99 protein-coding genes, 1 tRNA gene, 7 pseudogenes and 1 riboswitch (2 of these 108 only partly in view) are annotated in these 115,343 nt (G+C 59.0%); of the genes and pseudogenes, 50 read left to right on the top strand and 57 right to left on the bottom strand.

Annotation, left to right across the window (positions count from 1 at the left end; all coding sequences use genetic code 11):
* The 3 genes from JFT91_RS13955 to JFT91_RS13945 form a co-directional block, all read left to right on the top strand.
* Positions 1-6,160 carry the final stretch of a non-ribosomal peptide synthase/polyketide synthase gene (locus JFT91_RS13955; protein ID WP_201232738.1) on the top strand. It extends 11,684 nt beyond the left edge of the window, so only the last 6,160 of its 17,844 coding nucleotides appear in the window; its start codon lies off the left edge, out of view; its stop codon occupies positions 6,158-6,160.
* Between the two features lie 66 nt (positions 6,161-6,226).
* On the top strand, positions 6,227-7,375 hold the full coding sequence (macA, locus tag JFT91_RS13950) for a macrolide transporter subunit MacA (protein ID WP_201202742.1): 1,149 nt from the start codon (positions 6,227-6,229) through the stop codon (positions 7,373-7,375).
* Between the two features lie 2 nt (positions 7,376-7,377).
* On the top strand, positions 7,378-9,336 hold the full coding sequence (locus JFT91_RS13945; RefSeq protein ID WP_201202747.1) for a MacB family efflux pump subunit: 1,959 nt from the start codon (positions 7,378-7,380) through the stop codon (positions 9,334-9,336).
* A 220-nt stretch (positions 9,337-9,556) separates the two neighbouring features.
* Here the strand turns inward: JFT91_RS13945 and JFT91_RS13940 are convergent, their stop codons facing one another.
* Entirely contained in the window at positions 9,557-10,306 is a 750-nt protein-coding gene (locus tag JFT91_RS13940; protein ID WP_201202748.1) for a helix-turn-helix transcriptional regulator, read from the bottom strand.
* Between the two features lie 380 nt (positions 10,307-10,686).
* Here JFT91_RS13940 and ycaC point away from each other — a divergent pair, with 380 nt between their 5' ends.
* On the top strand, positions 10,687-11,319 hold the full coding sequence (gene ycaC / locus JFT91_RS13935; protein ID WP_201226867.1) for an isochorismate family cysteine hydrolase YcaC: 633 nt from the start codon (positions 10,687-10,689) through the stop codon (positions 11,317-11,319).
* A 103-nt stretch (positions 11,320-11,422) separates the two neighbouring features.
* On the opposite strand, the pseudogene JFT91_RS13930 reads toward ycaC, so the two are convergent.
* The 7 genes and pseudogenes from JFT91_RS13930 to JFT91_RS13900 all read right to left on the bottom strand — a co-directional run bounded on the left by JFT91_RS13930 (position 11,423) and on the right by JFT91_RS13900 (position 20,365).
* Positions 11,423-12,160, bottom strand: a pseudogene (locus JFT91_RS13930) (Fic family protein).
* On the bottom strand, positions 12,157-12,420 hold the full coding sequence (locus JFT91_RS13925) for a hypothetical protein (protein ID WP_201232737.1): 264 nt from the start codon (positions 12,418-12,420) through the stop codon (positions 12,157-12,159). Before JFT91_RS13925 ends, JFT91_RS13930 begins: the two are co-directional and overlap by 4 nt.
* A gap of 72 nt (positions 12,421-12,492) precedes the next feature.
* Positions 12,493-13,734 (bottom strand): MFS transporter, encoded by a 1,242-nt coding sequence (locus JFT91_RS13920; protein WP_201232736.1) that lies wholly within the window; start codon positions 13,732-13,734, stop codon positions 12,493-12,495.
* A 7-nt stretch (positions 13,735-13,741) separates the two neighbouring features.
* Positions 13,742-16,650, bottom strand: a pseudogene (locus JFT91_RS13915) (PAS domain-containing hybrid sensor histidine kinase/response regulator).
* 152 nt (positions 16,651-16,802) lie between these two features.
* Positions 16,803-18,341, bottom strand: coding sequence for a cryptochrome/photolyase family protein (locus tag JFT91_RS13910; protein ID WP_201232735.1), 1,539 nt, complete (start codon positions 18,339-18,341; stop codon positions 16,803-16,805).
* A gap of 103 nt (positions 18,342-18,444) precedes the next feature.
* The gene (locus JFT91_RS13905) at positions 18,445-19,569 is read right to left on the bottom strand and encodes an alkene reductase (RefSeq protein WP_201232734.1); all 1,125 of its coding nucleotides are present in this window, start codon (positions 19,567-19,569) and stop codon (positions 18,445-18,447) included.
* Between the two features lie 118 nt (positions 19,570-19,687).
* Positions 19,688-20,365 carry a type 1 glutamine amidotransferase domain-containing protein gene (locus JFT91_RS13900; RefSeq protein WP_201232733.1) on the bottom strand — a complete coding sequence of 226 codons (678 nt, stop codon included), beginning with the start codon at positions 20,363-20,365 and terminating at the stop codon, positions 19,688-19,690.
* Positions 20,366-20,575: 210 nt separating this feature from the next.
* Between JFT91_RS13900 and curR the strand changes: the two genes are divergently transcribed.
* Positions 20,576-21,160 (top strand): TetR family transcriptional repressor CurR, encoded by a 585-nt coding sequence (gene curR, locus JFT91_RS13895; protein WP_201202756.1) that lies wholly within the window; start codon positions 20,576-20,578, stop codon positions 21,158-21,160.
* Positions 21,161-21,214: 54 nt separating this feature from the next.
* Here the strand turns inward: curR and JFT91_RS13890 are convergent, their stop codons facing one another.
* The 7 genes from JFT91_RS13890 to JFT91_RS13860 form a co-directional block, all read right to left on the bottom strand.
* Positions 21,215-23,653 (bottom strand): TonB-dependent siderophore receptor, encoded by a 2,439-nt coding sequence (locus JFT91_RS13890; protein WP_201226862.1) that lies wholly within the window; start codon positions 23,651-23,653, stop codon positions 21,215-21,217.
* Between the two features lie 100 nt (positions 23,654-23,753).
* Positions 23,754-24,722, bottom strand: coding sequence for a FecR domain-containing protein (locus JFT91_RS13885; protein WP_201232732.1), 969 nt, complete (start codon positions 24,720-24,722; stop codon positions 23,754-23,756).
* On the bottom strand, positions 24,719-25,225 hold the full coding sequence (locus JFT91_RS13880) for a sigma-70 family RNA polymerase sigma factor (RefSeq protein ID WP_201226861.1): 507 nt from the start codon (positions 25,223-25,225) through the stop codon (positions 24,719-24,721). The genes JFT91_RS13885 and JFT91_RS13880 overlap by 4 nt, the downstream gene beginning before the upstream one ends.
* Before the next feature lie 96 nt (positions 25,226-25,321).
* Positions 25,322-26,245, bottom strand: a complete 924-nt coding sequence (locus JFT91_RS13875) for a LysR family transcriptional regulator (RefSeq protein ID WP_201232731.1) — start codon at positions 26,243-26,245, stop codon at positions 25,322-25,324.
* Positions 26,246-26,357: 112 nt separating this feature from the next.
* On the bottom strand, positions 26,358-27,068 hold the full coding sequence (locus tag JFT91_RS13870) for an SDR family NAD(P)-dependent oxidoreductase (RefSeq protein WP_201232730.1): 711 nt from the start codon (positions 27,066-27,068) through the stop codon (positions 26,358-26,360).
* Positions 27,069-27,118: 50 nt separating this feature from the next.
* Positions 27,119-27,775 carry a DsbA family oxidoreductase gene (locus JFT91_RS13865; protein WP_201232729.1) on the bottom strand — a complete coding sequence of 219 codons (657 nt, stop codon included), beginning with the start codon at positions 27,773-27,775 and terminating at the stop codon, positions 27,119-27,121.
* The gene (locus JFT91_RS13860; RefSeq protein WP_201232728.1) at positions 27,772-27,987 is read right to left on the bottom strand and encodes a tautomerase family protein; all 216 of its coding nucleotides are present in this window, start codon (positions 27,985-27,987) and stop codon (positions 27,772-27,774) included. The genes JFT91_RS13865 and JFT91_RS13860 overlap by 4 nt, the downstream gene beginning before the upstream one ends.
* Positions 27,988-28,229: 242 nt before the next feature.
* Between JFT91_RS13860 and JFT91_RS13855 the strand changes: the two genes are divergently transcribed.
* The 3 genes from JFT91_RS13855 (at position 28,230) to JFT91_RS13845 (ending at position 29,319) form a co-directional block, all read left to right on the top strand.
* Complete coding sequence (locus JFT91_RS13855; RefSeq protein ID WP_201232727.1) at positions 28,230-28,529, top strand: hypothetical protein; 300 nt, start codon at positions 28,230-28,232, stop codon at positions 28,527-28,529.
* Complete coding sequence (locus JFT91_RS13850) at positions 28,451-28,846, top strand: ankyrin repeat domain-containing protein (protein WP_201232726.1); 396 nt, start codon at positions 28,451-28,453, stop codon at positions 28,844-28,846. The genes JFT91_RS13855 and JFT91_RS13850 overlap by 79 nt, the downstream gene beginning before the upstream one ends.
* A gap of 113 nt (positions 28,847-28,959) precedes the next feature.
* Positions 28,960-29,319 carry an immunity protein Imm33 domain-containing protein gene (locus JFT91_RS13845; protein WP_201232725.1) on the top strand — a complete coding sequence of 120 codons (360 nt, stop codon included), beginning with the start codon at positions 28,960-28,962 and terminating at the stop codon, positions 29,317-29,319.
* A gap of 329 nt (positions 29,320-29,648) precedes the next feature.
* Here the strand turns inward: JFT91_RS13845 and JFT91_RS13840 are convergent, their stop codons facing one another.
* Positions 29,649-30,344: a tRNA (adenine(22)-N(1))-methyltransferase gene (locus tag JFT91_RS13840; RefSeq protein ID WP_347340635.1), complete on the bottom strand. Its 696-nt coding sequence runs from the start codon at positions 30,342-30,344 to the stop codon at positions 29,649-29,651.
* 146 nt (positions 30,345-30,490) lie between these two features.
* Positions 30,491-31,540 carry an NAD(P)-dependent alcohol dehydrogenase gene (locus JFT91_RS13835; protein WP_201202763.1) on the bottom strand — a complete coding sequence of 350 codons (1,050 nt, stop codon included), beginning with the start codon at positions 31,538-31,540 and terminating at the stop codon, positions 30,491-30,493.
* Positions 31,541-31,727: 187 nt separating this feature from the next.
* Here JFT91_RS13835 and JFT91_RS13830 point away from each other — a divergent pair, with 187 nt between their 5' ends.
* The 3 genes from JFT91_RS13830 to JFT91_RS13820 all read left to right on the top strand — a co-directional run bounded on the left by JFT91_RS13830 (position 31,728) and on the right by JFT91_RS13820 (position 35,178).
* Positions 31,728-32,654 carry a Gfo/Idh/MocA family protein gene (locus JFT91_RS13830; RefSeq protein ID WP_201232723.1) on the top strand — a complete coding sequence of 309 codons (927 nt, stop codon included), beginning with the start codon at positions 31,728-31,730 and terminating at the stop codon, positions 32,652-32,654.
* Positions 32,655-32,774: 120 nt separating this feature from the next.
* Positions 32,775-32,849 (top strand) — tRNA-Lys (locus tag JFT91_RS13825).
* A gap of 25 nt (positions 32,850-32,874) precedes the next feature.
* The gene (locus tag JFT91_RS13820) at positions 32,875-35,178 is read left to right on the top strand and encodes a hypothetical protein (RefSeq protein WP_201232722.1); all 2,304 of its coding nucleotides are present in this window, start codon (positions 32,875-32,877) and stop codon (positions 35,176-35,178) included.
* 84 nt (positions 35,179-35,262) lie between these two features.
* Here JFT91_RS13820 and JFT91_RS13815 read toward each other — a convergent pair whose 3' ends face one another.
* The 5 genes from JFT91_RS13815 to JFT91_RS13795 all read right to left on the bottom strand — a co-directional run bounded on the left by JFT91_RS13815 (position 35,263) and on the right by JFT91_RS13795 (position 41,757).
* A complete protein-coding gene (locus JFT91_RS13815) occupies positions 35,263-36,525 on the bottom strand; it encodes an NAD(P)/FAD-dependent oxidoreductase (protein WP_201232721.1) in 1,263 nt (420 codons plus the stop codon).
* Positions 36,515-38,107 carry an aldehyde dehydrogenase (NADP(+)) gene (locus tag JFT91_RS13810; RefSeq protein WP_201232720.1) on the bottom strand — a complete coding sequence of 531 codons (1,593 nt, stop codon included), beginning with the start codon at positions 38,105-38,107 and terminating at the stop codon, positions 36,515-36,517. Before JFT91_RS13810 ends, JFT91_RS13815 begins: the two co-directional genes overlap by 11 nt.
* 72 nt (positions 38,108-38,179) lie before the next feature.
* A complete protein-coding gene (locus JFT91_RS13805; protein ID WP_201232719.1) occupies positions 38,180-39,127 on the bottom strand; it encodes a dihydrodipicolinate synthase family protein in 948 nt (315 codons plus the stop codon).
* A gap of 55 nt (positions 39,128-39,182) precedes the next feature.
* The gene (locus tag JFT91_RS13800; protein WP_201232718.1) at positions 39,183-40,109 is read right to left on the bottom strand and encodes a 4-hydroxyproline epimerase; all 927 of its coding nucleotides are present in this window, start codon (positions 40,107-40,109) and stop codon (positions 39,183-39,185) included.
* 22 nt (positions 40,110-40,131) lie between these two features.
* Positions 40,132-41,757 (bottom strand): APC family permease, encoded by a 1,626-nt coding sequence (locus JFT91_RS13795; protein WP_201232717.1) that lies wholly within the window; start codon positions 41,755-41,757, stop codon positions 40,132-40,134.
* A 231-nt stretch (positions 41,758-41,988) separates the two neighbouring features.
* Between JFT91_RS13795 and JFT91_RS13790 the strand changes: the two genes are divergently transcribed.
* Positions 41,989-42,759 (top strand): AraC family transcriptional regulator, encoded by a 771-nt coding sequence (locus JFT91_RS13790; protein WP_201232716.1) that lies wholly within the window; start codon positions 41,989-41,991, stop codon positions 42,757-42,759.
* Positions 42,760-42,866: 107 nt separating this feature from the next.
* On the opposite strand, the pseudogene JFT91_RS30230 reads toward JFT91_RS13790, so the two are convergent.
* Positions 42,867-43,045 (bottom strand): annotated as a pseudogene (locus JFT91_RS30230) (DUF6124 family protein); the annotation flags it as partial.
* 457 nt (positions 43,046-43,502) lie between these two features.
* Here JFT91_RS30230 and JFT91_RS29640 point away from each other — a divergent pair.
* A pseudogene (locus tag JFT91_RS29640) lies at positions 43,503-43,789 on the top strand (hypothetical protein).
* On the top strand, positions 43,780-43,926 hold the full coding sequence (locus JFT91_RS13780; protein ID WP_201232714.1) for a hypothetical protein: 147 nt from the start codon (positions 43,780-43,782) through the stop codon (positions 43,924-43,926). Before JFT91_RS29640 ends, JFT91_RS13780 begins: the two are co-directional and overlap by 10 nt.
* A gap of 41 nt (positions 43,927-43,967) precedes the next feature.
* On the opposite strand, the gene JFT91_RS13775 is transcribed toward JFT91_RS13780, so the two are convergent.
* Entirely contained in the window at positions 43,968-45,512 is a 1,545-nt protein-coding gene (locus JFT91_RS13775; protein ID WP_201232713.1) for a methyltransferase regulatory domain-containing protein, read from the bottom strand.
* 474 nt (positions 45,513-45,986) lie between these two features.
* On the opposite strand from JFT91_RS13775, the gene JFT91_RS13770 reads away from it, so the two are divergent.
* The 10 genes from JFT91_RS13770 (at position 45,987) to JFT91_RS13725 (ending at position 58,022) form a co-directional block, all read left to right on the top strand.
* Positions 45,987-47,033, top strand: a complete 1,047-nt coding sequence (locus JFT91_RS13770) for an isopenicillin N synthase family dioxygenase (protein WP_201232712.1) — start codon at positions 45,987-45,989, stop codon at positions 47,031-47,033.
* Positions 47,034-47,060: 27 nt separating this feature from the next.
* Positions 47,061-47,870 (top strand): MetQ/NlpA family ABC transporter substrate-binding protein, encoded by an 810-nt coding sequence (locus JFT91_RS13765; protein WP_201226840.1) that lies wholly within the window; start codon positions 47,061-47,063, stop codon positions 47,868-47,870.
* Positions 47,867-48,667: a methionine ABC transporter ATP-binding protein gene (locus tag JFT91_RS13760; RefSeq protein WP_201232711.1), complete on the top strand. Its 801-nt coding sequence runs from the start codon at positions 47,867-47,869 to the stop codon at positions 48,665-48,667. The genes JFT91_RS13765 and JFT91_RS13760 overlap by 4 nt, the downstream gene beginning before the upstream one ends.
* A complete protein-coding gene (locus JFT91_RS13755; protein ID WP_201226838.1) occupies positions 48,664-49,335 on the top strand; it encodes a methionine ABC transporter permease in 672 nt (223 codons plus the stop codon). Before JFT91_RS13760 ends, JFT91_RS13755 begins: the two co-directional genes overlap by 4 nt.
* An 8-nt stretch (positions 49,336-49,343) precedes the next feature.
* Entirely contained in the window at positions 49,344-50,900 is a 1,557-nt protein-coding gene (locus JFT91_RS13750; RefSeq protein ID WP_201232710.1) for a sugar ABC transporter ATP-binding protein, read from the top strand.
* On the top strand, positions 50,893-51,918 hold the full coding sequence (locus JFT91_RS13745; RefSeq protein WP_201232709.1) for an ABC transporter permease subunit: 1,026 nt from the start codon (positions 50,893-50,895) through the stop codon (positions 51,916-51,918). Before JFT91_RS13750 ends, JFT91_RS13745 begins: the two co-directional genes overlap by 8 nt.
* A 24-nt stretch (positions 51,919-51,942) precedes the next feature.
* Entirely contained in the window at positions 51,943-52,998 is a 1,056-nt protein-coding gene (locus JFT91_RS13740) for a substrate-binding domain-containing protein (protein ID WP_201232708.1), read from the top strand.
* A 173-nt stretch (positions 52,999-53,171) separates the two neighbouring features.
* On the top strand, positions 53,172-53,837 hold the full coding sequence (locus JFT91_RS13735; RefSeq protein ID WP_201232707.1) for a sulfite oxidase-like oxidoreductase: 666 nt from the start codon (positions 53,172-53,174) through the stop codon (positions 53,835-53,837).
* Between the two features lie 443 nt (positions 53,838-54,280).
* Complete coding sequence (locus JFT91_RS13730) at positions 54,281-56,668, top strand: TonB-dependent receptor plug domain-containing protein (RefSeq protein ID WP_201232706.1); 2,388 nt, start codon at positions 54,281-54,283, stop codon at positions 56,666-56,668.
* A complete protein-coding gene (locus tag JFT91_RS13725) occupies positions 56,658-58,022 on the top strand; it encodes an APC family permease (RefSeq protein ID WP_201232705.1) in 1,365 nt (454 codons plus the stop codon). The genes JFT91_RS13730 and JFT91_RS13725 overlap by 11 nt, the downstream gene beginning before the upstream one ends.
* Here JFT91_RS13725 and JFT91_RS13720 read toward each other — a convergent pair.
* From JFT91_RS13720 to JFT91_RS13700, 5 genes are all read right to left on the bottom strand, one after another.
* The gene (locus tag JFT91_RS13720) at positions 58,019-58,480 is read right to left on the bottom strand and encodes a DUF3574 domain-containing protein (protein ID WP_201232704.1); all 462 of its coding nucleotides are present in this window, start codon (positions 58,478-58,480) and stop codon (positions 58,019-58,021) included. The two genes, JFT91_RS13725 and JFT91_RS13720, sit on opposite strands and share 4 nt — an antisense overlap.
* Before the next feature lie 194 nt (positions 58,481-58,674).
* Complete coding sequence (locus tag JFT91_RS13715) at positions 58,675-59,553, bottom strand: LysR family transcriptional regulator (RefSeq protein WP_201232703.1); 879 nt, start codon at positions 59,551-59,553, stop codon at positions 58,675-58,677.
* An 89-nt stretch (positions 59,554-59,642) separates the two neighbouring features.
* The gene (locus JFT91_RS13710; RefSeq protein ID WP_201232702.1) at positions 59,643-60,824 is read right to left on the bottom strand and encodes an MFS transporter; all 1,182 of its coding nucleotides are present in this window, start codon (positions 60,822-60,824) and stop codon (positions 59,643-59,645) included.
* 205 nt (positions 60,825-61,029) lie between these two features.
* The gene (locus tag JFT91_RS13705) at positions 61,030-63,417 is read right to left on the bottom strand and encodes a DUF3772 domain-containing protein (protein WP_201232701.1); all 2,388 of its coding nucleotides are present in this window, start codon (positions 63,415-63,417) and stop codon (positions 61,030-61,032) included.
* 72 nt (positions 63,418-63,489) lie between these two features.
* Positions 63,490-63,948 carry a metallophosphoesterase family protein gene (locus JFT91_RS13700; protein ID WP_201232700.1) on the bottom strand — a complete coding sequence of 153 codons (459 nt, stop codon included), beginning with the start codon at positions 63,946-63,948 and terminating at the stop codon, positions 63,490-63,492.
* Positions 63,949-64,380: 432 nt separating this feature from the next.
* Between JFT91_RS13700 and JFT91_RS13695 the strand changes: the two genes are divergently transcribed.
* The 3 genes from JFT91_RS13695 to JFT91_RS13685 are packed head-to-tail and all read left to right on the top strand — an operon-like array spanning position 64,381 to position 66,893.
* Entirely contained in the window at positions 64,381-65,394 is a 1,014-nt protein-coding gene (locus JFT91_RS13695) for a hypothetical protein (protein WP_201232699.1), read from the top strand.
* Positions 65,372-66,028: an AAA family ATPase gene (locus JFT91_RS13690; protein ID WP_201232698.1), complete on the top strand. Its 657-nt coding sequence runs from the start codon at positions 65,372-65,374 to the stop codon at positions 66,026-66,028. The genes JFT91_RS13695 and JFT91_RS13690 overlap by 23 nt, the downstream gene beginning before the upstream one ends.
* Before the next feature lies 1 nt (position 66,029).
* Positions 66,030-66,893, top strand: coding sequence for an HNH endonuclease (locus JFT91_RS13685; RefSeq protein ID WP_201232697.1), 864 nt, complete (start codon positions 66,030-66,032; stop codon positions 66,891-66,893).
* Positions 66,894-67,081: 188 nt separating this feature from the next.
* Here the strand turns inward: JFT91_RS13685 and JFT91_RS13680 are convergent, their stop codons facing one another.
* On the bottom strand, positions 67,082-67,999 hold the full coding sequence (locus JFT91_RS13680; protein WP_201232696.1) for a LysR family transcriptional regulator: 918 nt from the start codon (positions 67,997-67,999) through the stop codon (positions 67,082-67,084).
* A gap of 142 nt (positions 68,000-68,141) precedes the next feature.
* On the opposite strand from JFT91_RS13680, the pseudogene JFT91_RS13675 reads away from it, so the two are divergent.
* The 10 genes and pseudogenes from JFT91_RS13675 to JFT91_RS13630 form a co-directional block, all read left to right on the top strand.
* Positions 68,142-68,894, top strand: a pseudogene (locus tag JFT91_RS13675) (5-oxoprolinase subunit PxpA); the annotation flags it as partial.
* Between the two features lie 98 nt (positions 68,895-68,992).
* Positions 68,993-69,238: an acetyl-CoA carboxylase gene (locus JFT91_RS13670; protein WP_201232695.1), complete on the top strand. Its 246-nt coding sequence runs from the start codon at positions 68,993-68,995 to the stop codon at positions 69,236-69,238.
* A gap of 10 nt (positions 69,239-69,248) precedes the next feature.
* A complete protein-coding gene (locus tag JFT91_RS13665; RefSeq protein WP_201232694.1) occupies positions 69,249-70,622 on the top strand; it encodes an acetyl-CoA carboxylase biotin carboxylase subunit in 1,374 nt (457 codons plus the stop codon).
* Complete coding sequence (locus JFT91_RS13660; RefSeq protein ID WP_201232693.1) at positions 70,619-71,491, top strand: 5-oxoprolinase subunit B family protein; 873 nt, start codon at positions 70,619-70,621, stop codon at positions 71,489-71,491. The genes JFT91_RS13665 and JFT91_RS13660 overlap by 4 nt, the downstream gene beginning before the upstream one ends.
* Positions 71,488-72,462: a 5-oxoprolinase subunit C family protein gene (locus JFT91_RS13655; RefSeq protein WP_201232692.1), complete on the top strand. Its 975-nt coding sequence runs from the start codon at positions 71,488-71,490 to the stop codon at positions 72,460-72,462. The genes JFT91_RS13660 and JFT91_RS13655 overlap by 4 nt, the downstream gene beginning before the upstream one ends.
* Before the next feature lie 111 nt (positions 72,463-72,573).
* Positions 72,574-73,896, top strand: coding sequence for a purine-cytosine permease family protein (locus JFT91_RS13650; protein WP_201232691.1), 1,323 nt, complete (start codon positions 72,574-72,576; stop codon positions 73,894-73,896).
* 287 nt (positions 73,897-74,183) lie between these two features.
* On the top strand, positions 74,184-74,900 hold the full coding sequence (locus JFT91_RS13645; RefSeq protein WP_201232690.1) for a class I SAM-dependent methyltransferase: 717 nt from the start codon (positions 74,184-74,186) through the stop codon (positions 74,898-74,900).
* Between the two features lie 190 nt (positions 74,901-75,090).
* On the top strand, positions 75,091-75,651 hold the full coding sequence (locus tag JFT91_RS13640; protein WP_201232689.1) for a hypothetical protein: 561 nt from the start codon (positions 75,091-75,093) through the stop codon (positions 75,649-75,651).
* Between the two features lie 61 nt (positions 75,652-75,712).
* Positions 75,713-76,033 carry a hypothetical protein gene (locus JFT91_RS13635; RefSeq protein ID WP_201232688.1) on the top strand — a complete coding sequence of 107 codons (321 nt, stop codon included), beginning with the start codon at positions 75,713-75,715 and terminating at the stop codon, positions 76,031-76,033.
* 125 nt (positions 76,034-76,158) lie between these two features.
* On the top strand, positions 76,159-76,851 hold the full coding sequence (locus JFT91_RS13630; RefSeq protein WP_201232687.1) for a M24 family metallopeptidase: 693 nt from the start codon (positions 76,159-76,161) through the stop codon (positions 76,849-76,851).
* A gap of 14 nt (positions 76,852-76,865) precedes the next feature.
* Here the strand turns inward: JFT91_RS13630 and JFT91_RS13625 are convergent, their stop codons facing one another.
* From JFT91_RS13625 to JFT91_RS13600, 6 genes are all read right to left on the bottom strand, one after another.
* Positions 76,866-77,024 carry a DUF2986 domain-containing protein gene (locus tag JFT91_RS13625; protein ID WP_201232686.1) on the bottom strand — a complete coding sequence of 53 codons (159 nt, stop codon included), beginning with the start codon at positions 77,022-77,024 and terminating at the stop codon, positions 76,866-76,868.
* A 54-nt stretch (positions 77,025-77,078) separates the two neighbouring features.
* Positions 77,079-77,405: an arsenate reductase/protein-tyrosine-phosphatase family protein gene (locus JFT91_RS13620; RefSeq protein WP_201232685.1), complete on the bottom strand. Its 327-nt coding sequence runs from the start codon at positions 77,403-77,405 to the stop codon at positions 77,079-77,081.
* On the bottom strand, positions 77,402-77,596 hold the full coding sequence (locus JFT91_RS13615; RefSeq protein WP_201232684.1) for a hypothetical protein: 195 nt from the start codon (positions 77,594-77,596) through the stop codon (positions 77,402-77,404). Before JFT91_RS13615 ends, JFT91_RS13620 begins: the two co-directional genes overlap by 4 nt.
* A 135-nt stretch (positions 77,597-77,731) precedes the next feature.
* Positions 77,732-78,640: an alpha/beta fold hydrolase gene (locus JFT91_RS13610; protein WP_201232683.1), complete on the bottom strand. Its 909-nt coding sequence runs from the start codon at positions 78,638-78,640 to the stop codon at positions 77,732-77,734.
* 67 nt (positions 78,641-78,707) lie between these two features.
* Positions 78,708-79,136 (bottom strand): hypothetical protein, encoded by a 429-nt coding sequence (locus JFT91_RS13605; RefSeq protein ID WP_201232682.1) that lies wholly within the window; start codon positions 79,134-79,136, stop codon positions 78,708-78,710.
* On the bottom strand, positions 79,133-79,618 hold the full coding sequence (locus JFT91_RS13600) for a GNAT family N-acetyltransferase (RefSeq protein ID WP_201232681.1): 486 nt from the start codon (positions 79,616-79,618) through the stop codon (positions 79,133-79,135). Before JFT91_RS13600 ends, JFT91_RS13605 begins: the two co-directional genes overlap by 4 nt.
* Before the next feature lie 402 nt (positions 79,619-80,020).
* On the opposite strand from JFT91_RS13600, the gene panB reads away from it, so the two are divergent.
* Entirely contained in the window at positions 80,021-80,836 is an 816-nt protein-coding gene (gene panB, locus JFT91_RS13595) for a 3-methyl-2-oxobutanoate hydroxymethyltransferase (RefSeq protein WP_201232680.1), read from the top strand.
* A 6-nt stretch (positions 80,837-80,842) separates the two neighbouring features.
* On the opposite strand, the gene JFT91_RS13590 is transcribed toward panB, so the two are convergent.
* The 5 genes from JFT91_RS13590 to JFT91_RS13570 all read right to left on the bottom strand — a co-directional run bounded on the left by JFT91_RS13590 (position 80,843) and on the right by JFT91_RS13570 (position 85,367).
* Positions 80,843-82,237, bottom strand: coding sequence for an aminotransferase-like domain-containing protein (locus tag JFT91_RS13590; protein ID WP_201232679.1), 1,395 nt, complete (start codon positions 82,235-82,237; stop codon positions 80,843-80,845).
* Between the two features lie 2 nt (positions 82,238-82,239).
* On the bottom strand, positions 82,240-82,959 hold the full coding sequence (locus JFT91_RS13585) for a hypothetical protein (protein WP_201232678.1): 720 nt from the start codon (positions 82,957-82,959) through the stop codon (positions 82,240-82,242).
* Entirely contained in the window at positions 82,956-83,492 is a 537-nt protein-coding gene (locus JFT91_RS13580; protein ID WP_201232677.1) for a P-loop NTPase family protein, read from the bottom strand. Before JFT91_RS13580 ends, JFT91_RS13585 begins: the two co-directional genes overlap by 4 nt.
* A 54-nt stretch (positions 83,493-83,546) precedes the next feature.
* Positions 83,547-84,599, bottom strand: coding sequence for an NAD(P)/FAD-dependent oxidoreductase (locus tag JFT91_RS13575; protein ID WP_201232676.1), 1,053 nt, complete (start codon positions 84,597-84,599; stop codon positions 83,547-83,549).
* Between the two features lie 390 nt (positions 84,600-84,989).
* Positions 84,990-85,367, bottom strand: coding sequence for a low affinity iron permease family protein (locus JFT91_RS13570; RefSeq protein WP_201232675.1), 378 nt, complete (start codon positions 85,365-85,367; stop codon positions 84,990-84,992).
* A gap of 81 nt (positions 85,368-85,448) precedes the next feature.
* Between JFT91_RS13570 and JFT91_RS13565 the strand changes: the two genes are divergently transcribed.
* Complete coding sequence (locus JFT91_RS13565) at positions 85,449-85,883, top strand: HhH-GDP family DNA glycosylase (protein ID WP_201232674.1); 435 nt, start codon at positions 85,449-85,451, stop codon at positions 85,881-85,883.
* Here the strand turns inward: JFT91_RS13565 and JFT91_RS13560 are convergent.
* The 4 genes from JFT91_RS13560 to JFT91_RS13545 are packed head-to-tail and all read right to left on the bottom strand — an operon-like array spanning position 85,880 to position 89,373.
* Positions 85,880-86,095, bottom strand: coding sequence for a PLD nuclease N-terminal domain-containing protein (locus JFT91_RS13560; RefSeq protein WP_201232673.1), 216 nt, complete (start codon positions 86,093-86,095; stop codon positions 85,880-85,882). The genes JFT91_RS13565 and JFT91_RS13560 overlap by 4 nt on opposite strands.
* A gap of 52 nt (positions 86,096-86,147) precedes the next feature.
* Positions 86,148-87,080, bottom strand: a complete 933-nt coding sequence (locus JFT91_RS13555) for an ABC transporter substrate-binding protein (RefSeq protein ID WP_201232672.1) — start codon at positions 87,078-87,080, stop codon at positions 86,148-86,150.
* Positions 87,077-87,436, bottom strand: a complete 360-nt coding sequence (locus JFT91_RS13550) for a (2Fe-2S) ferredoxin domain-containing protein (RefSeq protein WP_201232671.1) — start codon at positions 87,434-87,436, stop codon at positions 87,077-87,079. Before JFT91_RS13550 ends, JFT91_RS13555 begins: the two co-directional genes overlap by 4 nt.
* Entirely contained in the window at positions 87,436-89,373 is a 1,938-nt protein-coding gene (locus JFT91_RS13545; protein ID WP_201232670.1) for a TonB-dependent receptor plug domain-containing protein, read from the bottom strand. The genes JFT91_RS13550 and JFT91_RS13545 overlap by 1 nt, the downstream gene beginning before the upstream one ends.
* 93 nt (positions 89,374-89,466) lie before the next feature.
* Positions 89,467-89,672, bottom strand: a riboswitch (cobalamin riboswitch).
* 163 nt (positions 89,673-89,835) lie between these two features.
* Here JFT91_RS13545 and JFT91_RS13540 point away from each other — a divergent pair.
* Complete coding sequence (locus JFT91_RS13540) at positions 89,836-90,963, top strand: saccharopine dehydrogenase family protein (protein WP_201232669.1); 1,128 nt, start codon at positions 89,836-89,838, stop codon at positions 90,961-90,963.
* Between the two features lie 9 nt (positions 90,964-90,972).
* Here the strand turns inward: JFT91_RS13540 and JFT91_RS13535 are convergent, their stop codons facing one another.
* Complete coding sequence (locus JFT91_RS13535; RefSeq protein ID WP_201232668.1) at positions 90,973-91,434, bottom strand: thiol-disulfide oxidoreductase DCC family protein; 462 nt, start codon at positions 91,432-91,434, stop codon at positions 90,973-90,975.
* Positions 91,435-91,506: 72 nt separating this feature from the next.
* A complete protein-coding gene (locus JFT91_RS13530) occupies positions 91,507-92,139 on the bottom strand; it encodes a TetR/AcrR family transcriptional regulator (RefSeq protein ID WP_201232667.1) in 633 nt (210 codons plus the stop codon).
* Between the two features lie 112 nt (positions 92,140-92,251).
* Here JFT91_RS13530 and JFT91_RS13525 point away from each other — a divergent pair, with 112 nt between their 5' ends.
* Positions 92,252-92,908 (top strand): O-methyltransferase, encoded by a 657-nt coding sequence (locus JFT91_RS13525; RefSeq protein ID WP_201232666.1) that lies wholly within the window; start codon positions 92,252-92,254, stop codon positions 92,906-92,908.
* A gap of 104 nt (positions 92,909-93,012) precedes the next feature.
* Here the strand turns inward: JFT91_RS13525 and JFT91_RS13520 are convergent, their stop codons facing one another.
* Positions 93,013-93,753, bottom strand: coding sequence for an NAD-dependent epimerase/dehydratase family protein (locus tag JFT91_RS13520; protein WP_201232665.1), 741 nt, complete (start codon positions 93,751-93,753; stop codon positions 93,013-93,015).
* Between the two features lie 960 nt (positions 93,754-94,713).
* Entirely contained in the window at positions 94,714-94,881 is a 168-nt protein-coding gene (locus tag JFT91_RS13515; RefSeq protein WP_201232664.1) for a hypothetical protein, read from the bottom strand.
* Positions 94,882-94,948: 67 nt separating this feature from the next.
* Between JFT91_RS13515 and JFT91_RS13510 the strand changes: the two genes are divergently transcribed.
* The 3 genes from JFT91_RS13510 (at position 94,949) to JFT91_RS13500 (ending at position 101,780) form a co-directional block, all read left to right on the top strand.
* Positions 94,949-96,115, top strand: a complete 1,167-nt coding sequence (locus JFT91_RS13510) for a DUF4011 domain-containing protein (RefSeq protein WP_201232663.1) — start codon at positions 94,949-94,951, stop codon at positions 96,113-96,115.
* Positions 96,109-99,732: a DUF3320 domain-containing protein gene (locus JFT91_RS13505; protein WP_347340638.1), complete on the top strand. Its 3,624-nt coding sequence runs from the start codon at positions 96,109-96,111 to the stop codon at positions 99,730-99,732. Before JFT91_RS13510 ends, JFT91_RS13505 begins: the two co-directional genes overlap by 7 nt.
* A 419-nt stretch (positions 99,733-100,151) precedes the next feature.
* Positions 100,152-101,780: a DUF262 domain-containing protein gene (locus tag JFT91_RS13500; RefSeq protein ID WP_201232661.1), complete on the top strand. Its 1,629-nt coding sequence runs from the start codon at positions 100,152-100,154 to the stop codon at positions 101,778-101,780.
* Positions 101,781-101,843: 63 nt separating this feature from the next.
* On the opposite strand, the gene JFT91_RS13495 is transcribed toward JFT91_RS13500, so the two are convergent.
* Positions 101,844-102,245 carry a hypothetical protein gene (locus tag JFT91_RS13495; protein WP_201232660.1) on the bottom strand — a complete coding sequence of 134 codons (402 nt, stop codon included), beginning with the start codon at positions 102,243-102,245 and terminating at the stop codon, positions 101,844-101,846.
* Between the two features lie 202 nt (positions 102,246-102,447).
* Here JFT91_RS13495 and JFT91_RS13490 point away from each other — a divergent pair, with 202 nt between their 5' ends.
* From JFT91_RS13490 to JFT91_RS13475, 3 genes are all read left to right on the top strand, one after another.
* Positions 102,448-102,969: a MarR family winged helix-turn-helix transcriptional regulator gene (locus JFT91_RS13490; protein ID WP_201232659.1), complete on the top strand. Its 522-nt coding sequence runs from the start codon at positions 102,448-102,450 to the stop codon at positions 102,967-102,969.
* The gene (locus JFT91_RS13485) at positions 102,966-104,168 is read left to right on the top strand and encodes an FAD-dependent monooxygenase (protein WP_201232658.1); all 1,203 of its coding nucleotides are present in this window, start codon (positions 102,966-102,968) and stop codon (positions 104,166-104,168) included. The genes JFT91_RS13490 and JFT91_RS13485 overlap by 4 nt, the downstream gene beginning before the upstream one ends.
* A gap of 622 nt (positions 104,169-104,790) precedes the next feature.
* Positions 104,791-105,048 (top strand): DUF2790 domain-containing protein, encoded by a 258-nt coding sequence (locus JFT91_RS13475; protein ID WP_201232657.1) that lies wholly within the window; start codon positions 104,791-104,793, stop codon positions 105,046-105,048.
* A 39-nt stretch (positions 105,049-105,087) separates the two neighbouring features.
* Here the strand turns inward: JFT91_RS13475 and JFT91_RS13470 are convergent, their stop codons facing one another.
* The 5 genes and pseudogenes from JFT91_RS13470 to JFT91_RS13450 all read right to left on the bottom strand — a co-directional run bounded on the left by JFT91_RS13470 (position 105,088) and on the right by JFT91_RS13450 (position 111,126).
* Complete coding sequence (locus tag JFT91_RS13470) at positions 105,088-106,026, bottom strand: LysR family transcriptional regulator (protein ID WP_201232656.1); 939 nt, start codon at positions 106,024-106,026, stop codon at positions 105,088-105,090.
* Positions 106,027-106,097: 71 nt separating this feature from the next.
* Positions 106,098-107,048, bottom strand: coding sequence for an aldo/keto reductase (locus JFT91_RS13465; protein ID WP_201232655.1), 951 nt, complete (start codon positions 107,046-107,048; stop codon positions 106,098-106,100).
* Between the two features lie 22 nt (positions 107,049-107,070).
* Entirely contained in the window at positions 107,071-108,525 is a 1,455-nt protein-coding gene (locus tag JFT91_RS13460) for an efflux transporter outer membrane subunit (RefSeq protein WP_518524872.1), read from the bottom strand.
* Between the two features lie 8 nt (positions 108,526-108,533).
* A complete protein-coding gene (locus tag JFT91_RS13455) occupies positions 108,534-110,009 on the bottom strand; it encodes a DHA2 family efflux MFS transporter permease subunit (protein WP_201232653.1) in 1,476 nt (491 codons plus the stop codon).
* A pseudogene (locus JFT91_RS13450) lies at positions 110,009-111,126 on the bottom strand (HlyD family secretion protein). The gene JFT91_RS13455 and the pseudogene JFT91_RS13450 overlap by 1 nt, the downstream one beginning before the upstream one ends.
* Before the next feature lie 271 nt (positions 111,127-111,397).
* Here JFT91_RS13450 and JFT91_RS13445 point away from each other — a divergent pair.
* Complete coding sequence (locus tag JFT91_RS13445) at positions 111,398-112,021, top strand: TetR/AcrR family transcriptional regulator (protein WP_201232652.1); 624 nt, start codon at positions 111,398-111,400, stop codon at positions 112,019-112,021.
* 30 nt (positions 112,022-112,051) lie between these two features.
* Here JFT91_RS13445 and JFT91_RS13440 read toward each other — a convergent pair.
* Together JFT91_RS13440 and tspO are read right to left on the bottom strand one after the other, a co-directional pair.
* Positions 112,052-113,045: pseudogene (locus JFT91_RS13440) on the bottom strand (alpha/beta hydrolase fold domain-containing protein).
* Positions 113,045-113,485, bottom strand: coding sequence for a tryptophan-rich sensory protein TspO (tspO, locus tag JFT91_RS13435; protein ID WP_201232651.1), 441 nt, complete (start codon positions 113,483-113,485; stop codon positions 113,045-113,047). Before tspO ends, JFT91_RS13440 begins: the two are co-directional and overlap by 1 nt.
* A 182-nt stretch (positions 113,486-113,667) precedes the next feature.
* Between tspO and JFT91_RS13430 the strand changes: the two genes are divergently transcribed.
* Both JFT91_RS13430 and JFT91_RS13425 read left to right on the top strand, forming a co-directional pair.
* Complete coding sequence (locus JFT91_RS13430; protein ID WP_201232650.1) at positions 113,668-113,895, top strand: hypothetical protein; 228 nt, start codon at positions 113,668-113,670, stop codon at positions 113,893-113,895.
* A 244-nt stretch (positions 113,896-114,139) separates the two neighbouring features.
* Positions 114,140-115,343 carry the 5' portion of a tyrosine-protein phosphatase gene (locus JFT91_RS13425; protein ID WP_201232649.1) on the top strand. 716 nt of this gene lie beyond the right edge of the window, so the window shows 1,204 of its 1,920 coding nt (coding positions 1-1,204); the start codon lies at positions 114,140-114,142; the stop codon falls past the right edge of the window.

Here is a 115,343-nt window from a genome sequence, read left to right as displayed (position 1 = left end):
AGGGGTGATGGTGCCGCACCGTGGCATCGGCCGCTTGGTGATCAACAACGGTTACGCCGATTTCAATCCGCAGGACCGCGTGGTGTTCGCCTCGAACCCGGCGTTCGACGCCAGCACCATGGACATCTGGGGGCCTTTGCTGAATGGCGGGCGGGTGGTGGTCATCGACCATGAAACCCTGCTCGATCCGAATGCTTTCGGCCGAGAACTGAGCAGCTCCGGGGCGACAATCCTGTTTGTCACCACGGCGTTGTTCAACCAGTACGTGCAACTGATTCCGCAGGCGCTCGAAGGCTTGCGGATTCTGCTGTGCGGCGGTGAACGCGGCGATCCGTCTGCGTTCCGCCGACTGCTGGCCGAGGCGCCGGATCTGCGCATCGTGCATTGCTACGGCCCGACGGAAACCACCACCTACGCAACGACGTTCGAAGTGAAGGAGGTGGCTGAAAATGCCGAGAGCGTGCCGATTGGCGGGCCCATCGGCAACACGCAGGTGTACGTGCTCGACGCGTATCAGCAACCCGTGCCGATGGGCGTGACCGGCGAGCTGTACATCGGCGGGCAGGGCGTGGCGCTGGGTTACCTGAATCGACCGGATCTGACCGCCGAGAAATTCCTCTGCGATCCGTTTAGTGAAAAACCGGGTGTGCTGCTCTACCGCACCGGCGACCTCGCACGCTGGCTGGCGCCGGGGCAACTGGACTGCATCGGGCGCAATGACGATCAGGTGAAAATCCGTGGCTTCCGTATCGAGCTGGGAGAAATCGAAAATCGGTTGCTGAATTGCCCGGGAATCAAGGAGGCGGTGGTGCTGGCACGTCGCGACGGTCAGGAGAACACGCGTCTGGTCGCGTATTACACCGCGCACGAGGGGCTACTGGACAGCGTCGACCTGCACGGCCGATTGTTGGCGCGCCTGCCGGACTACATGGTGCCGACGGCATGGGTGCAACTGGAAGTGTTGCCGCTGAACAACAACGGCAAGATCGACCGCAAGGCGCTGCCGGCACCGACGTCGGCTGCCATGCTCAGTCGGGTCTATGCAGCGCCGGTCACTACCCTGGAAGAACACCTGGCGCGGATCTGGGCCGGGTTGTTGCAGATAGAGCAGGTTGGTCGACACGACAATTTCTTCGAGTTGGGCGGCCATTCGTTGCTGGCGATGCGCATGCTGTCGCAGGTCCGGCAACAGCTGAACGTAGAGTTGACCCTGGCCGATCTGTTTGCCAATCCGGAACTGGCGGCGGTGGCGCAAGTATTGAGCCGGGCCGGGCGCAGCACGCTGCCGGACATTCTGCCGGCCCCGCGTGATCAAGCGTTGCCGCTGTCGTTTGCGCAGCAGCGCCTGTGGTTTCTGGCGCAAATGGACGGTGGCAACACGGCGTACAACATCCCGCTCGGTCTGCGTCTGCGCGGTCGGCTGGATGAAGACGCTCTGCAACGGTCACTGGCACGAATCGTCGCCCGACATGAAACCCTGCGCAGTCGCTTCAGCCAGATCGACGATCAGGCACAGGTAGTGATCTTGCCGGCTGACACCGGGTTTTTGTTGCAGGTTGAAGATTTGCGCCGGCACCCGCAGGCCGACAACGCCTTGCGTTGCTTGATCGAAGAGCAAGCCAGCGCATCGTTCAACCTTGCGCACGATCCGCTGATTCGCGGACGTCTGGTGCGCCTGGCCGACGATCATCATGTGCTGTTGCTGACGATGCATCACATCATCTCCGATGGCTGGTCACTGGGTGTGCTGACCCGTGAGTTGGCGGCGTTGTACCAGGCGTTCAGCCATGATGAGGAAGATCCGCTGCCGCCGCTGGCGTTGCAGTACAGCGATTACGCAGTGTGGCAACGCCGTTGGCTCAGTGGTGAGGTGCTGCAACGTCAGAGCGATTACTGGCAGCACAACCTGGCCGGTGTGCCGGCGTTGCTGACCCTGCCGACCGATCGCCCGCGTCCGGCGCAACAGAACTTTGCCGGCAGCCATATTGACGTGGTGCTGGACGAACAGACCAGCGCCGACCTCAAGGCGCTTTGCCAGCGCCGCGCCGTGACGCCGTACATGGTGATCCTGAGCGCCTGGGCAATGTTGCTCAGTCGCTTGTCCGGGCAGACCGACGTGGTGATCGGCACGCCAGTGGCCAACCGTACCCGCGCCGAGATCGAAGGCTTGATCGGTATGTTCGTCAACACGCTGGCCCTGCGAATCGACACATCGGGCGCGCTGAGCGGCGAAGCGTTGCTGCAACGGGTCAAGGCGCAAACTCTGGCGGTGCAGGCGCATCAGGATCTGCCGTTCGAGCACGTGGTGGACATCAGCAAACCGCTGCGCAGTCTGGCCCACAGCGCGCTGTTCCAGACCCTGCTGAGCTGGGACAACAATGACGGCCCGAGTCTGCAGCTCGGTGACCTGACGCTGGAAGGTGTAGCGGGGGAAAGCCACTTTGTGAAGTTCGACCTGTCGCTGAGTCTGGGTGATAGCGCCGATGGCGTTCGCGGCTCGCTGCGTTATGCCACGGCATTGTTCGATGAGGCGACGGTGCGGCGTTTTGTCGGTTACTTCCAGCAGTTGCTCGCTGCGCTGGTGACTGATGACCAAACGCTGCTGGAGCAGGTGCCGTTGCTGGCACAGGAAGAACGTCAGCGCTTGTTGCTCGATTTCAATGCCAGCGAAGTCGACTGCGCGCTGGAACAGCCGTTGCACCACTTGTTCGAGGCGCAGGTACGCGGTAAACCCGATGCCATTGCCGTGCAGTCCGAAGCCGGGTGCCTCACCTACGGCCAACTCAATGCGCGAGCCAACCAACTGGCCCATCACTTGCGCGAGCAGGGCGTGCAGCCAGATTCACGTGTGGCGATCTGCGTCGAGCGCGGACTGGATCTGGTGGTCGGTCTGCTGGGCATTCTCAAAGCGGGCGGGGCGTATGTGCCGCTGGATCCGGGATATCCGGCGGAGCGTCTGGCCTACATGCTCAAGGACAGCGCGCCGGTTGCGGTGCTGGTGCAGGCGGCTACCCGGTCATTGTTCGACGTGGATACGACGACGTTGATCGACCTCGATCTCGGTACCTGGCAGCACCTGCCCGATTACGATCCGCAGGTGCCGGGCCTGAGTGCCGCCAACCTGGCCTACATGATCTACACCTCCGGCTCCACCGGCCTGCCGAAAGGCGTGATGATCGAGCATCGCAGCGCCTGCAACATGGTGCATTGGGGTTCGCAGCTCAGTCCGCCGACCGAACACGGTGCGTTGCTGCAAAAGGCACCGTTCAGCTTCGACAGTTCGGTGTGGGAGATCTTCTGGCCGCTGTGTTCCGGCCTGCGTCTGGTACTGGCGCGGCCCGATGGCAACCGCGATTCGGCTTATGTGGTGCAGGCGATTCGCGAGCATCAAGTGACGGTGGTCAAGTTTGTACCGGCGCTGCTGCAGGACTTCATCGAACAGGCTGATGTCAGCCAGTGCACCAGCCTCACCGATGTGCTCAACGGTGGCGGCGAGCTCAGTGCGGCGCTGGCGCGTCAGGTGCGTGATCGCCTGCCGTGGGTACGGTTGCATAACGTTTACGGCCCGACTGAAACCACGGTCGACAGCACCGGCTGGACGCTTGAGCCGGATCAGCCGGTGCCGCACAACGGGGTGCCGATCGGCAAAGCGCTGAGCAATACGCGCTTGTACATTCTCGATGCGCACGATCAACCGGTGCCACAGGGTGTCAGCGGCCAGTTGCACATCGGCGGCGTGGGTGTGGCGCGTGGTTATCACGCACTGCCTGACATGCAGGCCGAGCGTTTTATCGACAGTCCTTTCGTGCCGGGTGATCGCCTGTACCGCACCGGCGATATGGCGCGCCACAACAACGACGGTGATCTGGAATTCCTCGGGCGCAATGACTTTCAGATCAAGCTGCGCGGCTTGCGTCTGGAACCGGGTGAAATCGAAGCGCGGTTGATCGAACACCCGGCCATTCGCGAAGCCGTGGTGATGGTCCGCGATGAACGTCTGGTGGCCTGGTACACCGTGCGGGCCGGGCTGCAGGCGCCAGACCTGGACGTCTTGCGCGCCCATGTGCTGGAGCGTTTGCCGGCATACATGGTGCCCGGCGCCTACGTGGTGCTTGAGGCATTGCCGCTGACCCCCAACGACAAGGTCGACCGCAAGGCCTTGCCAGAGCCGGGCGCAGACGCAGTGATCAACCGTCCTTATGTGGCGCCGCAAGGCGAGGTTGAAACCGTGATGGCGCGGATCTGGGCGGAAGTGCTTGGCGTCGAGCAGGTCGGTCGTCACGACAACTTCTTCGAATTGGGTGGGCATTCTTTGCTCGCGGTGCGGTTGGTCAATCTGCTGGAACGCGGCGGATTGCACGTGTCGCTGGCCGAATTGTTCCAGCACCCGAGTATCGAGTCGGCCGCCGCATTGCTCGGTCGGGGCGAGGTCGCCGGGCAACCGGAGGGGTTGGTCGTAGTGCGTGCCGGGGAGCGTGGCACTCCGCTGTTCCTGGTTCATGAATTCAGTGGCCGCGACGTGTATTTCCCGACGCTGGCGCAGCACATTGGCGGCGAGTTTGCGATTTATGGCCTGCCCGGCGTGCCGCTGGGTCAGCCACAGCTACGCACAATCGAATGCATGGCCAGGCGGATGGCCGGGATCATCCGATCGGTGCAGCCAAACGGGCCGTATCGTCTGGCGGGATGGTCGTTCGGCGGCGTGCTGGCGCATGAAGTTGCCCAGCAATTGCTTGGCCAGGACCAACTGGTCGACTTCATCGGCATGCTCGACAGCTACGCACCCAATTCACTGGCTCAAGACAAGGCAATGTGGAGCGGCAAGGATCTCGACAAGCGCCAGTTACTGGGGCATTGCCGGGGGCGTTCGATGATGCGCGGTGCTGAAGGCGCCGCCGCGCTGGCGGCAGTGCAGGCACTGGAAGCCGACATCGAACAACTGGATTTCCACGCGCTGTTCCAGCGTTGCCAGGATCAGCAACTGACCGATCCGGAACTGGCGACGGTCAGCACGGCCGATGCCTGGCATTACTTCGATCGTGAAGCGGCGCATCGCCTGGCCTTGGCGCATTACCGGGTAAGCCCGGCCAGCCAGACGATTCATCTGTTCCGCGCTCAGGCATTGATGGAGGGCCAGTCTGTGCCAAGCCCGACACGCGGCTGGGAGGAGCGCTTCGACAGCCGTCTGCTGCAGTGCATCGACATTCCCGGTGATCACCGCAGCATGATGAAAAACCCGGATATTCAGGCGCTGGGACAAGCCATCACGCAGGCGCTTGAGGCTGTAGTCGCGCCAGCAGCAGCGGTGTATCAGCCGCTGCTGACGATCCAGACCGGGCACCTTGGTCATGCGCCGATTTTCTGTGTGCCGGGGGCGGGTGACAGCGTCACCGGGTTCATTCACCTCACCGAAGCAATCGGCCCGGAGTGGCCGATCATTGGTCTGCAACCGCGCGGGCTGGACGGCAACAGTGTGCCGCACAGTCAGGTCGAGGCTGCAGCGGCGTTCTACCTGCAAGCCATCGAGCAGTTGTACCCGCAAGGTGCGGTGCATTTGATCGGCCATTCGTTCGGCGGTTGGGTGGCGCATGCCATGGCAGCGCAGTTGCAAGCGGCCGGGCGGGAGGTGGCATCACTGACGTTGATCGACAGCGAGGCGCCGGGCGGCAACGGCTCGGCGGGCAAACCGTACACCGCTACGGCGGCGCTGGAGCGCTTGATCGAGACGCTGCAACTGTCCAGTGGCAAGTCGCTGGAGATTGATCCGCAGACGTTCGCCGAGGCCGATGACGCCACGCAAATGCGCTTGCTGCATGCCGGCGTGGTGCAGGCCGGCGTGCTGTCGGAGCGCGCCGCGCCTGATGCGATGCATGGCCCGGTTCGCACCTTCGCCACGGCACTGCGCACGGTCTATCAACCACAACTGGCCTATACCGGGCCAGTACGGCTGGCGCTGGTCGATGATCCGACGCTGGATGCGTGGGGCAATCAGCGCGAGCAGGCGGCGATGGTCGAGGGCTGGCAGCGGCAGGTCGCGGATCTGGCGGTGTGGTACGGGCCGGGCAACCATTTCACGATTCTCAAGGCGCCCAACGTCTTCAGTCTCGCGGCGTGGTGGCATGACGGGCTGAAAGTGCCAACGGGCGAAATATTGTCCTGATCGTTGTTTATCTACCAGAGCCCGGCGTCGCGCCGGGCTCAATCCTGAACGGACTTGTGGTTATTTATGGAAAAGTCGAAGTGGCGCAAAGTCGGTATGGGATTGGCGTTGGCAGTGGTGGCGGGGTTGGTGTTTTACACGGTGCAGGCACCGGCAGAGGCGCCGCAGTACCTGACCGCCACGGTCGAACGCGATGACATCGAGAACGCGGTGCTGGCCACCGGCGTGCTCGAAGGGATCAAACAGGTTGATGTCGGTGCGCAGGTCTCCGGCCAACTGAAATCGCTGAAGGTCAAGGTCGGCGACAAGGTGAAAAAAGGTCAGTGGCTGGCGGAGATCGATCCGCTGGTACTGCAAAACACCTTGCGTCAGGCTCAAGTCGATGAGGAAAACCTGCAAGCGCAGAAACGCGCCACGCAAGCCCAGCTCACGCAGACCAAGGCGATTTACCAGCGTTATCAGAACCTGCAGGAGGATGCGTCGATCTCGCGCCAGGATTTTGAAACCGCCGAGTCGAACTACCGGGTGCAGCAGGCCAACCTGATGTCGCTGGATGCGCAGATCAAGAGCGCGCACATCCAGATCGACACGGCCAAGGTCAATCTGGCGTACACACGGATTGTCGCGCCGATCGATGGCGACGTGGTCGGGGTGGTCACGCAGGAAGGGCAGACGGTGATCGCCAACCAACTGGCGCCGATCCTGCTGAAGCTGGCAGATCTGGACACCATGACAGTCAAGGCGCAAGTCTCGGAAGCCGATGTGATTCACATTGCGCCGGGGCAGGAGGTGTATTTCACCATTCTTGGCGAAGACAAACGCTATTACGCCAAGCTGCGCGGCACGGAACCGGCACCGCAGAATTTTCTCGAAACGGCACCCACCGGCACGCCGAAACAGAGCGCTGCGGTGTTTTACAACGCGCTGTTCGAGGTGCCGAATCCCGACCATCGCCTGCGTATTTCGATGACCGCGCAGGTGCGTATCGTCCTCGACACCGCCAAGTCGGTGCTGACCGTGCCGGTGGCGGCGCTCGGGCCACGTAACGCCGACGGCAGTTTTCCGGTGCGTGTACTGGACGGAAAGGGCCACGCGCAGTCGCGCAATGTGCAGACCGGGATCAACAACAACGTCAAAGTGCAGATCAATGGCGGTCTGGCTGAAGGCGATCGCGTGGTCATCGGTGATCCGCTGACCAATGTGGCGGGGGCCTGAGCATGACTGAGCCACTGTTACAGCTCACCGGTATCACCCGCAGTTTTACCGCCGGCGATCGCGAGTTTCTGGCCTTGAAGAACATCAACCTGACGATCAATGCCGGGGAAATGGTGGCGATCATCGGCGCCTCCGGCTCGGGTAAATCGACGCTGATGAACATCCTCGGGTGCCTCGATTACGCGACCGCCGGCAGCTACAAGATCAATGGCCGGGAAACCCGCGATCTGGACAATCAGGCGCTGGCCGAATTGCGCCGCGATTATTTCGGTTTCATCTTCCAGCGCTACCACTTGCTGCCGCACTTGAGCGCGATGCACAACGTCGAGATGCCGGCGATTTACGCCGGCACGCCTCAGCTTCAGCGCCATGCCCGGGCCAAGGAGTTGTTGGCACGGCTGGGGCTGGAGGGGCACCTGACGCATCGTCCGAGCCAGTTGTCCGGTGGTCAGCAGCAGCGCGTGAGTATCGCCCGGGCCTTGATGAATGGCGGCGAAGTGATCCTCGCCGACGAGCCGACCGGCGCGCTGGACACTGCCAGCGGCAAAGAAGTGATGCGCATCCTGCTGGAGCTGCACGCCGCCGGGCACACGGTGATTCTGGTCACCCATGACCCGAAAGTCGCGGCCAACGCCGAGCGCATCATCGAAGTCAGTGACGGCGAAATCCTCAGCGACCGCGCCAACGAACGTGACACCACGCACTTGCTCAGTGACGAGCCGGTGGCGCCGAAAGCGACGGCCTCACGACGTCTGGTCGCCAGTCTCGGACTGTTCAAGGAGGCCTTCAGCATGGCCTGGGTCGCTTTGATTTCCCATCGCATGCGCACCTTGCTGACCATGCTCGGGATTGTCATCGGCATCACCTCGGTGGTGTCGATCTCCGCCGTCGGCGAGGGCGCCAAGAACTACGTGCTCAAGGACATCGCGGCCATCGGCAGCAATACCATCGATGTCTATCCCGGCAGCAGTTACGGTGACAAGCGTGCAGCGTCCATCGAAACGTTGACGCCTGCCGATGTCACGGCGCTGAATCAGCTGTACTACGTCGACAGCGCCACGCCGATGATCGGCCGCAGCCTGTTGCTGCGCTATCGCAATATCGATCTGGATGCGCAGGTCAACGGTGTCAGCGATCAGTATTTCAAGGTGCGCGGGATCAAGATGGCGGCGGGCATCCCGTTCAGCGAAAGCGATGCGCGGCGTCAGGCGCAGGTGGTGGTGATCGATCACAACACCCGCCAGCGCCTGTTCGGACAGGATGTTGATCCATTGGGTCAGGTGATCCTGATCGGCAATCTGCCATGCACGGTGATCGGCGTGGCGGCGCAGGATAAAGGCCTGTTTGCCTCGGGCAAGACCCTTAACGTCTGGGTGCCCTACGAAACGGCGGCCGGGCGGGTGTTGGGTCAGCGTTATCTGGACAGCATCAGCGTGCGCATGAAGGACGGCCAGCCGAGCAAGGTGGTGGAGGAACACGTCACGCAACTGTTGCTGCAACGCCACGGCAGCAAGGACTTCTTCACCAACAACCTCGACAGTGTCTTGCAGACGGTACAGAAAACCAGCCGCTCACTGGCGTTGCTGCTGTCACTGATCGCGGTGATTTCGTTGGTGGTCGGCGGTATCGGCGTGATGAATATCATGCTGGTGTCAGTGACTGAACGGACCCGCGAAATCGGCATTCGCATGGCGGTGGGCGCGCGGCAGTCGGACATTCGTCAGCAGTTTCTGGTGGAGGCGGTAATGGTGTGTCTGTTGGGCGGGGCGATCGGGATTTCGCTCTCGTATGCCATCGGGCATCTGTTTTCGCTGTTTATCAAGGAATGGGAGATGGTCTTCTCGCTGACCTCGGTGCTCACGGCGGTGATCTGCTCGACGCTGATCGGCATCGTCTTCGGCTTCGTCCCGGCGCGCAACGCCTCGCGACTTGACCCGATTGAAGCGTTGGCACGGGATTAAGAGCTACCCCTCACCCTGACCCTCTCCCGGAGGGCGAGGGGACTGAGCGTGCTGATCTTTCGAGTTGCACCGATGTGGGATACCGGGTCGAACTCGGATTTTGAAAAGCACAAAGACAGGCTCCCTTTCCCCCTCGCCACTATGGGGGAGAGGGCCAGGGTGAGGGGGAGAATCTCACTGATACACCGAAAAAACCGAAGCTCTCGCTAATCCCTGTGTATCAAGCCGCACTCGACGCAGACGTCTCCAATGGCGAATACATCCAGCGCATCAATGAATGTCGCCCGCTGATGCCGAGTTTGATCGCGGCGCGCTTGAGGTAGCTCTCCACGGTGTTGACCTTGAGCTGCAACTGTTCGGCCAGCTCCGGGGCCGTGCGCCCGGCGAGCAGGCCGATGCACACCTCGCTTTCACGGTTCGACAGGCTCAACCCCAATTGTTGCAAACGCTCATTGAAGCGCAGGCGCAGGGTCTCGATGCCCGAGCCTTCGGTGGCCTCGGCCGGGCGTTCGCAGTCGGGATCGGCCGGTTGCAGGGCACAGATGTGTTTTTCTACCATCGGCAGCAGCAGCGGCGAAATATCTTGCAGGCGGCTGCGCTCCTGCGCGGAAAAACGTTGCGACTGATCGTTGCGATACACCGAAATCACATAGCGGTAGCCGTCCTTGCGCCGGGTCAGATGCAGTTGCGAGGCATCGGTGACTGTCGACGAATCAGGGTTCGGCAGGTCATGGGCGGTCGCTGCGTTGCGCTCGGAAAACACCGTTTCGGCGAGCAACGCGGCTTCTTTCAACGGTTCGGGTTCATTGCGGCGGGTGGCACGGCCCACCGGCTCGACACGCATCTGCCGAATATGGGTGGCATCGACGGCCAGTTGGGTGAGGATCAGGTCATGCAGCATGCGCGGAAAATGCCGGCTGCCGGTGCTGGCGATGACCTTGCCGATATACGGAAACAGGTGTGAGTTCATCTACGTCATCCATGAATTGGCGTGGTTACAAACGTCCTTGCAGCTTCGTCGACGATCTCCTTGAACGAGAAATTGCTGCAGGAATTGGATCCTATCCTAGTACAACGTACGAGCGACGGCTTAATGAAGGGGTTATTAGTTAATAACCGCTTCACCTGATCTCTCTGGTTTTCATTGCATACGTGAAGCCTTGCAACGGTATGACAAGGAGCGCCGGAAGGTCGGGATCACGCTGAAGTCCGTGAACAGTATTATCGATTGTCCCTTTTGGGTTGACAGTGAAACGCCTTTCAACCGATTTATCCCCGTTCGATGCGTCAGTAATCTGTACCCAACTTGAACGCAACAACAACTTCCAACATCGAAAAGGGACGCACACCATGACCACTCCAACCTACAACCGCCTGAACAAAGACGACGCCATCGTGCTGCTGGTCGATCACCAGACCGGGCTGATTTCGCTGGTGCAGGACTTCTCGCCGAACGAGTTCAAGAACAACGTTCTGGCCCTGGCTGATCTCGCCAAATTCTTCAATTTGCCGACCATCCTCACCACCAGTTTCGAACAAGGCCCGAACGGCCCGCTGGTGCCGGAGCTGAAAGAGATGTTCCCGGATGCGCCGTACATTGCTCGTCCAGGCCAGATCAACGCCTGGGACAACGAAGACTTTGTCAAGGCGATCAAGGCTACCGGCCGTAAGCAGATCATCATTGCCGGCGTAGTGACGGATGTGTGTGTGGCGTTCCCGACGTTGTCGGCGCTGGCGGAAGGGTTTGAGGTGTTTGTCGTGACCGATGCTTCCGGCACCTTCAATACCACCGTGCAGCAGGCGGCGTGGAGTCGCATGACCCAGGCTGGCGCGCAACTGATGAACTGGTTTTCGGTGGCGTGTGAGTTGCACCGTGACTGGCGCAACGACATTGAAGGCCTGGGCAATCTGCTGTCGCAGCGGATCCCTAACTATCGCAACCTGATGAATGGCTACGCGGCGCTGACCGCTCAGCAGAAGTAATCACGCATTGCTGCATCGCCAAGCCTGCCCTGAAAAGCAGGCTTTTACTTTTTCTGACGTTTCAAGCCAAATCTAAAGCTGAGTCAATACTCGGAGAAGATCATCATTCCAGAGGTATTGTCCGATACGATTTATAAAGCCGCTGCACCTCAGGATCATCCAGACTCTCGTACGTGATGCCTTCCTTATCCATGCCATCCAGCCCTTTGATACCGCCAATCATTTGCGGCCATTCTTCACGACTGGAGATTTCGCTGATAAACGGTGCCAGATAACCATCAAGATGGCACTGAAAAGGATCTCGAATTTCGTCACTGAGCGCCCGTAAATAGTCATCCTTGTTCGTCTTCGACCAATTGATGGCGAATCTGCTCCGAAATCACAGTTCCATGTAAACGAGCAGAATGGTGCGACCATTTCCATCCAGAAAAGGATGAGCAGAAGCCAGCTGACCCATTACCTCGCCAGGCCGGGCACGAAAACGTTTCTTGTTTGCTGCGAGTTCAAAGGCATATTCGACGGACCTTCTGATCAGGTCGGGACGCTCGAATATTGTGTGATGAGGATCATCCTTCGATCCTTTGAAAACCGCCAGATGGGGGACTAGTTCGTACCTGTCTTTCCCCGCCCAGGGATAAAAGCCGGAGAACAGGATTTCATGTGTTTTGAGGACCGCCGTATAGTCGATGGGCTTTTTCTTGGCGAGATAGGCAAGGGCGTCGTCGATACTGGCTTCGAAAGAGAGGTGCTCCGCCTCTTTTACTTCGACGGGGTCCTGGAGTTTGAGTGTGTTGTGAAGATAACCTTCAGTCTCGAAATTGCCGAAGGGGTCAAAGGTCATGCGCTGAGTTGCTTTTTGCAACGTCTCTTTTCCTGCAGGTAACGTCCTTGCAGGGCCATGATCTCTGTTTTGCTAAGAATGCCCTTTCTTTTGAGGTTCACGAGTAATTGCTCAATTCCGTCCAGTTCCACGACATCACCCGCCAGGCGCGTGATCGTGACCGCCATGCAACTCAGGCTGTCACGGTCGGCGGTAATCTTGTGTTTCCGGGCGAGCAGGCGAACTTCATTCGCAACGTTGTCAGTGGTTGATCCAGGCATTTGGAATCCCTCGTGTTCTGTTTCGGAGCATAGCACGGCGTCGTTTCTGTAGGCACACGAGGGAGTTCTCGACTAACCATATCTGGAGGCGAGACCAGGAGTCGGCGACCCACGCAACGTCTCGGGAACGGCCACCCAAAGCAGAATCAACGCAGCGGCGGCGACCACCGCCAGAGTCAGGAACGCGGCACTGTAGCCAGCGGCCTGCACCACGAATCCCGCAAGGCCGTTACTCAATGCAGCGCCCAGACCGAACGCAGTCGAGAGTGCGCCCAGGCTGACGTTGAAATGCCCGGTGCCCAACGTGAGGTCTTTCACCACCACTGGAAACAGCGCGCCGAAAATCCCCGCGCCCACACCGTCGAGCAACTGCACCGCGACCAGCCAATAAGGGTCGTCGGACCACACATAGAGCACGCCACGCAACGGCAAAATCAGGAATCCTGCTAGCAGCAACGGCTTGCGCCCCCAAACATCGGCCTTGGCCCCGCACAGCAACGCGACGGGCACCATGACCAACTGCGCCGCCACGATGCAGGCGGAGGTCAGTGGCGTGGCCATCTGCAAATTGGCTTGCGCCAGTTTCTGGCTCACCAGCGGCAGCATCGCCGCGTTCGCCAAGTGGAACAACGCGCAGCACACGGCAAACATCAGCAGCGGTTTGTTCTTGAGGAGTACCGACAAACCAGAGGGTTGTGTGCCATGCCCGGCACTGCCGGGGTTCAGGCCCCGCGCCAGATCATGGTCGATGGCTGTTGGCGAGACAAAAGACACGGCGATGACACTGGCGAGCGCCATCGCCGCCATGAGATAGAACACCGCTACCGGGCCGAGCAGGTAGGCAAACAAGCCTGCCAACAATGCCGCACAGGCGTTGCCGGCGTGGTTGAACGTTTCGTTGCGCCCAGTGCGGCGGGTGAACGCGCGAGGCCCGGTGATGCCCAGGGTGATCGCGCAAATGGCCGGGGCAAATATCGAGGCAGCCGCTGCGCTCAAGGCTTGCGTCAACGCCACCAGACTGAAAGACGTCACGAAGGGCAGCAGCAGGCAGCTGCCGGTGACGATCAGTGCCGCGATGGCGATCAGTGCGCGTTTGGCGCGGCTGCTGTCGACCAGTGCGCCGGCCGGTGTCTGGGTAATCAGCGCGGCGATGCCGGCTATTGTCATGACCACGCCGATACTGGCCGGGTCCCAGTGATGCACGGCCAGCAGATAGATCGCCAGATAGGGCCCGAGGCCGTCGCGCACATCGGCGAGGAAAAAATTGAGGCTGTCCAGCGAAAGGTTATTGCGGCGATCCAGATGATTGCTCACAGCAGCCTCACTCGATGTTGGTGGACATCAGATTGCTGACCCGTGAAACCAGGGTGTCGACCGCAAAAGGCTTGGTCAGCACTTGCATGCCCGGCCCGAGTTGACTGCTGCCAATGACAGCATTTTCTGCGTAGCCGGTAATGAACAAAGTCTTCAGTTTTGGCCGGATGGCCCGGCCCGCATCGGCCAGTTGTCGTCCGTTCATGCCGCCCGGTAATCCGACATCGGTGATGAGCAAGTCGATTTGCGCATTCGAGCGCAAGACTTGCAAGCCTTCGACGCTGTCGCCGGCTTCCAGCAGGTTATAACCCAGTTCGCCAAGCACATCGTTGAGCAACATGCGCAGCGTGGGTTCGTCGTCGACAATCAGAATCGTCTCGCCTGGTTTCGCAAGCGGTGTTGTCGTGCTGTGCGTGGCATCGTGATTTTGCAGCGCCTCACCGTAGTAGCGTGGCAGGTAGATACACATCGTGGTGCCTTGGCCGACTTGCGACTGCGCGCGCACCTGTCCGCCGGATTGCTTGGTGAACCCGTAGATCATCGACAGCCCCAGACCGGTGCCCTGGCCAAGTGGTTTGGTGGTGAAAAACGGGTCGAAGGCTTTGGCGATGATGTCGGGCGCCATGCCGGTTCCGGTGTCCGTGACGCACAGGCACAGGTACTCACCTTCGGGCAGATCGAGGGTTTGCGCAGACTGCACCGCAATCGATCGGTTGGAGGTTTCCACCGTGATGCGCCCACCATCGGGCATGGCGTCGCGGGCGTTGATGCACAGATTCAGAAGGGTGTTTTCCAGTTGACTGGCGTCCACCAGTGCCGGCCACAGATCGGGGGCCGCCAGCGTCTTCAAGCGAATGCTCGGGCCGACGGTGCGCTGGATCAACTCGGTCATCCCGACAATCAGCGTGTTGACGTCGGTCGGACGCGGGTCGAGCGTCTGGCGGCGGGAGAACGCCAGGAGACGATGGGTCAGGGCGGCTGCACGACGGGTCGCGCCTTGAGCGGTGACCATGTACTTGTCGACGTCTTTCAGGCGGCCCTGAGCGATGCGTTTTTCCATCAGCTCCAGCGCTGCCGATATGCCGGCCAGCAGGTTGTTGAAGTCATGGGCCAGACCACCGGTCAACTGCCCGACTGCTTCCATTTTCTGTGATTGCCGCAGTTTCTCTTCGGCCTGCATGAGATCGGCCGTACGCGCCGACACGCGTTGTTCGAGGGTGTCGTTGAGCGCGCGTAACGCCGCGTTGGCGCGGTCACGTTCGGCTTCGACGTTGCGCCGCTCCTCGACATCGATCAGCACGCCGGGGAACCGCAGGGGGTGCCGTCGTCTGCGCATTCGACGCGGCCGTTGGCTTCGATCCAGTTGTATTTTTCATCGGCGCCGCGCACCCGGTACTGATGGGAATAAGCGCCGCCGCGGGCAATCGCTGCAGTGATCGCGCCGGTGAGTCCGTCGCGGTCGTCGGGGTGCACGGTCATCGCCACTTGTTCCAGGCTCAGGCCGTCGCGACCCAGCGCCGGGTCAAGGTTGAATACGCGGGCAAAGCCTTCGTCCACGGCGAAGCGATCGTTCGGCAGATCCCAGTGCCAGGTGCCGATAATGGCGCCAGCGGCGAGGGCGAGTTGTACGCGCTCGACGTTTTCCCGGGCGACGGCTTCGCTGATTCGCAGTCGCTCCTCAGCGTCGCGGCGTGCGGTGACGTCGCTGAAAAAGATCGCGATCTGTCGATCCTCGGGGGCACCCACGCGAACGGCGCGCACGTCGAACCAGCGCTCAAAGGTGTTGGCGTAACTTTCGAAATTCGCCGGTTCGCCGGTCTTGGCGACGTGGCCGTAAGTTTCGAACCAGAAACTCTCCAGATTGGGCGCGAACTCGGTGACCCATTTACCCCGCAGGTTGACCCCTGCGTGCCGTTCGAATGCCGGGTTGGCTTCGACAAAGCAGTAATCCACGGGGCGGTCGTCGGCGTCGAATTTGACTTTGACGATGGCGAACGCTGCCTCGATGGTTTCCAGAATGGTGCTGAAGCGCTCTTCGCTCAGGCGCAACGCGGTTTCGGCACTGCGCGAGCGGGTCAGGTCGAGCATCGCGCCGATCATGCGTTCGGCTTTGCCGTCGGCGTTGCGGATCAAGTGGCCGCGATCGAGCACCTCGGCGTACGACCCGTCTTCGCAGCGGAAGCGATATTCGGCGCTCCAGGTCGATTCGCTGCCGGCAATCGCCGAACGGATCGAGGCCTGGACGCTGTCGCGATCCTGCGGGTGCATCTGGGCAAAGCGCCAATCACTGCTCGAATTGATGGCGGCGGGCGGGAATCCATAGGCTTGCTGCAATGCTTCGTTCCAGACGATCTGTCCGGTTTGCAGATCCCAGTCCCAGACCGCATCGCGGGTCGCCTTGACCGCCAGACGATAGCGCTCTTGAGTCTCGAAGAGTGCGCGTCCGGCCAGATGTTCGTCGGTGCGATCACGGAGGATTTTCACAAAGCCCAGATGCGCCTGATTGTCCGCGTACAGCGGCATCAGCTCACCCGATGCCCAGAACAGTTGGCCGTCCTTGTGCAGATGCCAGCGCTCATCCGAGGCACGTCCTTCGAGCAACGCGCGCTGCATTTCCAGTCCGACACGGCCGGCGGCACGATCCGCCGGAGTGAAAAAGCGCTCGGCGCTCTGGCCGAGCATTTCCTCGGCGGTCCAGCCCATGACATTGGCGGCACCGGAGTTCCATTCGGTGATGATGCCCAGTGGATCGGTGACGACCATGGCGAAATCCACCGCGCATTCGAAGATTGCCCGCTGACGTGCCTCGCTGCTGGCGAGCGCGATCCGGCTGGCAGCAAGTTGCGTGGCCATGTCGAATTGAGCGGCGGCTGGCGAAGCCACTGCGCCGCTTTCGAGTGCCTGGCGCAGACGCAGGACCTCTGATTCAAGCGCCTCACGAGTAAGATGTTTCAGGGATTCCACCACTCATGCCTTATTGATTGTTGTGCTCTGAGCTCATTCAACGTACTGCAAACGAACACTCTGGATCACCCATTGACACGGCGCCTCATGCTTAAGTTGCAGCTTCAAAACGACTGACCGTTATCGAGGATGTCGAGCAACTTCTGTCCTCGCTGCCAAAGCGCCTGCTGCTTGGCTTGAGGCATGCGGTCGAGGTTTTTGTACATCATGGCCATACGCTGATTGCCACGCAGCAAATCGCCATGGCGCAGCAGAAAATGCCAGTACAGCGCATTGAACGGGCAGGCGTTGTCGGCGGTGCTTTCGCTGACCTTGTAGGCGCAGCCGCGACAGTAATCAGACATGCGATTGATGTATTGGCCGCTGGCGCAATAAGGCTTGGAGCCGAGGTAACCACCGTCAGCGTGCATGACCATGCCGAGGGTGTTGGGCAGTTCCACCCAGTCGAAAGCGTCCATGTAGATCGCCAGGTACCACTCGCAGATCTGGCTCGGGGCGATGCCGGCAAGCAGGGCAAAGTTACCCGTGACCATGAGCCGCTGGATGTGATGGGCGTAGGCGTGTTTCAGGCTTTGACTGATCGCCTGGCGCATGCAGTTCATTTGCGTTTCGCCAGTCCAGTAGAACGCTGGCAAAGGCCTGCTGTTGGCGAATGAATTGCCTTGGGCGTAATCAGGCATCTTCAGCCAGTAAACACCGCGTACGTATTCGCGCCAGCCGATCAGTTGCCGAATGAATCCCTCGGCGGCGTTGAGCGCAATGCTGCCTGACCAGTAAGCCGACTCGACGTCACTGCACAGCTGCCGCAGATCGAGCAGACCGATATTCAGCGCAGCACTGATGCGTGCATGAAACAGAAACGGCTCATCGTTGGCCATGGCGTCCTGGTAATCGCCGAATCCGGCCAGGCCGTAATCCAGAAAGTAATTCCATAACGATTGAGCGTCGGCGTGGGTAACCGGATAGTTGAAATCGTCAACGACACCGTAGTGGTGACTGAAGCGCTGTTTGACCAGCGCGAGTACTTCGCGGGTAATGGCGTCTGCGGTAAAGCCGACCGGGTAGGGGGCTTTCACGCCCTTGGGCAGGGCTTTGCGGTTTTCCGCGTCAAAGTTCCAGGCACCGCCGACCGGTGTACCGTCGCCATTGATCAGTAATCGGCTCTTGCGGCGCATCTCACGGTAGAAGAACTCCATGCGCAGCTGTTTTTTGCCGGCCGCCCACGCGCTGAATTCGGCGCGACTGCACAGAAAACGCGTATCGGCGTGCCAATCAATGGCTACACCGCACTCCTTGAGAGACTGCTCCAGGCGCCAGTCGCCGCACTCAGTGACGTGCAGTTCGGCCGGTTGCAGGAGGGCCTGCCAGCGCCGCAATTCAGCCGGCACCGATCCACTGTTATTCGGGTCTTCCAGAGTGACGTACTCGACGCGTACGCCTCGGGCCTGCAGCGCCTTGGCGAAATGGCGCATGGCGCTGAAGATCAGGACGATCTTCTGCGGGTGGTGAGGCACATGGCTCGCTTCCTCCATGACCTCGACCATCAAGACCGCATCACTTGCGCGATCGAGCCCCTGCAACGAGGCGAGGTCAAACGACAGTTGATCGCCGAGGATCAGGTACAGCCGGTGGGTTGCTTTCATGCGAACGGATTCAGCCTGATGAGAGGCAATAGAGTTAGCCAGCGGTCGAGGGGTCTTTGTTCAGATAGTTGTACGGAAATAGGATTTTGTATAGGTTTTTTGATCAGCCGGGATACGCCGGGTAATCGACATAGCCTTCGGCATTGCCGCCGTACACCGTCGCCGGGTTCAGCGGATTCAATGGCCAGTCATTGGCAATGCGCGCCGGCAGGTCCGGGTTGGCCATGAACGGGCGGCCGAACGCGACAAAGTCGGCCAGGCCTGAGTCGAGCAACTGCGCGCCCGATTCGGCGTTGTAGCGGCCGGCGTAAATGATCGCGCCGCTGAACGTGTCGCGTACGGCCTGACGAAAGGTTTGTGGCATCGCTGGCGCGTTGTCCCAATCGGCTTCGGCGATGGACAGGTAAGCAATGCCGACGTCTTCCAGCACTTTGATGGCTTCGATGTAAGTGCTGTGCGGATCTTCCTCGACCATGCCCAGATACGTCCGCGCTTCGTCGGTGGTGGTGAACAACGGCGCGAAACGCACGCCGACTTTTTCTTTGCCGATGCATTCGGCGACACCGGCCACCACTTCACGCAAAAAGCGCAGGCGATTGTGCAGCGAACCGCCGTATTGATCGGTGCGCAGATTGCTGTGGGCGGAGATGAACTGGTTGACCAGATAACCATTGGCGCAATGCAGTTCGATGCCGTCGAACCCGGCGTCCATGGCGTTGCGTGCGGCCTGGATGTACAGCTGAATCAAGTCCTGCACTTCATCGGTGCTCAGTGCGCGAGGCGCGGAGGGCGCGACCAATTCACCGGCACCCGGCGCGGTTTCGATGAACACGCTGACTCGGTCGGTGGCCACGGCCGAGGCCGATACCGGCGCTGCGCCGCCAGGTTGCAACGCGGTGTGGGAGACGCGGCCGACGTGCCAGAGCTGGGCGAAAATCACCCCGTCGACGGCGTGCACAGCCTCGGTGACTTTGCGCCACCCGGCAATTTGCTCGGGGGTATGAATGCCCGGCGTCCAGGCGTAACCCTGGCCGCGCGGTTCGATTTGCGTGCCTTCGGTGACGAGCAAACCGGCGCCGGCACGCTGCTGGTAATACTCGGCCATCAATTCATTGGCGATGTTGCCCGGCTGTGTGCTGCGCTGACGGGTCAGGGGCGGCAGGACGATACGGTTTTTCAGGGTGTGCAGGCCCAGCGTGGCGGGCGTGAAGAAAGCGCTGTTATTCATGGGGTACCTTGTCTGTGGTTTATTAGACCAGTCGACTATTTTTCGGGCGAAAAAAACGCCGTGCGACGCGCACACGGCGTTCGGGTGAAAGGTCATTCGCGGAAACTTGCGCCAATAATCAGCCGAGCATTTTCAGCAGTTTTTCGGCAACGGCGGCGGAACTGGCAGGGTTCTGGCCGGTGACCAGTTGCCCATCGGCGACCACATGCACTTGCCAGTCGGCGACTTTCGAGTAACGGCCACCGAGACGCTGGAACTCGTCTTCGATCAGGAATGGCACGACATCCGTCAGGCCGACCGCCGCTTCTTCGGAATTGGTGAAACCGGTGACTTCGCGATGCTGAATCAACGGTTTGCCATCAGCCCCGACCACATGACGCAATACGCCCGGTGCGTGGCAGACAAAACCGTGTGGCTTGTTGCTGCGGTCGAAGGCTTCGATCAAGGCGATCGAGTGTTTGTCTTCGGCCAGATCCCACAGCGGGCCGTGGCCACCTGGGTAAAACACCGCATCGAAATCATCAGCGCTGACGTCGGCCAGGCGTCCGGTGTTGGCCAGTGCCTGTTGGGCGGCCGGGTCATTGCGGAAGCGATCGGTTTCAGCCGTCTGTGCGTCGGGCTCATCGCTTTTCGGGTCGAGTGGTGGCTGCCCACCGGCTGGCGAAACCAGCGTGACGTCGGCGCCGGCATCCTTGAATGCGAAGTAGGGGGCGGCGAACTCTTCCAGCCAGAAGCCGGTTTTCTTGCCGGTGTTGCCGAGTTGATCGTGGGAAGTCAGAACCATCAAGATTTTCATAGAGCACCCTGGGGTTGATCGAGTGGCGTCACTGCGCAACGGATTTGCGCAGCGGCGACACCGGAAGATTGCATGTCGGGGCGCAGCATAGTTTCCAATTAGACCAGTCGTCTAGTATTTTTTTATCGGAAGATTTTTCGTCGGCAGGTGTGGCAAACTTCCCATCCTGTGAAATATACGACTGGTCTATTGTTTGGTAATCAGCACCCCATGAAACCGACCTACGACGATACTCGCCAACATTTGCTCGACACCGGCCACCGGATGATGGCCGAGAAGGGGTTCACCAGTGTCGGCCTCAACGAAATCCTGCAAACCGCCGGCGTGCCCAAGGGCTCGTTCTATCACTACTTCAAATCCAAAGAGCTGTACGGCCAGGCCTTGCTTGCGGATTACTTCGTTGGCTATCTGGCGGACATGCAGCAACGCCTGACGTTGCCTGGGCTGACGGCGTATGAACGGCTGATGGATTACTGGCAGGGCTGGCAGGATCGCTGCACCCTGGAAGGTCACGGCGACGAATGTCTGGTGGTGAAACTCAGTGCCGAAGTCGCCGACTTGTCCGAGTCGATGCGCCTCACCTTGCGTGATGGCGCCGAACAAGTGGTGGCGCGCATCACCGAATGCATCGAGCAGGGCCAGGCTGAAAAGAGCCTGCCCGAGGGCGATGCCCGGCAACTGGCGGAAACCTTGTACCAACTGTGGTTGGGCGCCAGTTTGCTGAACAAGTTGCAGCGTACGGGGCAATCCTTGAATACGTCGATGGCCATGACCAGGCGACTGCTGCGCGCCTGAGCGCATGGCTACCCAGCGCCGACCTGGCGGACAGGTCGGCGTTGATAGCTCGCCTCAGAACTCTGGCGTGTACTTCACGCTGAACATCACATTGCGCGGATCGCCGAAGTTGTTGTTGCCATTGAGCTGGTTGTACGCGGCGGCGTAATAGCGCTTGTCGAACAGGTTGTTGGCGTTCACCGCCAGACCGATTTCCTTGCTCAACTGGTAGCCGAGGCGAGCGCTCCAGACGGTATAACCCGCCACGTCGTAGGTGTGTTCATAGCCCAGCGTATGGCTTTGCGTGGTGAAACCAAGGCCTGTACTGACGCGTTCCCAGTCGCCGCTGAACTGGTAATCGCCCCACACCCGCAGCATGTGTTTCGGCGTCCAGGTGCTGAAGACTTTGCCTTCGTTGTCCGGGTCATCGAGGTATTTGGTGGTGTTGTAGGTGTAGCCGGCGAAGAGTTGCAGGTTGTTCAGGACTTCGCCGCTGATCTCGGCTTCGATCCCCTGACTGCGGACTTTGCCGGCGGCATTGGAGCAATACCAACCGTCGCAGACCATGCCCGACGCGAGGTCGTTGATGGCGCGGTTCTCCTGGTCGTAGCGGAACAGCGCCAGCGAGGTATTCACCCGGCCATCCAGCAATTCGCCCTTGAGGCCGACTTCGTAGTTGCTGCCCACCACTGGTTTGAGCGCCGTGCCGCTCGCCGTGCGGTTGGTCTGCGGCTCGAACACGTCGGTGTAGCTGGCGTACACCGCCCATTCGCGGCTCAAGTCGTAGACGATACCGGCATACGGTGTGACTTCGCCGGTTTCGTTCATGGTGCTTTCCGGTTGAGGGATCGCCACATTGCTGAAGGCTCTTTGCGTTGCGTATTTGTAGCTGTAGTCGAACCAACTGACGCGCGAGCCCAGCACCAGAGTCAGCGAGTCGATCGGTTTTACGCGCCAACTGCCATACAAGCCCTTTTGGCGAATGTCGTATTTGCTCGGCGTTCCTTGGCCGCCCGGTGTGTTCAGTAGCCCTTCGTAACTGATGTCCGGCCGGTCATGGTCGATGTCGAAAATCGTGTCAGTGCTGTTGGTGTTAAAGGTTCGAGCGTATTTGTCGTCGGACGTGTATTTGGAATAGTTGCCGCCGAGCATCACTTCGTGGGCCATCGACAAGGCTTCGAAGTGGCCGGTGACATTCATGTCGAGACCGAGTTTGGTCGAGTCGAAATCGGTGACGAAGTCCGCGTATTGAATGCCGCTGCCATCGGGGTTGATACCGTCGCCGCTGGTTTGCAGACGCTGGCTTTTGCCCTTGTTGGTTTCATCCATGCGCACTGCGCCGACCTTGAATGCCCAATCGTCGTTGAAACGGTGCTCCAGATCGGCGTAAAGCGTGGTGACGTCGATGTCCAGATGGTTCCAGCGCGCGCCGCCGTAGGTCGATCGCGGCACATTCAACGGCTTGCCGTCGGAGTAGCGAGGCAGGCCACGGATCATCGGGCGTGACTCGCCATCAGAGTTGCTGATGGCCAGACCGAGCGTAGTGTCGTCGCGCAGATCGAAGTCCAGTGCGCCGTAGAGCGAGTGGGTTTTGCTCCATTCGTAATCGACGAACGACTGGCTCTGGTCTTCGTCGGCAACGAAGCGCCCGCGTACGGTGCCCGATGAATTCAGCGGGCCACCGGCATCCAGTTGCAGGCCGTAGTGATCCCAGGAGCCGGCCTTGCCGGTAATGGTCACGGTCGGCGCATTCTGACCGCGTTTGCGCACCAGATTGATCGCGCCGCCGGGGCTGCCGGTGCCTTGCAGCAGGCCGGATGCGCCACGGAGAATTTCCAGGCGATCGAAGAAAATCAGATCCTGCGTCGCCCAGTTGCCCAAGCCATAGAAGTTGCGCGGGATCGGCACGCCGTCGTACTGCCAGTCATCGATCTGAAAACCGCGCGAGGTGAGGATCATACCTTTGCCCACGCCCTGAACACCGACCAGACCTGTGGTTTTGTTCGCCGCGTCCTTGAGATCGGTGAGGCCTTGGTCATCCATCTGTTTGCGGGTCATTACCGTGATCGACTGCGGAATTTCCTTCAGCGTATGAGTGCCTTTGCCGATGGTCACGGCACGCGCGGCGTAGGAGCCCGAGCCTTCGGTGGTGGCGTCGAAGCTGCGTTCGACGATGTTCGTCGCGTCCAATTGCACGGCGGCACTGTTATCGCGGGCCGGCTCGACGCTGAAATTGCCTTGCCCCGTCACGCGCAACTGCAAACCGCTGCCCGCCAACGCTTTCTGCATGGCTTGTTCAGCGGGCATTTGGCCGGTCACTGCCGGCGCACGTTTGCCCTGCACCAGTGCCGGCTCCAGCGAAATGATCTGCCCGCTCTGGCCGGCGATGGCATTGAGCGTGCTGGCGAGAGGGCCTGCCGGCAGGTTGAACGTCAGGTCTTGCGCCAGCGCTGAAGTCGACAGCGTTGCCAATGCAACGGCAGCGGAAAGGTTACGGGGCCACGTGTTGAACACAACATTCTCCTGTTTTTGTAAAAGCGTCAGGAGATAGGTCGGATGAGAAATGAAAACCGGACACAAACAAGAACGATTTTCATAAAATATTTTTTCGAGCTCATTTTTTGCCGATCAACGTCAGCCACGGGCTGTAGCGTTCCACACGAATCGGCAGGGTTTCGGCCAGGGCACCGAAGGTTCGTTCGGGATCATCGAGCGGGAACACGCCCTGCACGCGCAAACCGCGCACCTCAGGTGCTACGCGCACAAAACCGCGATGGTAGGGGCGTAGCGCATCGACCACTTGCTCCAGCGACTCATCGAGCACATTCAATCTGCCGTTCAACCATTCGGCTCGGCGACGCTCGTCGTCGCGGGCAAAGGTGATGTTGCGCGAGGAGAGCAACGCGGCCTGACCTTCGCGGACGATTTGTGTGGTGCCGTCAAACAACCGCGCTTCGACTGAATGCTGCAACACCACCAGACGGCTGGCGTCCTGCTCCTGAGCGACGAGAAAGCGCGTGCCCAAGGCGCGCATGTCACCTTCGGCAGTGCGCACGATCAGCGGTCGGCTCGGGTCGGGTGCGACGTCGATCACCAGTTCGCCGTGGCGCAGAATGACCATGCGTTGCTGGCCATCGAAACGCAGATCCACCGCGCTGTCGGCGTTGAGGCTCAGGCGGCTGCCATCGCTCAAATTGAAATTCTGACGCTGGCCACGTCCGGTGTGCAGATCGGCCAGCAGCGACTCACCGAAATGGCTTTTGCTGCCAAGCCACAGGCTGCCGCCAAGCAAGCCGAGGCCGGCAATCACGCGCAAGGCGTCGCGGCGCGAAGCGTTTGGCTGCAATAACACCTGACGGGCTTCGCCGGCCTGACCGGGCAAGCGCCGATCCAGCGCGCGAACCGTATTGAACGAAGCGCCAAGGCGTTCGTGCAGTTTGTCCCACGCCTGACGGTGAGCACGATCGCTCGCCAGCCAGGCGTCGAAACGCTCCTGCAGGGCGGCGTCAGGCGTACCCGCGCGCAGTGCGACCATCCAGTCGATGGCTTGCTCGCTGACCGGATCGAGGCGCGGCTTGCTCATGAGGCCATTTCGCACAGGTAGCACTGACGCAACGCCTGTTTCATGTAGCGGCTGACCGTGCGCTCCGACAGCCCGAGTTTTTGCGCAATCGCCACGTAGCTCAGGCCATCCAGTTGGCTGTAGAGGAACGTGGCTTTGACGATCAATGGCAAACCGTCGATCGCCCGGTCGATGGCGACCAGTGCTTCAATCAATTGCAGTTGTTCTTCGGGGGAGGGCACCAGCACCTCCGGCAACGCAGACAACCGCTCAATGTAAGCAAGTTCCAGTTTGCGTCGGCGATGACGGTCGAAGATCAGCCGCCGCGCAATGGTCGACAGGTACGCGCGCGGTTGTTCGATGGAGTCCGGATCGACGCGAGCCACCAGCAATTGGCAAAACGTATCGGCGGCAGTGTCCTCGGCGTCCGCGTGATTGCGTACCTGGCGATTGATGTGTTGCAGCAGCCAACGGTGATGGTCGCTGAAAAAGAATCCCAGCTTGCTGGACGGGGGAGATTGCACTGGTGGGCTTTCCAGATGTTAGTGAGAATCTCTCTCAATACTACCTGTGTCGCCAGAGCCAGCGCAATCGGTCTGTCGTGTCCGGCGTACTTGCCGTTAAAGCGCCGCCCATTGCTCGCGGTATTGCAGGAGGAAATCGACGAAGGCGCGCACGTGTTGCGGCACATAGCGGCCGTGTGGGTACAGCAAGGTGTAAGGCCTTGAGCGACCGCTATAGTTTTGAAGCACCTCTACGAGGCGGCCGTCCGCCAGTTCCTGTTCGACAATGAATTTATAAGTCTGGAACAGTCCCGCGCCATGTTTGGCCAAGGTTACGCCGCCGAGCACGTCGTCTGAGCAGGAGTAACCGCCGTCGGAAAACACCTCTCGGTCCTTGCCATCTTCCTGAAACAGCCAGGAAATCCGCCGCCCGCTGCTGGGCAATTCGAACTGGATGCACTCGTGCTGCGCCAGATCTTCCAGGGTCTGCGGCGCGCCCGCTTTGTGCAGATAGTCGGGCGATGCCACCACCACCAGTCTGGCGTCTTCAAGCAGGCGTGCAATCAGCGTCGAGTCCGGTTGTGCGCGGACACGGATCGCCAGATCGTAGCCCTCGGCGACGAAATCGATATTGCGATTACCCAAGTGGATGTCCACTGTGACTTCGGGGTAAAGCGCTCGAAATGCTGGCAGCAACGGCAGAATGCGATGATGCCCGTAAGTGGTTGGAAGACTGATGCGCAAGCGTCCCGACGCGGTCGTTTGCGCGCCCATGACTTCTTGTTGCGCCTCGACCAGTTGAGTCAGGGCCTGGCTGCACTGGACGAAAAAATTACGCCCAGCCTCGGTCAACCGAATGCTGCGCGTGGTTCTGGCGAAAAGCCGCGAACCGAGGCGTTGCTCCAGACGCAGAATCGATCGGCTCACCGCTGCCGGTGTCACCCCGGCTAGCTGTGCGGCAGCGGTGAAGCTGCCGGCCTCGGCGGCGAGGCAAAAGAGTTCGATACTGCCCAACTGCAAGTCATCAAAGTGGCGTTTCATAAAGGCGGACACCGAGTCTCAACGGACATTTCATCCCGGTGTTTACTACATGAAACGGCACCGCCGGTATACCCCGACAGTGCCGTTTCCTGATGCAGGGACAACCGAGCAATCAATGCCCGGCGCTCTGACCGCCATCGACGTGCAGGATCTCACCGGTGACGAAGTTCGCGCTGTCCAGATAGAGGATCGCTTGGACGATGTCGTCAATCTCGCCCATATGACCCAGCGGATGCAGGCTGCCCAACGCTTCGTGAGTCTCCACACCATGCATCGGCGTCTTGATGATGCCCGGCGACACGGCGTTGACCCGAATGCCGCGCTTGGCGTATTCGATGGCCAGCGATTTGGTTGCCGCGTTGATGCCGCCCTTGGTCAGCGAGGCCAGCACTGAAGGTACGCCGTCGATGGCATGGTCAACCAGACTAGTGGTCACGCTGACGATGTGGCCGCTGTTGTGCTTCTCCATCTCGGCAATCGCCAGTTGCGAGATGTGGAAAAAGCCGCTCATGTTGGTGGCCACGACCTGGGCGTAATCCGCCTGGCTGTACTCGGTGAATGGCTTCGCGACAAAGATGCCCGCGTTGTTGACCAGCGTGTCGATGCGACCGAAACGGGCCATGGCTTGGCGAATCACGCGCTCGGCGGTGGCAGGGTCAGCGATGTCGCCAGCGACGGTCAGAATGTCCGGATCCGTAGACGGCTGGATTGAACGGGATGTCGCGACCACTTGAAAACCGCGCTCACGGAAGCCTTTGACGAGGCCTGCGCCAATGCCGTGAGATGCGCCGGTAATCACTACGACTTTATTGGACGTGCTCATGATGATTCCTCATGTAATCGAGATGAATTGAGTGAACAGATTTTCAAGGGTCAGACGTGAGCGACAACCTGCGCCGCCTGGAGCAGCGCTTGCCGGTAATCAGCGACCGATTGCGATCCGGACAGGAGGTGCCGGTCGTTGATGATCATCGCCGGGACCGACTGGACGCCGCGTTGCTGATAAAACGCTTCAAGTTCGCGGACTTCGCGAGTGAACTCCGCCGAGGCCAGCACGGCTTCTGCACGCTGGCTATCGAGCCCCGCGTCCTTGGCCTGATTCACCAGCGTCTGGCGGTTATCCGGGTTTTTTCCATCCGTGAAGTAAGCCCGCAACAGGACTTTTTTCAGTGCGCGCTGGCGCCCCTGTGTCGAGGCCCAGAACAGCAAACGGTGGGCATCGAACGTGTTGTAAAAATGACTGCGTTTTTCCAGGTCGAAGCGAAAGCCGATCTCCTCACCGCGTTGAATGATCATCGCGTTGCGCTGCGCCACTTGCTCCGCGGTGCGACCGTATTTGCGCATCATGTGCTCGATAGCGGGTTCGCCAGCCGCGGGCATGTCCGGATTCAGTTCGAACGGCTTGTAGCTCAGTTCCACCTCGACTTCGCCCGCCAGACTCTCGATCGCTTGCTCAAGTGCAGTAACGCCAAGCGCGCACCATGGGCAGACGACGTCCGAGACAACATCGATTTTCACCACCCGGCTCATGATGGCGAGTCCGACAACTGTTTGCGGTACTCCGTGGTCGTCATGCCGGCGTAACCCCAGTTATCGGTGTCGACTTCCTCGATGACGATGTGCGTGAGTTTCGGATCCTTGTTGAGCACCCGTTCCATCGTTTCCGTGATCTCCTTGATCACTTGGGCTTTCTGCTCGCGGGTGACGCCATCACGAGTGATGCGCACGCTGATGAAAGGCATTTGAGTCTCTCCAGTGGCCAACCTGTCGGATTGACGGGCTGCTGTTGGAGAGAACTTTAAGAAGTTGCAGGGGGTTGATAAATGGGGTTTCAGGTACATCATTTGTGATGTGGTGTATCAAATGCCAAGAACACAGAGCCGGCCTTTGGACCCCATTCGGCGATAAAACGACGGGGGCGGGTAAGTCAAGTCTGCCTAAACGAGGGGCGCTGCCATAACATCGCGGTCTTACGGAGCAATCGATGATCGATGAAGAACAGCTAGTGGATCTTTATGAAGCCGGCGATGCGCTGGCTGGCGGAGATAGCAGTGCAATGCAACGTTTACTTCCACACATGAAAAACCGCGAGTCGTACAGCGACATCCCCGTGCTGTTCTACGTCGCTGAAAACGTGAAGACACTCGATTTTCTTGCGGAAAATGACGTGGATTTTTTCAAAAAAACAGCTTGGGCGGTGGCAGTTTGCTGCATCGCACGGCGCTGGAAAGTGATGATTCCGTCTTCGCATGGGTACTCGGCTGGTACAAAACCCACAACCTGATTGACGTCCCTGATGACGCGGGCGTTACGACGTTGTCGGCACTTTTGAAACTCGGCCCGATAGAGCGTGCAAGTCAATTGATCGACGCTGGAGCAAGCGTTGGCTCAGTGGCAAACAACGGTCTGACCCCGGCGCGACAAGCCGTTTTCCATATGGGAGAAGAAGCGCAGGCAATTGAAGGTCTGAAGATACTTCTAGCGCATGGATTGACCGTGGGTGCGGATGAGGCCGTCTATTTGGCGGACGCCGCGCGAAGCATTGAGAGACCCGTGCTTGCCCATTGGATTGAGGATTGCTTTCAGGAAGTAATACGTTGATATGTTCCGCTAGGTTCAAAACTCGTGCGGCAGGGCTTAAAGGCATGCAGTTCACGCCGTTGGAAAACGTGCTCTGGTCGGCCGGCAAACCAATTTGAAACAGGGACTTGTTTATGCAAAAGGCTGATTCTGTAACGCCGGACCCTTCGCAGCAGCAGGTGTGCGACAAATATGCGCTGACACCACACCCTCCCGAGACGATGGTGGCCATTGCCCTGGACACTCTGCACAAATCACCGATTTACGGGAGCAGAATCACCTTACCCGAGGGCGGCACAGTCAGTTGGTTCATTCACTGCGGTGAGCACTCGTCGGCCATTGATTTTTATCAAACGCTGCACGCAAGCCATTTGGTCGACGAGTTGCCGGAAGTGCTGAAGTATCTTTTCCTGCCCGAAGGATCCAGGTTCATTATCGACAGAGACGGCTACGAAGACGTCTGGATGGCGGCAGCGGAATCGTCTGCCGATTGAAAGTGCAGAGCGTCACGCCACCAGTGAAAGCTATCCTTTGAGCACGAATATGACTGATGTTTTTCACAAGATTATTTTCAAGCTAACGCCTGACGAAGATGATTACCCACCCTTCGCGGCTGAGTCGGTATGGGGCATCTACCGAGGGGATGACGTTTACGAGATCGACAACACACCGTATGGACTTGATTGTCCTGAATGGCGATCTCATACAAACCGTGTAAGTCCAGACGTTGCAGTGAGCCAAGCAGGAAAGAGCCCAAACGCATTCAATCGCTTGATATCGACCTTGGCGCGAATACTCTGAGCAATGCCTGTTTCTATCCGGCTCAGGCCAGCATTTCGCTGATCCATCGTACTTGCCGGGCCACGTCTTGCACCTTCGCCTCTGGCAAAGCCTGCTGCGCCCGAGCGAACTGGGCCAGCGTCTTCTGCTTTTCATGCAGCCGGTGTTGCCATTTGCTCAGAAACGCCGGGCTGCGTGCCTGCATTTGCAACGGGCCGAAGTACAGTTCCTGGTCGGTGTAGGTCACGGCTGTGGCGCGTTCGGCGACGATGATTTCGTAGTCGAAGCGGTTCTCGCGCAGGATTTCCTCGAAGAGGATGCGGTAGCCGTTATCCATCAGCCATTGGCGCAGCGGTTGCTCGCCGCCGTTGGGTTGCAGGATCAGGCGTTCGGTGCCGTTCAGGTGAGCTTTACCGCTGGCGAGGATGTCACGGATGGTCTCGCCGCCCATGCCGCAGACGGTGATCACGGTGATGCCATCGTCGGGTTTGATCGCCGCCAGACCATTGGCCTGGCGAACCGTGATGTAATCGTGCAGGTCGTTTTCGCGAACGGTGCGTTCGGCCGAGCGGAACGGCGTCAACGCCACTTCGCCAGCCACCGCAGCTGCAATGACACCCCGGCGCATCAGTGCCACCGGCAGATAGCCGTGATCCGAGCCGATATCGGCCAGCCGTGCGCCAGCTGGCACGTGCGCAGCCACACGCTCCAGGCGCATGGACAATGTCTGTTCGTTCAACGGCAACCCCTGCTCAACACAAACCTGCGGCATTTGCGGCCGCAAAAGGGGTGCGACTTTGTCGAGCAACGCCGGGCATGTCAAATCCCGGCGACAGAATCGAGTCTGCCCATTGGCAGCTCCTTGCTGCCAAAGGGCTTGTGCGGTCAGCCCGCGAGGGTGGCGTTGTCGATCACAAAGCGATACTTCACGTCGCCCTTGAGCATGCGCTCGTAGGCGTCGTTGATCTGCTCGGCGCGGATCAGTTCGATGTCCGAGACGATGCCGTGCTCGGCACAGAAGTCGAGCATCTCCTGTGTCTCGGCAATGCCGCCGATCATTGACCCGGCAATCGTGCGCCGCTTCATGATTAGGTTGAACACGTTCGGCGATGGATGCGAAGTGGCCGGCGCGCCGACCAGCGTCAGTGCGCCATCGCGCTTGAGCAGCACGAGGAAGGCATCGAGATCGTGCGGTGCCGCGACGGTGTTGAGGATCAAATCGAAACTCTTCGCGTGCACGGCCATTTCCTCGGCATTGCGCGACACCACTACCTCATCGGCACCCAACGCTTTTGCCGCGTCGCGCTTGGATTCGGAAGTGGTAAAGGCCACGACATGCGCGCCCAGGGCATGCGCCAGTTTGATGCCCATATGACCGAGGCCACCGATGCCGACCACGCCGACTTTCTTGCCCGGCCCGGCGTTCCAGTGACGCAGCGGCGAGTAGGTAGTGATACCCGCGCACAGCAGTGGAGCAACGGCCGCCAGTTGCGCTTCGGGGTGGCGGATGCGCAGCACGTAGCGTTCGTGCACGACGATGTTTTGTGCGTAGCCGCCGAGCGTCCAGCCCGGTGCGTCCGGGGTCGGAAAGTTGTAGGTACCGATCATGCCGTCGCAGTAGTTTTCCAGACCGCTTTCGCAGTCGTCGCAGTGTTTGCAGCTGTCGACGATGCAACCGACACCGACCAGATCGCCAACCTTGTAATCCGCCACGTGCACACCGACGGCCGAGACGCGACCAACAATTTCGTGACCCGGAACGCAAGGAAATTGCGTGCCAGCCCATTCGGCGCGGACCTGATGCAGGTCCGAGTGGCAGATGCCGCAGAACGCGATATCGATCTGCACGTCATGGGCTGCCGGCGCGCGACGCTCGATCTGCATGGGTTCCAGGGGTTTATCGCCAGCGTGGGCACCGTAGGCTTGTACAAGCATGGGAACGTCCTCAATCGGTTTGTCGTGGGAACATTCTTGGGGTTTTGCCCACGCGTGCAGTAGTGCATTCCTGTGCAATCCTTGCCTGATCCTGCGAGACCTTGTGACGTTGCGCCGACAGACGCTCGCCCTGTTTGCAGGTAATCTGCCGGTTCTGACTAAAACAAAATCAAAGCAGGAGTCATTGATGCAACCGATCCGTCTCGGTCTGGTGGGTTACGGCAAAATCGCCCAGGATCAACACGTCCCGGCGATCAACGCCAATCCCGGATTCCAGTTGGTGTCTGTCGCCACCCAAGGCAAGCCTTGCCCCGGCGTAGAGAATTTTCAGTCCCTGAGCGAGTTGCTCGAAAACGGCCCGCAGGTTGATGCGATTGCCTTCTGCACGCCGCCACAGGGCCGCTTCGCACTGGTGCAACAAGCGCTGGCCGCCGGCAAACATGTGCTGGTCGAAAAGCCGCCGTGCGCGACCTTGGGTGAGGCCATGGCGCTGGTGGATCAGGCCTCGGAGCAAGGCGTCAGCGCCTTGTTCGCCTGGCACTCACGCTACGCACCGGGCATTGCCGCCGCCCGTGACTGGCTCGCCAGCCGCACCCTGCAAAGCGTGCAGATCGACTGGAAAGAAGACGTGCGCAAATGGCACCCCGGCCAGACGTGGATCTGGCAACCCGGTGGCCTCGGCGTATTCGATCCGGGCATCAACGCCTTATCAATCGTCACCCATCTGCTGGCATTGCCGCTGTTTGTCGAATCGGCTGAGTTGCGCGTACCGAGCAACTGCCAATCGCCGATTGCCGCGTCGATCAAAATGTCAGATGCGCGCCAACTCGATGTGCGAGCGGAATTTGATTTTGATCACGGGCACGATGAGCTGTGGAGCATCGAGGTTCGCTGTGCTGAAGGGGCACTGCGCCTGGATAACGGTGGGGCACTGTTGAGTATTGATGGGGTGCGTCAAACGGTGTCGGAGGAGGGTGAATACGCGGCGGTGTATCGGCACTTTCAACAGTTGATTGGCGATAAAGCCAGTGATCTGGATCTGCAGCCGCTGCGGTTGGTGGCGGACAGTTTCTTTGTCGGGAGTCGGGTGATGGTGGAGGCGTTTTACGATTAGTCTCGGGGTCGTCGCGGTGGTGTCCACTCTGGATCAAGAGCCGGCGCATTGTTTGGCTACAACAAACTGCAAAACGGCGCTTCACATCTTTTAGTCGCCAGTCGACAATGCGCCCTCTGCTCCGGGGTAGTTCAGCGGTAGAACACTCGGCTCTTAACCGGGTGGGCGCTGGTTCGAATCCAGCCCCCGGACCCATCACATCGAAGGGTCACAAGGAAGTATGTCCAGGCACGACAGTGGGCTCGATGAAGGCGTTGGCATAAACGCTGGCTATGCGTTTTTTCAACTCTCTCGAGCGTTGAGCGCTTTGCCGAGCAACGCTGACCCGCAAGCACGCCGTCGCATCGAGCGCTGGCAGCGGGTTCTCGAACATCTGATTCAGGGCAGCGCACAGTATGGTTCACGCGTGCCGTTTGCCGAGTTGCCGGAATGGGTCACGCTGGAAGTGGCCACGGGCGGTTTCGCTACCGGTCAAGTCTTGGCCGGAGGCGATCTGACTGCCTATGAGTGCGAGCTCGCTGCGTCGATCCCCGGCATTCGTGCAGGCCATGAACGACTTGACCTCAATGCCTGGCATCTCTCGGATGACGGCATTGAGGCACTGCAACAGTGCTTGGCGAAGGGCAACTATCAAATCGATGTACCGGAAGAGGCCGCACTGCTGACAGTGTCATGGCTTCTGCGGCATTCGCGCGCCGACGAAGCGCGAACATTGATCGAGCAGATTGCGCCGTTCTTTGATCGTCTGCGTTTCTATCCATCAACCGTTGACGAGCCACCGATCTCGACGGCTGAAGTTCATGTTTTCAACGTGGCTAATGTCAGCCAGCGACTGGCTGCGCAACGGGCTCAACCGCATCTGGCGGTGCAAAAACATGTAGTTGAAAATCGCTTGCCGCTCTACGACGCTGCTGTCTCGCTTTTTCTTCTGACGTATCAGGGAGGCTGGCCGTGCAAATACTATCCTGACGGCTGGTTCGAGCGCGCGATGGCACTCGGTACGCAGTTCGCTGAAACCTGTGATGCTGAACTTCACGGAAAGGCAACCGCCAAGAGCCGGGCGGTGGAGTTGTTTGCATTCCTCACTCAGTGCTCTCGTGATCACGCGTCACTGACGGGGCGGCAAGTCGGGCGTATTCGACGAATCGTTGATGACTTTGTGGTCAAGCACGGCCATCCCGAATCCGAAACACATTCCATCAAGCGAAAAGAGCAGCGAGATCACGTGGCGGCTCCCGGGCATCATTTGATCGCCCAGGCTATCTCGGCGCGTCTGGCCAGTTACCCGGATTCGGACGGCATCAGTGATTTTTCACCCCTGCTGAAACCTATCACCGATAAAGAGGCGCAGCGCTACGCGTTAACTGTTGGCGCGCCCGTTCCACCTGCGGTTCGCCTACGTCTCGAACGTTGCCGCAAAGGCACTATCGCCGAATTGATTGACCATGGTCTGATCTCATCGGGAGACACCGTTGCGCGGATTTTGCCAGCAATGACGGCCGAAATCTGCAGTGCCGGATATCGAGATACAACGCTGCAGATGTTGGTTGGCGCTACCTATCGCGCGTTCAGGCGTCGCCGATCCTTGTTGCTGATCAACCTGCAAAGTCAGGTCAAAATTGCAGAACTGCCTTGGGTTGCGGCGGTGGAATGCGAGCGTGAGACAAACGATGTTTCGATCGAGGGTGCCAGACGGGCATTGGTCGAGGCTTCTGTATTGACCCTCTCAGCGTTTCCTCAGGCGATTCTTCCCAACAAGCTGCTGCAGGAATTTGTCTCGCTGGCTGAAACAGCGAAACTCGATCTCCCTTTCGTCGAAGAGGTGGCAACTGACATTTTCATGGGCAAGTTCTCCAACAAGTTCGTGAGAGCAGCCAAACAATCGGCCAAGCTGATTGCCGGAACCCTTTACGCCCGATACTACGACATTGATACGGATCTGTTGGCCGTCCTTCCCGAACAGCGCAGATCAAAGCGCAGCAGTAATCACTGGCAACAATCGAACAACAGGGATGCATTGGCCAAGCTGTGCGCGCAGCGTGCAAACGCCACGTTTGGAACATGTAGCCCCGCGACGAATGGGACGATCATCGAACAGCAACAGATCCTGACAACGCAAAACCTGGCGCTCCTGTTAGGTGAGCTCGAGCTGAAAACGCTGTTACATCATCGTATGAGTGCGCTGGCGCTGACGTGCTTCGAGTGGATTTGCAGGCGACAACAGATGCAAATCAAGCTTTACCATGCACGTCTGGTGATGTTGAAAAACACCGCATATGCCTGGCGCCAAATGGTGTTTTTTCTGTCGATGCTTGATGGTGACTCGTTGCGTTCAGCACTCGACAAGCTTGAAACGCACTTTGCAGCGCAATCGTGTGACTTCCGGGAAAGGTTTCTTCCGGCCATGGTCGGGTTGCGTGTTGCCGCAGCCGGGCATCGACTGACTTTTAACCGGCAAAAAATTGAGGGAGGAAAAGTGTTTCTCGGATGGAGCACCGAACGACATTGGTTAATGCCTTCCTGACGTAGGAGTATCCCGACTCTTCCCACGCAGACTTGCGAAAAGCCTGCCCTGAAAACAGGCTTTTCTTCTGTCGAGTAAATCCTTTCAGAAACGATCCAGCCGGTACTGCTCGATACCCGGCAGGCCAGATGCCTGTTGAGCCATCGGAAAAACCATCCCCACCACCATCTCCGCCGTCACCGCCGCCTGCGTCAGCCCCAGATGCTGATGACCAAACGCAAGCAACACCTTGCCCCCACACACTTGGTCAATCACCGGCAATGAATCCGGCAACGACGGGCGAAAGCCCATCCACGGTGTCGCTGCTTCGGCGCTGAGATCCTGGCGAAACAAGCCCTGACTCAACCGATGCAACTGCCACGCGCGCTCCATACTCGGTGGTTTCTCCAGCCCGGCGAATTCGACCGTGCCCGCCAGCCGCAAGCCTTCGGACATTGGCGTCATGATGAACTTGCGCTCCAGCGAAGTGACGGGGAAGGGCAGGCGATCATGTTCCTGTGGCAGCATCAGGTGATAACCGCGCTCGGTGTCCAGCGGGACTTGCTTGCCGGTCAGCGCGGCGGTGAGTTTTGCCGAATGGGCACCACAGGCAATCAGCACGCGTTTAGCCAACAAGCCACCGTTGCCGGTGATCAACGAAACGCCGTGCTCCTGCACATGGCCACCCTTGACCGGCTGCTGGACAAAACTCACGCCGCTCGCCCTTGCCGCTTCGACCAGTTCACACACCACGCGATATGGGTCAATGAAGTGGCCGGTGCGCGGGAAGAACAAACCGCCCTGTATCTGCTCGCTGAGTTGCGGCGCAGTTTCCTGAATGGCCTTGGCCTGCCAGTAATCGACGGGCACTTCCTGCTGACGCAATCGAGCTTGCAATGCGTCGAGGGCCTGACGCGATTCGGGACGTTCGAACACCAGCAATGAACCGTCGACCTTGAGCAGATCAGGCCGCGCGATGTCCGCGAGCAAGCGCTGCCAAGCATCCAGGCTGCTTTCGTTGAGTGCGCGCAACCCCGCAACAGTTCTCTGAAACGGCTCCGGCCGTAGGTTCAGCAGCAGCCGCGTGAACCACGGCAGGGCGCGGGGCAGGTATTTCCAGTCCAGTCGCAATGGGCCCATCGGGTCGAGCAGCATCGCCGGCAGGCGCTTGAGGATCGATGCATCGGCGATCGGAAACACCTGCTCGGTCGCCAAATGCCCGGCGTTGCCGAACGAGGCGCCGTGGCCGGGTGCTTGTTGATCGATGACGACCACGCGCAAACCCTGGCGCGCGAGGCGCAGTGCGCAGGCGACGCCGATGATGCCGGCGCCGACCACCGCGATGTCATAGGAGACGTTATTCACCATTGTTCAGGGCTTCCCTGTGCCCATCGAGCAGGCGACTCAAGTGCAAGGGGTTGCTGTGTTTCAGTGCGCTGGGCAACAAACTGTCGGGGAAATCCTGATAGCACACCGGACGCAGGAAACGCAGGATTGCCGCGGTGCCCACCGACGTCGTGCGCGAGTCTGAAGTTGCCGGGAAGGGCCCACCGTGCACCATGGCATCGCAGACTTCCACGCCAGTCGGCCAGCCGTTGACCAACAGGCGACCGGCCTTGCGTTCCAGTATCGGCAGCAAGGCTCGGGCTTGCTGAAGATCTTCATCGTCAATGTGCAGGGTGGCGGTCAATTGGCCTTCCAGATGTTCGGTGACTTGCCTGATCTCCTCGTCACTGGCGCATTGCACGACCAGCGAGGCGGCGCCAAACGCCTCGCCTTGCAGATGATGATCTGCAAGAAAATCGACGGCTTCGGTGACGAATACATGGGCCTGACATTGGTTCGGGCCGCTACCCAACTGGCCGCTGGCAGCCACCTGCGCCCGAGGATTCTCGGCCAGTGCATTCACCGCCGATTCATAGGCGTTGAAAATCCCCGGGGTGAGCATAGTCTGCGCCGGGCTGCCGAGAACCCGTTCGGCAACTGCCGCGATAAAGGTGTCCAGCGCCGGCCCCTTGCGAGCGATCAGCAAACCTGGATTGGTGCAGAACTGCCCGGCACCGAGGGTCAGCGAGGCGACAAATCCTTCAGCCAACGCTTGACCACGATTGCGCAGTGCGGCGGGGAACAGCAACACCGGATTGATCGAACTCATTTCCGCGTACACCGGAATCGGCTCGGGCCGTGCCTGCGCTGCTGCAATCAACGCCAGACCACCACTGCGCGAGCCGGTAAAACCGACGGCTTTGATGCGTGGGTCGCTGACCAGCGCAATGCCCACTTCGCGCCCGGAACCGTACAACAGCGAAAACACACCTTCCGGCAAACCACAGGTGTTCACCGCCCGAGCCACTGCGCGGCCAACCAGTTCACTGGTGCCGGGATGCGCACCGTGTGCCTTGACGATCACCGGGCAACCAGCCGCCAGTGCCGATGCGGTGTCACCGCCCGCGACGGAAAACGCCAACGGGAAATTGCTCGCGCCAAACACCACCACCGGCCCCAGCGCAATCTGGCGCTGACGCAAATCCGAGCGCGGCATCGGCTGGCGTTGCGGTTGCGCAGCATCGACGCGAACGTCCAGCCATTCTCCGGCCCGAACGGTGCGAGCAAACATCCGCAGTTGCTGGCAGGTACGACCTCTTTCACCCAGCAAACGCAGGCGCGGCAGACCGGTTTCGGCCATGGCACGATCAATCAGCTCATCACCGAGGGCTTCTATTTCCACGGCAATGCTTTCAAGAAATTCAGCGCGGACATTCAGGGTTGTCTCGCGATAAGCGTCGAACGCTGTCCAGGCCAAAGCGCAGGCTTGGTCGACATGCTCGGCCGCTCCGCCGGCATACGCCGGTTCCAGTGCGGTATCCGTGGCCGGGTTGATCCCGCGAATGGCTTGGCGATTGCCTGCGACAGAGTTCTGCCCGATCAGCATGTGGCCCGTCAGAGTCATGGTGTATTCCTGATGAAGAAAGTAGTGCCCGCCGTGAATCGGCGAGATTCACGGCAGGGAGAGCTGAAGCGATCAGGCGAAGTTTTGCTCCGCCGACCAGTTCTCGTACCAGTGACGGAACAGCGAATACTGCTTCTCGGCATAACGACGTTGCGAGTCGCTCAACGCATCGGTCTCGTTGAAGTGCAGGGTGTATTCCTTGTCGCCGTTGAGCACCATCAAATGCTTGTAATACAGCACCAGATCGCAGCCTTCATCGAACGACGACAGCACCGCCAACGCTGATTCCAGCTCGCGCGCCTGACGGCGGGCCTGCGCATCACCTTGGGCCGCCTTCTTGCTCAGCGCCACCAGTTGCAGGACTTCGCGCGGCAGGGCATTGCCAATGCCGGTGATCGCGCCAGTGGCGTTGCAGTTGACGAAACCGTGCACCACTTGCGTGTCGACGCCGACCATCAGCGTCACGTCATCGTCCTTGGATGTGATGTTTTCGGCGGCGTAGCGCAGGTCGGCGCCACCGCCAAATTCTTTGAAACCGATCAGGTTCGGGTACTCGCGGCGCAGTTCGAAGAACAGGTCGGCGCGGGTCGCGAAGCCGTAGTAAGGGCTGTTGTAGATCACCGCCGGCAGGTTCGGTGCGGCTTGCAGAATCGCCGCAAAGTGGGCTTTTTGCGCGGAGGCCGAAGCGCCTCGGGACAGCACACGCGGAATCACCATCAAGCCTTGCGCGCCGACTTTCGCCGCGTGCGCGGCATGGGCAACCGCTTCACGCGTATTCACCGCGCCGGTACCGACAATCGTTGGAATGCCGGCGGCGACCAGGCGCGCTACGCCCTCCTGACGCTCGGCTTCGGTGAGCAACGGCCAGTCGCCCATGGAGCCGCAATAGACCACGGCGCTCATGCCGATATCGATCAATTCGCGACCCTTGGCCACCAGTGCATCGAAGTCCGGTTTGCGCTCGGCGGTGCACGGGGTCATCAGGGCCGGCATGCAACCGGTGAAGATGTTGTCGCTCATTGTTTTAACTCCTTGGCACATCATTCAAATTGCGGTGAAAAGTTGGCGCGGCGGCTCAGATGCCCCACGCAAACGGGTCTGTTTCGTCGATCAGCAAGGTGCTGTCGGCGGTCATGTAGGCGCGGCCGGTGATGTAGGGACGAATGCGTTCGCCCTCCCATTCGAAGCGACCTTCGAACTGGCTGCCGGTGATGCTCGCCTGCACCCAGCGCTCGCCGGGTTGCAGCTTGTCGTCGGCGGCCAGGCAGGCGAGTTTGGCGCTGGTGCCGGTGCCGCAAGGCGAGCGGTCGTAGGCCTTGCCGGGGCACATGACGAAGTTGCGGCTGTCGGCATGGGCGTCGTCGGCGAACAGTTCGATGTGGTCGATTACCGCGCCGTCTTCGCCGCAAATGCCCTGATCTTCGAGAGCTTTGAGCATCGCCCAGGTGTACGCCGTGAGGTGCTCGACGTTGTCCATGCTCAGCGTCTGGCCGTGCTCGGAGACGAGGAAAAACCAGTTGCCGCCATAGGCGATATCACCGAACACACGGCCGAATCCCGGCACGTCCACCGGTACCTGCTTGCGGTGGCGGTAGGCGGGCACGTTGCCCAGCGTGACGCTACCGTCGTCATGCAGGGTGGCGCTGACCGTGCCGACCGGCGTGTCGATCTTGTGCTCGCCCGGCGCAATCTGGCCGAGGTACTGCAACGAGTTGATCAAACCAATGGTGCCGTGGCCGCACATGCCCAGATAACCGGCGTTGTTGAAGAAAATCACCCCGCACGTGGCATCGGGCGAGACCGGCTGGCAATACAGCGCGCCGACCAGCACGTCGTTGCCACGCGGCTCCAGCAGGCAGGCGCGGCGCCATGCATCGTGCTCAGTGCGCAAGGCATCGCGTTGCTCGGCGATGGTCCGGCCGGACAGTGACGGGAAGCCGTTCATTACCAGGCGCGTCGGTTCGCCGCCGGTGTGGGAATCAATGACGTGTACTCGTTTCATGAATAAGTCCCGTTGGGTCATTTCAGTAGGCGCCGGCAGGGCGCGCCGTCACGTTGGTGGCGGGGGAGGCGACTTCGCTTTCTTCATCGTCGTCCTCAAGGCGCAGCAGGTGCGCCGGCACGCCGGTCGCCGCACCCCAGTAATAAATACCGGTCGCGAAAGCCGCCACGACGAGGGTGTCGAACGGGTGGGTGAGAATGCCCAGACCACCAAAGGTGCCGAGTTTCGACAGCACGATGGTCACCGCGTAGAAGGCGATCAACCACGCTGACGAGCGCACCTGGCTGGCCAGATTGAGGTGCGCGGTCGGCACCCAGCGGCCACATAGCAGGTACACCACGAACATCAGGATTTGCAGGCCAAGAAGCCAGGACACCGTGCTCCAGCCCGACCAGTAGACGATCAACGCGGCGATGATGAATGACACCGGCCCGAGCACGCCCATGCACTTGACCCGGAACGGGCGCGGCATGTCTGGCGCATTGCGGCGCAGCGCGGCAACCGACACCGGGGCCACGGCGTAGCTCAATACCAGCGCGGCGGAGACCACGTTGATCAGCGCCTCCCACGACGGGAAGGGCAGGGTCCAGAACACCGACAGGGCGAAGGTCAGCCACAGCGCCGGACGCGGAATGCCGGACTTCTCGTCGATGCGGGTGAACACCTTGAAAAACGTGCCGGTTTGCGCCCAACCGTAAATCACCCGCGGGGTCGCGTTCATGTAGATGTTGCCGCAGCCGCTTGGTGAGATCACCGCGTCGGCCACCACCAGATAGGCCAGCCAACCGACGCCCAGCGCCAGTGCGATGTCGCGGTATGGCAGGGCAAATTCCTTGCTGATACCGGCCCAGCCGTTGGCGAGCATTTCCGTCGGGATGCTGCCGAGGAAAGCCATTTGCAGCAGTACGTAGATCAGTGTCGACAACAGCACCGAGAGGATCAGCGCAATGGGAATGGTGCGCTGCGGATTCTTCACTTCACTGGCCACGGAGATGATCGGCGTCAGCCCCAGATAAGCGAAGATGACGCCGCCCGCCGACACCGCCATCTCCACACCGGAGAGGCCGAACGGCGCAAAACCCTGCACCTGGAAATTTTCCGGTTTGAAGAAGGTAAACAGCACGCCAATCACCAGCAGCGGCACGATGAACTTGAAAACACTCACCAGGTTGTTGGCCTTGGCGAAGGTCTTCACGCTGCGGTAGTTGAGCAGGAAAAACACACAGAGCAGGCCGAACTGCACCAGCCAGCCGAGAATGGTCGGGTCGCCGCTGCCGGCCTTGGTCAGGCCTGGGAACCACGCCGCTGCGTATTGGCGCGAGGCAACCACTTCGATCGCCACCAGACTGGAAAACGCGATCAGTGTGATGAATCCCATCAGGTAACCGAGCAGCGGCCCATGGGAGTAAACCGGATAGCGCACCACGCCGCCGGCACGTGGTAATGCCGCGCCCAATTCGCAGTAAACGATGCCCAGCAACAACACCGCGAAGCCACCCAGCAACCAGGAAAAAATCCCTGCCGGCCCGGCGATGGCGGACACATGACTGGCCGCGAACAACCAGCCGGAGCCGAAGATGGCACCCAGTCCGATAAATGTGAGGTCGATCAGTGAAAGCTGTTTTTTGAACTTGCCTTGGCCTGACATGGCATCGCCTTCTTGTGAGTTATTGGATAGGCAGTTGTGGTGTCACTGGGGCCAGACTTTGAACTGATCGAGAGGGCTGCGATTGATGTTTTGCCGCGAGATCGATGACGAAATCAGCACAATTGCCTAGAACAAACGCGGCCCTCGACACGCCTTCGACGATGTTGCAATCTGCTGGCGAATGCCGCGCGGGCGGGCACCTGGCTTGACCAATTACAGGGGAGATCTTTGATGCAGGGCGCGTTTTCGATTCTGTCCCAAGGCACTGACGGCAATCGTCCGCAGACCCTCGAAGCGCTGGTGGCCGGCGCCGCGCTGCTGTTGCCGATGCTCGACGTGATCCCCAATGCAGCGATTTTCATCAAGGATATGCAGGCCCGATATGTGCTGGCCAACCGCACACTGGTGCAGCGTTGTGGCTTAAAGGATTTGCGCCCGCTGCTCGGCAAAACCAGCGCGCAAGTGTTCCCGGCGCAGTTGGGGCCGGGCTACACCGAGCAGGATCGCAAAGTGCTGGAAGAAGGGTTTGTGCTGGAGGATCAGCTCGAACTGCATCTGTACGGCAGTCGCGAACCGGGCTGGTGCCTGACCCACAAGCAGCCGCTGTATAACCGTGAGGGTCAGATCATCGGCTTGGCGGGTATCTCCGTAGATGTGCAGTCAGCCAGCGAAACCCATCCGGCCTTCCAGCGCCTGGCGGCGGTCGACGAGTACATTCGCAACCATTTCAACCGCCGCGTCACACTGGGCGAACTGACGCGCATCGCCGGTATTTCCGTCGCGCAACTGGAGCGCTACTGCAAACGGGTGTTCCACCTGACGCCCCGGCAAATGATCCAGAAAGTGCGCCTGGAACACGCCCATCGATTGCTGCACACCGACCTGCCGATCACCGACGTGGCACTGCAATGCGGCTACACCGATCACAGCGCCTTCACCCGCCAGTTCAAAGCCTCGACCGGCTTCACCCCACGCCAATACCGTCAGGCCACATCCCTGTAGGAGCTGCCGCAGGCTGCGATCTTTTGATCTTGTTTTTTCAAGCTCAAGATCAACAGATCGCAGCCTGCGGCAGCTCCTACACAATCACTGTGGTGAGGGAGTTGGTGTCAATCCGGCATCTGCTGATTATCCAGCACCCGATTCACTCCCAGCTCCCCGAGCATGATCAGTTGCGCAATGCCCAGCAGCGCCCGACGCTGTGACGGGGCAGCAGACTGGCGACGTCCTGAGCAATGGTTTTGGCCGAAGCGAGCGTTTCACTGGCATCAGTCAGCAGTTCTTCGTTTTATTTAGCCGCCACGGCTCATCGCTAAACAAGTAAAGGTGGCGGCTGTACGCAGGTTAGCGATCCGGGTCACAGAAACCCCGGGTAGACCCGAAGGTCTCCCACGCACAGCCACCATGACGCCAAGTGCAGATCGACAAAAACTGCAATTGAGGCTGGGCATGTTGCGTCTGTAAGGTGCCGGATCGCTAAACCCGATCGCTGATTCGTCAGCGACCGCACCACAATAGAACCCGACCTCAAGGCGCACAAGCCGGCGGATTCTGGCGTAGCTGTAGGCAATTACGCAAGGTCGTGTAGCCTGATTACGTGTCTTGGCGTTTCATTTAAACGTGAGTGTTTAAAATCAAAAAAATTGCAGGTGCGGGGGCGTTATCGACCAACGGCAGAAGCCTGAACGCCTCTCATACCCGCTAGACTGAATAGGCCACGACCCTCTTATGACAGGAGCCCCGCGATGATCGGAACACAAAAAGGCCGACACTCGCTATGGCTCCTGCCCATCCTGATCGCCTTCAGCCTGACGCTCACTTCCGGCTGCTCAAACCGCAAACACTATCCACCCTCGGGCGTCGGCGACAGTTGCTACGCCAAAGCGCTGCCGACGGTCGGAGAAGGTGGCCTCGCCTGGGGTTCCAGTCTGAACATGGCCCGGCAAAAATCCATGGCCAACTGCATGCGTTATGCCGGACGCTCCGGGGTACGCCGGGTACGTGTCAGGTGGTGTTGGCCAAGTGCAAATGACTGGGGACGAGCAATATGAGCGCTTGAAAGACTCGCCACTTGAGCAACTGGTCGACGGTTTTTACTGCGACCTGTGCGGGCACGGTTTTGTCGCCAGTGAGTGGCTAAAAGCCGAAGGCAACACGCGCTCGCGGTGACAAGACGGGTGACGGCGAGCGCCACCCGTCTTGTCACCGGATCAAGCAATACCCAACGCCTTGAGAATCACCAGCGATTTCTCGGCAAACACCTGAGCACGTGCAGTGAATTCCTCGATGTTTTCTTCGGCGGTCATCAGCGGCTTGCCATCCTTGACGAGGACTTCGCCTTGTTCGCCGAGGATCGCCCACGCCAGTTGCGCCCATTCTGCCGGGTGCTGTTGACCTTGCTTGATCGATATCAGGAACAGTTGTTCGAAGCGGCTGACGGTGACGCCGCCGCCGGTAACCGGGCTGGCCAGCACCTGAATCTTGTCGCTCAACAACGAGCGCGAGCACAGCAACAAATTGAGCTCGTTGCATCGAGCCCGCACCTGGTTTTCCGCCGCGACGCTCTGGCAAGGGGCGACAGCATTCAGTCCGATCAGAACGTTGAGGGCCTGCAATACGTCGTCATAAGGCAGCGCAGATGCTGCGTTGGCCAACTGGCGCAAGGTTTTCGGCGCGTAGTCGTTGGCTGCCAGCGCTTGCAGTACCGGGCCGTAGATTTCGCTCTGCAGCGAGGCTTCGCCCGCAGGGCCGCGGACATGCAGAGGGACGCTTTCTGCTGCTTGCAGCAAGATGAAACGAGTATTGAACAAGCCCTGGCGCTGTTCCGCAGAGGACAGCCGGGTTGAGCCGCGCACGTAGAGGTCACGACGGAAGCTCTGGTTGACGAAATAGTCACGCGCCTGCTCACGCATGATCGGATGTTCGATCCCTTCCAGAAAGTCCATGCCATCGGCCCTGAGGTTGAGCGGGTCGACCGAATCCAGCGGCACAGCAGTGGTGACGTAGTCGAGTTTGGCCGGGGCCATGGCATCGACGACGTCGGTGAAATACATGCAGTCCCAGCTGCGATTGAAATATTCATGGGCGATGTACTGACGATTCTGCCCCTTGATGCTCTGCAGTTTGGCGTCGAGGTTCGGCACGCTGCTGGCGTAGTTGGGGTTGGCGGCCAGCAACGCTTCGGAAAATTGCAGCGCGGCATCGATGCGTTGATCCGGGCCGGCAGATGCCGACTTGGCGAAGCGATCGTGCAGGCTGAACAGATTGCGCAGCGGCGCCGCAGGCGACCAGCCGGGGAAGCAGTTATAGCTCACGTACAGCATCCCGCCGGGTTTGAGATGCCGACGGGCAAACTCGACGATGAGTTTCTGGTTGTCGCGACTGACCCAGGTCCAGATGCCATGCAGGCTGATGCTGTCGAATTGGGGCAAATCATCGCGGGCCAGCAATTGCTCGAAACTGTCGTCATACAGTCGCGCGTCGCTGTTCCATTCGCTGGCGAGGGTGCTGGCGTGGGCGGCCTGAGAGGGCGTGAAATCGGTGCCGACCCAGGAACCCGGGTTGGCCGCGGCATGGATATTGATCGAAACGCCTTGGCCAAAGCCCAGCTCGCAGTGATAGCTCTCAGCCGATTCCAGGGTGGCAAACCCGCGCAACAACAAGCAGTAGCGCTGGAACACAGGATTGATTTCCCGGCTATAGCTGTAGGTGTAGCCTTCGTCCGTGAAATAACCTTCGTTCCAGGCGTCGCTCATGCTTTCGTGTCCTTTTGTTTCGAGGCTGAAAAGCTGCTCTTATAAGGGGTAGCGATCAGGTGCCACAAGGACAATATGCGGGTGAGTATGTCTTTTCGTTTCCGGATTTCTGCCGCACGCGCCTGAAAACCTTGAAGGTGGCCGATCACCGCCCGCCAAACCTTGGTCGCGAACCTTAAAACACCTGACCCGCACTTACCTCCATCCTGTAGGAGCTGCCGGAGGCTGCGATCTTTTGATCTTGTCTGTTTAGAATCCAGGTCAAAAGATCGCAGCCTTCGGCGGCTCCTACAGGGATGAGCGCGTACAGACTAAGGTAATGCAAAAAAGATATTGGCCCGCTGTTTTTAAGATCGTTTAGTTTTGTCCTCAACGACGAATCAACGCATCAAACCGATAGACCCCCGATTGCCATGACGGCGCACGCTGAATCGATCAAAGGCTCTTCAGGTTTGGTTCACACGGGAGTGAATCATGCCGCATACCCTCGACATCACCGCATTACCAACGCTCGACCTTTCGCTGTTTGAAGGCACGGCGCCACAGCGTTACGAGTTTCTTGAAAGCCTGCGCCACGCCGCCCGAGATGTCGGGTTCTTCTATCTCACCGGCCATGGCATCGACAGTGCCTTGCTCCAGCAGGTGCAGGCTCACGCCCGGCAATTTTTCGCCTTGCCCGACAGCGAGAAAACCGCCGTCGGCATGATCAACTCAGCGCACTTTCGCGGCTACAACCGCGCCGCCTCGGAGATCACTCGCGGTCAGCCCGATCAGCGTGAGCAGTTTGATCTGGGCGCGGAACGCGAGGTCCTGCCCTCAGACCCGGACAGCCCATTGTGGGCTCGGCTGCAAGGCCCCAACCAATGGCCGGCGGCATTGCCAGAACTGAAACCGCTGCTGCTCGAATGGCAACAGGCGATGACGCGCATGTCGTTGCGCCTGCTGCGGGCGTTCGCTCAGGCGCTGTCGCTAAGAGCAGACGCTTTTGATCAGCTCTACGGCGACAAACCCAACGAACACATCAAGTTGATGCGCTATCCCGGCCAGGCGAGCGAGGCCAGCCATCAAGGCGTCGGTGCGCACAAGGATTCCGGTTTCCTCAGCTTCCTGCTGCAAGACCAACAGGCTGGCCTGCAAGTCGAAATCGAAGAGGGCCGCTGGATCGACGCATTGCCCCGCGAAAACACCTTGGTGGTGAACATCGGCGAATTGCTTGAACTGGCCACCAACGGTTATCTGCGCGCCACGGTGCATCGCGTGGTTTCACCACCGGCCGGCAGCGAGCGCCTGTCCATCGCCTTCTTCCTCGGTGCACAACTCGACGCCACGGTGCCGCTTTACCCATTGCCCACCGCGCTGTTGCGTGAGGCACGCGGGCCGGCAAGTGATCCGCTGAATCCATTGTTTCGCGATGTTGGCTGGAACTACCTCAAGGGTCGTTTGCGCTCACATCCCGATGTCGCCCAGCGTTTTTATGCCGATGCGCTATTGCCGCCAGCCCCTGCGCGCAAAACCGCCTGATTGATCACTCGCTCAAGGACATTCGTTATGTTGAAAAAAGCAGGTTTGACCCTGGCCGTCCTCGGCGCACTGGTGACTTCGTTCGGTGCTCAAGCGCTGGAACCGCTGCGCGTTGCGGCCGATCCGGTGCCCCACGCGCAGATCCTCGCGTACATCCAGAAAATTGATCCGCAACTCAACCTCAAGGTCATTGAAATCCCCAACGGCGTGAACTCCAACGAGCTGTTGGTGCATGGCGATGTCGATGCCAATTACTTCCAGCATCTGCCGTACCTGAAATCCCAGGAACAGGCCCTCGGTGAAAAACTTGCAGTGGCCGCCACGGTGCACATCGAGCCCTTGGGCATCTACTCGCACCGTCACAAAAGCTTCGCCGACGTGCCGGTTAAAGGCACCATCGCCGTGCCCAATAACGTCACTAATCTGAGCCGCGCACTGTACCTGTTGCAGGACAACGGCCTGATCAAACTCAAACCCGGCTTCAACGATCCGGCTGCCGATCAGGCAACGCCCAAGGACATCGCCGAAAACCCGAAACAGCTGAAAATTCTTGAAATCGAATCACCGCAGATTCCACGCTCGCTGGACGACGTCGATCTGGCGGTGATCAATGGCAACTACGCGCTGGACGCCGGACTGGTGCCGGCCAAGGACGCGCTGGGCCTGGAAAAGGCCGAGCACAATCCCTACGCGAACATTCTGGTGACCACGCCGAAACTGCAGAACGATCCACGCATTGCGCAATTGGCTAAAGACCTGACCTCGCCGGAAGTCGCCAAGTACATCACCGAGCACTTTGCCGGTTCGGTGATCCCGGTGGCGGGCGGCAAGCCATGATCATCGTCGAGCAGTTGAGCAAGACCTATCCCTCAGCGTCGGCACCGGCGCTGGACCAAGTGTCGCTGAGCATTCCTGACGGTGCGGTTTACGGGATTCTCGGGCGTAGCGGGGCGGGTAAATCGACGCTGCTGCGTTGCCTCAACCTGCTCGAACGACCGGACAGCGGAAGGATTCTGATTGATGGTGTCGACCTGCTGACCCTGTCCGACAGCGACCTGCGCCGACAACGCCAGCGCATCGGCATGATCTTCCAGGGTTTCAATCTGCTGCATTCGCGCAACGTCTTCGACAACATCGCCGTGCCGCTGGAGATTGCCAACGTCGGCAAACCGTGGCGGCATGTGCGGGTTCGCGAGCTGCTGGAACTGGTCGGCTTGAGCGACAAGGCGCAAGCTTTTCCCTCGCAATTGTCCGGTGGCCAGAAGCAGCGGGTCGGCATCGCCCGAGCCTTGGCGGCGGAGCCGGCGTATCTGCTGTCGGACGAAGCCACCAGTGCCCTCGACCCGGAAACCACCGCGTCGATCCTTGAACTGCTGCGCGACATCAACCGGCAACTGGGCCTGACCATCGTGCTGATCACCCACGAACTGGACGTGGTCAAATCGATCTGCGATCACGCAGCGTTCATGGCCAATGGACGCCTGGTCGAGTCCGGGCCAGTGCCTCGGCTGTTGGCTGATGCGCAATCCCCGCTCGGCAGCTCGCTGCGTCCTGCCTGCGGATTGCCCCTAGGCCATGACTCGCCGGGGCTGAGCTTCCTCAAGCAATACGGCGTAAGGGCGGCGCACTCATGAACCGCAGCATCGACTGGAATGAAATCCTCCAACTGGTGTTCAACGCCACCGGTGAAACCCTGTACATGGTCTTGCTCGCCGGGTTGTTCACGCTATTGATCGGCCTGCCGCTGGGCGTGTTGCTGTTCATCAGCCGCCGCACCGGGCTGTACCCGATGCCGCGCTTCAACGCGGCGCTGAGCAGCGTGGTCAACCTCGGCCGTTCGTTGCCGTTCGTGGTCATGCTGATTGCTCTGATTCCGCTGACCCGGCTGGTGGTCGGCACGACGCTGGGCAGCACCGCCGCCGTGGTACCGATCACCATCGGCGCGTTTCCGTTTTTCGCCCGTATCGTCGAGAACGCTTTGGACGAAGTCGACAAGGGCCGTATCGAAGCGATCCTCGCCATGGGCGGTGACATTCGCCACGTGATTTTCAAAGTGCTGCTGCCCGAAGCGCTGCCGGCATTGCTGGCGGGGATCACGCTGACGCTGGTGATGCTGATCGGTTTTTCCTCGATGGCCGGGGTCATCGGTGGCGGCGGTTTGGGTGATCTGGCGATCCGTTACGGCTATCAGCGCTTCAACAATGAAGTGATGGTCGCCACCGTGGTGGTGTTGGTCATTCTCGTTCAGGGCGTGCAGAGCCTGGGCGATCGGCTGGTGCGTTCGCTGGCTCATCGACGTTAAGGAATTTTATGAGTGCGCCTGTCGCCGTGGCCCGTGAGCCGCTGATTCGTGTACGTGAGTTGAGCAAGTTGTTTGGCTCGAACCGGGCGCTGGACCGGGTCAGCCTGGACATTTATCCCGCTGAAGTGGTGGCGTTGCTTGGCGCCAATGGCGCGGGCAAGTCGACCCTGGTGAAGATTCTGGCCGGAAGCCAGAGTGCTGATGGCGGCGCGATCAGCATCGATGCTCAGTCGCAACATTTCAGTTCGCCGCTGTCGGCGCGACGGCTCGGCATTGTTGCGGTGCATCAGCAGATCAACGAAGGCATCGCGCCGGGATTGAGCGTCGCGGAAAACCTGCTGCTCGATGAACTGTGCCGGCCTGATGCCGACTTCTGGCTCAATCGCAAACGTCTGCTGGAACGTGCCGCGCAGATTGCTGCCGGGCTTGGCCTGACCTTGCCGCTGGAGCAACCCATCGAGCTTCTCGGTCAGGCCGAACGGCAATTGGTCGTGCTCGCCCGCGCGTTCGCTTTGCAGCCGCGCCTGTTGATTCTCGATGAGCCGACAGCGGCGCTATCGGATGCCGAAGCGCAGCGATTATTTGGCTTGATCGATACCTTGCGCAGCCGTGGCGTGGCGATTCTGTACATCTCTCATCGGCTCTCGGATCTGCAACGGGTCGCGGATCGCGCCATTGTCTTGCGTGACGGCCGATTGGCCGGGGAGTTCACCTCGCGGCAATTACCCGAGGCGGTGCAGGCGATGCTCGGGCAGGCGCTGGCCGAACATGTCTACGTCCCGCGTGTGGCCGGGCGCGAAGTGCTCAAGCTCAGCGCAATGAAAGTCCTGCCCGGGTCAAACACCTTCGATCTGAGCCTGCACGAAAACGAAGTGGTGGTGCTGACCGGGTTGCTCGGCGCCGGTAAAAGCGAAATCGCCGAGGTGCTGTTCGGCTTGCGCACCGCCGCTGGCGGAACCTTGCAACTGGACGGCAATGACTGGCTGGCCGGTTCGCCCCGTGAGGCGATTCGCAGCGGCGTGTTTTTCGCCGCCGAGGATCGTGCGAGTCAGTCGCTGGTGGCGGATTTCTCGCTGCGTCGCACGCTGACCTTGCCGTTTCTCGAACGCTTCACCCGGGGCGGCTTTATCCGCAATCGCGCCGAAGCGGCGGCGGTCGAGGCGCAAGTCGCAGCGTTGGGGATCAAGACCGCTGGCATTGATGTGCCGATGGCGGCGTTGTCCGGCGGCAATCAGCAGAAAGTCGTGCTCGGCCGCTGGCTGCTTGGCGATGGTCGGGTGCTGATCCTCGACGAGCCGTTTCAGGGTGTCGACGTCCGCGCCCGCCGTGAGATCGGCCAACTGCTGCGCGACAGTGCCCAGGGCCGAGCGACTCTGGTGATTTGCGCCGACGCCGACGAAGCCCTGGAAATCGCCGACCGCATCCTGCTGGTGCGCGATCACGCGGTGGTCGCCGAGTACGCGCGCGCCGCACTCAGCCGCGCCGATCTGGTCGCCGCCCTGGCCGGCACCGACGTCATTGAAAATCCCCTTCATGCCACCTCAAGGAGCAGAGCGAGTGCCTGATTCAAGTTCCCTGTTATCGACCACCCCGGCACCCGCCGAGCGCCTGCTGCAGGCGTTGATCCGTTATGGCCTGTTGTGGCTGCTTGCGCTGATCGTGGTGTTTTTCAGCGTTGCCGAACCGGCGTTTCTGCGTGTCGGCAATCTGTTCAGCGTCCTCCAGTCGGTGTCGATCGTTGCGCTGCTGGCGCTGGGCGTGACGTTGACCATGGCGGTCGGCGGCCTCGACCTGTCCATCGGCGCAGTGGCAGCGATGAGCCTGATGATCGCCAGCTACGTGATGGTGGTGCTCGGTTGGGGCGCGGTGCCGGCGGTGTTGATCAGCCTTGCGGGCGGTGCCTTGGTCGGGCTGCTCAACGGTTGGCTGATCGTCAAATTGCGGGTGCCGGACATTTTGGCGACGCTGGGCAGCATGTTTCTGGTGATCGGTGTGCAACTGATTCCAACCGGTGGGCGTTCGATTGCGGTGGGCATGACCTTGCCCAATGGCGTTGAAACCGAGGGCACTTTCAGTGCGGCGTTTCTGGCGCTGGGGCGTGGGCGGCTGTGGGAGGTCGTGCCGGTTCCGGTGCTGATCACGGCGGTGGTGGCGCTGGCGGTCTGGTTGTTTCTGGAGCGCACGCGCATTGGCCGCTTGTTCTATGCCATTGGCGGCAATGAGCAGGCCGCGCTATTGGCCGGTGCGCCCGTGCAGCGCTTCAAGCTGCTGGCTTATGTGTTGTCGTCGCTGTTGGCGTCGTTGGGCGGCCTGTTGCTCGCGGCGCGGCTGGGGCGTGGCGATGTCAGTTCGGGTAACGGTCTGGTGCTGGACGCACTCGGCGCCGCGCTGATCGGTTTTGCCGTGCTCGGTGCGAAGAAGCCCAATGCGTTCGGCACGCTGGTCGGGGCGCTCTTGGTGGCTGCGTTGTTGAATGGTCTGACCATGCTCAACGCGCCGTACTACGCGCAGGATTTCGTCAAGGGACTGGTGTTGGTGCTGGCCCTGATGTTCACCTTCGGCCTCGCGCATCGGGCGCGTTGAGCCGCTTTCAGTCAAGGAAGTTGTATGCACGGTTCAATCAAACAATTCGCCCGCCATTGCCTCGCCACAGCGTTGCTGTCGACGCTGGCGTTGAACGCGCAGGCCAAGGCATTGCCCGGCGCGCCTGCACCCTTCGACAAAGGTCAGGTGCAGATTGCGTTGGTGGGGTATCTGTTTTCCGGGGATTTCCCGGAAGCGTATTTGCGCGGCGTGGAAAAACAGACCGAAGCGCTGGGCGCCAATCTGCGTGTGTTCGATGCGCGGCAGCAGGCGGCGAGTCAGGGCGAGATGATCGATCAGGCGATTGATCTGGGCGTGGACGGCATCATCGTGCAGCTCGGCCTGGCAGAAACCCTGAAAGGGCCGATTGACCGGGCCATCGCCAAAGGCATCAAAGTCGTCGCCTTCGATGTCGACCTCAACACCGCGCAAGTGACCCAGGTGGAGCAGGACCACCACGCATTGGCGCGTCTGGCACTGGACCAGGCGGTGAAGGACAACGGCACGAAGTTTGATGCGGGCTATGTGTACATCAGCGGCTTCACGCCGATGGAGCGCCGCGACGAGATCTGGAGTCAGGTGAAGAAGGCCAATCCCGGGATCATCGAGAAGGCGCGGTTTGGCACGCTGAATCCACCGATTGCCAACTCGGTGGCCGATCAGGCCAGCGCTGTGCTGCGCGCCAATCCGGGGATCAGCGTGATCTTCGCGCCGTTCGACGAGTTTGCCAAAGGCGCGAAAATCGCCGTCGACGAAGCGGGGTTGGCGAGCAAAGTGAAAATCTACAGCGCCGACATTTCCACCGCTGATATTCAGATCATGAAAGAACCTGACAGCGCCTGGGCGGCGACGGCGGCAGTCAATCCGCAAGTCGCCGGGGCAATCAGTGTGCGCAGTCTGGCAATGTTGATTGCCGGGGAAAATCCGGGGCACCAGGTGCTGGTGCCGCCGACGCTGATCACCCGCCAGCAGTTGCTCGATCTGGATGTGAAGAACGTCCGTGATCTGGCGCAGAAGCTGCCGGCGTTTGGCGATACGGCCAATGTTGCGCGGGCGGCGTGGATTCCAGTCGCCAACTAGATCTTCCTACCGACAACGATCCCCTGTAGGAGTGAGCCTGCTCGCGATAGCGTCAGGTCAGGCGCCAAAGATGTCGACAGCCCTGACGCTATCGCGAGCAGGCTCACTCCTACAGGGACCGGGGTGAGTCAGCAAGCTTCTCGCTGATCTTCTTGGCGAAATCTGGAGGGTTCATGCACAACAAAGCTGCGCGTTTACGCAAAAGCCGTTCGCCGAAAGCCGATCCCGCGTTTGGCGGGCGGTTGCCGGCGGGCCAGGTGCTGACCGAGCGTTTCCCGATCCTGCACGAAGGTGAGGTGCCGGAATATGAGCTGGCGAACTGGTCGTTGCGACTGTTCGGTTTGCTCAACCATCCAGTCGAGCTGCGCTACACCGACCTGCAAGCCTTGCCGCAACGTCAGCTGCAATGCGACATCCACTGCGTCACGCGCTGGTCGAAATTCGATACGCAGTGGAGCGGGGTGCATCTGCAAGACGTGTTGCTCGCGTTCGATGTTCAACCGCAAACAACTTTGGTCATGGCCCACGCCGATCACGATTACCAGACCAACCTGCGGCTTGACGACTTGCTGCATCCGCACACTCTGTTGGCCACTCATTACGCGGGCCAACCGTTGACCGCGCAACATGGTTGGCCCCTGCGTTTGGTGGTGGCTGGGCGGTATTTCTGGAAGAGCGCGAAGTGGCTGCGCGGGCTGGAATTTGTCGATCAGGAACAACCGGGGTTCTGGGAGAGAAACGGCTTTCATCTGCACGCAGATCCGTTTGCGGAACAGCGCTTCAGTGCCGAAGCGTTGGACATTGCAGAGGATGCCTGGCTGGAAAAGGACTTCGACTGAGTAGAGCCCGACGCCTATCAAAACTGTAGGAGTGAGCCTGCTCGCGACAGCGGATTTAAATTCAACGGTAATGTCGACAGATGAACTGCTATCGCGAGCAGGCTCACTCCTACAAGGGGACTGCATTTCAATCTGAAAAAATGGTGTTAGTTGGTTCAGGTGTTGGCTCAGCAACACTTATGTTGAACTAAGAACAGCGCTTTATAGCGATCTAACCTAAGTGTTATTGGTTCTTTTGCGAAAGCCTTCCGCTCGTCTAGCATCGGGCTTCAAGGGGTAACCATCCAATCTGGGGATACTACGCGCTACCACGTATTTAACGTTTCAACAGCCTTCGCTGCCTTGCGCATTTCTAAAACTACAGCAGACATTGCCGTGCACTGATTGCCGACCATTTTTTGTCGGCAGGGCCGGGTATTAGCTGCGATTCAAGGAGCTGTTACATGCATTACCGTTCCCGTTCATTGCTGGCGGCCGCTGTTGTGACGGCCATTTGGCAACTTCCCGCAAAAGCTGAAGAAACGTCTGTGCGTGCCGAGGATGACGCGCGTCTGGACACGGTCTTGGTCACCGGCACCCGCGGTACCGCTCGCACGGTGCTCGATTCGCCAGTACCGGTCGATGTCCTCACCGCCGAAGACCTCAAATCTGCCGGCGCTGCTGACGGCGAACTGGGCGCGGCGCTACAGACGCTGCTGCCATCCTTCAGCCTGCCGCGCCAATCCAACTCCGGCGGTGCCGACCATGTGCGTGCGGCACAACTACGCGGCATGAGCCCTGATCAAGTGTTGGTGTTGGTCAACGGCAAGCGCCGGCATACCTCGGCGGTGGTCAACGACTCGTCGAAGATCGGCCGCGGTACCGCGCCGGTGGACTTCAACTCGATCCCGATCAGCGCGATCAAACGCATCGAAGTGCTGCGTGACGGTGCTGGTGCGCAGTACGGCTCCGACGCGATTGCCGGGGTGATCAACATCATCCTCGACGACGCTCCCGAGGGCGGCGAAGTCTCCACCAGTTACGGCGCTTTTCACACCCATCAGGACGCTATCGGCAAAACCACCACCGACGGCCAGAACAGCGTGACTACCGCCAAGATCGGCACGCGCCTCGGCGAAGAGGGCGGCTTCATTCGCGGTGGCACCGAATACAAGGATCGCAACCCGACCAACCGCGCCGGTTTCGACGGTTTTGACGAGACCCCGAACCAGCGCAACTATGTGATGGGCGACGGCCTCGCGCGGGACGTCAACCTGTGGTTCAACAGCGAACTGCCGCTGGCCGGCGGCAAAGCCTACAGCTTCGGCACCTACAACCAGCGCCACACCACGGGCGCCGAGTTCTACCGTTACCCATACGAACAACCGCAGTTCTACCCTAACGGTTACTTGCCGCAATCGCTGGGCGACAACAAGGACATCTCCGCCACCGCCGGCTTCAAAGGTCTGATCGGCGACGACTGGGACTTCGACAGCAGCGTCACCCATGGCCGCAACCGTTTCGATGGCTCCACCCGGCGTACCCTCAACGTCAGCCTTGGCGAAGACTCGCCGACGAAGTTCGATACCGGTGATTACGAACTGCGCCAGACGACGTCGAACCTCGATTTCAGCCGAGAATTGCGCCTTGGCGAGCGCTCGTTTGTGCTCGCGGTGGGCGGCGAATACCGCTATGAAAACTACCTGACTTACGCGGGCGACGAGGCCTCCTACATCGGCTCGGGTGCGGACGGCGCCAACGGTCTGCGGCCGAGCGAAGAGTCGGATCTGGATCGTAATGTCTTTGGCACTTACGCCGAATTGTCCGGCGATCTCACCGACCGCTTTTTCGTCGATGCCGCCACACGTTGGGAGCATTACGACGACGCCGGCAGCAAACTCACCGGCAAACTCAGCGGCCGCTACAAACTCACCGAGCAATGGGCCTTGCGCGGTGCGGTGTCGAACAACTTCCGCGCCCCTTCGCTGGCACAAAGCGGTTTCCAGAACACCACCAGCAACTTCGGTGACGGCGGTACGCTGACCGACATTCGCGTGCTTTCGGTCAACGATCCGATTGCCCGCGCGCTGGGCGCTGAAAAACTCGATCCGGAAACTTCGAAGAACTTCAGCCTCGGCCTGACCTTCCAGTTGAACGAACGCTTCGATGCGTCGCTGGACGTGTTCCGCATCGACGTCAAAGACCGCATCACCCTGTCGCAACGCATTGGCAGCGACGCGCTGGAGAATTACATCAACGACAACTTCGGCGTGGCTGGCGTGCACGACGTCAACTTCTTCACCAACGCCGCCGACACCAGCACCCACGGCGCCGAACTGGTGCTCAACTACCATCAACCGTTGTACGAAGGGCAACTGGGCCTGACCACGGCGTACACCTACAACCACACCAAAGTCACCAGCACCAAGGGCACGCCGTCGCAACTCACCGCACTGGGCATCGGCAATGACGCGCTGGTCGGTGTCGAGGAAACCAATACCCTGACCGACGCCGCACCCAAGGATCGCTTCATCTTTTCCGCCAACTGGGCCAGCGAACATTGGGGCTTGCTCGGCCGTTTGACTCGTCAGGGCGAGACCACCCGCGTGTTCGATTTCGGCGATTCGCAACCCGAGCAAACCTACGGTGCGGTGTGGCAACTGGATGCCGAGGTGACCTACAAGTTCACGCCGAAATTCAACCTCGCCGTCGGTGGCAACAACCTCACCGACAACTACCCGGAACGGTCCGGTTCGGCGATCAACTACGGCGGCAACCTGCCGTACGATGTGCTCTCGCCAATCGGCACCAACGGCGCTTACTACTACGCCCGCGCCACGTATGGTTTCTAGCGCGGGGCCGGGGCGGCATCTGGCGGTTTTTCAGGCGCTGCTGATCACGCTTGGCATGGTGATCACCACCGACATCCTGAAAACCGCGCCGACCGTGGCGCTTAACGTCGGCCCCGAGCATTTCTACCTGGTGTGGGTGCTCGGTGGTGTGGCGTCGATGATCGGCGCGCTGTGTTTTGCCGAAATGGCCACGGCGTTTCCGCATCCTGGCGGCGACTATCACTTTCTGCGCACGGCGTATGGCGAGCGCATGGGGTTCCTGTTTGCCTGGTCGCGTTTTTCGGTGATGCACACGGGGTGGATTGCGTTGTCGGCGTTCATGTTTGCCGATTACTTCAATGCCGTGGTGCCATTGGGGCCGTACGGCTCGGGGCTGTTTGCCGGTGCGGTGATTGCGGCGCTGGTGCTGCTTAATCTCACCGGCAAACACATCGGCTTAATCACTCAGACGTTGCTGGTCGGGCTGCTCGCACTGGGCTTTTTGAGCATTGCCAGCGCCGGTGTTTTTTTGGCGTGGCAAGGCATCGAGCCGCCCGCGCCGAGCAGCCCGGTTGTAGCAGAACACACCGGCATGGCCGGGTTCTCGGCGGCGATGATTTTCGTGTTTCTGGCGTTCGGCGGCTGGAGCGATGCCGCGACGTTATCGGCGGAAGTGCGCGACGGACGACGGGGCATTTTCATCGCCATGCTCGGTGCCCTGACCGTGTTGATGATCATCTACCTGGCGCTTAACTGGGCGTTCGTTCAAGGCCTGGGTTTTGCCGGGCTGGCAGCGAGCAACGCACCGGCGGTGGAGTTGTTGAACCGCGCATTCGGTGCTCCCGGCGTGGTACTGATTTTGCTGATGGTCGGCATTGCCGCCATCGCCACCATCAATTCGACGCTATTGGTCGGTGCCCGTACGACCTACGCCGCGGCCCGCGATGTGCCGCAATTGCGCAGCTTTGGTGATTGGGATGATCGTCACGGGGTGCCCCGCAAAGCATTGCTCGCCGAGGGCGCGGTGGCGTTACTGCTGGTGCTGTTCGGTAGCTTCACCCAAAGCGGCTTCAACACCATGGTCGAGTACCTGACCCCGGTGTATTGGCTGTTTCTGAGCCTGAGCAGCGTGGCATTGATCATCCTGCGCCGACGATTTCCCGACGTGCCGAGACCGGTCAAGGTGCCGTTGTATCCGCTGTTACCGTTGCTGTTTTTCGGGTTGTGCCTGTACATGCTGTATTCCAGCGTGACAGTGGTGGGCTATGGCGCGTTTTTGGGGATCGGGGTCTTGCTGGTGGGGGCGGTGCTTTTGACCGGGTTGAGCCGCGTGGCGTCGACGCCTCGGCAGGCTCTCGAGCAGACTGCGGACTAGAACGACACCTCCGCCGGTTGCGACAGACGCAGGACGGAGAGGTCGCCGGTAATACGTTTGTACGCGAGTCGAATCGCCTCGATGTTGCCCGCATTCTTGGGGCTGTTCTCATGCAGGATCACAATGACTTTGGTGCTCAAGCGCTCAGGCTCCTTCGCGCCATGATCGCTCCACTGCCCGTAAGCATCGAGCACCGTGAAACCATCGGGAAACCGCGACGTGACTTCCTTGTCGAGAAACTCGCGCCAGCGTGCCGGGCTGACCGCGCCTTCCTTGCCATCAATCGATCCCACCGAGAAGTACAACTCGGTGCGCAACCACTGCGCCTGCGCCGGGCGCGTTGCGTCTCCCTGCAAGGTCGAGCTGGCGGGATCTTTGGTATGCACGGAAACAGGAGGAGGGCTGGCACAACCGGCGACCGCCACAAACAGTGCCGCCAGTAATAGACGTTGAGGCATGGAACTTCCTTATTGTTGACAGTAGTTGGCAAGTATAAGGGCGCAGATTAATAGCGATAAAAGACTAAAAAGTAGACTGGAACTCTATTTGTGGAATATGCGACTCGATGAAGTGGTGGTGATTAGTTCTACTTCGAATTTCTGCTTTACCAAACGAGACGGGCGCACCTGAAGTTTCATGCGCCGGCCAGAAATCAGCGGAATGCGTTGAGCAGGAAGTCGCGCACGTACAACAGGCTGGGGCTCTTGATCACGCTTTTGCGCCACACCAGATACAGCGCGTTGACCGGCGCTTCGCTCGGCAACGTTGGCGAAATCAGTCGACCGTCAGCGATGGCGTCGGCGCACTGATAATCCGGCAGGACGCTCCAGCCGTGGCCGCCGAGCACCAGGTCCTTGATGATCCGCAGATCAGGAATAGTCAGCGCTGCCTGCAACTGTGGCGCGACCTGAAACATCGTCGTCCACAAGGGCCGTACCAGCGCCAGATCTTCGTCAAAGGCAATCAGCGGCACCTGCCTGAGTTGTTCTTCGCCGGGCTGTTGTCCGAGGCGTTCGAGCAGACTCGGCGCGTACACCAGCAACATGCGCTCGGTGAGCAGATGCGCGTAGCCGTGAGAGTGCTCGTCGGGCATGGACGCGGTGATCGCGAAATCGATCTGTGTGGCTTCTAGCATCTCGTAAATGCGCGTTTTGGTGCCGGTGTGAAAGCGCAAGGTGAAACCTTCGTCCAGCAACGGCGCGAGGCGGGCGGCGACTTGTGCGTGGAAAAAGTCCGGAGGACCGACCAGATGCACCGTGCCACCCTTGATCAGGCCCGGGCGTAGCGAGGCGATCTTGCTTTCCAGCCCATCGAGAAACGGCGCCACGGAACGCGCCAGTTCATCCGCCGCTTCAGTCGGTTCAACACCACGTGGCAAGCGCCGGAACAGCGGTTTGCCGACCAGCGCTTCGACCGCCTGAATATGCATCGATGCCGCCGGTTGAGTGATGCCCAAGTGTTCCGCAGCCTTGGAAAACGACTTGGCGCGGTAGGCTTCGAGGAACGTTCGCAGGTGGGTGAGGTGGCTCATGGTGCTCCGGCGCCCAAAGGGTGAAGGTTGCTTTTACCACTGTGCCTGCCGGAACGGAACGCCATGGCGGCGTTCCGTGCGCTGAGGGCTTACAGAGTCTCAGCCGCCCGATAGCGTGGAGTTGCTGACATCTGACTCAATACCAGCAACAAGCCCAACGCCGAAACCGCTGCGCCGGTGAGCCCGACGAAGCTCAGGCCAACCTCACTGATCGTGACGGCGCCCAGCACTGATCCCAGCGCGATCCCGGAATTGAATCCGGCAATATTCAAACCTGCCGCGACCCCATGTGCGTGCGGTGCATGACGTTCGGCAACCCCGATCAAACGTGCTTGCAGTGCCGGCACTGCGGCAAAACTGAACATACCCAGCAGGGCGACCAGCACGCCCATCATCAACGCTGAACCGGAGAATGCCCACATGCCCGCCGTCACCACCACAATGCCGGCGATCAACGCAGCACTGGCGCGGTCGACACCCCAGGCATCCGTCAGTTTGCCGCCGAGCACATTGCCGATAGCCGCCATCACGCCATACAACAACATGAACACGCCGACCGTGGCGGCGGTAGTGCCGGTCACCTCGGTGAGCACCGGTGCGATGTAGGTGTAGGCGACGAAGGAGCCGGCATAACCCAATACCGTCACCAGTGCACCGGCCAGCAGCTTGCCGTTGAGCAACGCCTTGAGACTGTGCAACGCCGAGCCGCTGTCGGCGGCCGTCGGCAGCGGATCACGCATACCGAAGAGCAAACCGAAGAAGCCAATCGCACCGAACACCGCAATCGCCGCCAACACCAGACGCCACGACATCACGCCGCCGAGATACGTGCTGATCGGCACGCCAATAGCCATGGCCAAAGTAAAGCCACCAAACACCACCGCCACCGCACTACCGGCGCGCCCGGGACCGGCCAACCGCGCCGCCGTACTCGAAGCCACTGCCAGAAACAGACCATGCCCCATGCCAGCGATAAACCGCGCGACCAGCATCAGCGTCAACGTCGTCGAAAACGCCGCCGCCAGGCTACCGACGCTAAACACCAGCGCCGTGGCGAGCATCACGTTCTTGCGTGACCAACGAGCGGTCAATGCACTGAACAGCGGCGCTGACAGCGTGGCGCCCAAGGCATACGCGGTGATGGTCGCTCCCGTGGCTTCGACGTCGACGCCGAGGCTGCGGGCCATGACGTCGGTCAAACCAATCGGCACGAACTCGGCCAGTCCTAAGGCGAAGGCGCTTAGGGTGAAGATGTAAATGACAAAGGGCATGTGAGCCTCTCTCGGGAAGGGGAAGATGGCGAGAGGCTAGAGAGCAATGATCTATAAATGAAATTGGTTATTCGGTGTATGGGTATAAATCCATTTATGGCAAATCCCTGTAGGAGCTGCGGCACGCTGCGATCTTTTGATCCATTCTTTTAAAATCAAAAGATCGCAGCGTGCCGCAGCTCCAAAGGGGTGACGGTGAGACAAGTCAGGCGCTTGCCGGAGGCTTGGCCAACTCAATCCCCGCCGCGCCCAGGCGTTTGAGGATCTCGAACAACAGATCACTTTTGGTCCCCCCGACAATCCGTGGGCTGCTAACGTAGCCCGTCACCGTCAAGGTAATCCCGTCCGGCGACAGCTTGCTGAAGCGCACAAACGGCGCCGGTTTGTCGAGGACGGTCTCGTTCTCGCGGTAGGTGCCCAGCAACAGTTCCTTGACCTCCTCAGGATCAATATCCAGCGGGAACATCAACTCGAGCGACGCCACCCCTTGAGCGCTGCCGCCGAGGGTGACGTTGCGCAGGTTCTGCGAGATCAGTTGCGAGTTCGGCACGATCACGATCGAGCGGTCGCTGAGCTGGATTTCCGTGGCGCGCACGTTGATCCGGCGGATGTCACCCTCGACGCCGCTGATGCTGATCAAGTCGCCGACCTTCACTGGTCGCTCAGTCAGCAGAATCAGGCCCGAGACGAAGTTCTTGACGATCTCCTGCAAACCAAAACCGATCCCCACCGACAGCGCACTGACGATCCACGCCAGGTTGGTCCACTGCACGCCCAGCGACGACAGCGTCAGCAGAATCACAACCGCGTAGCCGAGGTTGGAAAACAGCGTGCTCAGCGACGCGCACATGCCCGGGTCCATGTCGGTTTTCGGCAGGAACTCATTGTCGAGCCAGCGGCTCAGAGCGCGGATCAGCCAGATCCCGATCAACAGCGCCAGCACCGCGTTGAGCAAATGCGCCGGGACGATGTTGAATTTGCGCAACCCGGCACCACCGAGGATTGCCATGATGTTGGTCGCCAGTTGCCCGAGCGTGGTGCCGATGCCACCGACGAACAACGCGATCACCGCGAGCAACAACAGGGCGGCGCGACTGAAACCGGACAGCAGAATCGAGAACTGATCGAGCCGTCGATCTTCAACTCCCAACAACTGCTTGAGTGCTTTGCCGCTCGCATGTTTGGGCGAAAACGCATGCTCGCAGCCGTCCTTCACCACCTGGATCAGCAGATAGAATCCCGACAGCACGATGTACGCCCACACCATTTCATAGGTGATGAACCGCGCCAGCGACACGTAACCCGTGAGCAGTGCCAACGCCGCCACCAACATCGACAAACTGGCGACGGTGTAAACCACCCCGGCGAAGGTACTGCCCGCTGCCGCCGCGTCATTGGCGGCGATCATCGCCTTGCGCACCTTACCGACGCGCAACAGCATCGTCAGCACAATCGCCAGCACCACAATGGCAATGACGCCGCGTCCGGCCAGCACAATCTGACTGCTCATGCCCGTGGCATTGCTGACCTGTACCAGCGTCACCAACAACAGCAAGGTGCAGGACAGAATGCGTGGAAACGGCTTCAACGCTTGCGCCACCGGATCGGCAATGGCCGGCAACCGCCACGACGGATGTTGAGTCGACAGCAACGCACGACTCAGTCCGGTGATCAGCACGCACGCATAGACGACCTTCTCGAACTCCTCGGAAAACGTCGACAACACTGGCGTCAACGGCGCGTGACGGGTAAGGGCGTAGAACAGCACATGCAGGGCGAGGGCGGTGGTCGCGATTGTCGCCAGAGCCGAGGCAAACGCCAGCGCACTGCGGCGCAAACGGCCTTCAGGCATACGATGAATGCAAATCCACGTCAGCCCACGCTCGGCCAACCGCCGCCCGACCGTCCAGATAACCAGCGCCAGCAGCACCAGCACTACCGTGTAAAAATGCTGCCCCGGCGCCCACACCGTGGCCCAGGTTTCACCGATCTGCTCGATGAAAAACTGCAAGCGCTTGCGATCATCCGGCGAAGGGCTGACCAATGGCGACCAGAAGTCCGGGCTGAGCACACTGTCGGTGCCCAAGGTCAGTTCGCTCTCCAATAATGTGCGGCGAATACCGGCGATCTGCGTGATCAGATCCGCCGCGCTCTGCTTCAACGCCGCGAGACTCTTCAGTGTGCCATCGACCTTGTTTTTCTGCTCCGTCAGCGCCGCTCGCTGCGCGACGATATCCGCCTGCTCGGCCGCTATGTCCGTATCTGGCGCCGCGCCCAACACGCTCAATTGCACAGTCAATTGCGCCTGCTGCGGTAACAACGCTGCCGACAACTTATCGACGTCCAGAATAAATGCCTGCACCCGATCCTGCGGGCCTTCGAGCTGGTTGTAATTGTTCGCGGAGGAGATTTGCTGTTTGAGCCCATCGAGGCGCAGTTGCAGCGCCTGCAAGTCACTTTGACTGATTACCGGCAGCGGCGCGGCAGCGGTCTCGGAAGACGCCGGCAGATCCGCCGCCCACAGCGATGAAGAACCGCCCGAAACGAGCAGGATGAGTGCGATAAAAAACAGCGAGTTCAATGTGTTGCGCATGGAAAAGACGGACCCGAATTGATCACACAGTCTATGAGGTTAGGTGATCAAGGCGCGGGTCGAGGAAAAGTTTCAGGGCAGGAGGTGGATTAGCTCGGGTTGCAAGGCGTCTGGAGTGACGTCGAGCAAGGCCAGCGTGACCGGCAGTTTGAAACGACGGCGCCCGGCACTGCCAGGGTTGAGATACAAACGGTCACCACGCCATTCGATCAAGGGCTTGTGCGAGTGGCCGGTGATGATGAGCTTGATGGCGGGGTCGAGGTCGCTGGGGACGTCGGCGATGTCGTGGGTCAGCAGGGTTTGCCAGCCGTTGAGGTCGAAGGTTAGATGGTCGGGGAGGGTGGCGGCCCAGGGGAGGTCGAGGTCGTTGTTGCCGCGTACGGCGTGGAGCGGCGCAATTGCGGCTAGTTGGTCGAGGATTTCAGCGCTGCCGATATCGCCGGCGTGGATGATGAGGTCGACGCCCTGAAGGCAGGCGAGGGCTTCGGGGCGGAGGAGGCCGTGGGTGTCGGAGATGATGGCGGTTTTCATGGGGAGTCATGATTCATCTGGTCTCGGCAAAGCTACGATCATTTCGGCAGGCTGACCATCTCATGCATTAACAAATAGAAGCTATGTATACGGCCAACGGCATTGGACATCGTGTCAACCAAAATTTAATTTTACTGTTTTCTGGCTAAATGCCATTATTTCGTCTTGCTGAGTAAATCTAACTCCGATCGCTGCCTTTAAATGGAGGAGAAAATCGCACAAAGGGTAGCTCGATTTTTGAAAAGTCTAAGCGCTCAAATGAGAATTTTTTAGAGGGCTGTTATGTACTCTGGCTTTGTTTTTTGTAAAGTGAAATTTATTTTTGTGGCGTTATTTTTTTAGTTTGCTCTTGGGTTTTAATGGAAGTGTCAAAGTGGTTCGGGATTGGTTGTATCTAAAGATATGGATGATTGAGTGAGGGAGGGAGGTAGGATGAAGCAGGGACTTAATGAGCAAAACCAAAACATCCAAGTTGTGTTTTCTACAGAGCTGTTTCAGCCTGAGTTGTTGGCGGAGGACATTATTTATATATCTCCGAGTTCGGACAGGTGGAATGATTTTGGATTTAGAACTAAAATTGATATACATGTCCATTTAAAAGAGCATGGTGATTTGGTTGTAGGGGGGTATATTGGTTTTCTCACTAATTCCTCAAAAGATTTAAATGGTGTAGATAGGCTAAATGATTTGTTGGGCGGTGCAAATATTTATGTCCTTCCGGCTACGGTAGGGCATGGTTTTTTTACAATGTTGCCAGATATGGATTCTTATCGGAAATTGTCGAGAGAGTTTGGCGTCGATAGCGCAGTTCGTATATTGAAATCAATGAACGATTTAGTTGCTTTGGGGGAGTTCAAGACGCCAGGTAATTGGCTTGGACTTGCACTTGAGTCTGATGTTTTTCTTAAGTCTTTTGTGAGGAATACAGAATCTTTTTATGCATTCAATAATGCGGGGTCAATTCTTCGAGGGTTGGCTTTTGAGAAGTTTCGTAATATGTCAAGTAGTTTGGCGATTGTTTTTCAGTTGCCAGGGAAAATAAATTCACATGAAATGCTATTTAGATTTGGTCATGATGAGGAACTTCCTAAGCGCATTGCAGTAATAATCGGTGAAAATGGTGTCGGTAAAAGTCAAACACTCGGCAGAATAGTGAATGCTGCAATAACTGGGGATAAGGCGTTAACCGATGCCGACTCCCATCAAAGGCCAATATTCAACAGGATACTGGCATTCGCCCCTACGAACGAAGCCGGGTCAGTGTTTCCAAGTGATCGACGTAAGCGCTCAAAGGTTTGGTACAAAAGATTCGCTCTTAACAGAGGGGGCATCCCAAAAAACAAGAGGGCGTGTTTCAGATTTAATTGTTCAAGTTTCCCGATCCGTGGAGTATCTCGGCGAGTTATCGAGATGGGATTTGTTTGTGGAGTCTCTAGAGGCCATTAGCCGGTGGCAAGAAATATGCGTTCAATCTAAGGCTGGCGGTGAAGGGTTTATAAGGCTCGAAGATCTGAAAGTTCTTGGTGAAGAACGTGCTCTGAATCTCTACGCATCAATAAATTTTAGTAAAGATCCAGTTAGAGTTGTTGGTGGTAAGGGATATCCATTAAGTAGTGGCGAGATCTCTTTTTTGAGGTTTGCTGCTCAAGCTAGCTTATATGTTGAGAATGGATCGCTTTTATTGCTTGATGAGCCAGAGACACATTTGCATCCAAACTTTATAAGCAAATTTGTAGATCTCCTTGACCGATTGCTCGAGTTGACTGGATCAGCCGCTATCATAGCGACGCACTCTGTTTATTTTGTTAGGGAGGTGTTTCCGGAGCAGGTTACCGTATTGCGAGTCAATAGTAACGGTTTTGTCGAGACACCGGTAACTGCGCTGCAGACATTTGGTGCAGACGTTGGGGCGATATCATATTTTGTTTTTAATGAAGATGAACCTTCGAATCTTGCCTTAAGAGTTGAAAGGCGATTGCTTGAGATTTACGATAGTTGGGAGGATTTATATGGTGATTATAAAAATAAGCTTTCTCTTGAGGTTTTGAGTTCGTTGCGTCGCGCTTTGGAGGTTGATTAAGTTGAATAAAATAATGCGACCTGCATATGATGATGATTCGGCTATTGAGGCGCTTTCAAATAATGTTCGTGCGAAAAGTTATCCTTTGCTTAAATCTTCGTTAAGTTATATTCGCGCCAACTACAAGCAATATGTCGCCGCTGAAGGTAATGCCTTTGTTGTTTTTCCAGTGAGGATTTCTGCTGCTGCAGGGGCTTTTCTAAAAGGGCATTATTCCACTCCGCCTAAAGACTTGCAGTACATAAAGCAGATGAGGGCTAAGAGTAGATATCTCGGGTGCCCGATGTGTGGGTCCATGCTAAGCGGAACTTTGGATCATATATTGCCTAAAAATACTTATCCTGAGTTTTCAGTTTTTTCTCAAAACCTTGTTCAGGCGTGCGCGTGTAATTCTCTTCGAAGCGAAACGTTAGTTGGCCGTGGAGGTGAGAGAATTCTTCATCCATATTTTGATGAGTGTTTGTCTGAGCGCTTAATTGAAGCGCATTTCGAGGAGTTGGGTCCTGTCCCGAGAATAACAATAAGGCTTGCGGTTGATTCTGCGCATCGCAACTACTCGGCAATTTCTTTTCATGTCCGAGAAGTTGTCTTGAAAACAGGTATTATTGGATATTTGGGCACTCTTTGGGGCAAGTTGATACTTAAGCCAAGCTTGGTTATAAGATCTCTCGAGGAAAATCCAGTGTCCTTGGTAGAATTAGAAAAAATGCTTATTAAGGAGCGGGATACGATCGATGAGGCTCGGGATGGACGAAATACGTGGGATTCTGTATTTATAAGCGGTTTATTGAGTCCGCCAGTATTTTTGTGGATTTATCAATCAATGCACAAGGCGGGAAGGTTGCCAAATGGACCACTAGCATAAGTTTACGTTCGATTTAAATGAGAGCTTCCTTGCGTACGGGACGTCTGTTTAGTGTTGAATAGCGTTCTGCAACAAACAAGGTTTGTAGAGAAATTGGTGGCGAAATACTTCTTTCACCAACTTTTTAAGGATGATGGCTTTTTCGTACTCATCGTAAATTTAAAAAAAGAAGGCAGGGTTTTCGCTTTTCAGCGTCGCGCAGACAACTGCTGCGGCGCTAAAAAAGCATCGTGGAAATAGTTACGAAACGCCTGCATCGCCGGGCTGAATTCGCGCTCGCGATGCCACGCCAGTCCGACGCTCATGGGCGTCACTTTGTCGGTGACTGTCAGGGTTTCGATGCGTTTGCCTTCCAGTGACCAGGGGCGGTGTACCAGGTCCGAGAGGATTGCCACGCCGCTGCCATTGGCGACCATGCTGCGCACCGCTTCGACTGAGCTAGTGCGCACGCGCACGTTTGGCTGCTGTCGCGCGTGTTCCCAGTAGCGCATTGCACTTTGTTCGGCTTCGTCCACGGTCAGCAGAATGTAGGGTTCGTTGGCTACGTCGGCGAGGCTGACTGCCGAGCGCTCGCACAGGGGATGGCGGCTGGGCAGCCATAACCGGCGCTCGGAGTTGAAGAGGATTTCCGAGACGATGTCCGGGTGGGTGAGGTTCGCGGTGAGCACCACGGCCATGTCGAATCGACCTTCCAGCAGCCCTTGCTCGATAGCTGCACGTTCTTGTTCGTGGACTTCGATGGTCACGTCCGGATGCCAGTGTTCAAGCCGTTGCAGGTGGTGCGGCAGGAAGTAACCGATCACCGTGTAGCTCGCCGCCAGGCGCAAAACACCGCTGGCACGGATGTCCGGTAACGGGCTGTTCAACGCGTCGTCGACGCTGCGCAAAATCACGTAGGCCCGATTCAAAAAGTGCCGCCCGGCGTCGGTGAGGCTCATGCCTTGGGCCGAGCGCTGGAACAACAGCGTGCCGAGGATGCCTTCCAGCTCCTTGATCGCCGTGGTCACCGCCGACTGGGAAATATTCAAATGAATCGCGGCTTGAGAGATTTGCCCGATCTCGGCGGTGGCGACGAAATAACGGACTTGGCGCAAGGTCAGCGACATGAACACTCCGGATAACGAGGTTTGGATTTTTTAGGGCTATCTGTTTTTCAGAAGAAGGCCTATCTGATAATAGATCTTCCCAAGGGGTAAACAGAAATCTAAGTTTGCTTGCATGAAGTCACAAGCGTCGGGAGCAAGTGTCATGCAGGCAGTAGATTTCAACTCGGACATGGGCGAAGGTTTTGGCCCCTGGACCATCGGCGATGGTGTCGACGATGAGCTGATGGGCTTTATCAGTTCGGCCAACATCGCCACCGGTTTTCATGCTGGCGACCCGAGCACCATGCGTCGCACCGTTGAACAGGCCAAGCGCCTGGGCGTGGCCATCGGCGCGCATCCGGGGTTTCGCGATCTGGTAGGTTTTGGCCGTCGGCACATCAATGCGCCGGCCCAGGAACTGGTCGACGACATGCTCTATCAGTTGGGCGCCTTGCGTGAACTCGCCCGGGTTCAAGACGTGGCGCTACAACACATCAAACCCCACGGCGCGCTCTACATGCACCTGGCCCGAGACGAAGAGGCCGCTCGTTTGCTGGTGGAGAACCTGCAGCGTCTGGAACCTGAGTTGTTGCTGTATTGCATGCCCGGTTCGGTGATCTGGCGGGTTGCCACGGAACTCGGTCAACCGGTGATCCGCGAGTTCTACGCCGACCGTGAATACGATCTCAGCGGCTCCATCGTCTTCACCCGCAACGTGCGGGCTTACGACCCTGCCCACGTCGCCGAGCGAGTGCTGCGTGCTTGCCAGCAAGGCGTGGTGCGCACCGTCGAGGGCGAAGACCTCGCGATTGAATTCGATTCCATCTGTTTGCACAGCGACACGCCGGGCGCGCTGGCGTTGGTCGAAGCCACGCGCCGGGCGCTCGACAGCGCCGGGATCGACGTGCGCGCCCCCGCTGAGACCCAACGAGAACACCCGGCACACAGACGCCGGGGTTCGCACACGGATTCATTTTTGCCTGCCTTTCTACAACTATTCCAAGAGGAACAGACATGGCCGAACACACTGTAATTACCCCGTTGCCGGGGACCTTCTACCGTAAAGCCACACCGGAATCGGCGAATTTCGTCGAGGTCGGCGCGCAGGTCAGCGCCGACACGGTGATTGGCCTGATCGAGGTCATGAAGCAGTTCTCCGAACTGACCGCCGGGACGGCCGGTCGCCTCAGTGCCTTTTTGGTAGAAGACGGTGATCCGGTGGAGCCGGGTCAAGTCGTCGCAACACTCGACCACGAGTAAGGGCGCGATCATGACCAACGCCATTAAAAAATTGCTTATCGCCAACCGTGGCGAGATCGCCGTACGGATTATCCGTGCAGCCAAAGGACTGGGCATTCCTACCGTTGCCGCATGCAGTGAGGCGGACGTCGATTCCCTGGCGGCGTTCTTGGCCGATGAGGTGCACATTCTCGGCCCGGCCCGTGCTGACAAAAGTTACCTGAATGTCGAAGCCTTGCTCGGCGCCTTGAAAGCCACGGGGGCCAACGCAGTGCATCCCGGTTACGGCTTTCTGTCGGAGAACGCCGATTTTGCCAAAGCGGTGGAGGCTGCCGGCGCGATTTTCGTCGGTCCGAGCGCAGAGACGATCCGGCGCATGGGCGATAAAGCCGAGGCACGACGCACGGCGCAAGCCGCTGGGGTGCCGGTGGTGCCGGGTTCGCCGGGTGAGCTGTTCGACGTCGAAGCGGCGCTCAAGGCAGCCGAATCCGTTGGCTTCCCGCTGTTGATCAAAGCTTCGGCCGGTGGTGGCGGGCGCGGTATTCGGCTGGCGGAAAACGCCGAGCAATTGCGTGAAGAATTCCCCCGTTCCCAGCGCGAAGCCCAAGCGGCGTTCGGCAATGGCGCGGTGTATCTGGAGCGCTTTATCAGCCGGGCCCGGCATATTGAAGTGCAGGTGTTGGGCGACGGTCAGCATGCCGTGCATTTGTTCGAGCGCGAGTGTTCGCTGCAACGGCGCCGGCAGAAAATCTTCGAAGAAGCACCGTCGCCAGTCCTCAGCCAACAGCAACGGCAAACCCTCTGCGAAAGTGCTGTGCGCCTGACCGAATCCTTGGGTTACAAGGGCGCCGGCACCCTTGAATATCTGTATGACGATGCGACTGGCGAGTTCTTCTTTATCGAGATGAACACGCGGATTCAGGTGGAGCACCCGGTCAGCGAGCTGATCACCGGCATCGATCTGGTCCAGGCCATGTTGCGCATCGCTGGCGGTGAACCGCTGGGCTTCAAGCAAAGCGACATCAGGCTCCACGGCGCGGCCCTGCAAATGCGCCTGAATGCCGAAGACCCGGCGCGGGATTTCTTTCCGAGTCCGGGATTGGTCGAGGCACTGATCTGGCCGCAGGGTGAGGGCATTCGCGTCGACACTCATCTGTACCAAGGCTACCGCGTGCCGCCGTACTATGACTCGCTGTTGGCCAAACTGATTGTCCACGGTGCGGATCGCGGCGAAGCCCTGGCCCGGGCACGAACGGCTGTGGCGCAAACTACACTCACCGGCATGGCCAATACCTTGGCCTTACACGGTGAATTGCTTGAACAGCCGTGGCTGCACAGCGCCGATTTCCATACCGGCACCCTGGAAAACTGGCTGGCCGAGCGCCGCAGCGGAGGTGACGCATGAGCACTCCTATCCGCTACAGTTTTGGCGCCGACGAGCATTTGTTTGCCGAAGTCAGCGACAGCATGTCGCTGGACGCGTTCTTCAAAGGTCTGGCGGTAACCCGCGCCGTAGAACGGCTGGCGCTGGATGGCGTGCTCGATATCTGCCTGGCCAACGCGTCGTTCCAGATTCGTTTTGACCCGGACCGCATTGCCCCTCACACCTTGCTCGACGCGGTTAAGGCCGCCGAAGCCGGGGCCGTCGCCGAGCGCACGTTGCAGACGCGGATCATCGAGATTCCCGTGCTCTACAACGACCCCTGGACCCACGAAACCCTGATGCGTTTTCGCGATCGCCATCAAGATCCGAATGCCACCGATCTGGAATACGCTGCACGAATCAACGGTCTGGCCGACGTCGATGCATTCATCGCGGCCCACAGTGGCGCGCCGTGGTTTGTCTCGATGGTCGGCTTCGTTGCCGGGTTGCCATTCATGTTCCAGATGGTCGAGCGCGAGCGGCAGTTGCAGGTGCCCAAGTACCTGCGTCCGCGCACCGACACACCGAAATTGACCCTTGGTCACGGCGGTTGCTTTGGCTGCATTTACTCCGTACGTGGCGCCGGCGGTTATCAGATGTTTGGCGTGACGCCCGCGCCGATCTACGACCCGCAACAGCACCTCGCGTACCTGAAAGAACACATGGTGTTTTTCCGTCCCGGCGACATCGTGCAGTTCAAACCGATGGACCGTGAAGCCTACGACCGCGCGGTCGCTGAAGTGGATGCCGGTAGCTTTGATCTGCGGATTCGGCCGGTGGAGTTTTCACTGGACGCTTTCCTCGCCGATCCCGTTGGCTATCCCAAGTCGTTGCAGGAGGTGTTGGCATGATCAAGGTCCTCAAACCCGGCCTCGCCACTTCGGTACAAGACCTTGGCCGCGAAGGGTATTACCACTTGGGCATTCCGCCGTCCGGCGCGCTTGATCAATACGCATTGAGCGCGGCCAATCAATTGGTCGGCAACCCGGCCGGCGCAGCGGCGCTGGAATGCACGCTGCTCGGGCCGGAGCTGGAGTTTCTACAGGATGCATTGGTGGCGGTCAGCGGCGCGCACATGACGCCTCGGGTCGATGGCGTGGAAATGCACCATGACACCGCGTTCAGCGTGAAGGCCGGGCAGGTGCTGCGCTTTGACTTTCCCAAGGCGGGCGCTCGCGCTTATGTGGCGGTGGCCGGCGGTATTGATGTGCCGTTGGTGCTCGGCAGCCGCTCCACTTATGCGTTGGGTGCGCTCGGCGGTTTTCACGGGCGGCGTCTGGTTGCAGGCGACCAATTGCCGGTGGGTATCGCCAGTGGCAAGAGCCGTGCCGGGGCCAGTTTGCCCATGGCGTTGCGGCAATCATTGGGTGGCGAAATCACCCTGCGGGTGGTGCCGGGTTTGTACTACCACCGCTTGAGCGAGTCGGCGGCGAAGAGCTTTTTCGCCGAGCCGTGGACGGTCGGTTCGGAAGCCGACCGCATCGGTTATCGCTTCAAGGGCGGCAGCGCGCTGGGCTTCCAGCCCCGGGAGCAGCCGTTCGGCGCCGGTTCCGATCCGTCGAACATCGTCGACAGTTGCTACCCGATCGGCTCGATCCAGGTGCCCGCCGGGCTCGAACCTATCGTGCTGCACCGTGATGCGGTGTCCGGTGGCGGCTACGCGATGATTGGCACGGTGATCAGCGCCGACCTTGATTTGATCGGCCAGATGCAACCCAACCAGAAGGCCCGCTTTGTCGCGGTAACCCTCGAAGAGGCGCTGGAAGCGCGACGTTCCTATAAGAAAAAACTCAGCTGCCTGAGCAAGCTGTTCCCTTCCTGATTCTGCCCGCCGTCTAGCGCGGGCCATGCCAAACGGTACGCCAACGCCGCACTTCGGTGCGGTGACGGCTGCCCGCGCTTCAACCTTTGACTGGTTCTGGAGTTCACGCATATGGCTGCTTTATCGCAATCGAGTCAAACCGGGCAAGACCCGGCGCATCATCCTGTGCCCACTGATGCGCGCATGGGGCGACTGTCGCTGACCATGGCCTGGTGGGCGGTGTGCAGTGCGATGTTTTACATCGTGGTGGGTGCTTCATTGGCGTTGTCGTTCGGTGCGCGCAATGCGCTGATCGGCATGGTGCTGTCGGTGATCAGTTATGGACTGGTCAACAGCGTCCTCAGCCGCTTTGCGATTCGCAGCGGTTTATCGGTGGCGTTGTTTTCACGGCTGTTGTTCGGCAGCACCGGGGCGTGTCTGGCGACATTGATTTTCTTCTCGACCGCGATTTATTACGCGGTGTTCGAAGGCTCGGTGATCGCCGTCGCGCTCAATCACCTGTACCCGGAACTGATCTATCCGCTGGCGGCACTGGTGGTGGTGCTCTACAGCGTGCCGATGATCCTCGGCAGCGTGCAGCACTGGCTGGACAAGCTCAACGGTGTTTTGCTGCCGGTGTACCTCGGTGGTTTGCTGGTGGCAGTGGGGCTATCGATCAGCCGGTATGGCTACCAGCCGCAATGGCTGGATTTTGGCCCGGCAACGCCCACTGCATTCGGCTGGTGGGATTGTTTTGTCGCCTACATGGGCGTCTGGGTGTTGATGCTGTTCACCTTCGACTATGCGCGTTTCGGCAAACCCGAAGACGCCGAGTACCACGGTCGCTGGAACTTCGGCATGCCGTTCTACGCGGTGACGTTTCTGCTCAACGGCGCGGCGGGCATTTACCTGGTCAACAGCATTCCCCACGAAGGCGCACTGAACGAAGTCTCGGTGGTGATGGCGATTTTGCAGTTGATGGGCCTGTGGGGCTTGCTGTTTGTCTGGGCCACGCAAACCCGGATCAACACCGCCAACTATTACTTGGCGACCCTGAACATGCAGGCATTCTTCGGTCGATTTGGCCTTCGCGGTTCGTACCTGATTTGGGCAGTGGCGGTGGGGGTGATCGTCTACGGCTTGATGCTCGCGGACGTGTTTGCCTACATCCTCAAGGCGCTGGCCTATCAGGGGATTTTCGTGGTGGCCTGGGTGGGTGTGGCGTTGGCGCACATTCTCTACGGACGCAGTGACGTGGCAGCGCTCGAACGGGTGCTTGCGTTTAACCCGGTGGGCTTGACGGCGTGGTTTGGCGCCACCGCTTTGGGGCTGGCGTTGATGTTTTGCGGCGGCAGCCTAAGCAGCTTTTCCGCGCCCGCTACGGTGATAGCAGCGTTTGCCTTGCAGGCAGGCTTATCCCATCGAAGCCAGTGGCGGTTACGGTTGGCGGAGTAGAGTTTTGCAGTCACTCATCCGGTGACGACTTCCGACCGATGGCGGAGGCGGTGTTCAGTGGCGAAAAGCTTGTTGATCGCCACTGAACGAGAGGGGCTACTTGGTCACATCAAGGAGTCGGGGAATTCATCGGGATGGACTGCTTTCCTGAAGTCGGGTGTCGGGTTCGTTTGCAATGGTGTGTGGATGGCTCACATTCCTCACGGGAATGCACCGCATAAAATCAATGCATTTTTCTTATCCGATCCCCCGGCGTACCTTGCTGCAAAGACAAGGAGAATCGCCCATTGAACGCATCCGCTCCCACATCCGCCGATAAATTCGACACCGCCCGCGCCAACGAATACGCCCAGCAAAGTCGCATCGCCCTGGCCGGTTATGACGCTTGTCACGATCTGGCCGCGTGCATGTTGGCCGCCAGCCTCGGCCAGTCTCGATCGGCCAAGGTGCTGGTGGTTGGCGCGGGCGGTACGGCGCAGGAGATCATTGCGATGGGCGCGCTGGAGCCGGGTTGGACGTTCACCGCAGTCGATCCTTCCGCGCCCATGTTGGAGGCCGCGACGCAGCAATTACAGGCTAACGATCTGTTACACAGAACTCAGGTGCATCTGGGACAGGTCGAGGATCTGCCAGAGGATGAATCCTTTGATGCAGCGACTTTGATCGGTGTGCTCCATCACCTGCCGGGCGATGCTGCCAAGCAACAAATCCTGCGTGCGGTTCAGGCTCGGCTTAAGCCGGGCGCGCCATTGATTGTGGCGGGCAATCATTACGCCTACGCCAGCCAACCATTGTTGCTAGAGGCCTGGGCGCAGCGCTGGCGGCAGCAGGGCGCGAGTGCGCAGGAGGTGCAAGCCAAGCTGGGGAAGATTCTGCAGGGCGCCGATCCTCCGCACTCCGAGGCGGCGGTTCAGCAGTTGCTGGATGACACCGGGTTTGGTCAGGCGACACGGTTTTTCAGTAGTCTTTTCTGGGGCGCCTGGCTGACGTGTAAAAGGGACTGAGCGAATCGTGTATCCTCTGCGCCGCACTCCCGGGACAGGATTCTCCCGGGACGAACAAGGATGATTGAAGAGTGAATACGGAAGTATGCTTGTCCCCGCGATCCCCGAACCTCCACGAGATGAAAGAAGTCACGCCGGTGAAACTACCGAATTGCGTGCTGTTTTCGCTGGCCGGAGTATTTAAGTCGTCATGATGCGTTTCATTAAATCGACAGCCCATGTTCTACTCTGCACGATTCAATATCTGGTCTCGGTTTTGATTAAGTTAGTGTTGGGTATCGCCGCAATACTGGCTTTGATTGTGCTGGTTATCTACGCAATGGCAGATTCAACGAAGCCCGAAATGGTGCCTCGGTTAGATGCTCTGGTTACGACGTTTCACGGCTATGGAATCTCTTATTATCAGGACCAGGACTGGTGTGAGAGTGTACGTGTCGAGTCGGCGGAGTATGCCAACTCGACCGCCTCGACTTGTGGAGTCGGTGACGAGAAAACACCGTTTAATGGATCAGGAACAGCGCTGTTTGCAAAAGCCAGGGAGGCGGCGAAAAAGGCAAAAATTGCTCCTGTAAGGCTCAGCGTTCAGTCCGCGCAAGGCAGTGTGTCGTTCGCACAAATCGATCTTTCGTGCTTTCTATGTTACGCATCTTATGTCTATTCACCGCTCACCAAATACCAGCCTGACGCGGCAGAAAAAGCCAGCGTCACCGAGATGGGTGGGGGTTGGTATTACGTGACGACAGGCATTTGATTCAGGCGCTCGCTCAGCATTTTTTTGAATTTTTATACGTTTAGCTACTCAGGTACCGAAAATGAAAAGTATGAAGCTGTCAGTTGGTGTGCGGAACTTTCTGTTATGGATTTTTATGCTGTTGTTTATAGTTGGTACCAATACGTTGATCTATCTTTCTTCGCTTTTGGATTTTAGTGATGGTTCGCAGCTTATATTTGTCTTCAGTATTTATCTTCTTGTCTACGTGGTGTTTCTGATTTTGTTGGTGTGGGCGTGGCAGTTTTTGCACAGACTACTGGCGCTTAAACCACTGCCGGGACAGAAAATCCTCGTCACTTATGAACTGACTTTTGACGAGTACGAAAAGCTCAAAAATTACTTGGCAGAGATCAGAGCCTGAAAGCAGTGCTTGAGTGAGCGAGTACGCTGTGTCAGCCAATAAACGCTGGCCGACGGCTGGGAGGAAAGTAACTGCGGATACTCAATCAGCTTTAATCGAACCGGCCATAAAAGGAGCTTCCGTTCATGCCCGCGCCACGCAATCGACCCGTCCAGGCAGCGGCGAAATCCGTTCTCGCCCAACTCGTTGATCACATCACCCCAGGCTCTTCGGAAGCCTCTATCGCAAAGTTCGCCGCCGACCGGCTGGCGCACGCGGGGTACCCGCAAACCTGGTACTACGATTGCCCGGCCTTCGTACTTTTGGGGTCGCGTAGCCTGCTTTCAGTGTCGGGCCGCGACTATCAGCCCAGTGAAGAGAAGGCCGGCTTACATAACCTGGTAACCGTCGATCTCAGCCCGCGATCAGGCGAGATCTGGGGCGATTGCGCTCGTTCGTTTTACGTTGAAGATGGGGTGTGTCGAACGGTGCCAGTAGGTGAGGCGTTCACTGGCGGATACGCGGTGCAACAACGCTTGCATGCGCACATGCTGCAATTTGTTCGTCCTGAAACCACGTTTAACGAATTGTATGAGTGGGCGAACGAGGCGGTTCTCGATATCGGTTTCGAGAATCTGGATTTCCTTGGCAACGTCGGTCACAGCATCTGCGAGCGACGGGAGCAAAGGCTCTACATCGAATCGGGTAATCACCGGCAACTGGGTGAGGTGTCCTGTTTCACGTTCGAACCGCATATCCGTTTGCACGGTGGTCAGTGGGGTTACAAGCATGAAAACATCTACTACTTCGACGAGGACGGCGCGCCCTGTGAACTGTAGGGCAGAAACCTGAATCAGCCCTCGGAGGAAACCACCGACTCCGAACTAGCCTCGGCTTCCAGTTTCGCCCGGTCAGCCTTGCTGATGTATTTAGTTTTTTTCGGTGCCAGTTTGGCGCTGGCCTTTTTGGCCTTTTCCTTGAACAACTGCTTTAGCTTTTTTTGACGATTCATGTGTTCTGCTCGGTTTGAAAATCTTGAATGAAGGCAGCGATTTGCGCCTGAAGCTTACGCGTTGAGGTAGGGCTTCACGGCATCTTCCAGTATGTCCACCAGCTCCGGATCCATGAACTGATAATCGTCGGGGATATCCAGCGAGTAGATCCGTTTGTGCTCAAGCAGGCGGGCGTATTCGGCGTGCAGGCGATTGAGGTGTTTGCGTTCCATGACAAAGATCAAATCGGCCCAGCGAATATCCGCCGGGCCGATCGGTTTGCGTGCGTTCGGGCTTGTGCCTGCCGAGCGGACATTGAAGCCGTCACGGCGGCGCCAGATGGCTTCTGCCGTGGGACTACGCCACTGGTTGCGGCTGCAGACGAACAGGAGATTGGTCACGCTTGATCCAACAATTGGCGAGTGGAGCGAATGGGATAGCTCATGCCGAGTTGGCGTGCCCTGATCAGCTTGTCGCCACGGGTGTACATCAGCTTCCAGTTCTTTTGCGGCTTGAACTTCAGCGGATCGGCCGCTTTGACATTGCCGTTTTTTCGGGCCTGTTGACGTCGCCAGGCGCGGGTTCTTTCCATGGTCATGTCCTCGTGAGTACCGGGTTCAGCAGCCGCGGTAATACGAGTTGTGGCTATGGTAAGCGTGAATCGCGGCGGTGACTAGTTTCGGCGTTTCTCGTGGCTGGCATGCGCAGCAAAAATACCGCCACTCCCTCACATCGAGATAAAGTCTCGAACGGCTTTGATCGTCGGCACCGGCGCTTCCTCCATCAACCAGTGTCCCGCCGCCGGAATCACCACCTCCGTGACATTGTCCGCAGCGTTGCGCATCACGATCGCTTCGTTGTTGCCGAAGGACTTTTCACCGCCGACGGCCAGCACCGGCATGCTCAATTTATGCTGCAGCACTGGCGCGTTGTCGATGGCGTCCTGGCGGATGCTGCGGAACTGCGCAAACGCTGCATGCATGGCACCAGGCCGGGCGTAGAGTTTGGCGTAGTGCTGGCGCGTGCCTTCGTCGACCTTGGCGGGGGTGCCGGCGAACTCGTTCCAGAAGCGGTCGAGGTAGATCCGCTCGCGTCCGGCCACCAGACGCTCCATGTCCGCGCCGCCGAAATCGAAGTGCCAGAGCATCGGCGAGCGAACGATGTCGTTCCACGGGGTGATGCCGGGAACAGGCGCATCCATCACCACCAGCCGATCGGTGAGTTGCGGATAGCGCGCGGCATAGGCGAAGGCGACCATGGTGCCGATGTCATGGCCGATGACCACCGAGTGTTCGATCTTCAGTGCGGCCAGGACGGCGCGAATGTCCGCCGCCTGAGTCTTCTTGTCGTAACCGTCTTGCGGGATCGACGACAACCCCATACCGCGCAGGTCCGGCACCACCACCGTGTGATCACGCGCCAGATCCGCCGCCAGCGGCGCCCACATGTCGCCGGTATCGCCGAAGCCATGCAACAGCACCACCGCCGGACCTTTGCCGCCGACACGCACATGCATCGTCGCCCCGTCGGCCTTGATCTGCTGGGTGTGAAAGGTCGCGGGGAAGGGCGTCACGTCGGCATGGGCCGGCAGGCTCAGGGCGAGCAAGGTAAGAGCGGTCAGCAGCGGGCGCGTCATGTCGATGGCTCCAATCAGACGAGCGCAGGAAGTAAGCGCGCTCGATCAGCGTAGTCGAATTGGAGAGCTAGCCTTGATGATTGCCCGGGCAGTCGGACGGTGTGGTGCCGATCTGGATCATGCCGGCGTAAACGGTGCGGTAGGGGCCATAACCCCAGGATATCGGTCCCCCATAAGCCACCAGATCGTAGATTTCGCTCTCGCCGAGCAACTGGCCATTGCGATTGTCGTACAAACGAAAAAACGCCGGGCTCTCCCAACTGACGAACCACGTCCGATCCTGCGGATCGTCCGGGTGGAACTGAGGATGAAAGGAGTTGAACAACAGCCAATGGGGTCTGAACTGCTGGACACGCACGCAGCCGTCAGGGCTGATATCCGCGGCCCCGTCCGGCTTGGCGAGCGCTCTTTCCCACCAGTCTGAGGCCGTCCATAGCCCGGCGTAGAACAGCAATAAACCGAAGACGATCAGGGTCAGTCGTTTTTGCCTGCTCATTCCAGACGCATACCCATTTCGACGGCACGATTCTCGAAGCCAAACTCTTCATACATACGCGCCGCGCGTTCGTTGAACGGCCAGACGGTCAGTCGCAAATCCTGAGCGTCATGCTCGATGGCCCAGTCCTTGACGCGTTGTATCAGCCCGCGACCAAGGCCTTTGCCCCAATACGGCTCGGCGACGCACACCGAACCAATCCGCACGACATTCTGCGGCTGCATCAGCGGCCCGGAGCTGGCCGACAGGTTGGCGGTAATGAACGCAGCGGCCTGACCGTCAACGGTGGCGATAAACGCCACCTGACCCGGCTTCTCGAAAATACCGGACCAGTGCGGCAAGTCACGTGAATAGTCTTCGGTGGCGGCCGCGTAGATGTCGGGGCGGGCGTCGTGGTGTACCGAGTTGAGCAGTTGGCCCAACTCACACATGGTCAGGGCATCTTGCGCCGTGGCGGGCCGGTAAGTGATGGTTTCATCCATGACGGGTGTATTCCTTGAGTGTGTTGACGGTGCATGAGGATATTACAGGGCGCAGTCGAGATAACCGACCGCTGATTTTTACCAACTGCTCGACCCGGTAGCAGCCTGCATCCTATGGCGAGGAGCTTGCTCCCGCTGGACTGCGCAGCAGTCCCCCTTGGTTAATCAGTGAGTCGAGGGCTGCTTCGCGTCCCAGCGGGAGGAAGCTCCCTCGCCACGGGGTATTGGTCAAATCAGCGAGTGGCTGGGTTGGTTTTCAGGGCAAATCTGTACATTGAATTCTTCCCGGTCCAGCCAATAATCGAGCGCTCAATCCGCTGGGAGTCGAATGTCCATTGGCAGCATTCGACAGGGCCTTCGACGAGGTCTCTCACCCACGGGCAATCCTCTCAGGAAGAGCAAATGAGCATCCATACCCGCACCAAACGACTGACCGTTCCGCAACTGGTGGCGATGAAAGGCCAACAGAAAATCGTCTCGCTGACCGCGTACACCAGCGCTATCGCCAGGCTGATCGACCCGATTGTCGATTTCATTCTGGTCGGCGACTCGACGGCAATGGTCGGCTATGGCCGTAGCTCGACACTGAGCATGCAGCTCGAAGAAATCATCGGCCACACCCGGGCGGTGGTCGATAGCACGCAACTGGCCTGCGTCATCGCCGATATGCCGTTTGGCAGCTATCAGGAATCCCATGAACAGGCTTTTCGCAATTGCGCTCAAGTGCTGGCGCGTACCGGCTGTGACGCGGTCAAGCTGGAGGCCAACAAGGCCTTGGCGTCGACCGTCGAGTTCCTTGTGGCGCGCGGTATACCGGTCATGGCTCACGTCGGGTTGATGCCGCAGTTCGTCAACGTCATGGGCGGGTTCAAGGCGCAGGGCCTGAGCGCTGAAGCCGGCGCGGTGATTGCCGAGGACGCCCGGGCCAATCTTCAGGCCGGTGCGTTCAGTCTGGTGCTTGAGGGCGTGGCCGAAGGCGTCGCTCGGCAGATCACTGCCGATTCGAAAATGCCCACTATCGGCATTGGTGCTTCGCCGGCGTGCGACGGTCAGGTGCTGGTGACCGAGGACGTGTTGGGCCTGGGCAGTGCGCAGGTGCCACGCTTCGTCAAACAGTACGCCGATGTCGGCGCAGTGATCCGCGATGCCTGCGAGCGCTTTGCCGAGGAGGTGCGTCAGGGGCAATTCCCTGAAGCGCGGCATTGTTATGGTCTCTGAGCCGGACTAGCGCGCTTCGCCGATCGCCTGCGCCAGTTGCTTCAAGGCCTGGGCGATGTCCTTGTTCCATTCGAGGGTGTAGCTCAGGCGCAAGTGATGTTTCCAGTAGCCTTGCTGACTGAAGACTTCCCCCGGGATGATGACGATGCGTTGCGCCAGCAGGCGTTCAAAGACCCGGCGCATGTCCACCGGGTGTGTGGTTTTGAGCCAGAAACTCGCGCCGCCCTGCGGGACCACCACTTGCCATTGGCCTTTGCCGTGTTCCTCCAGTAACGCCTTCATGCGCTGCATGCGCTCCTCCAACAGCGCGCGCAGCGTTTGCAGGTGCTGGTCGATACGTCGGGAGTGGAACAGTCGGGCGATTGCTTTCTGCCGGGTCGGCGAGAGGCGAAACCCTCGCTCGATAAACAGCCGATGAAATTGCTGCCCATGCTGGCGACAGAGCACGTAACCGTACGGGGCTTCCGAGCCGATGATCTTGTCGAACGTCGAAAACACCACCAGCCGCTCCGGGTCGGCAAAGTCCCGATAACGCGTGGCGTCCGGCTCGAAACAGAAATCGCCGTAGCTGTCATTTTCAAACAGCCAGACGCGCCGTTCGGCCAACCAGCGACAGATCAGCTTCTTGTCCTCGGCCGGCATCAGGCTGCCGTGGGGAATACTCACAGTCGACGACAACACGGCGAGGCTGATGGGCTCGCGCTGCAACAACAGCTGGAGCTGCGGCAAGTCGAAGCGGCCATCGTCACCCAGCGGCACTTCGATCACACGGATCTTCGCTGCGTGCAGTTGGCGCAAAATCGCCCACGAGCACGGCGATTCCACCAGTGCCACGGTGCCGGTCAACTGTAAGGCTTCGAGGGATAACTCGAGCACGCTGCGCAGGTCGGAACCGATATACACGTGCTCGGCACGCCAGTAGCAACGCGTCGAACGGGTGTAGCGATCAGCCAGAACGCTGCGCAACTCGATTTCGCCAAACGGTTGATAGAGCGGCGCATGAGAGCGCGGGTACTGGCGCGTCAGCTCGCGCTCGGTCATCAGCAAGGGGTTCTCCAGCGACAGCAACATGGCTGGCGCATCGCTGCTGAGCGCGAGCATGCCGGGTTGCCGGGCACTGGCGAAAACACTGTCGAGCAGGTTCGGCGATCCTTCGCTGACCAATGCCGAATGCATCGCTTTGGTGTAGTAACCGAGCTTGGGCCGGGCGTAGATGCGCCCCTGGTCTTCCAGGAGTGAATAGGCGTACTTGGTCGTCGACACCGACACGTTCAAACGCTGCGCCAATTGCCGCAGTGACGGCAGTTTCTGCTCTCCCTCGGGGCTGGCGGCTTCGATCAGTTCGACGAGATAGCTGTAAACGGCCTGATAGGCAAACACCGCGTCTTTTCGGGTATCCATACTCACTCGCTGTGATTGCTGCGGTCCGCTGACATCAGCACCGTCTCCACCAGGTAAGCAGGCTGTGAGTCATGCAGCGCCTGCGCGCTGTCGAGTGCCTGTCTGATCAACCGCCGTTCCTCGCCCATCAGTATCTTTTTGCCGAATTCCTCGCATGCGCCACCGGGATCCATGTGCAACGAGAAGAGCCCGATGATCTGCTCGCCAGCCTCCTCGACAATCAACTCCATATAGGCCTCGTTCGATGTCGCTGTCAGATAGGTCAAGCCTTCAACGACCGCGCTACCGCACCACGAGATCCGTTCCCACGCCCATGCATTGCTGAGTAGATGCCATGGGTTTGCGTGCGGCGCGAGTGCTTGCAGTACCGCCAGAAACCGCTCGCAGGAAACAACATCAAGCGCATATTCGCGTTTGCCACAGTGGATGCGGCGTGAGGCTTCTGTTGTTGGGGCTGTAGGTTGAGTCGCGCCAAGCACTTTTGCCTGCAAAAGATAGCTTTGGGCAATTTCCGAAGGCTGTTCACTCCAGCCATTCAAGTCGGAAACGGGCGGGGTCCAGACCAGGTCGATGGTTTCGCCGTCGGCCGGAAGGTCGTTGATATCGAAGAACGCGAAGGTGCTTTTGCCCACGCCTGGCAAAATATCATCGAGGCGAAGCGTGGCGGTGCCGTAGTCGATTCCTCGATGCTGAGACCAGAACATCGGCCAGTAGATTTTCATGCTTCAGCCGTTTGCGTTTGAGTCGACAGGCCGGCGAGAAACGCCGAAATCTGCTGCGAACCCCGCAGGTGAACGACCGGTATTTGCGAGCCAATGGCCAATCGGTTGGCCTCAATGCCGGGGCGATTGACCCGATCAAAGTGCCAGACGAATTTCAGAAAGCCCAGAAACGCTTTATCCAGTCGCTCGGTGCAGCCGGCCGGCAGGTCCGCGCGTGGCCGGTTCAAGGCGCTACGCAGAATGACCCGGCGCAAACAGGTCAGGCGCGGTGTATCGAGCCAGATAATCAGATCCGCACGGGGCAGCCGCAGATCGAAGGTGCGGCGCGAATAATTGCCCTCACAGACCCAGGCGTCACCGGCTATGGCCTGTCGCAGCCGTTCGCGGAAAACCTGGTTATCCGGCTCGATCCAGCCAGGCTCCCAGAACAGCGGATCGAGATGCACCACCGGGAGATCCAGACGTTTGCCGATCTCGCGCGCCAGGGTCGATTTTCCACTCCCTGAGTTGCCCAGAATAACGATGCGCTGCATGTGCAAATCCTTTGCGAAAAAAGCCGGCAAGTCTAAATCAAGCACTGCCGGAATTCACCGGAATCGCTCAGGGCGACACGGGGCGAGGGCGGTGGATGATTGGCCGTCGATGATTTCTTCACTGGCGAGGCGGCCGACGATGGCGGCCAGTGTGACACCGGGATGGATCGAGCAAACGTAGGCGCCAGTGACGTTGGGCAGGAAGCCGACAATCGGCAGGCTATCGGCAGTGACGGGTTTGCGACCGATGCAGGCGGACTCTGGCTCGATGGAGGTGACCCCGTGAAGTTCGTTCTGAATGGCTTTGGCGGTTCGCAGGGCGATCGCTTGTGGAGAGTTTTGCGCTGTGTCGTCGAGATAGTCTTCCGCGGCCAGCAGCGTGTTATCTGCGCTTTGCCGCACTTCCATTGCCGGATTGGAAATGATCCCGCGCACGATATCGGCCTGGGTCTTGTAGCGAATGAGGATGACTGACGCGGCTTCGATGGGCAGCGATGTATTGAGCAAAGCGGTTAGTCGGGAAGTGCCGGTGCCCGCTGCGATAACGACAGTGTCGCAGGCGATGCTGCCGGTTGTGGTTTCAACGCCCGTTACCTGTGCATCACTGATTGTGAAACCGAGTACCCGGGTTTGTGTGAGTACCCGCGCACCAAACGCCCCGGCAGCGGTGATCAACGCGTGAGTCGCTTGCGCCGGTTCGAGTGCGCCTTCATCGGCGGCGAAATGGGCTTGCAGCGGGGGATGCTTGAGATTCGGTTCACGGGTGAGAATTTCGGTGCGTGACCGCAGGATTGCAGAATCATGCGCAAGGTCATCCGTGCTCGCCCCGTAAGACAGCGCGCCGGTCCAGCGTATTTTCAGCGCGGGCAGTTCGGTTTCGAGTCGGTGATATTCGTTGATCGCTGCACCGCGCAGTTGCGCGATGGGGTCGGGGCCGGCATGAGTCGCGTTGATCCAGCCAAACGAGCGTCCCGTGGCGCCGCACGCGATGTCTTCCGCCTCGATCAGCGTGACGTCGGCACCTTTGCCCGCCAGGTGATACGCCAGTGATGCGCCGATGATGCCGGCGCCAATGACCACGATGCGCTTGCCTGCTCCATGTTCCATATGCACCTCCCTGTTGTTGGCCGGGTGACGGTACTACAGGTCGGTGCGGGCTGGCTTGCGAATGTGGTCTGGCATTCAGAATTGCTTGCGGCTGACCTGCCGCCTTCGGAAGCAAGCCCCCTCCCACAGGGATCTTCGGTGGTGGTTGGATTGATGCAACAAAAAAGCCCGGCATTTCTGCCGGGCTCGGGGTGGGCTCAGATGCTTACGCGGCCATGTCCTTCTTGTAACTGGCTTTTCGTGCAGCCCGCATGAACAGCCTGCGGCCGGCATTACAGTTCACCGCTTGGGATGAATTTGCGCGGCCACGCTGATGTCCAACTCGTAATTAAGTAGCCGGCGCTATATTTATCTCGACGTCTATCGCTAATGACTCAAGGTGCTTTGCTCTCAATCAGCGATCGGGCCGACATCGACCTGATCGTCTTCCCCAAGAGAACTGTAATGCGCACGCAGTTTGCGCAGTTCCCGGGAGCCCATTTTATCCAGGCACAACGTCGCATTCTGCGCATCGGTGGTGGCGCGTATCAACTCGTCGATCTTTAGGTGCAGGATGTCGTTGTCGCGGTTTTGCGTGTTCTGGATGAGGAACACCATCAGGAAGGTAATGATGGTCGTCGAGGTATTGATGATGAGTTGCCAGGTATCGTTGTAGTGGAAGTAGGGACCGGTAGAACCCCAAATCCCGATCAAGGCGATGGCCAGGAGAAAAGTTTTCGAGCTGCCGGCCCAGTTGGACAGGGACTGACAGAAAGACGCGAATTTCATGTGTGTGCGAGCTCTTGAGGAAGGTAAGGCATAGACCCCGGCAAACCTTTGAAATTCTTTTTTACAATTGCGGAGTGCTCAATGAGTAAAACGATCACCGCGCAGGACCTGCATATCCACTTTGGCCACGGCGATGAGACGCCGCTGTTCAAATGGTTGATCGCCAGTTTCCTGATGGGCAAACGCATCCAGGCCGACATTGCTGCGCAGGCTTATCGAGTGATTGTGGAAAAACGCCAGCGCGATACGCCGCGCAAGTTGGCCAACTGCAGCCATCGGGAACTGGTGGCGATGCTCGGCGAAGCGCATTACGTGCGCTACGACGAAACCACGGCGCAGCGCCTGCTGGCGTTGGCCCACAAGCTCAATGATGACTACGCGGGGAAGGTCGGCAATATCCTCGCCGCGAGTGCCGATCGCCAGGCGTTCGAAAAGCGCCTGGCGGAATTCGACGGGATCGGCCCGAAGACCGTTGAGATTTTCATGCGTGAAGCCGGCGCGCTGTTGTTCGGTTAACGCCCGGAATGCGACGCTGTGTTCTGGCTGATGTGCTTAGGGCCTGCGATTGCCCAGGCGATCAGTCCGAACAGCGGAACAAACACGATCAGTACAATCCAAACTCCCTTGTTGTTCGATTTCCCCTCGCTTTTACGCACCCGATTGATGGCCCACAGTTCGATGACTAGAAGAACTGCCGCCAGTACGATCCACACGGTTTCGATTTGCATTGGCTACCTCCTGATGGTTTTTCTTAGGTGGCGTGTGGTGCGGCGGGTTCATTTAATTTTCGTTGAGTGCCTTGAGTTGTCGGGCCAGATGCAGCGCGACAGCACCGCTGTTGAGCGTCGGCAGCAAATGAGTGAAAGGAATGTCGATCATGCGGTTTTTGCGCACGGCACGCAGGCGCGATAACACCGGGTCGTTCTTCAGTAACTGGCGTTTGCGCCAGGCAGGTGACCATTCGGCATCGGCCAACAGGATGACATCGGGCTCGCTGAGCAGCAGGGTTTCGCGGCTCACGGTCACTCGATACTGATTGGTCTCGGCGAACAGATTGCGTGCGCCGGCAGCGGCGAGCAGGGTGGTCACGAACCCGCGCCCACCCTCCGAGTCGAGGCCGTTGACCTCGCTGTCGAGATAGAACACCGACAACGGTTTTTCAGCGCCGATCAGCGCGCGTGCACGGGCCAGATCGGCATCCATGGCGGCGCTGAGTTGCTGGGCTTTTTGCTGTTTGTGCAGCAGTGCGCCGAGGGTGTGCAGGTCGTGGCGCACGTGTTCGAAGTAATCCAGCGAATGCCCCGCGCAGGCGGCTTCCAGTAAGTAGGAGCCGACACCGTTGCGTGCCAGACCCGAGCGCGAGGTCACGCCGTCGCCGAAAGCCGTGGCAAACCCGCCGACCACCAGATCCGGTTTCTGCGCATAGAGCGCTTCGCTGGACGGGTAACGCCGCGCAATCACCGGCACGCCGAAATACTCGGCGTTGCCATCCCCGGCATGGGTATCGTCCAGATACGCCACGCCCACCAGCGTCGGGCCGGCATCGAGGGCGAGCAACAGGTCAGCGGCGTGCTGATTGAGCGCAACGATGCGCGACGGTGGTGACGGCGGTGATTGCGCGGCGTTCCAGGTCTCGCCGCAATTACGCAAGCTGTCGGCACCCGCCGCAGTGGACCAGAGCAGGGCGCTCGCCAGTAGCCATGGCGCCCTCATGTGCGCGCCTTGATCAGCAGATCGACGACCACCTCGCCGCCGACCAGATGCCCTTCGACCAGCCGTTGCACATCGTCGTTGCTGTGCACGCCATACCAGCACGTCTCCGGGTACACCGTGAGAATCGGCCCCAGATTGCACGGGAACTGACAGTGCGTGCGCGTCAGTAGCACCCCGCCCGGGGTTTCGATGCGGTCATGCGCCAGCAAATGCCGGCGCAGGGTTTTCCATAGCTGCAAGGCGCCGCGCTGGGTGCAGCGCGGGCCGGTGCAAAGGAATACGTGGCGCGCATGTTCGGGGACGTGTGACCAGTCCGGGTGGGTGTCGATGCCGTCGTGGCTGATGGAGTTCGTCATCAGAAGGTGTACGTGTAGCGGACTTCGGAGGTGAACGGCCGTCCGAGGTTATCGACGTTATTCGAGCGACTGGTGACGTAGTCGCGGTCGAACAGGTTTTCCACCAGCAGGCTCAGGCGATGCTGGCGGGCATTGTCGAGGTAGCGGTAAGCGTCGGCATCCACCACGGAGTAATGCCCGTATTCAATCTGTTTCGAGCTGGTCACATCGCGGATATAACGGATCGCGCCGCCGGCACCCCACAAACGATTCTCCGACTCATAGCCGACGCGTGAGCGGGCGAAGAAACTCGGGATGTCGTTGATCGTCACACCGGTGCGCGACTCGGTGAGGTTGCGGGTCATGTCGGCCTGCACACTCCATTGATCGTTGAGCGCGAGTTTCGCGTCGGCCTCGAAACCGCGCATGCGGATCTGCCCTTCGCCGTTGACCCACTGGATGTCGTCGAGGGTGATCAGGTCGTCGATCTTGCGTTTGAACAGGGTGACGCTGGCGCTGAATTCGCGGTCGAGCAGCAGGCCTTTGTAATCGAGCCCCAGTTCGGCGTTGCGGCTTTTCTCCGGTTTGAGGTTGCGGTTGCCGATCTCGTCGCCCGGTTCATTGACGAACAATTGCTCGGCGTTCGGCAGCTTGTAGGCACTGCCGTACTGGCCGCGCAGGGACCAGTTTTCGTTGAGGTCATAAAGCGAGGTGAGCATGCTGACAGTGGCGCTATCACCGCTGGCCATGGCTTCGTGACGAATGCCGATGCTCGGGTGCCAATCGGGCAGGGCGTCAATCTGCGGACGCAGTTGCGTATAGATCGCGTGGGCTTCGGCCTTGTCGTTGTCGATGATCAGCACATCGTCCTGGCCCTTGAACCATTGGTTGTCGGTACCGACAATCAGCACATGACCACCGGGCAATTGTGCTTTGCCCTCGGCCTGCACACCCCAATCGGTGAAACCCCAGTAGTCGTTGTGGTTGATGACTTTGGTACCGCCACCGTCGACGTTGTTGATGCGCGTGTAGCGGGTGTCCCAGTCGTTGATATGACCTTTGACGAAGTAACTCAGACGCTCGTTGAGGTTCTGTTCGAAGGTCGCTGTGGCGATCTGTTGCACGCGGTCGTTGGTGGTCTTGTGGTTGTTGACCGGGCGGGCGAAGTCGAGATTGGCGTCGGCGTATTGGTAGAACAACTCAAGTCGCGAATCGTCGCCAAACGACTGAATGGCCTTGCCGCCGAACGTGGTGACTTCGTAGGCGCGTTTCTTTTCGGTATCGTTTTTCATGTCGCGGTTGCGAAACGGCTGGTAGCCGTCGGAGACGTTGTGGCTGACATACGCGAGCAAGCCGAGGTCGCCAAAACCGTTGCTGAAGATGTTCTCGACCCGGGCGTCTTCAGTGGTGCCGCCGAAGGTGTCCAGCCCCAGATTGACTTCGCCGGAAGCTTTTCGGCTCTGCGGGCTGCGGGTGACGATGTTGATCACTCCCGACACTGCCTGCGTGCCGAACAACAGACTCTGCCCACCCTTGAGCACTTCGATGCGCTCGATGGCGTTGGCCGGCAGGGTGTCCAGATACAGGCCGCCGTAAAGGCGATTGTTCAGGCGCACGCCGTCGAGCAGGATCAGCGTGTCGTCGTTGCGCCCGCCCAGCAGGGAGTAGGTGCCGTAGTCGAACGGGCCGTTTTTCGGCGCGACGTACAAACCGGGAATGAACATTTGCATGACGCGGCTGACATCGGCGCCGGGGCCTGCGCGCTCGATCTGCTCGCGGCTGACGATTTCCACTTTGCTGCCGTAGTGCGCCATGTCGGCGACGGTGGTGGACTCCACCGAGGGCGCGGAAACGATTTGCTGATTGAGTTCCAGCGGCGCGTCGTCGGCCAGCAGAAACGGGCTGAACAGACAACCGAATAACAGGGATGGAGCCGAGGGATTGAAAGGTCGAATCATTGTCTTCTCGAAAAGGATCTTCGCAGAAGAGCATGCAGGAGAAGGCATCGCGCACAGCCAATACCGGCCCATGCCCGCCCACCGCAGGATTTTGCCAAACAGAAATTCCAGGCCGGTCTCCGGGCTCACGCGTATCGATGCCTTCACCTTCCCATGGCTTTATGGCCACAGTGGTGTGTCGAAAACATCACGCGTATACCGTTGCGGGGGCAGCACCGGACTTGTTCGAAAAGAACCTACCGGTTTCCCGTTTCACCCCATGCACGGCGGCATGGGACACCTGAAACTGGGCGGCATCTGAACATTCGTCAGACCGTTCGTCAACTCGAGCATGTTTAGGTTGGCTAAGTGTTTGGTGTCATGGCATTGGCTTGCAGGCGCTGTGCCCGATATCCTTCACGACCAGTGTGCGGACGTCCGCAATTGGGTAAAAAAGCAGCCGGTCAGTCAGGGAAAGTTGAAATGCCGTTCAGGGTGATGGTCGTCGGTGGCTACGGAAATTTTGGCAGCATCGTGTGCAGGCATCTGGCGGTCATGCCGGGTGTGGAGCTGTTGCTCTCGGGGCGCGATCGGTTCAAGTTGCAGCGCAAGGTCGATGAGCTGAACAGCCACGCAGGTACGGTCGCCGAAGGCTGGTGTGGCGACGCCATGGGTGCCGAGTTCAAATCCGCGTTGATCTCGCTGAAGATCCAGTTGGTCGTCCATACCGGCGGCCCGTTTCAGGGGCAATCCTTTGCGGTGGCCGAGAACTGCATTGCAGCCGGCGTGAACTACTGCGATCTGGCTGACTGCCGCACGTTCGTCAATGGCATTGGCGTGCTCGATGCTCAGGCGAAACAGGCGGGCGTGGCGATCCTCAGCGGGTGCAGTTCAGTGCCGACGCTGTCGTCCGCGATCATCGATCAGCAGCGTCATCGCTTCTCGCGCATTGATTCGATCGAGCATGGCATTTCTTCATCGGCAAAAATGCCCGGCCTGTCGACGATCGAAGGCGTGCTTGCCTACGCGGGCAAACCGATCAGGCAACTGAAGAACGGCAAGGTGCATGAGGTGCTGGGTTGGCAGGATCTGACCCTGCGCAAGATGCCGCAGATGGGCACGCGCTTGCTGGCTAACGTCGATGTGCCGGACATGGATATATTCGCCGGCCGCTACGGTGCGCACACCCTGAGCTTTAAGGCTGGCGCGGGTCTGAAACTGGGCGGTGTTGCCAACTATCTGCTGGCTCAGGCTCGGCGGTTTGGCCTGGTGAGCGACCATGTTCTGTGGGCCGCACGACTGCACCGCCTGGGCACGCGCTTCGAACGTTTCGGCGATGGCAAAAGCGCGATGTACATCGACGTGCGAGGCATTGGCGTTGATGCGAAACCGTTGTCGATGACCGTGCAACTCACGGCCCTGAATGACAAGGGCCCGGAAATTCCCAGCTGCGCTGCCGTCGCCCTGGCCGCGAAAATGGCTCAGGGCTACGTACCGTCAGCCGGGGCCCGGCCATGTGTCGGCGAGATCAGCGTCGACGAATACCTGGCGGCGATCAACGATCCGGCCAACCTGAGCCTGTTCGTGCAGTTTTCTGACGGGCAGCATTGAACAGGCTAATCAGGCAGACGGCGCCGCCATTTTCAGAAAACGCTGTTCGTGGTCGGGATCGGGCAGCAGACAGGTATCGTATTTGCCGAACAGGCGATAGCGATTCAACGCAATGCGGTCATAGCCCCAATCGCGCAGCACGCGTGGGAAAATGCGCAGCAGTCGCAGAGGCTGCCAGCGGCCACGCAACTGGCCGATGACTTCGAAAAACGCATCCGAACGTTCCCAGTAATGCCGGTCGCGGATCACCGCCATGGTGTCGAACTGATCTACCGGCAAACCGGCCCACGCCAGCAGCGCCTGGCCCTCGGGCGACTGAACGGCCGCCAGGCGCACGCGTCGCTGGCGGTCATGCCGGATCAGAAACCGCGCCCAGCCATTGCACAGTTTGCACACGCCATCGAACAGCACGACGGTCTCGCCGGGTTTAAGCAATGGTGCGGCGGTAGGTCGGCTCTGCGAGGCGGGCATTAGTGTGGGTCCATTGGGTTGGGGGTGACGGGATCATAACCGTGGCGACGGTTGGCGTCTGCTTTTGGGCGCTCACGGTTGATTGAGCGACACCACATAAGCCCTGAACATATCCGCCAACCCATCGGCGAAATCGCTGATTTGCAGTTCGCTTCGCGGGCTGCCGGAGAAGTCTTTGCCGACCGAACTCAGTGTGGTCAATAGCAGATCGCAGGCCGCTGTGCGGATCGGGTCGCCAACATCGGGCAGCAATTCCAGCATGAAGGCGGCAAAGATCTGTCGACCCGACGCGCGCACTTCCTGGGCCTCGGGGGCGTCGCGATAGAGCGGCGCCGCGTCGTTCAGCGCGCCGCGCATCTGCGCTTCCTCGCACTCCGAACGAATGAACGCCTGCACCAGCGTGCGCAGGCGATCAAGCGGCGGCTCTTCGAGGTTTTCCAGAATCCGCTGCAACATTTGCGTGGTGCGCCGCCACTCATCGCTCTGCAAACGGAACAGAATCGCAGCCTTGTTGGGGAAGTATTGGTACAACGAGCCAATGCTCACGCCAGCCTTTTCCGCGACCCGTGCAGTGGTAAAACGGCTGGCACCGTGTTCGGTCAAAACCTGAATAGCCGCCTGCAGAATGGCCGCGACCAGATCAGTGGAACGCGCCTGCTGCGGCTGTTTGCGTGAGGAAATACGGGCGGTCTGGCGGTGGGTCATGAGCAACTCGGATCTTGGTGGGGAATGCGAATAGCGGATGTGTTGAATCACTCGCATCATTTAAAAGCGACGAATCACTCGCATTTTAGTCCCCAACTAATGGAAAGCAATCATGACGACCCTGACCACTGAGCCCTTGGCAAGCCTGATCGAACGCCTCTACAACCAGGCCAGCGCCGCCACCAGCCCGGTGCTGGAGACGGTGTCTGGCGAAGAACGCGAACGCCTGATGCACAGCAAGACCGACTACCTGAAACTTTACGAATTGCTCAAGGACCTGTGGCTGCCGGTCTCCCGCGACACCGGCAAACTCCTGTACATGCTGGCGCGCAATGCCAAGGCCAAAGCAATCGTCGAGTTCGGCACCTCGTTCGGCCTGTCCACTTTGCACCTGGCCGCGGCGCTGCGCGATAACGGTGGCGGCGTGCTGATCGGCAGCGAATTCGAACCGTCGAAGATTGCTCTGGCGCGCCATCACTTCATCGAGGGCGGCGTCAGCGATCTGGTGGAGATTCGCGAAGGCGATGCGCTTGTGACCTTGGCAACTGACCTGCCGGAATCTGTCGATCTGCTCCTGCTCGACGGGGCCAAGGCGTTGTATGGCGAAGTGTTGAGCCTGATCGAAAAACACCTGAAACCGGGGGCGCTGGTGGTGGCGGACAACACCGACTACTGCCCGGAATATCTGGCTTACGTGCGCGCACCGCAGAACGGTTATCTGTCGGTGCCGTTTGCGGAGGACATCGAGTTGTCGATGCGGGTGAGGTGATGCACGTCTCTACAGGGGCCACCGATTTTGGTCGGTGACTCCTGAGGGAATGTCCAGGGCAAGGCTACAGCGGTTGTACTCAGTTGAACTGAAAGGCACCTGCATCAATCAGCTTGAGCGTGTCCTTCCAGAATCTCAAAAGCGTCGTCGAGGGGCGCGTAACCAACGGCTTTTCTGGTCTTATCGATCGAAAGGCGTTTGTAGCGGTTATCTGAAACTCCATGGACAACGTGGAATCCGGTCAGCTCGGCCTCAACGCAACGCCCAAGTAACGCGACGACATCCCGATAGCTGATAAATGCAGCTACGTCCCGAGGGCTGTGAGTTTCCCCTGGGTGAAATTCGGCTACGTTAGCAATACGGACTGCGATTGTTGTCATTTGCCCATCGTTGGCATACATCGAAGCCAGTGCTTCGCCAAACGCCTTGCTGACCCCGTAAAGGTTCCCGGGTCTGGGGGCCATCCATTCATGTACCTGGACATCCTTTGGATAACCTTCAATCGCCTGCGCACTGCTCGCAAATATGAAGCGCTTGCAGCCTTGAGTTTTTGCGGCAAACAGCATGTTGTAGGCACCGACAATATTCACAGGCAGCAGTGAAGACGTGAATTCAGCGTCCGCATTCGGATCAGCAGCGAGATGAATCACGGTGTCTATGCCTGCGCAGGCTTCAAGGCAACTGGCTTGATCTCTGATGTCGAGAGAGAAACGTTCGGCCGAGTCTGGGAGTGTTGATACGTCTACATCAGCCAGGCGCAGATCTGATTTATCGTCTCGCGCTGTCCAGAAAGCTCTGCCGATCCGGCCAGCAGCCCCTGTAACCAAAATTTTTTGCGTGCTCATTTCCGTATGTCCTTATGGTAAACGACACACTAGCCTCTCAGCCTTGTGACCGATTCACAACTTCCAGGAAGAGTGGAACGCTTGAATGCCAAATACTGACAGGCCGGAAGCAGCAGTCATAGGCAGTACGTAAGGGTATCGATATTTCCACCGCTGTTCATTCATGGACGGATCTGGGAAGTGAGCAGTAAAAGTGACCAACGCTTCGGCGCTATCCATGATCCCGCCCACGCCAGGACTGCACTGGGGATTGCAGGTGGTGATCTAGGGGGAACCGGCGGAGAACCAGGCGTTGGATCACATGGAGCCACAATAAGCATTATCCTTCACACCACCCTGTAGCAGGCGTGAAAGGTGGCAGAGTTGATGGGCCGCTTCCGGCCAGAAGCGGCCATTCGCAAGTGGCCTTTCTCGAGCCAAAGTAGACACCGAACCTCAGTGCCGGCTTTATCGCCAGCTAGCTCACACACGAATGTCACTGGCCTACTGAGCTCCGCTGTACGTTTGGAAGCCGCGTTGCCGGCAATGGGCCGCGAGGTGGCACTTCACTTTGAAAGAGGAGTAAGCGACTGTTTGTCAAAGCAGTAAGAACGGTGGATTAATGGAGTCGGCGGACCGACGTATAAGGAAACCGGCGTCCATCCAAGGGTTCTACTTTAACTAGTCATGACAGGGGAATGAGTGCTTGGCAATGTGGCTTGCGTATTTGCGCCTTGTTCAGCCAGGTCGCTGAATCAGACCTAGATATCAGAATGCTGGCGGGGAAGTGCATTCGGGGTCACCGTTCATGTTTAAATTTATTGAACAGGGGATCTGGAAGCGCCCACACCAAGCTTGATGCTATGACCGCAAATCACTTATTTCTTTACGTGTATTCATGCTGCAGATATGTTGCTGGCCAAAGGATATTAAATATTCGAGTTCCAGGGAAAGGCGCTCCAGAGTGATCACTCGATTTGCTCACCCACCTGCCCCCTTTTCCTCGATCTTCGTGATGTTAGCAAGCCAACTCACCAATTGTTTTATCTGGTGAGTTGTCCGCCCTAGGCTCAAACTTTCGGCTGCCTGCTCGCTAGCCTCGCCCGCCAAGTCTCCGGCGGTGGCGCCACCGCGCGACAGTTTCTTCATATGCATCATTCCAGGCAGAGACACGATCAAAGCCGTTGATGAGCAAATTCAGATAGCAGGTTTTCCTATGAGTGCAGTGATCGGCCAGAAGCTACAGAGCAGTCGCAAAGAGCTTCTGGATATCGGGCTTCGTAACAACATGCTCAATTTTCGCAAGACCGCCAAGACCCTGATGGTTGTAGATGAGCAGTCCGAAGAGGTCTTCAAGACCCTCTTTCGTCAGGAAAAGGCCATGACCTTTGCGCCGATGGCTCGCAAGAAACTGGCGGAACTGGTCAAGTTATCCAAGTCGGTAGACGAGGGGGAGGACGATAGTGATACCCCCGGCGATGAGGAGTTATTGTATGAGCTCGATAGCTTGGACTGGAATGCCGCCACTGGCGACGCACTCGAGGATGAAACTGGCAAGGCTCGCCGTCATCTCGATACGCGTTTACAGACCGCCATCGAAGATGATCGGCTTTTCCTCCAGCTATTGAAAATCCATACTGAGGCCAAAGGTTTTATCGAGGAGCAGGGCGTCAACACGCTATTCCTGTCCCTTGGTTTCCTGCATTGGTACGAGGCCGACAGCTCTGAGAACCTGCGCAAGGCGCCTTTGATTCTGCTACCCGTCAGCCTTGAACGCAGCGGAGCCAAGGATGCGTTTAAGCTGAGGTACTCCGGTGACGAGCTGATGCCGAATTTATCCCTAGTCGCCAAGCTAAAGACCGACTTTGGACTGGATCTGAGTTCTTGTGCATTCGACGAAGACACCTTCGATGCTGACGACAACAGCCTAGATCGCTTTTTCAGCGATGTTACTGCTGTTGTTAGCAAACAATCGCGATGGAAGGTTGCAAGTAACGAAATAGCACTGGGCTTTTTCTCGTTCGGCAAGTTCCTGATGTTCAAGGATCTCGATCCGAAAAGTTGGCCAGAAGACAAGCAACCCGATGCCAACCCGGTGATGAAGCGATTGCTGGGCCCGGGTTTCGGCGACCTGCGCGCGGCATATCCAGAGGATGTGAATATCGACTCGGTGATCAAACCGGGTGAAGTCCGTTTCGTCAAGGACGCCGACAGCAGCCAGACCGAAGCAATCCTGGAAGTGCGAGAAGGGTCCAACCTAGTCATTCAGGGCCCACCGGGTACCGGCAAGTCCCAGACGATTACCAACATCATCGCCGAGCTGATCGGGCAGAAAAAACGGTACTGTTCGTTGCCGAGAAGATGGCGGCCTTGGAGGTGGTGAAGCGCCGCCTGGATGAAAGCCATCTCGGCGACGCGGTACTCGAGCTGCATTCCCATAAATCCACCAAGCAGTCGGTTCTCAAGGAGCTTGGGCGAACCCTTAACCAAGGGCGGCCAATGAACAAAGGCGCAGAGGGAGATCTGGCCAGCCTGAAAGAGCTGCAGGACTCCCTTAATAATTACTGCGAAGCCGTCAGCGTGTCCGCTGGGGCCAGTGGTTTGCCCTTTCTCGATGTACTTGGTCGCTACCTGGGACTGAAGCGAGCTCATCCGGGACTACCCATGATCCCGTTTGGGTCAATGGCCGGCTGGAGTTTCGCCCACCAGCAAAAGCAGCGAGAGCTGGTCGACGAATTGGTGCTCCACCTTAACGCGATGGGGCGGCCGGATCGCAGCCCGTTCTGGGGCAGCCAGCGGACCTTCTTCTCTCCCATCGAACAAAGCGCTGCCAATGACGCGTTGCAGTCGGCGATCTCTCACCTCAATGCATTGCAATCCGCCACTAGCGCACTCTCCGAGCGATTGATGCTGACCCATCCGGCCACCTTGGCAGACGTCGATGTAGTATGCCGCGCCGCACGCCGCGCGGCGGAGGCGCCGCGACTTGAGGGCATCAAGATTTCCACGGGGGAATGGCAGTCGCGACGCGACTCCATTCGCGAGTTGCTCGAGGCCGGCGAGAAGATGTCTGCCTGTCGCGATCAATTCGACAAGCAGTTAATCGACGCGGCTTGGGACCAGGATCTTTTGGAGGTTCGCCAGAGCCTGCAAGCCTACGGCGACAAATGGTGGAGAGTCTTTTCGGGGCGCTTCCGCGCCTCGCGTACTCGATTGCAAGGGCTTGTTCGGGAGGTATTGCCGAAAAGCAATGCAGGCATGCTGGAGCTGGTCGACGGGGTCTTGACCTACCAGCAGAACAAGAAGGTGTACGACCAGCACGAAGCTTTGGGTAGCGCGCTGTTTGGCGCTCAGTGGCAACGGCAGAAGACCGATTGGCCCGTGCTTGAGCGCCTGAGTGCCTGGGTGATCCAGCTGCATGACGACCTAGGCCATGGTCAAATCCCACAGGGCATAATCGCTTTCCTGGCCGGACACGCCGATGCCACAGGGTTGGGCGATGCAGTCGCTGACGTAGAGCAGCATGTCAGCGGGCTGGACAAAGCGATTCGTGATTCGCTGGAAGTGACTGGCATGCAGGAGGAGAACGCTAAGGCTGATGTCAGAAAACTCCCTCTGGCTACTCTGCAGGCGCGCCTGCAGGAATGGCAGGGCAATCTCACCGCGCTCTACCAGATTTCGCGATTCAACGTGCTCGCGGGGCAGATGCTCACTGCCAATTTGGGCGAGCTGCTTGGCATCGCCATCAGTAGCGACCAGCACGAAAGCCTGACTGCCACTCTTGATCTCTCCTGGTACGCAGGCCTGGTGCAATCGGTGTACGCCCATAGCCCGACGCTCCAGCAGTTCGACCGTATCAAGCATGAGCACCAGATCGCGCGTTTCAAGTCGCTCGATCTCGCCTCCCTCAATCACGCGCAGACGTCTTTGGCCAAGCAGGCGTGGGAGGGGATGCCTAATATCAATCAGCCCGGTGAGATGTCTGTACTGCGAGCCGAGCTGAATAAGAAACGCCGCCATATGCCGATCCGGCAAATGATCGAGAAGGCGGGGCGAGCGATTCAGCAAATAAAACCGGTGTTCATGATGAGCCCCATGTCGATCGCCAACTTCCTCCCGCCAGGCAAAGTCGAGTTCGACGTGGTGGTGTTCGACGAAGCTTCCCAGGTGAAAGCCGTCGATGCATTTGGCGCCATCATGCGCGGCAAGCAGGTCGTGGTTGTGGGTGACACCCGCCAGATGCCGCCTACCGACTTCTTTAGTCGTGATGTCGAGATGGACGACGAAGAGGGCGCTACCGCCGACGTTGAGAGTATTCTTAGCATGTTCAAGGCCGCCGGTAGCCAGGAACGCTATTTGCGCTGGCACTACAGGAGCCGGCATGAGTCGTTGATTGCGGTCTCTAACGTTGAGTTTTACGACAGTAAACTGGTGGTTTTCCCATCGGCGGGTCAGCATCCTGATGCCACGGGCATCAGCTTCGACTACTTGCCCGAGGCAGTTTACGACCGGGGCCGTACCCGCACGAACAAGGGGGAAGCCAAGGCTGTCGCGAAAGCTGTCATGGAGCACGCGATCCGCACGCCCGACTTATCGCTGGGAGTGGCTGCCTTCAGTGTGGCGCAGCGTGATCTGATCCAGGTGGAAATCGAGTTGCTGCGTCGTCAGTTGCCGGAGGCGGAAGCATTCTTTACCGCCCAAGGGAGTGAGCCATTCTTCGTCAAGAACTTGGAAAACATACAGGGTGATGAGCGGGACAAGATATTCATCAGCATCGGGTATGGGCGCAACGAGTCCGGCCGAATCGCCAAGGAATTCGGTCCGGTAAACCGGGAGGGTGGCCACCGCCGCCTCAACGTTCTGATCACCCGGGCCAAGCTGGCTATGCGCGTGTTCAGTAACTTCAAGGCCGAAGAGCTTGAACTCGACTCCAACGCTCCCCAGGGCGTTAGGGCGCTGAAGAACTTCCTCAAGTATGCCGAGACAGGCGAACTCGAAGTCGCATGTGAGACCGGTAAAGCGGCAGACTCACCTTTCGAGCTGGAAGTGATCGAAGCGTTGCGAGACCGAAACTACGTGGTGGAGCCACAGGTAGGAACCGCAGGTTACTTCATCGATATCGCCGTCAAGGATCCCGAGTATTTGGGGCGCTATGTACTGGCGATCGAATGCGATGGCGCTGCCTATCACAGCGCAAGATCAGCGCGTGATCGTGATCGCCTACGCCAGGGAGTGCTGGAGGGGCTAGGCTGGAATTTCCACCGGATCTGGAGCACGGACTGGTTCCGCAATCCTCAGCAGGAAATCACACGAGTCGTTGAAGCGATTGAGACAGCTCGTGCGAGGATCGCCGAAGGCCGGCATGTGCTTCCCCAAGTGACGCCAGAATCGAAGCATGAGATTTTCAGGGATGTGCCGGCCGTTGAAGCTATGCCGAGTCCAAGCAGGCAATACGTGAAAGCTCGCCTTGCACCCGTAGCCTCTTCGAATGAGCTGCATCAGGAAAAGCCAGAGCATTTAATGCAGATGATTCGTACTGTGGTCGAAGTCGAAGCGCCGGTGCACACCACCGAAGTCACCCGCCGACTCATGGAAGCGTTCGGTGTGACACGGGCTGGCGCGAGGATTACGAACGCGGTCGAGCAGGCTATTCGTCTTGGCGTGCAGCACAGATTGTTCCACGGGCGAGGTGGCTTCATGTATTCAGCTGATAACAAAGCTATCCCTATCCGTAACCGGGCCCATTTTGAATCTTCGGAGCGTAAGGCGGAGTGGGTCGCCCCGGAAGAGCTTGATCAGGCAATTGTAGAAACGGTCGCCCTAGGATTCTCGATGAGTCGGGAAGAAGCTACTTCAGGAGCGCTGGCGCTTCTGGGCTTTGGGCGGGCAACGGCGAAGATTGCTGGGATGGTTGACGAAAGAATTGTTGTTTTGGTCAACAACGGGCGTTTGCGTATGGTTGATGGGCTGGTGACTCCTGAATCGCCCTCGCTTTCGTAGACACCTTCAACCCTCAAAAGGACGTCCTCTAAGCCGCTGCATGGCCGGCGGCTTTTGGCCGGAGTGACGGTCTAGTATCGCCTGTCGCAGCGGTGGTCAAAGCTCCATTGGCTCCGTCATATGCAGGGCGTCGTCGACCTCGATTCCCTGGTATATGGCGGTGCTTCCAAGCTTCGTATGTCCAAGCAAGAGCTGGATAGCTCTCAGATTTTTCTTCCTAAGATAAATCAGCGTTGCCTTGGTTTGCCGCAACATGTGAGTGCCGTAAATGTTTGAGTCAAGACCAATGGTTGTCATCCGAGCAAACAGACAGAATGGGAAGTCTTGCAGAGCAGAAACGTAAGCTGCTTCAAACCCGAGTACTACTACACCGCCTAATTAATGGCGAAATCACTGTTTAATTTGTTGGATGGAACCAGATGAAAGCCGAAGAAAGCACTATCGGACATATCCTTACCGATCAAATCTGTTACGAAATCCCTCCGTACCAACGGCCCTACTCTTGGAAGGCAGAGAACGTCCAACAGTTGCTAGAAGATGTCTGGGAAGCTTATGAAGATGGCGACGAGGAGTATTTTATTGGTTCGCTCATCACCATCGAGATTGAAAAGGGTAAACGCTACGACGTAGTCGACGGCCAGCAGCGCCTGACAACTCTCAATCTCATCCTTGCTCGCCTGCGTGATCACATAGAAGATGGTGCTGCCAAAGCCGTGCTGGGTAAGCGCGTGCTGCCTCGCAATGAGCTGACCGGCGAAACGGAAACACCTCGTTTGTTACTGCGCCGTAAAGATCAGAGTTTTTTCCGTCGCCATGTTCTCAGCGCCCAACCTCTCCCACTGCGAGCAGAACGCAGCAGTCTCGACGCCCCTCAACAGCGCATCATAGAAAATCTTGAAGCCATAGATTTGTTCCTAGGGAAGAAAGATCAGATTACGCTCAAACTATTTGCCAATTATTTGCTGATGAAGGTGTATGTAGTTTTCGTCAAAACCGACTCGCTAAAGTCCGCCTACCGCCTATTTAACGTGCTCAATGCCCGCGGAATGTCTCTGTCGAACGCAGATCTGATCAAAAATAGTCTTTTTAGTGAGTTGGGTAGCCAGCAGAACCTAAGCAATGAGCTTGAGGATCGGTGGCTGGAGCTGGAAGAGATCGTGGGTATCGATTTTCTGGATAGCTTCCTCAGTCATCATCGAACTTCTCTGATGGCAGCTAAAGCTAGAGGCTCCCTCCATGAGGAATACCGCCCGATCATTGCAGGATTTACTGATGGCCCTTTCGCCTTCCTGGATCAGGTCATTCTCTCTGCCAAAAATTTCATGCGCATCTGGGATATCGACTTTCAAGATGCTACGTCAGTGAGAGCGCTAAACGCTCTTTGGCGTGTCAGTTATGATGAATGGATACCACCTCTGCTCGCATACCTTAACCAGCCAGTGGAAAATTTGACCGAAGCGCAGTTTCTAAGTTTGCTGGAACGAATCACCATGCAAAACTGGGTGCGTCGACTTGGGCGTACAGCTCGCCTGACGGTTTATTTCAAACTCATCAACGCTATCAAGATCGGGAAATCTGCTGCTGAAGTGGGTGATGTTTTTATAACCCACGCCAACAACGAGGAATTCATCAATCTCCTGGGTGGAGAGATCTACGGCAAACCTTTTGACTCAGCAATACTTTTGCGCCTAGAAGAGGCTTCGCAGGATGACTCGGTCACAAAAACCTTTAGTGGTCGCCTAACCATTGAACATGTCATGCCACAGGCGTTAAAAGATGCTTATTGGAAGGATCGGTTCAACCCTGAGATTCACGGCCTCTGGTTACACCGCCTTGGCAACCTTGCCATGCTGAGCGGTAGCAAAAATTACAAAGCGCAGCACTTCGATTTTGATCGTAAAAAGAAAATCTACTTGGACCGGGATAAAAAAGTCTCCTTCGATTTGACCAAAGAAATATGTACCTTGGCCGAATGGAGTGAAGAAACCTTGAAAGCGCGCCACGAACGACTTATCAAATTGTCCAAGGAGACTTGGTCGATTGGCTGACAATACAGGGGAGTCGCGCTTGTATCGAGATCGTCCGCTTTGGGTCGATTTCAGTCTGTTACGTCAGGCATCTAGTGGCCGAAAGCAGTCGCTCTTGAGAGACCGCTTTCGCCCAACAACTACTCCATCAACCGAGCCTCCCTGAGGCCAGCAATCCTCATCGAAACTTCCCCGCCAGCGGCCGAACGCTCGCCGTCCTCTTACGATTCCCGATACAAACCACAAGCCTGCAACACCTGATGCAATGAACGCCGCCATGTCGCGCAACAGATACCCACTGAAGCGCCATGGCTGTTCGCTGAAGACGAAGTGTTCTTTGATCTTGTGGGGATTGCGGCCTGTCATTACATCGAGTTGCCCAAGAGTCAGCGCGTCGTAGAGATGCTCGCTGAGTGCCCAAGCGCAAAGCAGGCAAAGCAGGGCAGCGATGAAACAGTAGATGCGGATGCGATAGTCCGGAATCACACAATCTCTCTTCTCTTGATCTGCTGATAGGGGGCTGACTTTCAACACGGCGCTAAAACGGGATTCAACGGGCAAGCCCGGTAACGTCGTCCGAAGAATAGTCAGAAATTCAGAATCGGGCTGAACCTCGCGATTAAACTAGCTAAGCAAGTTAGCTAAATGCTAAGTTGGCGCCTCGCACCTTTGAGCGTCCCGATTGCCCATGCCCAAGAACGCCGTTCCATCTCCACTATTTCCCGCCGAAGACCCTCGCAATCTGCAAATCGCCACGGACCCCGTCGGCCAGCAGCTCCAGCAAATCGCCATCCTGACGCGCAAAGCCGCGGGCAATCTCGGCACCGCGCTCGGCATCAATCAAACCGACATGGCCGCACTGGAGCACCTGATCACTGACGGCCCCTTGCCGCCAACCGAACTCGCCACGCGACTTTCAGTGACCACCGCCGGCATCACCCAAGTCATCGACCGACTGGAACGCGCCGGGCATGTCGTCCGCGAGCGCCAGCTCGATGACAAGCGGCGGGTGCTGGTGTGCCCGCTACCCGACTCAGTGGCGCAGGCCTATCGGCACATCGCGCCAATGCTCAATGGCCTGACCACGGTGCTCGGTGCCCTCGAAGGTGAGGATCGTGCCGTGGTCGAGGCATTTCTCGGGCAAGTGATCGAGGTCTACCGCAGCACCTTGCCAGGCAGCACCGAACCCAACCGTGAGGACGCGCAATGAAACCGCAAAAAGTGCTTATAACCGGCGCAAGCATTGCCGGCCCGGCGCTGGCGTATTGGTTGTCCCGGCAGGGCATGGACGTCACCGTGGTCGAGCGGGCGCCGGCGTTTCGCGATGGCGGGCAGACGATCGACGTGCGTGGCGCTGGCCGCGTTGTCGTGCAACGCATGGGCCTGGAGGAGCGGATTCGGGCGAACACCACCCATGAGCAGGGCATCGCGTTTGTTGACCAAGACAATTGCACCAAAGCGTTTATTGCGGTCGACGCGTTCGACGGTGACGGGCCGATCGCCGAGCTGGAGATCCTGCGCGGCGAGCTGGCCAAGCTGTTGATCCAGCACAGTCAGGACCGGGTCCGCTACCGATTCGGCGACAGCATCGAAACCCTTCAAGACGATGGCGAACAGGTGCAGGTGCGCTTCGAGCAGGGTGATGAGCAGGTCTACGATCTGGTCATCGTCGCGGAAGGGATTGGTTCGGCGACGCGCAATCAGGTATTCGGCGACGAAGTCGAGCGTCGTCCGCTGGATCTCTACACCGCTTATTTCACCGTGCCCCGGCAGCCGAGCGATGGCCAGATCATGCGCTGGCACAACATCCCCGGCGGCCGTAGTGTCTGCCTGCGCCCGGACAACCTCGGCACCACGCGGGCCTTTCTGTCTTTTCAGCAAGCGCCGAGCGGCTACGAGAAACTCACGCAGACCGAACAGAAATCATTGCTCAAACAGATATTTGCCAACGCCGGCTGGGAGACGCCGCGCGTGCTCGCAGCGCTGGAGCAGGCGAGCGATCTTTATCTGGACGCGGTAGGGCAGGTCAAAATGCCCCGCTGGTCCAAAGGGCGCGTCGTGCTGGTGGGGGACGCCGCCTACTGCGCCTCGCCCATCAGCGGCATGGGCACCAGCCTGGGACTTTGCGGCGCCTACGTGCTGGCCGGCGAATTGGGTCGCCACGCTGACCACGTTCAGGCCTTCGCGGCCTACGAAAAACTCATGCGACCTTACGTCGATCAGGCGCAAAGCGTGCCCAAGTTCGCACCCAGACTGGCCTCGCCACATTCGCGCCTTGGCATCGCCCTCGGCCACGCGGTGCTGAGATTGGCCACCGCGCCGGGGTTCAAGCGCTTGTTCGGGAAAATCCTTTCGCCGAAAGCGGATGCCATCGAGCTTCCAGACTATGAGGCGTCGCAGCAGAAATGAGTGGCGGGGCCGTTTGACGGTGTTGCAGTCGATGTCAGGTGGCTTCATTGACCGTTTAGCGATGCCGTTGCAGCAGCGACTGAAACCGATCCACTGTTCAGTGATGCTGTCGCTGCCGATGGATCGGATCGTCTGAAAGGTCATCTGGTTGCCGAAGGTGGTGCAGACCGTCTGCTCGAACGCCGTGCCGCGTGAATGCAGGGTTTGACCGCAGTACTCGACAACGGCCCGGCCTCATCAGCCGGGCTTTTTTCGCCTCGAACATCTGGAAACAACCTGTTGATTGCCAATCCATGAATCGCCTGCTTGGATGCCCGTCCACATGAGCATGCAGATCGTGCGGATGATCTTGAGTCTGTCCTCGGCAAGCTTCGTCAAGGAGCTGACCTTGCCGGCGATACTCGATGGACGTTTCTGACGGCGGGTCATCCCTGCGTTAGCTAACGCACTGTGCTGGGGGGCGTGTTTCACCGGGCCAGGAAGTCACGCCATATTCATGCCTTTTCCGGCAACAGTGTTTGTCCCCGCGACCGATTTTTAGCTCGGCCGTCACCCCATAACATCGTCCTCAAGCCGCCGGCAATCGAGCTGAAGCGGTCCACTCAACGAGACGGTGAACATCATGAACATGACGAAAATGGCGATGGTTTTAGTGCTTGGCAGTTTCGGCGTGCAGGCGTTTGCAGAGAACGCCCCAGCACAAGACACCCCTGTGCAGACTTACAGCTACTCGACCAACCTCGATATCGCCCACGTGGTCTCGATCACTGAACCGGCAAATGAATGCGCCCCCGTACCGGTGCAGATGACGTATGAAGATTCCCATGGCGAGCGCCATGTTCTGCAGTATCAAGTGATGGGTACCGGCTGCTCCAATTGAGCCCGGTGCTGGCGATGGAGGGTCGACACTCCATGCCCGTCACACGCGGTTTTTTGCGCCAACGATGTCTTCATCCGATGCCAGCAACGCGGGTATCGACGTTTTGAGAAACTCCACCCAGGTTTTGATTTTCGCATCGACGAACTTGCGCGACGGATAGATCGCGAACAGGTTCAACTCCTCCAGCCGATACTCCGGCAATACCCTCACCAACGCTCCCGCTCTCAGGCCATCCACGGCCGATGCGATCGGTTGAATGCCGATGCCCATGCCTTTCTTGATCGCAATGCTCATGCCGTCGGCGGTGTTGATGTGCAGCGGCGACACAGGGATGGTGATGGTTTCCATGCCTTGCGGGCCTTCGAACGTCCAGTTCTCCACCGGCATCACCGTGTTGACGATGCGCAGGCACTCATGCCCGCCGAGGCTATGCGGCGAGTCAGGCATTCCGTGTTTTTCCAGGTAGCCCGGTGCGGCGCAAAGAATGCTGTAGGTGATCCCGAGGCGCTGCGCGACGAAGCCGGAATCGGGCAAGTCGCGGGCCAGTACGATGGACATGTCATAGCCTTCCTCGAGCAAGTCCGGCAGGCGATTGGTCAGGGTCAGGTCGAACATCACGCCGGGATGAATCTCGCGGTAGCGAGCGATGGCGTCGATGACGTAGTGGTTGCCGATGGCTGACATGGCGTGGATTTTCAAACGGCCGGCGGGCAGGGACTGGGCGGTGCCGGCTTCATCGTCGGCCTCGCGCACATCGTCGAGGATTTTTTCGCAGCGTTGCAGATAGCGCACGCCGGCTTCAGTGAGGGCGAGGCGGCGTGTGGTGCGGTTGATCAAACGGGTATGGAGGCGGGCTTCGAGGGCGGACACGCTTTTGGAGACGTTGGTCGTGGTGGTGTCGAGCAATTCGGCTGCCGCGGTAAAGCTGCCACTTTGCGCGACGGCGATGAAAAAACGCATGCTTTGGAACACGTCCATCGTTTTCGTCTCGATCAATAAGAGGGGGAGAGTATAAAAGACGGCCTCGCAAGAGGCCGTTTGGTTGCAGGTCATTTTTGCCGCGCAATGAAACCCGGTACGCCAGTCTCCACGACCGAGTTGAAGCGAATCCGCGTCGTAATCTCTTCCTTGATCTCGCGCATGGCCCGTTGCGGCAGCGTCGCGATATCAAAGTTTTCCTGAATACGTCCCGGCGTCGCTGACGTCGTCAAAAACGCCGTGCCACGTTGCACTGCCCAGGCCAATGCCACTTGCGCCGGGGTTTTCTGCACATGCCGGGCGATCCCGCTGAGCACCGCATCTTCCAGCACGTTCGGTTGCATGCCATGCCCCAACGGTGCGAACGCCAGAACGATGATGCCGTGCTGTTTGCAGAAATCGAGCATTTCCCATTCCGGCAGGTACGGGTGCGATTCGATTTGCACCACGGCGGGTTTGATTCGCGCATCGGCAACGATGGCCTTCAGCGCATCAAGGGTGATGTCCGAGAGGCCAATGGACCGGCAACGGCCTTCATCCACCAGGCTTTCGAGTGCGCGCCAAGTATCGATCAGCTTGGTCTCGCCATCGTAGATGACGTGGCCGAACGGGTCGCGCGGGTCTTGGTCGTCTCCCGCTTTGAACGCGAACGGCGTGTGGATCAGGTAGCAGTCGATGTAATCGGTCTGCAACCGCTGGCAGCTTGCTTCGAATGCCGGTTTGACCCGCTCGGGGCGGTGGTTGGTGTTCCACAGTTTGGTGGTGATGAACACGTCTTCGCGGCGAATGTTGCCGGCCGCGAAAACCTGTTGGAACGCCACGCCGATCTGCTCTTCGTTGCGATAGCGTTCGGCACAGTCGAAGTGGCGAAAGCCGACTTCCAGTGCGCATTTCACTGCCTCAGTGGTGGTGCTCAAATCGCGGAACAGTGTGCCGAACCCCACGGCGGGCATCGAGCCTGCGCCATTGTTCAGCGGCCAGCGGGTGTCGCGAAGTTCATCGTGAAAGGCTTCATAGGTCATGATTTTTCTCCAGGTTCGATCATTACAGCGGTTGTTGATCCGGGTGTTTGCGCGTGGCGAGTTTTTGCTCCAGGACACCGACGGCATTGCCGCCGAGCGCGATGAACAACTGCACCGTGTCGAGATAGCGCGTGGTCTTCACGCGGATTTGTCCAAGCAGCGCCTGCTCGTAGGCGCGTTCAGCTTCGAGCACTTGCAGAACACTGTTTTCACCTTGGGCATAAGCCTGTTGGTTCAAGCGGAAGCTGCTGTCGGCGGCGCGCAAGGCATCGTCCTGCGCGAGGTTTTGTTCGGTGCCGTGATTGATCGCTTGCAGGCTGTCGGCGATCTGGCCAAACGACGCGATGACGGTTTGCTGATAGCGGGCGAGCGACGCGTTGTAGCCTTCAACCGCCGCCTGACGTTCGGCTTTGAGGGTGCCGCCATTGAAGATCGGCGCGCTCAGCCCGGCGGCGAATCCCCACAGTGCTGCGCCGCCATTGCCGGCGGCGGCTTGCACCAGTGAGGCGGAAAGTTCGACACGCGGATAGAGATTGGCGGTCGCCACGCCGACTGCCGCGCTGGCCATGTGCAGTTCGGATTCCGCTTGCAAGATGTCCGGGCGGCTGCGGGCCATTTCCGAGGGCAGGCTCACCGGAATGCTCGACGGCAGGGCGAAGTCGTCCAGGCTGAAGTCTGGCGTGACCCAGTCTGCCGGGCCTTTGCCGGCGAGGATCGACAGCGCATGCCGCGCCGCATCGCGTTGCTGGGCGAGCGGCGGCAACAGGGTGCGATCCTGTGCAAGGCGCGTTTCGGCCAGTGCGACGTCGATGCGGGTGGTGGTGCCGCTCTGCTGCGCGCGCTGAACCAGATCGAGATTTTTCGCATCGTTGCGCAACAGTGTCTGCACGGCCTCGATCTGTGCGTTGGCAGAGGCGAGCAGCAATGCCTGGCGCGCAACGTCACCGGTCAGCGTGAGGTACGCCGCTTCGTAGCGATGTTTCTGCAAATCGGTCAGCGCTTGCTGGCCTTCAACTATGCGTTGGTTGCCGCCGAACGCATCCAGATCGAACGCCACCCGTGGCCCGATCGCGTAAACATTCGCGATGCTCGGTTCCGGTTGGTTGTGGCTGCGTTGTCGTCCGGCCGTCGCGCCGAAATCCACTTGCGGATACAGCGCACCTTCTGCCGCCGAAACAGATGCCGCAGCACTGCGAATCGTCGCATCGGCCGCCACCAGTTCGAGGTTGCCGTCGATGGCGCGGCGCATCACCTGATCAAGTTTCGGTGAGCGCAGGGCTGTCCACCAGTTACCGTTAATGCGTTGGCCCATGGCGAAGCGCTGATCGGCAGATTGTCGTTCGGCCTGTTGATCGTAATGCTGCGACGAACTCGCGGCGGGGCGCTGGAACTCGGGGCCGACACTGCAGGCGCTGAGCATGACCACCATCGCCAGCGCACTGAGCGTGCTCGGGATTGCACAGCGGGTGAAGCACATAGAGGTGTTCATTTTCCAGACTCCACAGGTTTGCGCAGAAACAACACCAGCGGGCTCACCACGAGCATCGCCATCATCAGGATCTTGAATTGGCCCATCACCGCAATGAACGCCGCTTGATGGGTCACCAGGTGATTGAGGTTTTCAAGCGACGGCATCGAGGTCGGCAGCGGCACTCGGTAAGGCGTCAGTTGGCTGGCCAGCGCCACGTGCATCGCCTGGGTGTTGTTGAAGAAGTAGATCTGGACCACGGCTACGCCGAGGGTGCTGCCATAGACGCGCATCAGGTTGAAGATCCCGGTGGCTTCCGTACGCAGTTTTGCCTCGAGGGTGCTGAACGCCGCTTTGCTCAGCGCCGGCATCAAGATGCCGAGGCCGACCCCCTGGATCAACCCGGTCACCGCCACGGGCGTCCAGTCCATCAACGGCGAGTAGCCGAGCATCAGCCAATTGGCGTACACCACCAGCGCGATGCCGGCGGCGATGAAGGCGCGGTTGTCTATCCACGCCGGTGCACGGCCCATCAGCAGGAACGCGCCGACCAGTCCGATGCCGCGCGGGATGGTCAGGAAACCAGTGGTGTCCGGCGGGTAACCGAGGATTTCGTCGAGCATCGGCGAGGTCAGCGCCATGGTCGACAACAGCACGAAACCGAGGGCGAAGAACATCACCGTCGACAGCACGAAATTACGGTCGGCGAGTAAGCCCTTGCTGAGGAAATGCACCTTGGCGGTCCACCGATGCACGATGAACAGGTACAGCCCGAGGGCGCACGCCACGGCTTCGATCCAGATTTCCGGCGAGTCGAACCAGTCCAGACGTTCGCCACGGTCGAGGAGCATTTGCAGCGCAATCATGCCGAGGGTGAAAGTGCCGAGGCCGAAGAAGTCGAACGGCGGACGCTGTGCGGCTTTCTTCTCGGTGAGCAGTAGCGTCGCCACCAGGAAGATGTAGGCAGTCAGCGGCAGGCTGACGTAGAACATCGGTCGCCAGTCGAAGTGTTCGCAGATCCAGCCACCGATGCCGGGCCCGCTGACGATGCCGAACAGTACCAGCGCTGTCCATTTCGGCGCGAACGCCGGTCGCCGCTCAGCAGGCAGGGTTTCATGGGCAATGGCCATCGACAGCGGCGCAATCACGCCACTCGCCAGGCCTTGCATAATGCGTGCGCCGATGAACGCCAGCGGCGTGTCAGCCAGGGTGCAGAGCCACAGGCCGAGGGCGAACGCCACGAGCGCCAGCTGATAAACCCGCTTCAAACCGAAGCGTGCGGCGAGCCACTGCGCCATCGGCAAGGTGATTGCGCTGGCGGCCAGATAGGACGTGAAAATCCACCCGGCCTGGTCGTCGGTCATCGACAGGCTGCCTTGAATCGAGCGCAAGGCCGCATTCGGCAACGGCAGATTGACCGATTGCAGGTAGGTCGCCAGCAGCGCGACAAATCTCAACGAACGCATCTCGGCGGTTGTGGTTTGGGCGTTCATCACGAGCGACCTGCGGACAACAACGACTTGAGCGGATACCACCATGGCGTGCGGTGCCCGGTATCGACTTCGACCGTCGCGCTCGTGCCGGAAAACAGCGGCAGGGCCGGGTCGGCATCGTCGAGTTCGAGGCGCACCGGGACCCGCTGCACGACCTTCACCCAATTCCCCGTCGCGTTCTCTGGCGGCAACAGGGCGAAGTCAGCACCGGCGCCAGGGCTGATGCTGGTTACGTGGGCTTTGAACCGGCGATCCGGGTAGGTATCGAGGGTGATCGTCGCCGTTTGGCCGGGGCGCATGTGGGTGAGTTGGGTTTCACGGAAGTTGGCCTCGACCCAGATCTCGTGATCGGCAATCAACGCGAACGCCGCGCCACCGTTGTTGAGGTAGTTGCCGACTTGCAGATCGTCGACCTTGGCGACGATGCCGTCGGCAGGTGCAGTGACTGTGGCGTAAGAAAGATAAAGCTGCGCCTGGTCGAGCTGGGCCTTGGCTTCGCGCACGGTCGGGTGACGGTCGATGGCGATGTCCGGATCGCCATTGAGGGCGACGACGGTGCTGGCGATCTGTTGCTCGATGGCGGCAATCCGTTGGCGCGAGATTTTCACATCGGTTTCGGCACGCTCGTAGTTGGCGCGGGAGACGAACTCGGTGGCGATCAGGGCTTTTTGCGGGCGAACTCTTTCTGATCGTAATCCGCCGACGCCCTGGCCGATTGCAACTCGGCCTGTTGCTGGCGATAACTGGCCTTGAGGCCGTCGATGCGCAAGCGAGCGTTGCCCAGTTGCGCTTCGGCGCGCTCAACGGCGATCTGCAGCGGCTGGGGATCGAGACGAAACAACACCTGCCCCTTGTGCACACGCTGGTTGTCGTCAACGGCGATCTCGATCACTTGCCCGGAAACCCGCGCATTGACCGACGCTTTGGCGACGCGGGCGTAGGCGTTATCGGTGGCTACGAATGGCTCGTTCGCCACGTACTTGCTGTAACTGATGACGGCGAACAGAGCGGGTACGCCAGCCATCAACAGCGGACGCAGCGTTTGTTTGAGTGGTTTTTTCGCCGCGATGGGCTGTGCACTGGCCTGTTCTGCGGTGAGATCAAAGGGCTTGGTCATGATCTGTTGTTCCCAATGTGCTGGACCCTGATTCGGGAAATCGGGCCAACCCGGGCAAATGCCTGCGGCCGCGACGTGATTAATTGCTGCGAGAAATCAAATCCGTGCGCGGTGGGGGAGGATCGCTCCGTACCGCTGTTTCGTCGTAATCCCAGCCGATTCCAGCTGCGTTACAACAAAGCTACTGATCAAGGAATTTCTGGTTCCTTAATTTTGTGCGATGGTGTAAGAATATGAGCGACGCTTACTCCATGCAAGGAATTTGTACGACATGGCACAAAATAAATCGACAGAAGCAAAAGGCCGTGGCCGTCCTCGCGCCTATGACCCGCAAACAGCGCTACAGCAGGCGCTCGGAGTGTTCTGGAACACCGGGTATTCCGGCGCATCGCTCGACAGCATTGCCACGGCGGCAGGGATGAATCGGCCCAGCCTGTACGCCGCGTTCGGTGACAAGCACGCGCTGTACATCAAAGCACTCGATCAATATTGGGAAACCGCGCACGCTGCCATGCAGGCGGCGCTGGCCGATGGCAGCCTGACGTTGAAGCAGGCACTCAGCGGTTTTTATGAAGGGCAACTGACGATTTATTTCTCGGGCGACGGACAGCCTCGGGGCTGTTTTGCCATCGGCACGGCGACCACCGAGGCCGTAGAGGATCCGGAAATTCGTGAGGTACTTTCCCGGCGACTGAGCCAACTCGACGCCGACCTGGAGGCGCGTCTGCGCAGGGCTGTTGATTCCGGTGAGTTGCCAACTGATGTCGACGCCGGAGCGTTGGCGGTGCTTGCGTCATCGCTGCTGCACAGCATTTCGATTCGCGCACGGGCTGGCAAAACCCGCGATGAACTCACTGCGCAGGTGTGCAAAGCCGTTGCCTTCATCTGTGGTTGAAGATGTGAGGCAAAGGCGCGGCGAATCTGATCAAGGATTTGAACGAGTGATCGATGCTTGCGCTTCGACCCGAGCCGAAATCCACTCACGGCTGTAAGCCAGCACGCTTTCGGCGATGGCTGTCGGAAAATGGATGAAACCGTGTGGGGAAGAGGGCAACAGGTACACCTCCACGGGCGCTGATTTCATCCAGCGCTCGGCGATATCGAGGGTGTCGTCGCGCAGCGGATCCAGTTCACCGGCAAACATCAGGGCCGGGGAAAGCCGCTGAAGTCGCCGTACAGAGGGGACAGCGGCGGTTGCCGGCGCTGCTCGTCATTCAACTCTGGCGTGAGTTTGCGCAGTGCTTCAACCATGCCGGGTCCGTCGAGTAATAGGGTTTCTGGCGGTGCTTCGCGCACGCTCGGCGTTCCGCTCATGTCGTAGACGCCGTAATACAGCAGCGCACCGTTCACCCGTTGCAGTAAGCCGGGTGAGTTTTTCAGCGCCAAAAGCGTCGCCGCCGCCAGATGAGCGCCGGCCGACTCACCAACGACGATCACTGGCAGACCGGCAAACTCGTTCTCGCTGAGCAGCCAGCGAGCGGCTGCCACGCAGTCATCCATCACCCCTCGATGGGCGTCGATACCGCCAGACGATAATCCACCGAGACAACCGTCACGTTGCATGTATTGACGATGGCGATGTTGAAGTTGTCATTCATCTGCGCATTGCCGATCACCCAGCCGCCGCCATGGAAATCCAGCACCACGCCTTCGGTTCGACCCTTGGGGCGAATGATCCGCACGGCCACTGGCACGCCACCGCTATCAATCCTCTTTCGCTCAGCCTTGAGGCCATGCTTGCGCAACTTGTCCGCGCCAACCAGCTGACTGGCACGGAGCAACATTTGAATCATGCGTGGCACCACGCGATTGCGGATTTTAAAGCGCGGCATCCATCCGAGCTTCTTGTTGAAATCGCGCACTTGCGCTAATTCGCGCTCGCCTTCGGGCCACGGTGCTTTTCGCGGGGAGTGGGGCATCAGCGATTCTTGACCAGGATGGAAAAATTCAATGCCGCAGCAACACACAGCCACGCCAGATACGGGAACAAAATCAAACCGGTGATCAAATCAAGCTGCAAGGCCATCACCACCATCGCCGCCACCACCAACCAAAGCAGCGTCAGGATTACCATACCGGCAATGATGTGATGCGCACCGAAGAACACCGGTGTCCACAGAGTATTCAGTGCGATCTGCGCGGCCCATAAAGCCAGCACCGTCTGGCTCCCGGGGATCAGGCTCAAACGATAGCCAGCCCAGGCCAGCAACAGATAGATCACCGTCCAGGCCACGGGAAACGCCCAGTTGGGTGGGGTGAAGCCGGGTTTGGCCAGTGATTCGTACCATTGGCCCGGCTTGAAAATGATGCCGGTGCTTGCCGCAGCCGCGCAGGCCAGAAGGAAAATGAAGAAGGTCATTGCCAGTCCTTAGCTGTGGTCAGCTTAACGGGGGTGTAAACAAAGGACGCCCCGTGGCGCGAAAAGTTTGGATTGTGCGATGACATTTATTGGCGCATGTCCGGTTCGGAATGATGTTGAACCAAGAGCTGACGGGTTAGTCAGGATAGTCAGTACCCCTTCCTTCCAGCGCGGATGACATCATGCACACCTATATTTTGGAATACCTGTTCAACGGCGAGCCTCGCAATTACTCGCTCGAACTCAAACAGCCACAACTCGCCGTCCACCAGGCCGCGATGCATCTTCTGGAGCTGCACTGTGGTGATGCGGAAAACAGTCTGCTCATGCCCACGGCAGATTCGACGGCGCAAGAGATCCTGGCGAAGGCCGAGCAGGTAGGCATCACGCAGATTCAGGTAGAAGACTAAAGCCAGCCCCTGTGGGAGAGGGCTTGCTCGCGAAGGCGTCGGTTCAAGCACCATCACTGCAAACTGACACGCCGCCTTCGCAAGCAATTCCACTCTTTTAAGACGTACCCGCATCGACATGGCCGAAACGCGCCTGCCACGGCCCAATCGCGCAGCCATTTCCTTTCAAAGCAAAACTGTCATATTCAGTATCACTTGCTTACCCATAGTGACCAGCCCAACGCTAATCCAATGAGGCTGCACTGTGTTTCAACGTCTTCTGTGTTCGCTGTCCGTACTGAGCCTGTCCGTCGCCGCCGCCCACGCTGCCGAGTCCGCGCCCCTGGACACGCCGCGCCTGAAAAGCATCGACAACTTCCGCGATATCGCCGGTATCACCACCGCGTACTCCACGGCCCACGACGGCACGATGCGCGGCGGCGTGTTCTATCGCTCCAATGCGATCACGCCATCAGCAGCGGATCTGGCCACGCTGAACAGCCTCGGCATCAAAGCGGTGTACGACCTGCGCACCCCGAGTGAAATCGCTGGCACACCGGACACCATGCTGACCGGTGCGACCTACCAGAACATCGACATCATCGGCGCCACCACCTCCGGCTCAAACATCACCAACATTTCCTTCAAAAGCGCCGCCGACGCCATCGCCATGATGGAGCAGACCAACCGTGCCTTCGTCAGCGACGCCGGCATGCGCAGCCAGTTCGGCAACCTGTTCAACGCACTCGCCAGCGTCGACGCCGCGCAACTGTTCCACTGCACCGCTGGCAAAGACCGCACCGGCTGGACCGCCGCCGTGTTGCAAAGTATCGCCGGTGTCGACAACGCGACAATCATGGCCAACTACCTCGCGACCAACGACTACACCGCTGCCCGAGTCGCCGCCACGTTGAAGGCGATGCCACCGAGCATGGCCGCCGTCTACGGCCCACTGCTCGGCGTCCAGGCCAGCTACCTGCAAGCCGGCCTCGACGAAGTCACCGCGCAATACGGCACGATGGACAATTACCTCAAACAAGGCCTCGGCCTCTCCCAGGAAACCATTTACGTGCTGCGCGGCAAACTCGTCGAATACAACAGCCTGCCGGGTCAGGCCGCGCTGATCGGCAACGCCGCCGCTGGCGCCGAATTGCTCCGCGAATTGCAGAACACCGAGCTGTCCGGCACCTACAGCGCCTACAACTACTATCTGCAATCGGCGATCGACGCCGGCACCCTCGGCGGTGTCGAATCCCAAGTCGGCGGCCAGGTACACGCGGACGCCGCCAGCTACCTGCTGCGCCAAAACGCGATGATCGAACAAGCCGCCGCACAGTTCGCCAGCGGCAGCGACCTCAAAGTCGGCCAATACCGCTTGTGGACGACTGCGCTGGCCGGCTACCTCGGCACCGACGGCTCGTCCCACGCCGACAGCAGCAACGAGCACAGCCAAGGCCTGATGGTCGGCA

Source organism: Pseudomonas sp. TH08 (assembly GCF_016651275.1).
Taxonomy (GTDB): domain Bacteria; phylum Pseudomonadota; class Gammaproteobacteria; order Pseudomonadales; family Pseudomonadaceae; genus Aquipseudomonas.
This window is presented reverse-complemented; position numbering and strand designations above follow the sequence as displayed.

Bases quoted from the DNA above. Each gene is read 5' to 3' on its own strand.
- JFT91_RS13430 (WP_201232650.1), top strand. From the start codon at position 113,668: ATGCACACCTATATTTTGGAATACCTGTTCAACGGCGAGCCTCGCAAT.
- JFT91_RS13830 (WP_201232723.1), top strand. From the start codon at position 31,728: ATGCAACCGATCCGTCTCGGTCTGGTGGGTTACGGCAAAATCGCCCAG.
- JFT91_RS13445 (WP_201232652.1), top strand. From the start codon at position 111,398: ATGGCACAAAATAAATCGACAGAAGCAAAAGGCCGTGGCCGTCCTCGC.
- JFT91_RS13755 (WP_201226838.1), top strand. From the start codon at position 48,664: ATGAACCGCAGCATCGACTGGAATGAAATCCTCCAACTGGTGTTCAAC.
- JFT91_RS13545 (WP_201232670.1), bottom strand. From the start codon at position 89,373: ATGATTCGACCTTTCAATCCCTCGGCTCCATCCCTGTTATTCGGTTGT.
- JFT91_RS13810 (WP_201232720.1), bottom strand. From the start codon at position 38,107: ATGACTCTGACGGGCCACATGCTGATCGGGCAGAACTCTGTCGCAGGC.
- JFT91_RS13510 (WP_201232663.1), top strand. From the start codon at position 94,949: ATGAGTGCAGTGATCGGCCAGAAGCTACAGAGCAGTCGCAAAGAGCTT.
- JFT91_RS13665 (WP_201232694.1), top strand. From the start codon at position 69,249: ATGACCAACGCCATTAAAAAATTGCTTATCGCCAACCGTGGCGAGATC.
- JFT91_RS13765 (WP_201226840.1), top strand. From the start codon at position 47,061: ATGTTGAAAAAAGCAGGTTTGACCCTGGCCGTCCTCGGCGCACTGGTG.
- JFT91_RS13795 (WP_201232717.1), bottom strand. From the start codon at position 41,757: ATGTCAGGCCAAGGCAAGTTCAAAAAACAGCTTTCACTGATCGACCTC.
- JFT91_RS13775 (WP_201232713.1), bottom strand. From the start codon at position 45,512: ATGAGCGACGCCTGGAACGAAGGTTATTTCACGGACGAAGGCTACACC.
- JFT91_RS13875 (WP_201232731.1), bottom strand. From the start codon at position 26,245: ATGAAACGCCACTTTGATGACTTGCAGTTGGGCAGTATCGAACTCTTT.
- JFT91_RS13740 (WP_201232708.1), top strand. From the start codon at position 51,943: ATGCACGGTTCAATCAAACAATTCGCCCGCCATTGCCTCGCCACAGCG.
- JFT91_RS13705 (WP_201232701.1), bottom strand. From the start codon at position 63,417: ATGCGCAACACATTGAACTCGCTGTTTTTTATCGCACTCATCCTGCTC.
- JFT91_RS13700 (WP_201232700.1), bottom strand. From the start codon at position 63,948: ATGAAAACCGCCATCATCTCCGACACCCACGGCCTCCTCCGCCCCGAA.
- macA (WP_201202742.1), top strand. From the start codon at position 6,227: ATGGAAAAGTCGAAGTGGCGCAAAGTCGGTATGGGATTGGCGTTGGCA.
- JFT91_RS13615 (WP_201232684.1), bottom strand. From the start codon at position 77,596: ATGGAAAGAACCCGCGCCTGGCGACGTCAACAGGCCCGAAAAAACGGC.
- JFT91_RS13470 (WP_201232656.1), bottom strand. From the start codon at position 106,026: ATGGACGTGTTCCAAAGCATGCGTTTTTTCATCGCCGTCGCGCAAAGT.
- JFT91_RS13905 (WP_201232734.1), bottom strand. From the start codon at position 19,569: ATGAATAACAGCGCTTTCTTCACGCCCGCCACGCTGGGCCTGCACACC.
- JFT91_RS13525 (WP_201232666.1), top strand. From the start codon at position 92,252: ATGACGACCCTGACCACTGAGCCCTTGGCAAGCCTGATCGAACGCCTC.
- JFT91_RS13925 (WP_201232737.1), bottom strand. From the start codon at position 12,420: ATGCCTGGATCAACCACTGACAACGTTGCGAATGAAGTTCGCCTGCTC.
- JFT91_RS13715 (WP_201232703.1), bottom strand. From the start codon at position 59,553: ATGAGCCACCTCACCCACCTGCGAACGTTCCTCGAAGCCTACCGCGCC.
- JFT91_RS13845 (WP_201232725.1), top strand. From the start codon at position 28,960: ATGCAAAAGGCTGATTCTGTAACGCCGGACCCTTCGCAGCAGCAGGTG.
- JFT91_RS13475 (WP_201232657.1), top strand. From the start codon at position 104,791: ATGAACATGACGAAAATGGCGATGGTTTTAGTGCTTGGCAGTTTCGGC.
- JFT91_RS13885 (WP_201232732.1), bottom strand. From the start codon at position 24,722: ATGAGCAAGCCGCGCCTCGATCCGGTCAGCGAGCAAGCCATCGACTGG.
- JFT91_RS13630 (WP_201232687.1), top strand. From the start codon at position 76,159: ATGCCCGCGCCACGCAATCGACCCGTCCAGGCAGCGGCGAAATCCGTT.
- JFT91_RS13565 (WP_201232674.1), top strand. From the start codon at position 85,449: ATGAGTAAAACGATCACCGCGCAGGACCTGCATATCCACTTTGGCCAC.
- JFT91_RS13725 (WP_201232705.1), top strand. From the start codon at position 56,658: ATGGTTTCTAGCGCGGGGCCGGGGCGGCATCTGGCGGTTTTTCAGGCG.
- JFT91_RS13555 (WP_201232672.1), bottom strand. From the start codon at position 87,080: ATGAGGGCGCCATGGCTACTGGCGAGCGCCCTGCTCTGGTCCACTGCG.
- JFT91_RS13900 (WP_201232733.1), bottom strand. From the start codon at position 20,365: ATGAAAATCTTGATGGTTCTGACTTCCCACGATCAACTCGGCAACACC.
- JFT91_RS13805 (WP_201232719.1), bottom strand. From the start codon at position 39,127: ATGAGCGACAACATCTTCACCGGTTGCATGCCGGCCCTGATGACCCCG.
- JFT91_RS13855 (WP_201232727.1), top strand. From the start codon at position 28,230: ATGATCGATGAAGAACAGCTAGTGGATCTTTATGAAGCCGGCGATGCG.
- JFT91_RS13490 (WP_201232659.1), top strand. From the start codon at position 102,448: ATGCCCAAGAACGCCGTTCCATCTCCACTATTTCCCGCCGAAGACCCT.
- JFT91_RS13720 (WP_201232704.1), bottom strand. From the start codon at position 58,480: ATGCCTCAACGTCTATTACTGGCGGCACTGTTTGTGGCGGTCGCCGGT.
- JFT91_RS13610 (WP_201232683.1), bottom strand. From the start codon at position 78,640: ATGACGCGCCCGCTGCTGACCGCTCTTACCTTGCTCGCCCTGAGCCTG.
- JFT91_RS13730 (WP_201232706.1), top strand. From the start codon at position 54,281: ATGCATTACCGTTCCCGTTCATTGCTGGCGGCCGCTGTTGTGACGGCC.
- JFT91_RS13710 (WP_201232702.1), bottom strand. From the start codon at position 60,824: ATGCCCTTTGTCATTTACATCTTCACCCTAAGCGCCTTCGCCTTAGGA.
- JFT91_RS13500 (WP_201232661.1), top strand. From the start codon at position 100,152: ATGAAAGCCGAAGAAAGCACTATCGGACATATCCTTACCGATCAAATC.
- JFT91_RS13560 (WP_201232673.1), bottom strand. From the start codon at position 86,095: ATGCAAATCGAAACCGTGTGGATCGTACTGGCGGCAGTTCTTCTAGTC.
- JFT91_RS13635 (WP_201232688.1), top strand. From the start codon at position 75,713: ATGAAAAGTATGAAGCTGTCAGTTGGTGTGCGGAACTTTCTGTTATGG.
- JFT91_RS13800 (WP_201232718.1), bottom strand. From the start codon at position 40,109: ATGAAACGAGTACACGTCATTGATTCCCACACCGGCGGCGAACCGACG.
- JFT91_RS13860 (WP_201232728.1), bottom strand. From the start codon at position 27,987: ATGCCTTTCATCAGCGTGCGCATCACTCGTGATGGCGTCACCCGCGAG.
- JFT91_RS13535 (WP_201232668.1), bottom strand. From the start codon at position 91,434: ATGCCCGCCTCGCAGAGCCGACCTACCGCCGCACCATTGCTTAAACCC.
- JFT91_RS13585 (WP_201232678.1), bottom strand. From the start codon at position 82,959: ATGAAAATCTACTGGCCGATGTTCTGGTCTCAGCATCGAGGAATCGAC.
- JFT91_RS13750 (WP_201232710.1), top strand. From the start codon at position 49,344: ATGAGTGCGCCTGTCGCCGTGGCCCGTGAGCCGCTGATTCGTGTACGT.
- JFT91_RS13835 (WP_201202763.1), bottom strand. From the start codon at position 31,540: ATGCTTGTACAAGCCTACGGTGCCCACGCTGGCGATAAACCCCTGGAA.
- JFT91_RS13520 (WP_201232665.1), bottom strand. From the start codon at position 93,753: ATGAGCACGCAAAAAATTTTGGTTACAGGGGCTGCTGGCCGGATCGGC.
- JFT91_RS13580 (WP_201232677.1), bottom strand. From the start codon at position 83,492: ATGCAGCGCATCGTTATTCTGGGCAACTCAGGGAGTGGAAAATCGACC.
- JFT91_RS13455 (WP_201232653.1), bottom strand. From the start codon at position 110,009: ATGAACGCCCAAACCACAACCGCCGAGATGCGTTCGTTGAGATTTGTC.
- JFT91_RS13590 (WP_201232679.1), bottom strand. From the start codon at position 82,237: ATGGATACCCGAAAAGACGCGGTGTTTGCCTATCAGGCCGTTTACAGC.
- JFT91_RS13680 (WP_201232696.1), bottom strand. From the start codon at position 67,999: ATGTCGCTGACCTTGCGCCAAGTCCGTTATTTCGTCGCCACCGCCGAG.
- JFT91_RS13605 (WP_201232682.1), bottom strand. From the start codon at position 79,136: ATGAGCAGGCAAAAACGACTGACCCTGATCGTCTTCGGTTTATTGCTG.
- JFT91_RS13540 (WP_201232669.1), top strand. From the start codon at position 89,836: ATGCCGTTCAGGGTGATGGTCGTCGGTGGCTACGGAAATTTTGGCAGC.
- JFT91_RS13550 (WP_201232671.1), bottom strand. From the start codon at position 87,436: ATGACGAACTCCATCAGCCACGACGGCATCGACACCCACCCGGACTGG.
- JFT91_RS13655 (WP_201232692.1), top strand. From the start codon at position 71,488: ATGATCAAGGTCCTCAAACCCGGCCTCGCCACTTCGGTACAAGACCTT.
- JFT91_RS13815 (WP_201232721.1), bottom strand. From the start codon at position 36,525: ATGGTGAATAACGTCTCCTATGACATCGCGGTGGTCGGCGCCGGCATC.
- JFT91_RS13515 (WP_201232664.1), bottom strand. From the start codon at position 94,881: ATGAAGAAACTGTCGCGCGGTGGCGCCACCGCCGGAGACTTGGCGGGC.
- JFT91_RS13940 (WP_201202748.1), bottom strand. From the start codon at position 10,306: ATGAACTCACACCTGTTTCCGTATATCGGCAAGGTCATCGCCAGCACC.
- JFT91_RS13640 (WP_201232689.1), top strand. From the start codon at position 75,091: ATGATGCGTTTCATTAAATCGACAGCCCATGTTCTACTCTGCACGATT.
- JFT91_RS13865 (WP_201232729.1), bottom strand. From the start codon at position 27,775: ATGAGCCGGGTGGTGAAAATCGATGTTGTCTCGGACGTCGTCTGCCCA.
- JFT91_RS13910 (WP_201232735.1), bottom strand. From the start codon at position 18,341: ATGAAAGCAACCCACCGGCTGTACCTGATCCTCGGCGATCAACTGTCG.
- JFT91_RS13570 (WP_201232675.1), bottom strand. From the start codon at position 85,367: ATGAAATTCGCGTCTTTCTGTCAGTCCCTGTCCAACTGGGCCGGCAGC.
- JFT91_RS13735 (WP_201232707.1), top strand. From the start codon at position 53,172: ATGCACAACAAAGCTGCGCGTTTACGCAAAAGCCGTTCGCCGAAAGCC.
- JFT91_RS13870 (WP_201232730.1), bottom strand. From the start codon at position 27,068: ATGAGCACGTCCAATAAAGTCGTAGTGATTACCGGCGCATCTCACGGC.
- JFT91_RS13485 (WP_201232658.1), top strand. From the start codon at position 102,966: ATGAAACCGCAAAAAGTGCTTATAACCGGCGCAAGCATTGCCGGCCCG.
- curR (WP_201202756.1), top strand. From the start codon at position 20,576: ATGAAACCGACCTACGACGATACTCGCCAACATTTGCTCGACACCGGC.
- JFT91_RS13530 (WP_201232667.1), bottom strand. From the start codon at position 92,139: ATGACCCACCGCCAGACCGCCCGTATTTCCTCACGCAAACAGCCGCAG.
- JFT91_RS13575 (WP_201232676.1), bottom strand. From the start codon at position 84,599: ATGGAACATGGAGCAGGCAAGCGCATCGTGGTCATTGGCGCCGGCATC.
- panB (WP_201232680.1), top strand. From the start codon at position 80,021: ATGAGCATCCATACCCGCACCAAACGACTGACCGTTCCGCAACTGGTG.
- JFT91_RS13770 (WP_201232712.1), top strand. From the start codon at position 45,987: ATGCCGCATACCCTCGACATCACCGCATTACCAACGCTCGACCTTTCG.
- JFT91_RS13760 (WP_201232711.1), top strand. From the start codon at position 47,867: ATGATCATCGTCGAGCAGTTGAGCAAGACCTATCCCTCAGCGTCGGCA.
- JFT91_RS13670 (WP_201232695.1), top strand. From the start codon at position 68,993: ATGGCCGAACACACTGTAATTACCCCGTTGCCGGGGACCTTCTACCGT.
- JFT91_RS13465 (WP_201232655.1), bottom strand. From the start codon at position 107,048: ATGACCTATGAAGCCTTTCACGATGAACTTCGCGACACCCGCTGGCCG.
- JFT91_RS13695 (WP_201232699.1), top strand. From the start codon at position 64,381: ATGAAGCAGGGACTTAATGAGCAAAACCAAAACATCCAAGTTGTGTTT.
- JFT91_RS13790 (WP_201232716.1), top strand. From the start codon at position 41,989: ATGCAGGGCGCGTTTTCGATTCTGTCCCAAGGCACTGACGGCAATCGT.
- ycaC (WP_201226867.1), top strand. From the start codon at position 10,687: ATGACCACTCCAACCTACAACCGCCTGAACAAAGACGACGCCATCGTG.
- JFT91_RS13460 (WP_518524872.1), bottom strand. From the start codon at position 108,525: ATGTGCTTCACCCGCTGTGCAATCCCGAGCACGCTCAGTGCGCTGGCG.
- JFT91_RS13600 (WP_201232681.1), bottom strand. From the start codon at position 79,618: ATGGATGAAACCATCACTTACCGGCCCGCCACGGCGCAAGATGCCCTG.
- JFT91_RS13820 (WP_201232722.1), top strand. From the start codon at position 32,875: ATGTCCAGGCACGACAGTGGGCTCGATGAAGGCGTTGGCATAAACGCT.
- JFT91_RS13625 (WP_201232686.1), bottom strand. From the start codon at position 77,024: ATGAATCGTCAAAAAAAGCTAAAGCAGTTGTTCAAGGAAAAGGCCAAA.
- JFT91_RS13945 (WP_201202747.1), top strand. From the start codon at position 7,378: ATGACTGAGCCACTGTTACAGCTCACCGGTATCACCCGCAGTTTTACC.
- JFT91_RS13660 (WP_201232693.1), top strand. From the start codon at position 70,619: ATGAGCACTCCTATCCGCTACAGTTTTGGCGCCGACGAGCATTTGTTT.
- tspO (WP_201232651.1), bottom strand. From the start codon at position 113,485: ATGACCTTCTTCATTTTCCTTCTGGCCTGCGCGGCTGCGGCAAGCACC.
- JFT91_RS13650 (WP_201232691.1), top strand. From the start codon at position 72,574: ATGGCTGCTTTATCGCAATCGAGTCAAACCGGGCAAGACCCGGCGCAT.